The sequence below is a fragment of the Bacillus sp. H1a genome, assembly GCF_000633475.1.
Classification (GTDB): domain Bacteria; phylum Bacillota; class Bacilli; order Bacillales; family Bacillaceae_G; genus Bacillus_A; species Bacillus_A paramycoides.
In genome coordinates this window covers 1-115343 of sequence record NZ_AYMH01000041.1, presented here as the reverse complement: position 1 = coordinate 115343, position 115343 = coordinate 1, and the positions used below count along the sequence as shown (strand labels likewise).

The following is a 115343-nucleotide window of genomic DNA, read 5'->3' as shown; positions in this document are numbered from 1 at the left end:
CCTGTTTGCGTGTGGAATAACCAAAACTATTCATTTGACTTCACGCACATTTTAATACCCTTTATGGTAAATGGAAGGTCAACTCGGTTAAAGATTCGTGCTTTATTAACCGACAAATACAATCGCAATTTTGAATTGTTGAAACACAAGTTAGGTACACTTCGTATCACAAAGAAATCTACTAAATGGATCGCTCAAATATCTGTCACAATCCCTACAAACGAAAAAATGGGAACAAAGATTTTAGGAGTGGACTTAGGTCTCAAAGCTCCCGCGGTGGCCATCACAGACGATGATAAGGTTCGTTTCTTCGGAAATGGTAGACAAAACAAATATATGAAACGTAAGTTTCGTAGTATTCGCAAGAAGTTAGGAGAAGCTAAGAAATTGAATGCCCTTCGGCAACTTGATGATAAAGAACAAAGATGGATGCAAGACCAAGACCACAAAGTGAGTCGTGAAATCGTTGATTTCGCAACGAATAATAATATCTCTGTCATTCGATTAGAGCAACTAACGAACATTAGACAGACGGCACGAACAAGCCGCAAAAACGAAAAAAATCTACACACTTGGTCATTCTTTCGTCTAGCGCAATTCATCGAGTACAAAGCGATATTAGTTGGTATAAAGACTGAATATGTGAATCCTTCTTATACAAGTCAAACATGTCCGAAGTGTTCTGAAAAGAACAAAGCACAAGATAGAAAATATAAGTGCCAATGTGGATTTGAGAAGCATCGTGATATCGTTGGGGCGATGAACATTCGCTACGCAACTGTGATTGATGGTAATATTCAATCAGCCTAAGAACCTATATGGTCTGTCTTAGGAGGGGTGATGGCACACCCTTATCTTGAAGGCTGTTCAAAACAGAAATGAACTGCGAACGGTTAGTCATTCAAGAATCCCATCCGTTACACCGTAAGGTGTAGGACTTGCGGCTTTAGCCGTGGGAGTGTCAAATGCTCCGCTAATTATGTTTACAAAAATCAGCCATCGAATGCAGGTCAAATTGTTACTTTTGAAGCTGTCCGAAAGCAATAAATATAAGGGAGCTGTTGTCCTATAGTGACAACAGCTCTTTTTTTGTTTCTGGTTCTCGTTTAACGTTTCAAAATTTGTATTGAAAATTGTAAGTTCTAGAAGTATCATATACATATTCAAACATTTGAAGATGTATATGATACTTTTGGAGTTTTAGTTAAAAATAAATACTAGAGGTGTTTTAATGGGAACCGAAATGCAACAATTTAAAGCTGATTTTTTTAAAGCCTTATCGCATCCTTTACGAATAGGTATTTTAGAAGTTTTGTCAGAAGGTGAAAAAAGTGTAAATGAAATTCAAAGCATTCTTAATAAGGAAGGTTCAGCTGTTTCTCAACAGTTAAGTGTGCTACGTGCTAAAAATATTGTTGTTGGCACCAAAGATGGAAAACGAGTTTTATATTCTCTTCGGGATCCTATGATTATGAATTTATTGGTAGTTGCACGGAAAATTTTTAACAATCATTTAATCGATACGATTTCAATGCTAGAAGAGCTAGATGAAACAGAAGGCGAAACGATAGTTAAGGAGGGGTAGGTTGAGCATTGAAGTTAAGAAGGAAGATATCATCCAACATGGGATTGAGATATTTCGCTCAATAGGAGCTCATCACGTTTGTAATATTTGTATTAACAGTGGGAATTCTTGTTGTTTTTCATGCCAGCATTTACAAGATGGAGTTGGGTGTCAAAAAAGAAATACAGCTTGTACAGCTTGGTTATGTGGAATTCAAGGTTTTTTATTGGATCAAATAGGATTATTGGATGAATGGAATCGTTTTTGGATTGAAATTCCAGGAAAGATGTTTCGTAGAGATATAACTCCAGATAATGTAAGGATTACATCGTTTATAGATACGAAGAAGCTAGATAGTCGAGCTGGGGAACTTCTAGCGGAAAGATTGGAATCCTACTTACAACAAGGTGGAGATATAGGTGAATTAGAGCGTCATTTAAGCAAAACGTATAGTAAATATTAGGATGGTGTTTTCTTTTGTGAAAATGAAAACTTTTGTGAAAATGAAAATCTCCTGTACAAGGGAACGAGAAATGCATTTGTAATCCAGATTTATTAAAAATAGAAAAGAAGGGTTTGTAATGAGAGGGTTATTTACGGGAAGGTTTGAAGGATATTCATTGGGTCATTTTCAAAAGGATCTTCTTTCAGGAATGATTGTTGGAGTTGTTGCGATTCCACTTGCTATGTCTTTTGCAATAGCCTCTGGTGTTAAACCGGAGTATGGAATTTATACAACATGTATTGCCGGGATACTCATTTCGCTATTTGGTGGTTCAAAGTATCAAATTGGAGGACCTACAGGTGCCTTTGTTCCAATTCTTTTAGGAATTGTCATTACCTATGGATATGAAGATTTACTACTTGCTGGTTTATTAGCTGGAATTATTTTATGTCTTATGGGAATTTTTAAACTAGGGTCTTTAATTAAGTTTATTCCACGTCCTGTAACAATTGGCTTTACGTCAGGAATTGCTATCATTATCTTTACGGGACAAATTGCTAGTTTTTTAGGGCTAACAGGTATAAAAAAGCATGAGGAATTTATAGCAAATTTGCAGGAAATCTTTACTCATATCAGTACTACCAATTTTTACAGTGTTATAACTGCTTTGATTTGTTTTCTTGTCATACTCATAACACCAAAGATTTTGCCAAAAGTACCAGGTTCATTAGTAGGTGTTGTGATTTCAACTATAATTGCAACTGTATTTTTCTCAGGTCATGTACCTACTATAGGTACAGCATATGGCACGATTCCCAATACACTTCCGCAGTTTGATATACCAGAAATCACGGTAGAGCGTATAAAACAGTTAATTGGCCCTGCATTTGTCATTGCCATGTTGGGTGGTATTGAATCTCTTTTATCCGCTGTCGTGGCAGACGGTATGACAAATAGTAAACACAACAGTAACAAAGAGCTTATTGGTCAGGGAATTGCCAATATTGTTACACCATTATTTGGAGGTATTCCGGCAACTGGAGCAATTGCCCGCACAGCAACCAATATTAAGAGTGGAGCTGTATCTCCGATGTCGGGTGTTATTCATGGAGGATTTGTGTTATTCACGCTTCTACTGTTAGCTCCATATGCTTCACATATTCCGCTTGCTAGTATGGCCCCTATTTTAATGGTGGTAGCTTGGAATATGAGCGAACAAAAACATTTTATTCACATACTTAAAATGAAGACAGGGGATTCCCTTGTATTACTTGTAACATTCCTGCTGACTGTATTTACAAGTTTGACAACAGCTGTGGAAATCGGACTTATTTTAGCTGTTATTTTATTTACAAAACGTATGAGCAACATGCTTGTTATATCTAAAGTGCTTCCAGATCACACAAGAAAGAACGAAAAATTGTTACCACATGTGGTAAATAAAGCTCACGATTGTCCACAAATAAGTATTTACACAATAGAAGGGCCATTATTCTTTGGGGCTGCTCAAACATTCGAACAAAACATTCTAGCGACCATTCATTATAAACCCGAAGTTTTAATTTTACGTATGGGAAAAGTTCCTTTTATTGATACAACAGGAGAATCCTATTTTAGAAATATTGTTCAGCATTTTAAAAAGCAAGGTGGCGTACTTCTTGTTTCAGGAATTCAATCAGAGCTAAAAACAACTCTAGATAAGAATGGATTATACGCTGAGATTGGGGAAGAAAACTTTTTTGATCATACAGGGGAAGCGATCAACTGTGCTTTAAGACATTTGAATACGAAAAAATGTATAGGATGTAAGCACTTCGCTTTTCATGAATGTACGGAGCTTGCTCAGCAATCTCAGGGAATGAATACAATAAAGAATAAAGAAAATGCATTAGATTATTAAAAAAATTAATGTACAGTAATCACATATGTTCCGGGGAAAAACTATCTGTTATATCTTAATAACTATTATACAAAGACTAGGAATAATTAAGTAATAATGATGGTGCAGATTCTTTTAAATGATGTGCTAAAAAATAGAAGACTATGAAGAATTTTATTATAAATCATGGATATAGAGGAGAATAAATAATGTCTGAATTTAAAAATCAAGTATTAAATGTGCTAGAAGAAGTATGTGAAAATGATATCGTAAAAGAGAACCTAGATGTGCAATTATTTGAAGAAGGAATTCTAGATTCTTTTGCTACAGTATCTTTATTAGTAGAATTTCAAGAACGTTTAAACATCGAAGTGTCTATTTCTGACTTTGACCGTGATGAATGGGCAACTCCGAACATGATTATTAAGAAATTGAAAGATATGCGATAAAAATAGGTTCTTAAAACATATATAAGGGCAGCTTCATAAATTTTAACTTTAAAATTGCTATTCTTATGAAATTATAAAAAGAAATTTTTAAAAGGCTATATAAAGAATGAATAATAACAAGTGGAGGAATATAAAATATGTCTAATTTACCTAATTGTCCAAAATGTAATTCAGAGTACACTTACGAAGATGGAAATTTTTTTGTTTGCCCAGAATGTGCCCATGAGTGGACTTTAGAATCAGAAACTGAAAATAGTGAAGATACAAAGGTAATTAAAGATGCGAATGGAAATATCTTAAACGATGGCGATTCTGTAACAGTGATCAAAGATCTTAAAGTAAAAGGAACTTCATCAGTGGTAAAAATCGGTACAAAAGTGAAGAGTATCCGTTTAGTTGATGGAGACCATGATATTGATTGTAAAATTGATGGTTTTGGAGCTATGAAATTAAAATCTGAATTTGTTAAAAAGGTTTAAATGTGAGGTTCGTGTAACAGAACTAACTTGATCTAATTGTTTAAGGTCAATGAATGTACAACACTTTTAAGGCAGTAGAAGTTAACCATTTTTTATAATAGAAAGACCTCATTCAAAGATACTTATCAAAGATGAGGTCTTTTTATTTTTTCTTTTTAACAAAACCATACCTAAAGTATTTTGATGAAATTTCAAACGGGATTGATCATCTCGCTAATGGTAATTTTACAAAAAAGGTACATATTTCATCAAATGATGAGTTTGGTGATATTTTGCAGAAAGTAGTAAAGATCAGCTCGTTGTTAACTTAGCACATGATTTAAGAACGCCATTAACATCTGTTTTAGGGTATTTAGATTTAATTCTTAAAGAGGAGAATTTAACGAGGGAACAGGTAAAACGTTTTTCTACGATTGCATTTACGAAATCGCAGCGACTTGAAAGTTTAATTGATGAGTTATTTGAAATTACGCGAATGAATTATGGCATGCTAAAGTTAGATAAAAAAACAATTAATATAAGTGAATTGCTTATCCAGCTAGATGAGGAATTGTATCCACTATTGGAGAAGCATCATTTAGAAGCTAGATTGAATGTTGATTCTCATTTATATATTAACGGTGACGGGAATTTGTTGACTCGAGTATTTGAAAATCTTTTAACAAATGCGGTTCGATACGGAAATAACGGACAATTTGTTGATATGAACGGGTACATTGATCATGGGCAGGTTATCGTACAAATTATTAATTACGGAGATAGTATTCCAGAAGAAGATTTACCTTATCTTTTTGATATGCTTTATACATGTGATAAAGCAAGAACGGAGCAACAGGGTGGTACAGGTCTTGGATTATTTATTGCAAAAAACATCGTCGAACAGCATAATGGGACGATTTCTGTTGAAAGTAATGTAACAAGAACAATATTTGAAGTGAGATTGCCAAAAAAGAAAGTTCACAAATTTAATCTTCACCCCACTTTTTATTTAATTAGTTTTTTCTCTATCCTATATGTATGTTAGATTAATGAGAAACTAGAAATGAAGAAGTGGGTCTTTTTATATTGTACACATCAAATAATAGAGGTACAGAACCATTTCTATCCAGTTAAGATAAATTTGTATCCACATAAACAAAAAATGCTATTCTTTTTGTAGAAATATACAGAAAGGATGGTATTTTTGTATGAATCTATTGATGCAAGATGAGTGTAATTCAAACTTACAGCGATATCTATCTCTGTAAGTTTGAATTACAGTTTGATCAGAATTATTTCTCCTACTTTGGTTTAGCAACAAACCAAAAGACTCCATTTTGAAAAAAAGATTGGTTAGTTTCGTCTATACAATCCCTTACAGAAAGGTGGACGCAAACACCATAGAAAACAGCCTTTGATATCTTAGACTTTGAATACAACTTTTCCATGTCCTACAATCATGTAGCGTAATCTAAAAATTGAAACCTGATAGGGTTTATTTGGTATGCAAATCTATAATGAGATTACACTGGAACCTTAGAAAAAAGAAATGCCTCACGTAAAATTAAACTTATATAAACTTAACCTGTTGGGTGTGGGGTGATACTCCTATTACAAGTATGATAGTTGATTGACCACATTTTCTAAAAATTGCTCTACTTTTTCTTTTGATGTATCAGGCGTATGATAACCAATCGTAAATGTAAGTCTTCCATTATAAGAGCTTGCCCCCATTGTAAAGAATGGGGAATACATAATAGGTGATGTCATATACCCGTCATCGGCTAGAACTTCACCAAACTTAATAGGTTCATCTGCTATCACCCCTAAATTTGTAAGTAACGGCAACGCCATCCCCATTTGTAAAGCCTGTTCGTATTGCTTTTTATACATTTCTTTCACCTCAGATAGCTTTAGACCTGCCAGTAACTCCATTCCTGCGGCTGAAGAGAGACCTGGATTTTGAGATTTTATTTTATCCATTGATTGTTTGACTCGAACTAGAGTCTGATTAAATGATTCATTATCTTCCATTTTAATCACTGGCATTTCCATACCGGATAAATTGCAAATAGCACCAGTTGTATGATTGGGAAGATATCGGCGTAAATCAATTGTTATACCGATCATTTTTTCTGCAGTGCGAGGTTCTGCATACACAGTGAAATGTGATAAAGATCGGAAGTATGCAGCCATAATGACATCATTCAAGGTGGCCTGTTGTGCTTTTGTCCATTGGGTTAGACGTAGAGTTTGCTCATGGCTCAACCGCCGTACGGACATTTTTGGGTATGCATTTTCGTTCGGTTGACATGGAAAAGACCATAACGATGCTTGTTGTTCTTGGCTAGGACGATACGCACTTTTTACGTCTGATATTCCAGCATAGTTGAAAACAGGTGATTGATCGCGAAAACTCTCATTCCCCGTGCCAAATTCCTTTATAATTTGATCCTTAGAATACCCCTGGGACAGTTGAGTATATATTGCTCCAAGTAAACTAAGATATTCCTTGACTCCTGCACCATCTGAACAAAGATGTGATAATTTAACAACTAAAATATTTATTGTAGTGCCTTGTAATAATTTTGTTTGAACCATTGGCCCCTGAATATAATCTCCAGGTTCCTTAATAAAATCTATTGCCATCATTTCAAGTTCTTGATCGTTTCCTTCTGCAAAAAAACAAGTCATTGATTTAGTACTAGATGAATGTTCCTCCCAGTAAGGAATATCACTTTCTACAAAACGGCTGTTCAAAACTGGCTGTAATTGTAACGTTATCCTTACTGATTGTTCAAGCATTTCCTTTGATATACCTATAGGAAAATAAAGAACGGCGTTAATTTGTTGATTTGCAGAATAAAGACCTAGTATATAATTCATTCGATCTTGAGGTGTTACTGGATACTTTCTTTGTTCCATAATTTCTCCCTCCTAATTAAGACTATTTTTGGTTTTAATCTTGTTCCTCATATGGTTGTAACTCTTCTTCAAGGGCTAATAATGCTTCGTTTTCAATTTTTTTAGTTTGTCACTTATGAAGGCATCTTTTTCGTACTGGTTCTATGCTTTAATTGCTATTAACATTCCTTAGAGTTTTTTAAAGAATTAACCAAACATTTAGTTGTTTTGTTTTATTATACATAAACATTCTATGATAACGTTTGTTTAAAATCAACAAAAATAAATAAATCATTTTTATCTTTTTTCGACATTTATCTCCCACCTATTTGCTGGCGCTATCACACCTTCACACAAATTGAGGAAGGAATCTTCTATAATATCTTATTTAATATTTATTTATACAGAAATACATGTAATATAATATGGAATAATACATTTTATAATACTTTATTAAGATAAAATGTTATATTTTTGGGTGGAATATATAAATGGAGGAAATGTTATGAACAAGAATTTAAAATTTACTCAAATGATAATTGGTATTAGTACGATGGCATTATCATTTGGAAGTATTCAAACACAAGTATCAGCAGAAGAAAAAGCACCCTATAATATGTTACAGATGAAACCAATTGGGACAGAAACTTTAAAAGATGAAATTGCACATGCTACAAAAGCGGATGAAACATTGACTTTTGAAGAACGTTTAAAAGTAGGCGATTTTTCACAACGACCTACTCTGGTTATGAAGCATGATGAAAGTCAAGTAAAGCAAAACTACACTCTGGCAGAACTGAATAAAATGCCTGATAGCGAATTCATTGATACGCTATCGAGAATTTCTTGGAATCAAATTACTGATTTATTCCAATTTAATCAAGATACGAAAGCTTTCTATCAAAATAAAGAACGCATGAACGTTATCATTAATGAATTAGGACAACGAGGAAGAACCTTTACGAAAGAGGACTCAAAGGGAATTGAAACATTTGTTGAAATATTACGTTCTGCTTTTTATGTGGGATATTATAATAATGAAATAAGTTACTTAAAAGAGAGAAGCTTCCATGATAAATGTTTACCATCATTAAAAGCAATTGCAAAAAATCCAAACTTTACATTAGGTACAGCTGAGCAAGATAGAGTAGTAGTTGCGTATGGAAAATTAATTAGTAATGCTTCTAGTGATGTTGAAACAGTACAGTATGCGGCAAATATTTTAAAACAGTATAATGATAACCTTTCTACGCACGCTAATGATTATGCGAAAGAACAAGCTGTATATGAAATCGTAAAAGGGATTGATTATGATATACAGTCTTATTTGCAGGAGACGAATAAAAAGCCTAATGCAACAATGTGGTATGGAAAGATTGATAACTTTATAAATGAGGTTAGTAGAATTGCTCTCATACAGAATATAACAACTGAAAATAGTTGGCTAATTAATAATGGTATTTATTATGCAGGACGTTTAGGGAAATTTCATAGTAATCCAAACAAAGGATTGGAAGTTCTTACACAAGCGATGAGCATGTATCCTCGTCTAAGTGGACCTTATTTTGTAGCGGTAGAGCAAATTAAAACAAACTATGGTGGAAAAGATTATAGTGGAAATGCAATAGATTTACAAAAAACGCGTGAAGTAGGGAAACAACAATACTTACCTAAAACATATACATTTGATGATGGATCTATTGTCTTTAAGACAGGTGATAAAGTAACAGAAGAAAAAATTAAAAGGTTATATTGGGCAGCCAAAGAAGTAAAAGCACAATATCACCGTGTAATTGGAAATGATAAAGCACTAGAACCAGGTAACGCAGATGATGTACTGACAATTGTAATTTATAATAATCCGGATGAATATCAATTAAATAGACAGTTATATGGATATGAAACGAACAACGGTGGGATTTATATTGAAGAGAAGGGGACTTTCTTTACATATGAGCGTACGCCAAAGCAGAGTATTTATAGTCTAGAAGAGTTATTCCGTCACGAATTCACACATTATTTACAAGGAAGGTACGAGGTTCCTGGTTTATTTGGGAGCGGAGAACTGTATCAAAATGAACGATTAACTTGGTTCCAAGAAGGGAATGCAGAATTTTTTGCAGGATCTACACGTACAAATAATGTTGTGCCACGTAAAAGTATTATAAGTGGCTTATCATCTAATCCAGCAAGCCGTTATACAGCAAAGCAAACTTTGTTCGCAAAATATGGATCATGGGATTTTTATAATTATTCCTTTGCACTACAGTCTTATTTATATAATCATCAATTTGAAACCTTTGATAAGATTCAGGATTTAATCCGTGCAAACGATGTGAAAAATTATGACGCGTATCGTGAATCATTAAGTAAAGATGCACAGTTGAATACAGAATATCAGACGTATATGCAGCAGTTGATTGATAATCAAGATAAATACAATGTACCGCAAGTAACAAATGATTATTTAATACAACACGCACCAAAGCCATTAGCTGAATTGAAGAAAGAAATTGTAGATGTAGCAAATATAAAAGATGCAAAAATTACAAAACATGAGTCGCAATTCTTTAACACATTTACGGTGGAAGGCACGTACACAGGTGGTACATCAAAAGGTGAGTCTGAAGATTGGAAAACGATGAGTAAACAAGTAAATCAAACTTTGGAGCAGTTATCCCAAAAAGGGTGGAGCGGCTATAAAACAGTTACAGCCTATTTTGTTAACTATCGTGTGAATGCGGCCAATCAGTTTGAATATGATATTGTTTTCCATGGTGTTGCGACAGAGGAAAAAGAAAAAACAACTACTATAGTAAATATGAATGGACCATACAGCGGGATAGTAAATGAAGAAATTCAATTCCATAGTGATGGTACAGAAAGTGAAAGCGGAAAAATTATTTCTTATCTATGGAACTTTGGAGATGGGACAACAAGTACAGAAGCCAATCCTGCCCATGTATATGGAGAAAAAGGAATATATACTGTGGAACTAACAGTGAAAGATAGTAGAGGAAAAGAAAGTAAAGAACAAGCAAAAGTTACTGTAAAACAAGATCCGCAAACAGGTGGATCCCTTGAAGAGGAGAAGGTACTCCCGTTTAATACGCTTGTAAAAGGAAATCTGATTACTCCTGATCAAACAGATGTTTATACATTTGATGTTACAGTTCCGAAAGAAGTAGATATTTCTGTGATAAATGAACAAAATATTGGGATGACATGGGTACTTTATCATGAATCAGACATGCAAAATTATGTAGCTTGTGGTGAAGATGAAGGAAATGCTATAAAGGGAAAATACGCAGCGAAACCAGGGAAGTATTATTTGAATGTGTATAAATTTGATGATAAAAATGGTGAATATTCATTATTAGTAAAATAAATTCATTTCTAATATGTATATAACGGTTTTAGGGATAAACATAAGACCTTTATTTTCAAAATCATAAAATTGGATTCATATATATGAAAGATTAGAGCCCTCCTTCTTGTAGGAGGGTTTTACTTATTAGTTTTTCAAGTAATAATCACTTTAATCCAATGATATTAATATTTAAAATATGGTACGATTTAAACGGGGAGGGAAATATATGAAAATGATACAGGAAGATATGTATAAAGAACTAATAGATACGGAAAGAATGGTTACTATATTTTTGAAAAGTGGTGTCCCGATACGAGGACAAATACTTTCAATGGATACATACTCTGTTCTTGTAATGGCCCATAATAAACAACAATTAATTTACAAACAAGCTATTTCTACTATTATAGTCTAGAGTTTAAGAAGATAGTTAAAGCTATAAAAAAAATTTCATTTTAATAGAAAGTGGGAAGGTGATAAGCCTATAAGCGTTCTTTTTTCTAATTACTTTAAAAATTTCAATGGTTTTTCAAGTTAATATATTAAAATTTCATGTTCTGGTTCTAAATGTATTAGTATGTGAGCACGATCAAATTGTTTCTTAATATTTTGCTCTATCCGATCGCATAACTCATGTGCTGTTTCAATGTTATCGTGAGATGAAACGACAAGATGAAAATCTATGTATTCAGTTGGCCCTGAACGCCTTGAACGAAAATCATGAAACTCAATATATTCATCTTTATAAGATTCTATAATTTTTATGATTTTTTGTTCTTCTTCTTCTGGTAATAAACACGCATCAATTAATGGGGGAAAGGACTCTTTCATTAATTTGAAGGCTTCAGTCATAATATAAACAGCTAAAATAATTCCAATGATTGGGTCTAGAAAACTCCATTCAGTTAGACTAACTAGAAATAAGCTAATTGCAACACCTAAGGAAGTGTAAACATCAGTGAGTAAATGTAGTGCATTAGATTTCATTGCAATAGAATTTGTTTTTTCAGCAGTTTTGTTAACCATTCGTGATACTACAAAATTGATGAGTGCTCCAATCAACATAACAACTATTCCTAAAAATGGGAGTCGAATTGGTTCGGGGTGTATCAATTTAAGGACACATTCATAAATAATCCAAAAACCAGCTATGAAAATTAGTAATGTTTCGATTGTTCCAGAAATATTTTCTACTTTTCCATGTCCATAGGGATGTAATTTATCCGCTGGTTTATTTGAAATTCGGACAGAAAAGAAAGCGATGATTGAAGCTAATAAGTCTAAAGAGGAATGAATGGCTTCGGAAAGAATAGCTACTGAACCAGTAAATATACCAATAACAACTTTTAAAATAACAACAAAAGAGTTACTTAATACTGGCAAAAAAGCTACTTTTGATGAATTCATTGTTACATATTCCCCCCCTACCGTTTATTAGTTCTTTTTTATGTTATCAGTTCAAAATACAGTGAGTCTATAGCAATCTTTTTGTAAAAGACAATAAAAATTGAAGCGGTTTCAATATGTTTTCCTTGGGCATATTTAATTATTAATCGAAAAATTGAAATATAAGTTAGGGGTCTCGACACATTGCTATCAAGCTAAGCTCATACAACGTCAATTATAGTAGAGGTTGTTTCTTTTTCTCAGGGCTATGTGAGGGAATTTAATGATTTGCATCCGAAATAAACCCTAACGGGTTTTATTTTTTTGAATTAAGCCCGTCCCCTTGATTTAATCGTAATGTTGATTCTCGAAACAGATTCAAAGTTTACGTTTCCGAAAAAAAGCAGACTTATCCCTTGATGACTGGTATGCGTTTTGAAGGTGAAGTTTTCTTAGCACTTTTCCAATAAATACAACGCACTGCATACTTGCTCCTACAGTTGGAGATTATTTCAAATGTACAGATTTGAGTAATGAAAGAAGGGAATTCGTTTTGAATAAAAAACTGAAATTAGCATTTTCCGGTGGTGGATTTCGGGCTTCATTCTATGCGCTAGGGGGGTATAAACGGCTAGTTGAATGTAAGTTAGACAAACATGTATCCAGTATCAGTTCTGTTTCCGGAGGTAGTATCACTGCTGCAGCTATTATGCTTGCCTTATATAAAGGCGGTGAATTTCGAAATGTAATGGATTTTGAAGAGCGTGTGATTACTCCCTTAGTTAAATTAGGACAAATCGATCTTCGTACAAAATTGATTACAAATTCTTTTACAAAACAAGTTTTATCTTTGAAATCTCTTCGGGAGAAATGTAGTCATGCACTTCCGACATTACTTGATGAATACCTTTGTGAAGGAGTCCGAATGGAGGAATTAAAAAACCTTCCGATCACCTGGTATTGTAATACAACTTGTTTAGATACAATGCGAATGTTTTATTTTTCAAATGATCATATGTATGGTACATATATAGGACAAACAAGTCATATCGATGACATTTCCGTTTCTTATGCTGTGGCTACTTCAGCAGCTTTTCCGTTATTATTTGCTCCCATTTCCTTATCAGTAGCAGATCGAATCTTTAGCGACCCAGAAAATCGCATGCAAGGAAGTTCATTAAAAAAATATGACACCCTTTGGTTTTCAGACGGAGGCGTTTTCGATAATATTGGAACTGAACCATTGATACTATCAGATCAAGAAGTATCCGATAATACTAAACATAGCTATCCTCATCTGGCAAAGCATAGAAAAGAACCTATGAAATTCATTCCCAAAAATCCCGATGAGATATACTTGGTGTTAGATGCCTCTGCCGCTGAAAAAGAGTGGAAAGAAAATGAAAAACCAACACATCTTGAATTAAACAAACGCATTTTGGATACATCTAATAGTCAAATTGTAATATTAAGAAGAAAAATGCTACGTAATCTAGATCCTGATACGTATCCAGGCTTACAACTCATTCTTAGCAAGCCTATTCAAACTTTATTAGATCCAAACAACAATCCTTTTTATACTGACAATGTTTCCATACCAGACTACCATTTTTATTCACCTCCTTCAGATCAAGAAAATATCGAAAAATTATTAGCGGGACTTCGCACAGATTTAGACGGTTTCCATGATAGTGAAATTCAAACATTAATACGGGCAGGTGAAATTCGAATGGACATTGCCCTACGGATGTTACTACCAGATTATATGAAGAGTTTAAAGAACATATCAATTCCTACATTCGGATTGGAAAATATAAAACAACTTTCAGATATACTACGGGCAGGCGGTAAACATCAATTAACTGGCAGCCTTTTTCAAAAACTTCATGATATGAAGGAATCTTGAGAGAAGATTGACTTGGATTATATTTAAAATATGATAGCCTCGCTATCTGTGTAAAAGAGTTTATATGATTTTTTTATACTAATAAATTTTGTGTATCTGTAAACAATATAGAAAGTAAACATTTATCTAAACTATGGAGGGAATCATTATGGCTGAACAATTACAACGACATCCACATTTCGGAAATACATTAGCAGATCATTTTATGGAGCATCATCGAAATCCACTTTCATTCCACGCTCCAATCGTACATGTTAAAGCAACAATTAAATTAGTTGAAGAAGATGATTCTAATGCAGAAGGTGGAACACATCAGCATTTTTTAATTAATAATATTCAAGTTATTGAGATAGAAGGTGCACCAAAATCTCTAGTAGAAGATGAAGCTTTTTGTGCCATTCGCTATGGGGATAAATTAGGCTTAAAAAATCCAATTCCAGACTTAAAAGAAGGGAAAGAAATCGAATTGCAAGGAGAGTATGTTGATAAAACACATGCAGAAGTAGGAATTGGTAATCCAGGAGATCCAGTCATACACTTTACGCATCATCCAGTAGGATTTGTAAATTATAATGGTAAACATTACGAATAGGTATTTAGTTGGCTCCTCATAAACGGTGAGATTTTATTTTTACTAAATTACATATGAAAGGTGCATCCCGAATTACTATGGCTATTTTCTTTCTTGAAAAATCGCATAATGGAACAAGGTCTTGCACTCTACATTTACTTTTTCAGTGAATCATTCCTATTTAAAATGCTAGTAGCTGTAAGTATGGAATCGAAAATTTACTTTTAAATTCTTCACCTAGCAAACGTAATTGTGTAATATTAGTAAGCTTAGACATAAGATGTGCTATCCTTCATGCAATATGAATAGAAGGATGGCACATTTAGTTAATTTCCTTAGCTTGATGGGCATGGGATACCGCCACATACCCATCAAGCTAACATTTTGAAGTGCCCCCAAAACGAAAATTTCACCCTTTCATATGTGTCCATGAGAATTCAGGTCATTTTTTTCGTTTTGGGGAACATTTAATTTCTTAAGTTGATAACGATGTGACGCTACCCCTAAAAGATATTACTATATCAATCCTAGTATTTTTCTTAAGCGGTATTAGTGTTTACTCTATATTTCAGATTGTTTTTGTCTGGAGTTTTTCGTTTGGATTAGCTAGGGATGGTATAGTTGGATTTTCTGATAATAAATATATAATTGGTCGTTCACCTTTTAGAATGAACAATTAAAGCATCCGGGCGGATGCTCTTTTCTTTGTGAATAGAAGAAATTTTGATGTGATTTAAGTTTCATGAAAAGCTATATATCTAAAATAGGAGGCTTAATACCGTTAAGCAGATCCCAAGTACTTAATCCAAAAGAATATTCGAAATGCGGATAATCAACTATGCTAGTAAAATGCCCACCCCAATTTAAACTAAGTTTCTCTCCTATATACCCCATTTGCTTGAATTTTTTGATGTTCCCCCAAGGTATAGAGTTATTTTCGTAAGGTGCAGCATCAAAGGCTAATCCCCAATTGTGATATGATTCCCCGCCTCGAGCGTTTGTAACCTTTTTACCCGGTTTCCATCTTCCTAAAGAAAATAACCAGTCTTGTTCACTCCAGCTCCTAAACACTGAATATATTCGAACATCTAAACCATTAGCCTTTGTTAATTCAAGAAACTCTTTAGCCAACATCTCCACATATGGGTGCAAGGAGTGTAAGTGATTAGAGCTAGTATAAAATTCAGATTGAGAATTGGGATTAAATAATTTGTGGCGTGTTCTAGGTGTAATATCTCCAGAAGGGTATAAATTTTGCTCTTTTTGGAATTCTTGTGTGGCTTGGGTAGTTGATACACCGAATATTCCATCAAGTTGTCCAAAATAAATCCCTTTAGATTGTAGTCTTTTTTGTATTAATATTACGTTCTCAAACAATGATTTCCAAGTGTTAACTTCTACTATTCCATTTGGATTTAATTTAGTTTTTTCTTGAAAAATTTTTGTACATTTATTTGTTTTTTCATCAAAAAAACCGGTAATAGCAAGTTTTTCGTAGTTTACTCCCAAACCGCTTAAATTTAATTGGAGAACTGTTACATAATAGCCTGTAGAACCAAATTTAATAGTGGGTAAATTCTCCATATTCCCCCCCTTGATTTTAGAATGCTGTTACTTATTATAGTTGATTTGAACTTTAATATGACTGGTACTAATCGTAAAAGAATAAAATCATTTCTATTAAAATTACAATTAGAAATTGCTCCCTAAAAGAAATAGTGGTCAATATTTTCTGCTGTATTTACATGGCTTGCAAAAATTAAACTTTTTTTGATTATTTTTGTCATAAAATGAAAGCTACTTTATTTAATAGTTGTAAGTAGTTTTTGGTTATTTTTTAAATATAGATTTTAAAGGAGTAATTCACAAAAAGTCTTTTATAAATTAACTTAAATTTTTAATTCATAACTTTCTTTGTAATAGGCATGTATAGATTTGAATTACATAAAATTATCTTTGTAAATAAGGTTATTTAACTTTTATAGTATGCAGCAAAAGTATAACAATATTAACCTTTTGGATTGAAGGGATATTTCGGATAGATTAGCAGAAGATGGTGAGGTATTAATAGAGCTGTCCATACGTACTTTTTGAGAATTCTCGAGAATCTTTAGAGAAAATAGGCAATTATATGATTTCAAAAAAATAGAATTGAGCATAATATCTTGGATAAAGGGCCTTTTTCTATTTTGTTTAAATACGAGAGTTTTATTATAAATAGGATTTATAGAGAGGAGAGATAACTTTGTATAATTCTCATCCATATTTTTCAGGGAGTTCTAAACCACCAAATTCTATAGCAAGAGTGAGTGATGAAGGGCAGGAAGCTTTTTATCGGCAACCAAGTGGCAAAATATTTGCAAAAATATATGAAAAAGACACAGAAAGACCGATTAAGGGTGTCAAAGTATCAATTTATAAAATGACAAATGACGGGCGTATTTTAGCTTCCCGACAAAGTGATGGTATTATTTTATATACGAATGAATTCGGTGAAACTGATACAGTTGCATTGCCTACGCCCCCTAAAGAGAATGCGACCGATCCTTTAGGTTCTAAACCGTATTCAGAATATGCAATTTCCATTGAAGCTGCAGGTTATGCACCTGTAGTACTGCGTGGTACACAAATTTTTGAAGATGTTACTGCTATTCAAAAAATGGAACTTATACCCATTAGCGGGGCGGAAGGACGGGATTCTGTTGAAATAATTGATATTCCGGAACATACATTAATCGGACAATATCCCCAACAAGAATCCCAACAGGAACAACAAAAAGAACTTGAGGCACAACAAGAGACAAGAGAAGATAGCGATAAGGATATTGTAATACCTGAATTTATTATCGTTCATGATGGTCATCCCAATGCACCCGCACGAAATTATAAGATGAGATTTAAAGATTATATAAAAAACGTGCTTGCTTCCGAGGTTTATCCGACTTGGAAAAAAGAAGCGTTGTTAGCCAATGCTCTCTGCATAATGACTTTTACATTAAACCGTATTTATGTAAACCCTTATAAAGGGAAAGGGTTCACCATCACAAGTAGTACACAGTTTGATCAACAGTATACTCATGGGAGAAATACTTTTGAACATACTGATGATGCGGTGGATGAGGTTTTTAAGCAATATCTTGCAAAGCATGGAGAAAATACACCGTTTTTTACGCAATATCGTGATGGTAAAAAACAAACGTGCCTATTTGCAAAACGACCAGGCATGCTATATCAATGGGGAACATTCTGCCTAGCAGAAAAAGGAATGAATTATTTGGATATTTTAAAATATTATTATAAAGACATTGAAATCCGTTTAGCTGAATTTATACAAGTTATTAAATCATTCCCGGGAAAAAATTTAAAGGAAGGAGATCAAAATACTGCTGTTGAAACCATTCAAAAATACTTATTCCATATAAGAATAAGATATACAGATATTCCTGAAGTAAGAGTAAACGGTACGTTCAATTCAAGTACAGCAAATGCAGTTAAAGCTTTTCAAAGACAGTTCCAAATTCCTGAAAATGGGGTTGTCGATGAGGTAACTTGGAATAAAATGAATGATATATATGTGTATGTTACAAATCTCCCTGGTATTTATCCTATTTTGCAGAATGGTAGTCAAGGAGAAATTGTAAGGAAATTACAAAATTTATTGAAGGATTATGGTTTTTACGAAGGTCAATTAGATGGATTTTTTGGACTTGGAACTGAAACATCAGTGAAAGAATTTCAGAAGATAAAAAGTTTTACTGTTACAGGAGTAGTGCGTAAAGAACTATGGATAATCCTTGAAGCGATACAATATACTATGGGAACTTCCCGAACATCTTTAACTAGTAATTCAATTCCACAGCACACTAATACAGGACTAAATATTAATACAAAAGCGCCTTCTCAAAATCAAAATCAAAATCCATTGTCTATTTATCCTTCTTCCATGACAAATATGACAAATTCGTCCGTTTATCAGCAGACACAATCATTCTACAATAATAATAGATATTATCCATTTTCTTAATTAGTGAATGATTTAAAAGCAACAAGGAGTAATTAAATAACCAGGCATAGAAGGAGGACGAATAGATTTGTATGAATATTATTCTTATCCATTGAATTTAGGACAGCAGTTATATTATCAACCACATCCATTTTTAAATGAAAGACAACTTTATTATGATATACGGGATTCTTATCGGGTATCAACTGGTAAATTAATTGTATCTGTTTATGAAATGAATACAGATAAACCAATTAAGGGTGCAAAGGTATTCATTCGTAAGGAAGATGATAGTAGTCAAGTGATTGCCACACTTCAAACAAATGACATTGGTTTAACAAGTGTCATTTCTCTACCAGCGCCTCCTAAAGAATATTCTTATAATCCTTCAGGACCTAAACCTTATACAGAATATATTCTTACAATTGAAGCACCTAACTATGGTGTTAAAATAGTTAGAGGTGTACAAATCTTTCCAGAAACTACAGCAAAACAAAGAGTGGAAATGCTCCCTGTTTATCGAACAGGAGAACGTCAATTAATTGAAACGATTGATGTTCCTCAACATGCATTAACTGAATGTTATTTAGAAAGACAACTTCAGTCAAACTATCCCCGGTTTTCTCACTTTCCTCAACATGCAAATTACTTAAACATACCTCAATACATTATAGTTCATGATGGGAATCCTAATGAATTAGCTCCAAGATATAAAGTGGAATTTAAGGAATATATAAAAAACGTAGCTGCTTCAGAGCTTTACCCAACATGGCCCAAAGAAGCTCTTAAGGCTAATATAATTTGTATAACATCTTTTGTATTAAATCGGATATATAATGAGCATTATTTGGAAAGAGGATTTACAATCAGTAGCACGTCTTTGTTTGATCAATCTTATAATTATGGTAGAAGTACTTTTTCTGAAATTGATGAGATAGTTGATGAGATATTTAATCAATACATTGCAAAACCGTATAGTGCTGAACCAATGTTAATCGAATATAGTAGTGGAATAAGAAATTATTCAAATGAATACTTCTGTAGATGGGGGAGTAAATACCTTGCTGATCAAGGTATGGATTATTTAGGTATTTTAAAAAGCTATTATCCATTAGCTCAAATCTATTTTTTGTAGTTTAGTAAAAAAGTTATTATGGTATTTAGGGGTAAAATTAGGGGCAAGATGAATTACAAATGGTATATGGATTCAAGTTTATTATAAAAATATAGATAAATAAAAGCCGTAGAAGTAATTAAGTTCTATGGTTTTTCTGTATATAATTATTAAAAATTTAAAGTTTGGTTTATTTTGTTAAAACATAAAAAGCTCCCAATAAAATGAGCCGAATTTCCTATTCTAAGAAAAACAATAATCTTGCAAGAATGTAATGCTCATGTAATTCATCAATTACCACCGAAGTTCTTAATGATAGTAGAGTTATTTTGTGTCATGCTAAAACCGTATCTTATGATATTCGGTTGAGATTTTTAATATTATTACTACAAAATAAAAATATTTAATTTGAAGAAGTAAACGTTACTGAGTATAGTCGTCATATAGAGTATAAAGTGAGTGACGTACAAGATAGAGACACTTCATATGTATTATGGAGTGTAACTGAAATGCCTCCAAAATTGATTTTAAATGCTCTTAGGATGAAAAAATTTCTGATATAAAAATTAAAGAGCTAATAAATGGTTGGGAAAATGGTCTCAAACAAAAGACATGTTGAGAATATTATTAGACGGCAAAGTAGTTGCTGTCTCTGAAGATTATTATGATACAGCAATCTAAGAAAATACATCGAGTGAATATCAAATTGCATCCCGTGTTATTGGAGAGGTAATGGGAAAAGTAAGCAGTGCATAGAGGATACGTATTTAGCTTATCGAGTACATCAGTTGATTCAACAAGGGAAATTAAGTTATCAAGGGAATCTATAGGTGAATTTTAAATTTAATTATCTTAATAATAGATTCATTTATATGGTGAAAAAATGCATTTAATCTATTCTTGATCTAAAAGATTAAATGGATCCTAAAGCTTTTGAAAAGCTTATAAAAATATATAATGAAATATTGTAATAGAAAAGAACAAACCACATTTTTTTATGAGGTTGTTCTTTTTTATTTGCTTAGCAGACTGAATCCACGAATTGTTGGAGCGACTCCATCATCAAATTTGTAAAATAAACTATTATTTCTTTAACAGCCAATCTCCTAGGTATTTATACGAGAGTGTTTACTGTAATAATTATTGTGTATTTGTAAACAATAAGGAAAGTGAGTATAACAAAGAGTTGGAGGGAACAACTATGAGTGAGCATTTACAACGACATCCGCATTTTGGTAATACGCTAGCAGATCATTTTATGGAGCATCATCGAAATCCACTTTCATTTCATGGTCCAATTGTGCATGTAAAAGCAACAATAAAATTAGTTGAAGAAGATGATTCTAATTCAGAAGGCGGAACACATCAGCATTTTTTAATTAATAATATTCAAGTTATTGATATAAAAGGTGCACCAAAATCTTTAGTAGAAGATGAAGCCTTCTGTGCAATTCGTTTTGGAGATAAATTAGGATTGAAAAATCCAATTCCAGACTTAAAAGAAGGGGCAGAAATCGAACTGCAAGGGGAATATGTTGATAAAACACATGTAAAAGTAGGAATTGGGAATCCAGGAGATCCAGTCATACATTTCACGCACCACCCAGTAGGTTTTGTAAATTATAATGGTGTACATTACGAATAAAAATTTGCAGAGAAATATAGGAAGTAATATTTATTATTAGAGTAGTTATTTTTGCTATTAACCAATCCATAGATATTTTTTTTTATTCCCTCCGGATAAGAATATGGGAAAAAATAACTAAAATGAGTTCTTTTGGATATAAAATACCTATTATTATAGAAAAGGAATGATTATTATGAGAAAAATTGAAAGTATTGTTCCAGAATACTTATTGGAAAAGCTTGCAGAAAAAGGGAGCGAAAAAGCCCAAAAAAGCTTAGAACATACTAGAAAAATTCATGAGAAAAGAAAGAGTATAATCAAAAGTCAAGAAATAATGGAGTCTTCACTGGAGAACAATAGAGAGCATAAAGCTACTAGACATGTTTATGATTGTCAACATACGGAACAACCTCAGCATAAATTAGTTCGAGACGAGGGGGATTCACCTACGGATGATGAGGACGTGAATCAAGCATATGATGCTGGACAAGTCATTTTAGAATATTATAAAAAAGTATTACATCGTAATTCTATTGATAATCTAGGGCTGGATCTTATTTTTAACGTTCACTATAGAGAGCATTTTATGAATGCATTTTGGGATGGAAAGCAGATGATTTTCGGTGATGGTGATGGTGAAATTTTCATAGATTTTACAGCAGGAATTGATGTTATAGGCCATGAGATGAGTCATGGTGTAACACAGTATACATGTAAACTCGAATATCATGATCAACCTGGTTCCCTTAACGAAAGCTTTTCTGATTGTATCGGTAGTGCAATAAAACAATATCATTTGGGTCAAAATGCTCAAAATGCCGATTGGTTAATTGGTGACAAAATTATTGGTCCTAAATTTCCTGGAAAAGCCCTTCGTTCAATGAAAGAACCAGGAACCGCAAACGATCATGATTCTCAACCTAATCGCATGGATAGATATGATGATGGTAGTAATCTTGATTTTGAGACTGAAGAACAAAGACAAAGTTATATCGTGCATACGAACAGCGGTATTCCAAATAAAGCATTTTTTCTTGTGTCTATGGAAATAGGAACAGATAATGCTGCAATCTTATGGTACAATGCATGGCCGCATCTTCGCCCAAATTCTGGTTTCCAGGATGCTTTTGAAGAAATTCTAAAAGCCGCGAAAAAACTTATAACCGAAGGGAAAATGCCCCAAAACACAGAACAAGTTGTTAAAAAAGCATTTAGTGATGTAGGTATCGCAAAATCTTAAATTATTTAAACAAAGATGAGGAGATGTTTTTTGCAAAAAGACACCTTACTTAGGTGCCTTTCTGCTTTGCAGTTTTTGAGAAGGACAAGCATACATTTACGAATTGAAGTTTGATCTTGAAAAAAATAATTTTATTGAATTTAAACTAACAAATGGCATGCAAAAATTTCATATGAAGCAAGGTAATGGAGATGAACCAGAATATTTCTCAAAAGAGAATGGAATAAGCCATGGTATACAGGTAATCGTGGTTATCTAACAGAAATTCGCGAATTTATATATCTACATTCAAATAAAAGATAGTTTTTCAAATATTTTATTAATATTTTCATCATTCATATACCAAACAAAGTGAAAGATAAAGTATGTATTTTTTACATAATAAAATTAAAAATTAAATCAAATAATAAAAGGTTCAGCAATCCATATGCTGAACCTTTTATTATTTATTTTTCCCTATTCTGCCTAAACTATCTTTAATAGTTGTTTCCCCAAGTTGAGTGTATAGCAAAGCTGTATCTTGACTGGTATGTCCAAGTTGCTGCATCACTTGTAACGAGTCTTTTTCTTCCATATATAATTTATTTGCCAAGGTATGTCTTAATTTGTGAGGAGACATTCTTTTACCAAAGGCCTTAGTATATTTTTCTACTATATCTTGGATAGCCCTAACCGAAAGAGGCTGTGCAGTATGTTTATACTTCGATAAAAATACATTTTTTAATTCTTTCCCTGGAGCATATTTGTTATCTCTAATTTCCATATACTTTTCAAGGTCATTCAATGCAATTGGAGTAATCCATACTGAATCTTCTTTGTTTCCTTTTCGGATTACATCAATTAGTCTTTCTTTTAAGTTTATATCTTCCATACGAAGATCGGCCAATTCACTTACACGAATACCACTACCAAGAAAGAGGGATAGGATAGCTACATCACGATCTTTATCTCTTAGGAAATAGAACAACTGATGTTTTGTTAAAGATTTTTCATGTTCGTACTTAACGTAATTCAAAAACTCTTGATCGTCATCATTATGAAATATTTTAGATCTCATACGTTTTGCACGGGCATTTAATGTTTCTTTATCTTTATGTATTTCAATCTTAGCCATTACATTTCTATAAAAATAACATTCTCCATCATCATTCTCTGATAGGGAGGTAAGGTACTTAAATAAAGACTTTAAGGCTGAAATTTTTCTGTTAACAGAGGAATTCTGCATGTTTTGTTGTAGCTTTAGAAACCTCATAAAGTTCTCAACATCTTTTTTCTTTAAATTCTCCAAATCAGAGAAGGATATGTCTTTAATGGGCTTAAATTCAATAATTTGTTCAGATAATAGCCAATTAAAGAAGACTCTAAAATCATATACATAATTCAGTAGGGTGGAGGGAGAGGCATCATGCAATTCTTTGTACTCCACAAATTCTTCTATGTAAAAGGGCATTTCATTTAAATTCTCGTATAATTTCTTACGATGTACGGATTTTTGACGTTGCTTGCTGTAATCCATAAAAATCACCTCATATATACTATAACAGAAAAAAGACTCGAACACAAGTTCGCATTAAATTCAATTTTTACACAAACTTATTTACATAATTAAATTATGGGATGCTAAAATATACTCGAAATTGAATGAGATAGTGTAGTTATTCTAATAAAAATTATAGATAACCAAGTGATAAATTTGTATTAGGCTAGTAAAACTAGTACAAAAATCGCATTTAAATGTATGTAAGATAAAACAATTTTATAAATAAATTCATACAAAATGAATACATGAAAACAGTATAAAAGTTGTTATAAAATATGAATTGGTTAATTTAATCATGATTATCAGGAGTTAATTAGATCAACACTAGAAAAACTCGTATAAATTAAAATGCAATTCACTATAAAGATTGCTAGTGAGTAATTCAGAATTTGATTATTTTCATATAAAATATGAATTACATAGATGTATACCAATACAAAAATCTATGCACATGAACTGGAAAGCCCTAGATACCGTATTAGATTTTTATATAACCATCTTAGTGTTCGTAAAATTGGTATTTCGTGCGAAGTTTCAACGTGTTTGTTTTTCACCTCTTCATATTAACTTTTATTCTCATCTAACAAAATACGTCATTCACTTTACCTTTCATCAGTCGCAATATCTTTTAGTTTCAGATACATTCAACTATACATATTAATATTGATTACATGATTGCTTATAGGACATATCCAGTATATAAATACACTTTGATACAAAACAGTTAACTTTAATCGCTTAAGACTAAATATATTGTATTTTTCACAAAACTTGATTGTTTATGATGTCGAAATAGAGTGTTTCCTTTAGTACTTTTATATTGTACTTGGTTTAGCTGAGCATTCCGCTAAATGTGATTTTAATACAGATTTCAAAATATAACTTCTAAATTTTTTCTTCCGTCTCAATAACATAAGTATTCTTTTCGATTTGAGATTTATTCCGCTCTTTTTTTACAAATACCTATAATGATTTCTTATGTAAACAAGGATTTTAGGAAATACGCCGTCATATCAACGTTTGCTACACTTTCGAAAACTTACACTTACAACAACTTTTATACATCGTTGATTTTACGCTATTTTCACCTTAAGACACCGTTATTTCCTGCATAAACTTCATATTGTTAACTATCTCTATTTTCATTCGCTGTGTTCGTTTGTTTTGTTAGGGAAAAATAAAAAAACAATTAAATAGATTAATTGTTTTTTCTATGCAAAATCTTAATTTTTATTTTTTGAAGTAACCTATAATGCTTGAAAAAATGAAATTCCCTAATGCGAGTGGTATATAGATAAACCATATCTTTAATATAGCCTTTGTTTCTCTATGATTAGAATCCTCCATTCAAATTACCTTATCCCCTTCATTTATCTATATTTTCATTTTAATTCCATTAACAAGAAAATTATACCATTTATTTAACTAATAGTCTTTATTTTCAAAAGATTCTCAAAGTGCTTTACCCTTAACAACAAATAAAACCAGAAAATCCATGTACAAAAAAAGAGCGCTTTTCTTCAAAGCACTCTCCAATAGGAATTTACCAATCTCGACGGTCATCACAATCACAGTTATGATGATGGTTACGTCTACGACGACATTCATCACAATCACAGTCATGATGATGGTGATGTCTACGACGATCATCACAATCACAGTCATGATGATGGTGATGTCTACGACGACGATCATCACAATCTCTTTTTCTGCGTCTGCAAAACATTAAATCATCCCAAAATCTATTACAATCTCGAGAATGTCTGAAATTATCATTACATCCCATAAATATGCTTACCTCCTCTTAACAATAGAATTCATCATATTCTATGATTAAAAGTTAAAAACAGCTTGTTTACTAGTCTATGTTCTGCATTTTAAAGTAATAATATTCATTTTTAATCTTCAAATTGCAAATCTATTTCACCCCTTATCATCCATTAACAACAAACAAGACGCCATCCAGATTACGACAGCGCCTATAATAGTAGTTATAAATTTAATAAAAGCATTTTTACTTATTTCCTTGTTTCCATACCCCATTCTTTTTGTGATAGATATCCTTGCTAGTCATGAATTGAAACGATCTATCAGGAATACTATATTTTTTATTTTTCTCTCTTTTCTCTTTAGACTTTTCCAAAATAACTTGTTGTAGATCTGTTCTCCATTGCTTTAAGCGTTCTTTTTCTCGCATCTTCACTTATACCCCTTTAAATGAAAATTTATATGCCCATGTTAAATATATCTCTAGAATCCAATTTATAAAAGGGGTTACAACCGCTGGTCAACTTAGGGTTATATCAAGTCAAATGTCCATTTTATTAAGTAAATAAGAGTACCCTCCATTAGGTACTCTTCAAGAATAAGTATGGCGCTCCAAGTCTCACCTCATATGATAACTTGTCCCACGATTTTATCATATGTTTGTTTTTTTAGAATGTTCACTGGTTTAATGTGTAATTTCTATTAATAAGTTATTAAGCGCCTTCTCTACCTGCTGCACCTTCCATTTACTCGTATTCCTTGAATCACGTAACTCAGGAAACAAACTGATTCCTTCTTGCTCCACTTCATTACTGAATCGCATCTTGAGTGCTCTATATTCCTTTAATACGCTTATTACTTCCTTTTGCACTTTCTTATCATCGATAGCTGGTAATAAAGTTAATTGCCTTTCTAAGTTGGAATTCCCCTATTTCTGAATTTGTAATTTTAATATTATATAAGGTACGTGAAATTTTATTATTTAACTACTGAATAAAGGAACAGTGTGCATTAACATAGCCCCCACCCCACTATTGCGCATTGTTCCGCTATCCATAAAATAAAGTATTAGACTAGAAAGTGAATATACGTAAACGTAAAAAGACCGCCTATTACCGTTGGTCAGTTTTCTTAGGTCTTGCATAAAGGATACTAAGTGCAATGAATAAAAATGGAGACAAAATTGCAAGTGATAGACTTGGGATAGAGCTTTCATAAAACCAGTATTGAATCATTGGCATATCCTAGTATGAAACTTTTAAAACCGCAACTGTATTTTCTCTCGATGTTTCATTTAGTGTTGTACCTATAACTTTTCCGTATACAGTAAACTCTCCGATATAAGCTGGATCATCAACATGATGGAACGGTGTGTCACCTTCAAGCTCAATGTCCGTAGATTTTACATTAGGGTATGTATCTTTAATTTTTTCTTTTAATATAGCTAAATCACTCTTACTTATTTTTTGAGGTGCTCCCGTAGTGGCTTGTGCGTATACGTACAATTTTATGTCATCTTTTTGGATAGCTGACCTACCTACTATTCTATTTGGAGAAAACATAAGAAATATAACATGCAAAATAAAAAACATTACAAAGACTTTAGAACATTTTTCTAATTTGTTCATTCATCACACCACCAATACATATTAATAACATTATAATATGCATTAGGCAATTAGTCCCACATCGAAACATTTGTTGGTTTGAAATAAGATTTAATTAAAAACACCTCATAAATCCATAATTTATGATAATTAAAATAAAGATGTTCCGCCTTATTCAATTGTAGGAGGGAATCCAGCTAAATTAATACGTTATAGATTTGACGAGGAAACAATTGATATTCTCAATATCATTAAGTGGTAGGACTGGGATATTGAAAAAATAACTGAATTCATTCCCGTTTTGACAAGCAATAATACGAGTGCTTTAAAGGCACTGATCAAGTCATAATAAAAACTGTTAACTAGGTAGTAAGGAAATTGAAATCTATTTCTTTTATCTATTGTTTTGCACCTAGCCGATACCTCTAGTTGCATAAGGGCTATTTTTAAACATCTTTATTGTGACTGATTTTGAGGGAGTTAGTAGACATAGAAAAAAATTAAATAACTATTGTAAACACCCTTCGATTATTCGGACGGTGTTTACTGCGTTTATAGCTTAGAAATTAAATAGCTATATTATCATTTAACATTAGACACATTTAATCAATTACCTGTGCGTTAAGGGGTACCCCCCATCACCATCAAGCTAAGAAAAGCAAATACCCCAAACCGAAAAAATTGACATCTCCAGGAGAAAATGTACATTTTTTTTGTTTTGGGGCTTTATAAAATTCTTAAGTTTGATGGCTGTGTGGCACTATCCCATGACCATCAAGCTAAGATTTTGAGAAACCTCCCATAACAAAAATTTTACCTTTTCACAGTTATTCATAAGAGTTCGGCTCATTTTTTCTTTTTTTGAGCCTTTATTTTTCTTAAGTTGATGGGTATGTGTCACTCCTCATATTGAGGGAGCTAAATTAATGGATTTTGCTACTGCGGATTCCGAGTTTAAGGATATCCAATTTTTGGAGCCAATCTATTAAACATCAAAATCTCATCCCTTAAAAGATTTGTGTTAACAAAAATCACATCTATTTGGATCCCTTAAGGTTCTGATGAGATGTGGATTCAGTTTTACAGATGAAGACAGCGTTTTTTCCAATGCACGTAGATAAGATTTAGATGAATTTGTTCTCACTCTAAGCTAAGCAATTAGTATGAGGAGAGCTTCTTCTGTTTTAGGGGGCTATTCTACAATATAAGTGCAGTATCACCTCTGCATAACAATCTTCCATTATCGGGCGCATTTCTTAAAAAAGAATTACGTCTTTATTAAGAATCGAAAACCATTAGTGATTTCAATAGCAGCTGTCTCCATGGGAGGATAGACCTCGATAACGATGTGGGAAACTAAGACATCAATGTTGTAGTCATTATTTTTAGGAAAAAACACGTCTAGAGTTCCCTTTTTTATAGGAAGCTCGGGCATTCAACCCACTGATAAAAGGAAACCCAAAGGGCATACTAAGATTATATTTAAAATGGGAGGATATAAATTTGAGTACAATAGAGAATGCATTATCTATCTTCGCCTTAGGCGGCTTGAATGAAATCGGGAAAAATATGTATGCAATCGAATATTCAAACGATATCGTGATTATCGACTGTGGCAATAAGTTTCCAGATGAAAGTTTTTTAGGAATTGATTTGATTATCCCTGATATAGCTTACTTAGTAGAAAATAAAGATAAAGTCAGGGCTTTACTTGTCACACATGGACATGAAGATCATATCGGGGGGATCCCGTTCTTCTTAAAAAAATTGAATGTACCCGTTTATGCCACACGCTTCACACTAGGATTAATTGAAATCAAATTAAAAGAACATAAACTTTTAAGAGAAAGTGAACTTATTGAAATCAACTCAAACTCAAACTTGACAATCGGAGAAATGAGTGTAAGCTTTTTCAAAGTGACCCATAGTATTCCTGATTGCTTGGGAATAGTCTTTCACACACCAGAGGGTAATATTGTACATACGGGGGACTTCAAGTTCGATTTAACCCCTGCGAATAATGAGAATTCGGATATTCATAAAATGGCTGCAATCGGCAAAGAAGGGGTCTTACTTCTATTGTCTGAGAGTACCAATGCAGAACGTCCTGGTTTGACCCCATCGGAACAAATGGTAGGCGAACATGTGGAAACAACTTTCATGAAAGCCGAACGCAAAGTTATTATTTCTACCTTTGCTTCAAATATTAGTCGCGTTCAGCAAGTCGTGAATGCAGCACAGAAAACAAATCGAAAAATTGCGTTGCTTGGACGAAGTATGGTTAATGTCGTAGCGGTTGCTATGGAACGTGGTTATTTAACAGTTCCAGATGGAATGTTAATTGACCCACATGAAATAAATGAAATGCCTCCTGAAAGGGTGGCCATTTTATGCACGGGGAGTCAAGGAGAACCAATGGCTGCTCTTGCTCGCCTGTCCACTGGAAACTTTCGCGATGTCGACATTTTACCTGAAGATACGGTTATATTTGCAGCAGGTCCAATACCCGGGAATGAACGAAATATCACGAGTATTGTAGACAACTTATTCGCACTTGGAGCCAACGTGATTTATGGATCAGGAAGTACATCCGGAATGCATGTTTCTGGCCATGGTTATCAAGAAGATTTAAAATTAATGCTTACATTAATGAAACCAAAATATTTTATTCCCATTCACGGTGAATTTAGAATGCTACACCATCACCGTTTGTTAGGTGAATCCGTTGGAGTAGAGCAAGGAAACACGTTTATCATCAATAATGGCGATGTCGTCGATATTGAACATACCATTGCCCGCCAGACCCGGAAAATACCGGTTGGGAATACCTACGTAGACGGGGGGGATATCGATAATATTGGGGAATTTGTGTTACGAGACCGTAAACAACTTTCAGAGGATGGGATGCTCATGATTGTTTTAACTATGAGCAAAGCGGAAGGAAAACTGATTTCTGAACCCGATACCCTTTCTCGTGGATTTGTGGATAGAGATTTCGCGGAACTCCGAAGTGAAGTTAATCGACTTACTATAAAAACTGTTAACGAGCTACAAGAAGCAAATAGAAACCAATGGACTGTAATGAAAAAACAAATAAAAAAATCAATACGACAATATGTATATACACATACTAAGAAAAAGCCAATGATTGTTCCTATACTTATTGAAATTTAATGGGGGGAAAGTTTTAAAAAAATGAATTAATTGATCTTCAACAATTGGGCGCAATTCTCTAATAAGAATTGTGCTCTTTCTTTTGTATTGGATCATTTAATGGAAAAAAAGTAGAGGTTTGATTTACTTTCTAATAACTCTTTACTTTACAATCTGGCCCAATTCAAATAGATACGTCTTTATACATGCACGCCTCGATTTTGATTAAAGATTAATTTCTGTAGCTTTCAAAAATATTTAATATAAAAATCGTGTCTCAACTTTCCGCTCAGCTGAGCATATATTCTCGTGGTTTCACTCTTCTCATGACCAAGTAAGCTTTGTATTACTTCAAATGGCGCACCGTTGTTAATCATATGTGTAGCATAGCTTATTCCATTATTAAAAATCCCAATCTCTCAGTGATATAAATGAGAAATTGGGATTTAATTATTCAACAATTGCATCCAATTGTTAAAGCACATCCATTTTTCGCAAACGTTTTACAAACCTATAACCAGTTATTTCGTAACCAAGGAATTTATATAGTTCGTGTGCCTTTACCCTCTTTTCACTTTTTCCACTTAGAAGATAAATAAAATCAGATCCTCTTTTCAAAGACCATTCTTCCACATATTTAATCAATGCTTTCGCAATACCTTGACCGCGATATTCTTTCTTTGTAACTAGCGATGTTATTTGAATCTTTTCATCGTTGTTTGTGTACGTTGTATGAATTGTTATTCCTATCATCCCTACTAAGTTATTATCATTTATTGCAACAAAGGTGTAGTAATTTGGATTGGATTCGATACGTTCCATTCTTACTTTCATTTCATCTAATGAACTAGGATAACCTAAATCTGGCATTAAATCTGTTAATTGTTTGATGTCATCAGAATTATATTTTCTTATCTCCACTATGAGCCCCTCCATATTTTTCTCTAATTATATCATCTTATATTCTGCCTACATCAAGAAACAAATACTTTTTCCTATTACCATCAAGTGTTTCATTAAAAAAATGTTTTAGACTATAGAAAAAGTATTAGACTGTTAAAAAATAGTTGTAGACTGATTTAATGTTTTCTTTACATGAAAGCACTTTTTGCTAACATAAAACCAAAATATCGAAAGACCTTTAAAAGTCACTTCAGTACTTCTTATCAAGACCTAAATTATAAAAATCCCTAAAAATAAAGAAAATCACATATTATACATGACTAATATATGCTCTCCTTTTATTCCATTAAAGCGTCCGATTGTGGAAAATCACCAAGCTTCTATTAGCTAGTAAGTTAAAAAAAAATTTGTTCCACAACTCTTAAGTGATGATACTTAAACATTAAATTTCCCTCCTACAATCCCTTTAAAGCCGTCAATCTCCGTCTTTTAAATTCCCTGACCATTGCTATACCTAAGCCAAACAAATATACCACCTCTAGCAAAATAATTAACATATCATATTCAAGAAAGTTTAATTAGCTAATAGCATATGTTTTATTGAAAGGGTGTGATTGAATTATGGATCGGCCGAAATGGGGCATCGGAGCATTAGTATTCGTTGGCTGCATGTTTCTTGGTGGAGGAGTGGGGTCTTCGTTAGGAAGTTCCCAAATTGGATGGCTGATAGGAATGGGTGTTGGATTTCTTGGGATGGCTTTAACGAGACTGATTAGAAAACAATAGAACAGGGGTCCTCCTTCCGGTAAATAAGGCTATATGCATTTAAGTAATTACTTACATACTAGCCCTGTAACATGTAGTAATCGTACTCATACAAAGCCACTCTTTAACAGAAAGTGGCTATTTTTGTTTTCGGCTCTGCTAAATTAAAAGAGCCGATGTTTTGCCTAACTTCCGCTCTTTTAATTTAGTAGCAGGGTTTTTAAGAATAAAGCCTTCATCATGTGTCCATCTAAAAAGTGATTTGATGCAACGAACTCGGTGTCCTAAACTAGATGGCTTTAAGTGTTCTCCTGCTTCAATTAAGTAAACCTTTAGTTTTTCTGTAGTAAATTCACTCATGTTAATGTCACCGAAATAACGTAATAAAAATTTATATTGAAAATAATATGTTTTTAAAGTCAGAGGTGAATATCCCTCAATTTTTTATCTAATTGATACTGTTCCCAGGACTCAGATAATAACATTATTCTTCACGCTCCCATTCTATAAATCAATTAATCTAGTATTATGTTCAAGGAGAGTCTCTTTTATAAGCTAGTCATTCAACAATCGTAGAAAACAAAAAATTACTTAACCATGAGAACACTTGAAATACAAGAAAAAGACGCTTTCTCTATAAAAGAATAGCGCCCTTTTGTGGAGCAATATTGATTTATTTTGGTGAAAAAAAGCAACATTTAGGTTCCTTATGACATTTTTCTAATATAAGTTGTAATATTGCCTAAACAACAACTACCTTGTGGATTGTTTACTTCACAACCACATCGGTTTTCTTTTATGTTTTCGCGAATATGCTCTACTGGATTAGGAATAAGTCCATTTTCCACATATTGTTTAATTTTTTCTTTTGTCCAATCAAAACAATAACAAATTGGTGTAGTTGCTGAGTCATCTTTTTGATGTACAGCTACCTTTATGTCAGATACAAAGTATTTTTTATTATTCGTATCAAAATAGACTACATCACAATCTTCGTTTGAACAAAAATAGTGATTTTCTTTAGCATTTAATGTTTCTAATGCAGATGGTTTAAGCAATGATTTTAGTGTAATCAACTTTACATTCTTAGCTTTATTTTTACATGTTGGACAATGACCATTATTTTCAATTTTTATTCCTTTAAGGTTACTACAACAATCTTCCATTATTCTTCCACCTTTACAATTTATTATTATAAATATTCTTCTGCTTTCTTTTCTGAGTCCATTAAAGTTTCAATAATAGGACATTCGTAAATATCTTTGTTTTCGGGACATCTTTCTTTAAGGTCTATCAACATTTGTTTAATTTTTTTAAGGTCTTGAATTTTACGTTGGATGTCCTCTAATTTAAGAACAGTGAAATCATATATGTCACAGCACTTTGCTTCATTGCGATCGACAACCCCTAGCAATTTGTCAATTTCATTTAAAGTAAATCCCAATTCCTGCGTCCGTTTTATGAAATTCAAACGATCGACCATTTGTAGGGAATACATTCGGTATCCTTTTTCGGTACGATTAGGCTCTGGAATTAAGCCTAATCGTTCATAGTATCGAATGGTCTCCTTGTTAACGCCACACTTTTCAGCCAGTTCTCCAATACGATATTGCATCTATCTCACCTCATATAAAGTATAAACCCTGTACCATAGTACAGGGTCAAAGGAAGTATTATTTACTATATTTTCGATCTACTTTCTTAAAATAAATAGACAGGCTATACAAAATGCGGTACATCAAGAGATAGCCATTACGATTGGCCTAGATTACTCTTTTGTAAATAACCTAGTAGATGCCCAAAAAGAAATTATCTCTATTGAACTTGTAGTCCCAAATCTTCCCCCATTTTCGTATGGATGGGTACTTAGTAAGGACAAGCATCCATCACAAATTTTAACGAATTTACCGAAAGAATTCTCCTTCCTCGAGCGTGTGAAGGGCGCTGCCCAATGGTATGAATTTCGGTTTGGCATAGCCAAAAACTTTTGATAAACTAGCTATATGAAGTTCTTTGATAACTTGATATATGAGGTTGCAGGAAGAAAATAGAGTGCGAAAACCAAGCCATTCGGTTCCTGCGTAAAATATCAACCGTACCAAAAGAGCGTCCAAGCGTTGGACATCTAGGGTTGGAACACTCCGAAGTAACGCTCAGGGAGACGAAAGGTTGCTTTCGTCGTGGAACTGAGAAGCTCCCACTTCAGGTTTTGCTAAGTGGCGAGTAGTTCACAACAGTTTATTAATAGGCTTCATTTTAAATAACAATGGATTCTGGTGTTTTGACATTTCTGCACCAGAACCCATCAACTCCTTATACATAATTCCCCTGTTTTATGCTCTTTCGTGTATAGTATATATTCTTTTATTTTCAATTAATTTATCAAGGTTATATATTAAATTGGCTGCCATTCGCAGGAAATTAAGCCTTGCAATTATGATTATTTGGTTGAGCCATCGATATGTTGTTCTGAAACGTCAATATATCTTAAAAAGGAGCTCCCTTTATCAAGAGAGCTCCTTTTCTTATTTCTTCTTCTTTTCTGTCGGTTGGCTTTGTTTAGCGAAGTTAGATGAATCATCGAAATTCGGTTGCTTTTTACCAGCATTATTACTTCTACCTTTTCCCATATGTAATGCACCTCCCCTCACCCTTACTATTCCCAATAAAAAAATCCTCTTGCATCCAAAAGAATTTTTTATGAAGAGATACTTTTTCCGTTCTGGAGATATTATAAAATATTAGCTTGATGGTGATATTCCAGTATTTATTTAGCAGTTATAAATCGATATACTAATCACTAAAAAGCATAGTCGGGAAGCATATGTTATTATAGAACAAAATCAGTTGTAAGGAAGTAATTAAAATTCTATATTTTCCGCATTTTTTACACAAGCAAACCATTGACCGATTATCTCGTTATGATGCTTAATGATTTGAGGCGCTGATAATACTGTAGAATTATATGTACTATGTCCATTCCCTACAAGAGTAACGTCATATCCTAAGCTGTACGCACGCCTGCATGTTGCATCTACACAAATTTCAGATTGAATTCCTGCTATAACAATTCGTTTTATATTCCTCATTTCCAGAGCTTGTTGAAGACCCGTTTTATGAAAAGAATCTGGGTGATTCTTCTCAAGAACGACATCTTCTGTTGCTGGAGCAATAGATTTATGAATTTCCCACCCAGCTGTCCCTTGTTTAAGTGTGGAACCAGACTTCCCATTAAATTTCATATAAAAAATAGGGGCTGAAGCAGAACGGGCTTTAGAAATCAATAATCGAATAACTCTTAATAATTCCATTTCATTATATAGAACTTTTCTCTCTTCAAATGAACCTACTTGTACATCAATAATAAGAAGTGCTGTACAACTTTTCATCAAAAATACCCTCCTAACACTTGTTCCCGAAATACAAAAAAATATATGTAAACTACCAAGTTATGCATATTTAATGTCTCCAAAATTTCCAAATAAACACACTAATGCATGTATGTATTTGCTACCAATACTATGAAATGCTTACGCCATTTGTAAGAAACTAAATTCCACTTCACTTAATAGTCATAAAAGGTGGGTAATAATGGTTCATAAATTAAAGTTTATAATTATAGTCGGTATCTTAAGTACTATTGGTACACGGACTTCAAATAAAGTAGCAGCTCGCATGTTAATGAGAGAAGATCTAGAGCCCACGGGGATAGTCACTCGGGACGTACCTACCAACAAAAAGATAATTGGCTTTCGTATACAACAGGCTCCTCAATTAGTAAAAACGGTTTTAAATAAAGGGCATGAAATTGGCAATCATACAATGAATCATGTTTTCGCTCAAAATACACCATTAAAAATGGTTCAAAAAGATATTTTAGAAGGGCAGAAATATATAGAAAAATGGAATAAAGATCCCTTACTTTACAGACCACCTGGTGGTTACATAAATTACACTGTATTTACAACAGTCAAGCAACAAGGGAAACAAATTGTACTTTGGTCTTGGCATCAAGATTCACGTGATTGGCCGAATCCTGAAGTAACTGCCATTGCTAATCACGTATAAAAGATGCTCGTAACGGAGATATTGTTCTTCTTCATGATGGTGGAGGGAACAGAAAACAAACTGTAGCTGCTCTAAAAATCATTCTTCCTAAGAATCAGGAAAAAGGATTTCAAGTTGTTAAAGTTTATGATCTTCTCAAGTATAAACGAAGTAAGTAGCATGGGTGTACCTCTAAAAACACTCACAATATGACTGCTAAAAGGTAGATGAGCAAAGAAAACTTTTCTCCAAACTATTAACAAAAATAAATACATCCAAATCACTGATTATTGAGCCTCGTTATTAGCAACAGGATAGCTACTTAAGAACAAAAAAGAATTTGCCAATTTTTTTGCAAAATGTAACGGGGGCTCCACCGATTGGATATGAATATACATAATTAATGGGTTCATGTACAACCAGTGATTATGTAAAGCACTAACAATAATTCCTTGTTGTACAATTGATCTCTTGAACTACTCACCACTTAACATCCTTACGGACTGTTTGAAGTGGGAGATTCCTAAGTACAGAAACCTAACGGTTTCTAATTCAGTAGGCTATCCCCGTAGTTCCTACGGTTAAGAGACGAATTGCTTCGTTTCTTAGATTGAGCGCTGCATTTCGATCTCTATCGTGATGTGTGCCACAAGAAGGACAATCCCACTCACGAATGGTTAGATTTTTAACGTCTTTGTTTTTGTATTCACAATTGGAACATAATTGACTAGAAGCAAATGTTTTAGATACCACAACCACTTGTTTGCCATACCACTTGGCTTTATATTCCAACATCGTTCGAAATTGTGACCAAGATACTTCACTAATCGCTTTTGCAAGCTTTCTGTTTTTGAGCATGTTACTGACTTGTAAGTCTTCCATACCGATGACATCGTGGTTTTTGATGATTTCAGTAGAAAGTTTATGTAAGTAATCAGCTCTTGCATTTGCAATATGTTCATGGATTCGTGCAACTTTCACACGTTGTTTATTCCAGTTCGAAGAACCTTTCTTTCTTCTAGAAAGGATACACTGTGCTTTTGCTAACTTCTCTTCTAATGTACGAAAGAATTTATGGTTCTTGTATGTTGTACCATCAGAAAGAATGACAAAATCTTTTAATCCAACGTCAATTCCACAAGTGGATTCCGTTTTAAGCATTTCTTGTACCTCTGTTTCGACGAGGATAGATACAAAGTATTTACCACTTGGGTTACGGCGAATCGTTGCATTTAGAATACGACCTTCTACTTCACGACTTTTAGCAAAGCGAACAAGGCCAAGTTTCGGCAATTTCATTTTGTTGCCTACAATTGCAATGTTTCCGTTCGTTTGCTTAGTTGTGTAGGATTGAATCTTATTCTTTTTAGACTTGAAACGTGGAATATCATTTTGTTTCTTGAAAAAACGTGAAAAAGCATCTGCGAGGTTTTTTAATGTGGATTGAAGAGCGATACTATCTACTTCCTTTAACCAGATTGTATCTTGCCTCTTTTTTAATCGAGTGAGCTCGGCAGAGCAAGAAGGATAGGTTAATCCTTTTCCTGTTTCTTTATAGGTGTTATTCCATAGAGCAAGAAAATGGTTAAATACAAAGCGACTGCAACCAATCGTTTTAGCAATTACTATTTCTTGTTTCTTATTTGGAAAGATACGAAATTTATATGCTTTATTTACTAACATAGGTTGCACCTCACTTTGTTATAGGATATCTACAGTATACAAAAAAACGTAGGCTTACGCCTACTGACATTCATCTCCCATCTACCGTTGGGCTAGCGCCCTTCACACGCTTGAGGAAGGAGTATTCTATCAGAAAACGATAAATGAAGGGATCTCTTCTTGCAGAACAGCAATTTCTCCTAAATTTAATGCATTACCATTTTGATCCAACGATTCAAAACTTACTCCTACGGGTACTACATAGGCACTTGGCTTCCCTTGAACAAGCACCCTAAAATCGCGATGAAAAGATACCGAACAACCACCTTGACTTATTTTACTTTTCCCTCTAAGAATTGTAGCAAATTGATCACAAATGAAATTAAAGTTGTGCATAAATTTAATTCCTTTCTCATACAAAATGATGAATTTAGAGTTTTAATTTAAAAAGGACTTTTTCCTACTCTTACAGCCAAGAAACACGGATAAACAAACTCAACTCGCTTCAAAATTCTAAAAAACAGGTCACAAAGTGTAATCTGTGACCTGTTTTTTTAGACGAAATACCTATGATATCTCCAAGCAATCATAACCATTCTTGAAAGGGATTAATGTATCATCAGCTTTATTGAACGTCTGATTCATGATGTCCCCCTGTTCTGTTGTAGCTTTGAAATAAAGTTTGATTAAAAATACCTCACAAACCCATAGTTTACGGTAAAGAAAAAGAAACCAGTTTGAAAAAAGATTGATCAAAATGGATTCCACTTTTGAGATTGACTATTTATCTTTCATAAAAAAGTTTGATCATTTTTGTAATCTTCCCTCCATTAAAGCGCCCGTTTCTTGAATAACTATAGGTTTACCTCATATTTATCCCGTTCTGTTTTATTTTTTTCCCATTATTGGAGGTATAAATATAAAGAAAAGCAAGAAGTCCATATAAGATTCCTCCTAACAAGAAAAACGGTTCAACAATTACTAATAGTAAAGAAAGTGATTCTGATTCCAACAAGCTTTGAATTATCCCTACACCACCGCGTAAACCCAACACCACACACGCTCCCCATGCTGAAGTGAGCAACAACCAGGATGGAAACCTTCGACCCCATGCTTGAACAAGTGCAAGTGCAGTAAATGCAGAAATTATACATAGGGCAATTGCAACCAGATTAATGATGAATAACACTTCGCCCATCGTCCTGCCTTCAAATCCTAAAGTGCCTCCTGCAGCCCAGTAAATGTGGATTAACCCGAATAGAGTCGACCAAACAAAAGCTGCATTACCAGTAAAAACCAACCACTTCTCGATTTTGTCCAGAGGATGACGATCATTATTGTTTTTGATTGTAATAACTCCTTTCATTATGAGGGATAACAGAAATCTTTTTGAATTACGTATAGTTTTATATATTGTTTCATTTTATAATTTATTATTATTAAATCCAATGAAAATTTTACGAATATTATGATTTTATCAGTACAATCAGTTACTACATTTATATAAAGTCCATTTGATGTTTTCACATCGGTAAAGTATCTATACTGTTCTTTATCAACAGAGATAAGGAGCGGATAAACAATGGTTAAATTATACGGAACGACAAAATACGGATTAACTGCACATGATTTATTGGAACGTATTTGGAAAGGATTAAAAGAAAGCGTTATTGTGAATCACTTCCATGCATCACAATAACGCTTTCTTTTCTTGAACACCTTTCTCAATTACCTGAAAAAGTACTTTAAAGATTAGGAACTGAACAATTGTTAAAATATTAAACGGAACTTCTATATATTATTATTAAAATCTATGAGTTCCTGCCTGGTGAAAACCTTTTATAAAATAGTACTATCAGTATGTTCAAGATTTGCAGATTCATTGCACAACCTTTAGTTTTTTTACACCCGAACCACCTTACTGTAACTACCATGTTTTACTACCTGCTTAACATCTATCTCACTTTCTTCAATTCCTGGTATTTCAGAAACATCTACAACAATTGTATTATTTAAAACACTAATCACATATCCTGTTAATTGCAAAGACGGATTCTTACGATATGGAAATTGAACATACTCTCCCATTCTTACTTTTATTTTATTTTCCATGTAAAAACCTCCCGAGTCATGAGCCCTTGGAATTCTGGATCACTTGATTTTTGAATAGAATTTTTTTATTTTTCTAAGCCGCTTTAAAGTGGATGCCAATCTTTATTCCCCTGATGGAATATAGTTCTTTCTAATGATATCGCGTACTTTATTCATAAAGAATATAAGAAAAAAAAGAGCTAGAGCAGCATTAACACAGAAATATATGTTTCCTGTTGTGTATTTATCATAACAAGAATAAAAATTTAAAATTGAAAGAATTGCTGAACAGATGGTAAAGATTACTACTGTACCAAAACTTCTCATAGTTGCCACCCCTATTCTATATATTGTAATATCCTTCTACTATTAGGAGTATCTCCAGCAAAGTGGAAAAAACAAGCTAAATAAATTTCAATATGAAAATAAACAATTTTAACACTGGTAAGAGTATTTCAATGCAACACAACATCATTTGGTTTGAAACCATTGCGGCATTATAGTTCATTCCTTGATTCACCAAGGCTTGTACCCCAATTGGTTGTCACATATGTGTGATCAACGATGCAAGTTGCTGAGATATTTCTGGTGGAAGCAGAATGGCTGCGTAATACTTCTTATCCTTCATCCCCTGCATTACATCTTTTTACATTTGTAAGAACGGTCATTTAACTTTGCTCTTTTATTTTATCTCCTAAATTTATAATCCCTGGTCCTGGTAAGTCCGCACCGGTATCCCGTATTACCATAGTAATTGGCAAGTCTTTTGGTACAGGATTAACAGTTGAATCCATAAAAGCAAAACTAGCGATGATAACAGCAGCCATGATGCCTAGAAGCCGCCTAGAACCATCTTTTGTTTAAAAAATCGCTATACTGTAAGCACTTTAACTTATTTTTTCTAGTATTTATCTAACAAAAAGATTAATAACAAACAATATGTAGTTTACAATAATGCATTGTTGTTTATAATGAAATTATATCGTTTTTTCTACACATTTCAATTTACATTTAAGACGGGAATGTAAAATAAAAAACAAAAGATTAAAATCTGTCGTTTATTATACCGATAACGAACAAGGAGGTGTAAGGCGTTGAAAAAGGCGGATTTGAGGATTATTCGGACAAAGAAATTTATATATGATGCTTTTATCAAGCTGATAGCTGAAAAGGGATACGATGTTATCACCATACAAGACATCACAGATGAGGCACTTATTAATCGGGCAACATTTTACTCACATTATAAAGATAAACAAGATCTGTTAACAAAGATTAGTGAGGATGCACTAGGAGAATTAACAAGTAAGATGGTTCTACATGCCCATGTACAGGAACATCAAATAGATCTTTCGAAACTCGAGGAAATTTTACAATCCATATTTGAGTGTATAGCAAAACATGCAGACTTTTATAAAACCATGCTTGGTCCTCATGGCATTCATAATTTTAATCTACAAATGCAGCAGACTATCATGGATAACCTTGAACAAAATTGTCTTGAACTTAAACTTGGGGAACAGGACTTAGATATTCCAAATGATATGGTTTTGCATTTCATCACTTCCTCTGTTGTCGGGATAGCAATTTGGTGGTTCCAAAATGACATGAAATATTCACCGAAATATACTGCACAAAAATTAGTGAAGCTTTTGACTAAAGGCCCCTTGTGTGCAGTAGGCTTTACTTTATTTAATGAAGGATAGAAAGGGCAACTATTCCGTGAAGGGGTCACCATACATGCCTATCAACTAAAGAGTGGAAACAAAATGAACTTTCGTTCATATAAACGAAATAACTCTTAAAATATTTTATACCCTTAAAAATGAATATATAAAACAAACCTAGATAGGCGTCCTTTTTAAAAATTATGCAGTTTTTGTTGCTTTGGAACAAAGTTTAATCAAAAACCTCTTACAAACGCACATTCTATGGTACACAAAAAGAATCGATTTTGAAAAAAGATTAATCAAAATCGATTCTTTCTTTTGGATTGTATGTACAGTTTTTATGAAAAAGTTTGAGCGTTTTCTACCTTTGTTGTTAAATAATCGCTACCTTTAATGGGTTAGACAATTATTAACCAGACTTTTAATAAATGGTGTAATATAACTCTTCAGTTTTAACCTTCAAGTAATCTCCATCCAGAAGACAACTTTTTCACAAGGGAATTATCAAAATAAAAAAACATTAATAAGTGGCGGATTCTGCCTGTAGATTAGTAATTAAAACAGTTAGATATCTTTCTAATACCAACTCTACAAATTCTAACTCTTTTAAAATAACCTCTCATTAAGACTTAGAAATATCAACAAATCCTTCTCCGAACACATCACGAACATCGTGTATAGCGATGAAAGCATTCGGATCAGTAGATTGAACAATCTGTTTTAACTTTAATACTTCTTGTTTGCTAATAACAATATAAAGAATTTCCTTTGGTTTCTTTGTGTAATAACCATGACCTGAGTATACGGTAACCCCTCTGTCCATTGATGTAGTCACTTGTTCGGCAATGTCATTCAGTCTATCAGAGATAATTGTAATGGCCTTCTTCGGGTTTAAACCTTCGATTACAAATTCCATCACTTTCGTTCCTAATAAAAAACAAATCGAATTTACTCTATCCTTTCTTTTTACTATTATATTGTTGAACAAATATTACAATGAAACCTATACACAATAGAGAGCTAAGTAAAATCGAGAATCGAACCAGCCCCCTAAGGAAGAATCTAGAATCATTTATATAGTATCCATCATATAACCAAGAGCAAATAATTCCTCCTATAGCCAAGAGAGAAATCATTGTTCTTGTCATCTCAACTTGCTGCATCTGATTCCATAACCACTTGAATACACCAAAAATCTTTTCCTTATACCTACCCCACGACACTTTTAATCTTCACTCCTTTCAACTAACCAAGTTACATTTCAAAAAAGTTAATTAAAAGTCAGTGAACATATGCAACTTCTCTAATAAAAGCCACTCCATAAAGACTCTATTACTATTTGGTCTCAAGGGTATTCTTTTTTTCTTCCCGTATAATTTGATTTATTTTAATTAAGGTATCGGTCATTTGCTGCAAGGATTCGATATCAATTTTAGAGAAGTACTTCTCAATAAGTAAATCATCTAGCTCAGACAACCGTTCTATAAACTTGCTACCGTTAGGACCAAGTGTAAGGAAATATTCACGTTTATTGTTAGGATTTACTTGTTTCGAAATCATCTTATGCTTTTCCAATTTAGATAAAACTTGACTGACAGCACTTTTGGATATATTAAAAGTGCTCGCAATGTTGTTTGCTGTAGTATTTTTATTTAAATTGATATAGAATATCATGTTCTCTTGCTGTCCTGTTAGACCGAACTCAGTCTTTAACTCCTGAGATATTAAAATGTTTAATTCATTGTAGGCCCGGTTCATTTCGGTAATTACTCCTCTATAAGAACTAGTCATATGATTCTTCCTCCACTCATTTTGTTATTGCACTGTACGATGTTTTTTCGCTTTTGCATATAATTAAGTTAAGTTAACTGTACAATGTCTTTGTGTTAGTGTAAAGTAAAATGTATCTCAATACTTTGATTACAAATTCTTTTTAATAGTGCATAAAAAGCTCCTATCTCACAGCAGTATTTGCAAGAATCCCTTGAACTACACAAGGTACACCTTTTGGAGCATTATCACAGGGTTGCTATTCTAGTCCATCATATAGGCAAAATGTAATGGATTAATAAATTATGGAGTTTCAAAGACTCATTTTTTCAAGACAGTTTAATTTACATTTAAGACATAGATGCAAGATAAGAAACAAAAAGAGGCGATCTGTTGTTTCCAATGATAATAACGAAAACGGAGGTATATGGTATTGAAAAAATCGGATCTACGGATTATTCGGACAAAGAAATTTATATATGATGCTTTCATCAAGCTGATAGGGGAAAAGGGATACGACGCTATTACCATTCAAGACCTCACAGATGAGGCACTCATTAATCGTGCAACATTTTACTCGCATTACAGGGATAAACAAGATTTGTTAACAAAGCTTACCGAGAAAACTCTAGGAGAATTCACAAGTAAGATGGTCCTTTATACCCATGTACAGGAAAATCAAATAGAACTTTCGAAATTCGAGGAAATTTTACAATCCATATTTGAATGTATCGCAAATCATGCAAACTTTTATAAATCCATGCTTGGGCCTCATGGCATTCATGATTTTAAGCTACAAATGCAGCAGGCTATCATGGATAACCTTGAACAAAATTCCATTAAGCCTACACTTGGAGAACATGACTTAGATATTCCGAAAGATATGGTATTGCATTTCATCACTTCCTCTATTATTGGGATAGCAATTTGGTGGCTTCAAAATGACATGAAATATTCACCTAAATATACTGCAGAACAAGCAGCGAAGCTTTTTACTAAAGGCCCCTTTTGTGCATTGGGTTTTACTTTTTTTTCACGAGGTCTAGAAAAAGCAACTGTAATGTGAAGAATCATCCTATCATTTCAGAAAATTCGCACGTGTAGACACAAATTGCGTACAAGTTAACCGGCACCTTAAAAGTTAAGGTGCCGGTTAATGATTTTATGCTTAATAATTGAGATTTGGTCTCTTCCTAATTTCAATTATTATCTCAATTAGTTATAGCTCCTTTAGGTTCTGCTGCAAAAACTCTAAAGTTCTTGCAATTAATCTCCTAAACTTGGACAAATAACTTTTCTTCGGTCACAACAACACTGATACTTGGTTGTACGAGTTGTTACAATTATTATAAAAAGAAGCCACTCTAAAATTTAGATTGGCTTCTTTTTGTAATTAAACTAAGTTTAATACCGTTACTTTTTCACGTGTCATAGACTCAAGGCTCTTGCGAATACCTTGAGCGCCCATACCTGAACCTTTTACACCGATGAATGGGAAGTGGTCAGGGCCGCGCTCTGTGCGTCCGTTAATTTGGACAGAACCAGTGTCGATTTTGTTAGCAATTGCAAATGCTTTGTTAATGTCATTCGTGAAAACACTTGCTTGTAAACCATAATCTGATTTATTCGCAATTTCAATTGCTTGTTCATCTGAAGAAACACGGATGATTGGAAGGATTGGGCCGAATGGCTCTTCCCAAGCAACTTTCATTTCTTCTGTTACGTGGTCGATTAAAGTTGGGTAAATTAAGTTGCGCTCACGCTTGTTACCGATAACGATTGTTGCACCTTTTTCAGCAGCATCATCAACTAAACCTTGAACGAAGTCAGCAGATTTGTCGTCGATTAATGGAACGATTGTGCTATCTTGTTCTGGAGATCCAACTGATAGTTCAGCTACTTGCTCTTTTAATAAGCCAACTAGCTCGTCTGCTACATTTTCATGTACAAGTACACGTTTAATAGCTGTACAACGTTGACCTGAATAAGAGAATGCACCGCTTACGATATGTTTTGCAGCTTCTTGTAAGTCAGCGTCTTCACGAACGATACCAGGGTCTTTCCCACCCAGTTCTAATACAAGTGGAATCATCGCAGCTTTTTTTGCTAAGTGTTGACCTGTTTGTGTACCACCTGTGAACGATACCATATTAACGCCAGCATGCTTTACTAAATAGTCACCAATTTCAGAACCACGTCCTGTCACTACGTTTACAAGACCTTTTGGAAGACCTGCTTTATGAAGTGCTTCAACCATTTTAACACCACTAATTGCACCTTGTGTAGCTGGTTTGAAGATAACAGCATTCCCCATAATAAGTGCTGGTGCAAGTTTTGCAGCAGATAAGTTTACTGGGTAGTTAAATGGCGCGATTGCTAAAATTACACCACGAGGTACGCGTTGAATGATTGCAAGCTTAGATTTAGATCCACCAGGGAAGCTATCACCCATCATGCTTTCTCCGTGCATATGAAGTGCTTCATCAACCGTGTAACGAATTAGGTCCGCTGTACGAACAACTTCTTTCTTCGCATCTTTATATCCTTTACCAACTTCTTTCATAATGATATCGGCAATTTCATCTTGCATATTTTCAAGCTCATCAGCCCATTTGTATAAGTATTTTGCGCGATCTTGTAGAGAAGCTTCAGCCCATGATTTTTGAGCTTCTTTTGCAGATGAAATTGCTTCATCTACTTCTCCACGAGTAATTGCTTGTACTTGACCCATTACTTCGTGTGAGTATGGAGATGAAATTTCGATTGTTTCTCCCGAAGTGCTCTCTCTCCACTCTCCGTTTAAATAAAATTTGTAAGTAGTACTAGTTGTCATGATAAATCCTCCTAAAATTATTGCTTGTAACATTGAGTATATGGTTCAACTATAATCAGCGAGATCTTTCTTCAGCCCCACTGATTATTAGCTGAACGAATTAGACTTTTACAATTAGATGATTTCCCACCTAACTCCTTTGCTTTCGCTGAATTGTAAGATGGGAGTATTACTGCCGATTAATGTTGAATACATTTAGTTTCCAGCCCAAACATCTTTTCCATAGCGTCCTTCATGGTGTAACTGATCCAGCCAATTTCTCGCTTCTTGTTCATTGCTTCCATAAAATTCTTGATACGCATGACAAAGAGTATCTTCTACCTCCGGAGCCATACGACTTCCATCACCACAGATATAAAGGTGAGCGCCGTTATCTAATAACGAAATTAACTTCGCTCCATCTTGTTTCATTACATGCTGTACATATGTTTTTGGATGTTCTTCCCAACGAGAAAAAGCTGTATGTAAAGATAGTAAGCCATCTTTTTCATCTCTTTCCAGTTCTGTACAATAAAGATAATCTTTTTCAGGATGACGACAACCGAAATACAGATGGGCTTCTCCTAAGTTAACACCTTTTTGCTGTTGCACACGACGTCTTTGTAAGAATCCACGGAATGGTGCAACTCCAGTTCCGGGTCCAACCATAATAATTGGGGTTTCTGGATTTTCAGGTAATTGGAATCTTGATTCTGGAATTCGAATAAAACAAGTAATCTCTTCTTCCTTTTGACGTTGAGCTAAATAATTAGAAGCGACACCTTTATATTCTCCTTGTCCACTCCAAGCTGCTTCACTCACTACGCCTACTGTGATACTTAGACAATCCTGTGCAACAAGTGGAGAACTTGAAATAGAATAGTAACGCGGTTTGAGCGCAGGAAGAAGTTCTAAAAAGTGCTCAAACGGAATTTCACATGCTTCATACTTTTCAAGAAGATCTAACATGGAAATGCGTTTCTTTAAAATTTGGTCCTGATAAACGCCATCTTCCACTAATGCTTCCAATTCATATTTATGAGGAGGGCAAACTGTAAATTTTGCCAATTCTCGTATTTGTACTCGAGTTGCCGCTTCCTGAATCTCCACACTATGACTAAGAAGGTCAACTAAACTAACAGGACGGTCCAATGGAAGATGAACTGTACTACTTCCACTTGCACTCAGTATGACTTGATCCTTACCATTTAACCTAAATCGTTTTAAAATTCGATTGACATTTTTCAGACTGTTACTTGGAATTACGCCAAGATGGTCTCCTTCCTGATAAGTAACCCCTTCTGGTAAGGCTATCTCAATATATCGAGTGCTCCGTTCACTTTCAGCTGATTGAAGTTCTTGGTTAGCAACTACCGTTGCATGGACAGCATTGTTATTTTGAGCAATCGGATTAGCCGGAGGACCTGAAATCACCTGAACAGAAAGCGATGATTGCTGAGACGCCAACTCTCTTCCCTCTTTCATCTCTAGGCCAAAAGTATTCGAGACCTCTTTCCACATGACCTCTTGCCATTGAGCAAAATCATTCTCAAAATCTCCTCCGGCGTCTGCTTCTCCTCGTGCAGTAAACCTCACAGCGCCTTTCTGTTCCAGCTTATTATCAATAAATTTTGGAACACTCTGGTAAGTATTCGCCCAATTTCGATCTCCGCAGCCAAAAACTGCATACCTGATTCCTGCATATTCCTCTGTGTTTGCTTGTTCCAGCCATTTTACAAACTGAGCGGCATTCTCAGGAGGTTGACCATTATAGGAAGATGTTACAATGAGTACCGCACCTTCTTTAGGTAACTTTCCGATATAATCGTTCAATGTCCCTACATGGCTCTGAAAACCAAGTAACCTTGCCTGGTCTGCGAGTTTTCTAGCAAACTCTTCTGCTCTTCCTAGGTTTGAACCATATAATACAAGCATCGGTATATTTTCAGCACCTTCAAGTACTGCTTGTTTTGAATATGGAGAAGTCAGTTTATTCTTTTCTTCATTTTCCTTCTCATCCTCTAATTGAGGATTCAATAAAGGTGTGACTTCCCTCCCTTCTCTTAATTTAACTCTAATTCTTAAATTTTCCGGTTTTATGGTCAATGTTTGCTTAATCTTCAACTGATAGTTTTCAAAATCAATTAATTCAAACTTTTGAAGAATCATCCCAAGTACCAGCGTAGCTTCATACAGTGCAAACTGCATACCAATACAAGCACGTTGACCATTACCAAATGGTTTATATGCATGATTTGGTACTTTAGCTGGGTCTGCGAAACGTTCCGGACGGAATTCTTCTGCATCCTCTCCCCACACTGCTTTATCCCGATGAAGTGCGGGAAGAAGCACAGTCAAACCTTCTCCTTTTTTCACATGATACTTTCCGCCGATTATAGTATCTTCTTTTGGATACACATCAAAAGATGGCGCGGTCGGCCATAATCGGATGGCTTCGTTTAGAATCATGCGAATGTATTTGAGATTTAGCACTTGTTTATAAGATGGCGTGGAGTCACCAAGGACTTGATCCACTTCTTCGTATGCTTTCTTCAGAACTTCCGGATGTTTCAGTAAAAAATAAGTCGTAAAGGATAATAAACCACTTGTTGTTTCATGCCCCGCAATTAAGAAGGTAATAATTTGGTATCGGATATTCTCATCATCCAACACTTCCCCGGTCTCAGGGTCTTTACTGTTTAACATGCGGGCCAGCAAATCTATCTCTCCATTATTTCCATTCGCCTTACGCTCTTTAATAATGTTATCTACCAACGAAAACATGCTTTGTATATCATCTTCGAATTGTCTGTTTTTTCTAATCATCAGAGTATCCATGCCCTTCGAGCGGGCAACTTTATGCATCGCTTCGTCAAGTGCACGTACCATGCTGTCGATAAATGGATCATGTTTTTCTTTATAAAAACTATTAAATCGGTAGTTAAAACCACAAAGACCAATCGTATCCAAAGTAAGTCGGGTCATTTCTCCCGGTACATCGATAGAATCACTATCGTGATTCAAGCGAGCCCATTTCTGAACCAGCTGCGAAGCGATGTCTAACATCATGGTATGATATCCCTTCATGGCTTGTTGGCTAAATGTTGGTAGCAATATATTATGGGCTTTTCGCCAGTTTGGCTCCGATGTTTTACTCGTAAACAGACCGTCCCCCGTAAATTGGCGTACATGCGTCATATCATTTGCGACATGTTTATCAAAACGATTGATATCACAGACTTCCGTTGCAAGTTTGTGTTCAGATAGACATATTGTTTTAAAACCTGGAGCAGTCAACCGAAATACTGGCCCATATTCTTTTGCCATCTCGCAAAAAGAAATAGTAGGTTGACTCATGTCGAATAAAGGGTAGTTGCCCAGTGGCCCATATGTTTTAGGTTGCGGAATTATGCCTGTCTGTTCCTGTTCCATTTTCATCCTAAATTATTCCTCCTATCATTCATCTAAAGATAAATGTGATTTGCTTATTATATCTTTAAATTATTCCTTAATATCAAGTTAACAAAAAGCCTAATAATAACAACAACCTGTACGTTATAACAACAACGTGTTGTCTATAATAAGATTATATCGTTTTGCTACATAATTCAATTTGCATTTTAGATGAAAATGTAATTTAAAAAACGAAAAGATTAAAAGTGTTCTTTATTTTTATAATAAAGAACGAATTATGGACATTTGTTAATATTATTATTCAAATTTTCAAATATAAAAATCAGTTCTGGTGCAAGAGATTTAGAATATTTTTACCAGCACCGAATTTTCTTTGTATATTTCTAATTGAAGTACTGCCACATCGCTATCAAGCTAACAAAATGCCCCTAAAATGAAAAAATACGCTATTCTTTTGTCTTCCTATCCAATAATTACTTTTTGTTACTATATATATCGGATGATTTCTTGTATATCTCATTTACTTCCGTACAAAATAACGCCTTTTGTTCAGGTTTTACTTTTCTTTTTCGTCCCTAAGTATATTTTTATTGTTTTTGATAAAGGGTTGAGCATAAAAAGAAAAAGTAATCAAATTTATTTTGACTACTTTTTCAGAAATTATAATAAAGGGTAGATTAGACGCATTAGGGATTCCATTATTCGTTTTCGAATACTACGTTTTTGAAATGCTTCCCATCGAAATTTAGTTGAACGGCTAAAGTCCTCTTTAAAATCATGTTTAATATCCAGAATTGTCTTAGATTCATAAAGTACGCTAATGATTTCATAATTTAGTTCAAAGCTACGGACATCCATATTTGCTGTACCAATTGTTGCAATTTTATCATCTACAAGTACAATTTTAGCGTGCATAAAACCATCTTTATAGCTATAAATTGAAGCACCGTCTTTTAAAAGTGGTGCGAAGTATGATTGTGACGCTAGATCACTCATGATTCTATCCCTCTTACCTGGATATAGAATACGGACATCTATTCCAGCCACTGCACTTAAACGTAATAATGTTAATGTTCTTGATCTGGGATGAAGTAGGATGTTGCGATCCAAATTGATTTCTTAGCAGAACCTATAACAGCCAGTAAAGTATTCCGAATACTTTTATCATCTGAACTTGGTCCACTTGCTACAATTTGAACAGCCCCTTCTGCATGATACTTTTCTTTACCTGGAAAGTATTTTGTATTCATAAATTGATTCCAAGAATCAGCATTTAAATCACTAGAGGCATAAAGCCAATCCTCAAGGAATATTGCTTGTAATTTGTACAATGCTTTTCCTTCTATTCTTAAGTGGCTGTCACGCCAAATTGGGAATTTTTTAGAACGACCAAGATACTCATCCCCTACGTTGAGCCCACCTGTAAAGCCAATCTCTCCGTCTACAATGACAATTTTACGATGAAGAGAATCTTGTGATACACCGGTTCCTTCTACAATTTCTTTAATAGAGTAATCTTTACTAGGGGTCACCTTACATATTCATCAATTTAAGAATTACTTATCTAATTAAGAAAAATTCAGATTCCAACCCAAACATCTTTTCCGTATCGTCCTTCACATTGTGAATGATCCAACCAATTCCTTGCCTCTTGTTCACTTACTCCATGAATTTCTTGATATGCGCAACTATTCTGCATTTGCGGTAGAATCGTTATTTATTTGCATATGCTTAGGGATTGGAAATACATTACCAATAAACGCCGCTCCAAGCATTGGTAATAATAAATTAATTGGGAAGAACATCAGTAATAATACTGTAGCGGCGATTGGCTTCTGTAATACGTAGCTTAAAATAGTGGTCGTCACGAGAGCTACAGCAGCAGTAGAATTCAACGGTACGACAGTAGCGATGGCATATCCAATACTTGCACCAGCAAATATAATCGGAAAAAGATGTCCACCACGCCAACCCGTAGTTAAACAAATTGCCGTTGTACATAATTTTAAAATGCCCACAATAAGCAGCAGCCAAAATGATATTTCTGTCCATTCCTGCACTAATTCTGGTAATTCGTGAGCTCCTGAAAACATTGTATATGGGAATAATGTTCCTAAAATCCCCAAAAGAATACCACCTATAATACCTAATGCCAATTTATATTCTTTAAAAGGATGTACTACTTTTTCCAATATATGTTCTATTTTGAAATAAAAATAACCTAAACCAGCACCTATACAAGTAAGGGGGAGCAAGGAAATCCATTCATTGAGTCCAAAAGTCCCTTTCTCGAAATTAACAATAAAGGATCCACGATTATCTAACTTACTAAGCCATATAAAAACAAGAAAACCAGCAAAAGTAGTAGCGAGATATAAAATATCCTTATTTGTTTTAGAAATTTCAGAAATTCGACCTTTTTCATTTTCACTTAGGGCAAAGTAACCGAATAGCGGCGCATTAAAAATAACACTTAAAGCAGCGCCTATCCCGGCTTCTGTTAGTTCTCGTACTCCTTTGAAAGTAAATGTAAAGCGATCCCCGATCCACGTACAAAGTCCACCTATAATCCCAACGGGTGCTGCTTCCGGTCCTAGGCTTGCGCCAAATATTAAAGCGATCATAGCCGTTAACGTAGATTGATGCACAAAACTGTACTCAATCCTACCTGTCTCCTTATATTCAGACATTACCTCTGGCATTAAACGCGGGTATGTACCTAAGTACTTTTGTGCCAGTCCGATAAGAACACCACCAATTGTTGTTACACAAATTGTGTAATAAGCTGGTGATGCTAACTCTGCAGGAGTATAATCCCAAACGAACCAAATTCCAACATTCACTAAAAATAAAAATAACCAGGCTGTGGCACCAACTATAGAACCTAGAATCATGCCATACATGATGAATAAATAGTGCCTGTCTCTCATAATAGTCACTCCTTTATATTCTATTAGGGGTCACACGACCAAAAAAAGAAAATTGTACGTTAAGGAATATTTTCACATTTATAATCGGTAGATGAACCAACATACGGATTATATCCACTGATTGTTTTTACAAACCTTATAGTTATTGCTATCAAGATTGACTAACCAGAACCAATTAGTCCCCTGTCTTTCTTTTTTCATTTTGATAAGTGTTATTGATAGTCTATAAACCCTTAATTATCAAGGAAACAAAATTTATCAATAGAGTGTACCCTATTGATAATGTACAACTCATAAAAATGAAGAACCTTAGGTAAGTTGCACAACTAAAAAACGGATTTATTAGAAAATATTTCTTGAACGTACAAAATTCTTTTTTAGGTCGTGTCAGGCCAATTATTCCTCCTATCATTCGTCTAACAAAAAGATCGATAACGAACAATATGTAGTTTATAATGAAATCATGTTGTTTATATTAAAATTATATCGTTTTTTCTATACAATTCAATTTACATTCAAGACATAAATGTACGATAGGAAACAAAAGGATGGAATCTGCTGTTTATAATGACAATAACGAACAAGGGGATATAAGATGTTAAAAAAAGCGGATTTGCGGATTATTCGGACAAAGAAATTTATATATGATGCTTTTATCAAAAAGAAAAAAGTAATCCAGTTTGTTTAGATTACTTTTTTCGGAATTATAATAAAGGAGAAATTAGACGCATTAGGGATTCCAGTATTCGTTTTTGAATACTACGTTTTTGAAACGATTCCCACCGAATTTCAGTTGAATAATTAAAGTCCTTTTCAAAATCACGTTTAATATCAAGAACTGTCTTAGATTCATAAAGTACGCTAATGATTTCATAATTTAGTTCAAAGCTACGGACATCCATATTTGCTGTGCCAATTGTTGCAATTTCATCATCTACAAGTACAATTTTAGCGTGCATAAACCCATCTTTATAGCTGTAAATTGAAGCACCGGCTTTTAGAATAGGTGTGAAGTATGATTGAGATGCTTGATCACTAATGATTCTATCTCTCTTACCTGGATATAGAATACGGACATCTATTCCAGCCATTGCACTTAAACGTAGTAATGTTAATATTTCTTGATCCGGAATGAAGTAGGGTGTTGCGATCCAAATTGATTTCTTAGCAGAACCTATAACAGCAAGTAAAGTATTACGAATGTTTGTATCATCTGAAGTTGGTCCACCTGCTACAATTTGAACAGCACCTTCTGCATGAGAATTTTCTTTACCTGGGAAGTATTTTGTATTCATAAATTGATTCCAAGAATAAGTATTTAAACCATTAGTGGCATAGAGCCAATCCTCAAGGAATATTGCTTGTAATTTGTACAATGCTTTTCCTTCTATTCTTAAGTGGCTGTCACGCCAAATTCGGAATTTTTTAGAACGACCAAGATACTCATCCCCTACGTTGAGCCCACCTGTAAAACCAATCTCTCCGTCTACAATGACAATTTTACGATGGTTACGATAATTTACGGTTTCAAGTGGCCATGGCGAAAGAATGGGATCAAATGTTACAACTTCAATTCCTGCATCTTTCATGGGTTTTAAAAAACGAGTGCGTAATGAATTGCTTCCAATGCCATCATAAAGAAAGCGGATAGTTACACCAGATTTCGCTTTCTTTATTAATACATCGCGAATTTTTGTACCAATTTCATCTGCTCGATAAATAAAGTATTGAATATGTATATGATGTGTAGCATTTTCAATAGCTTGTATAATGTTTGTAAATGTTTGATCCCCATTTGTTAAGAGTTTTGTTGTAGTATTATTAGCAACAGGACCGCCACCGAATTTTTGTACAACCTGTGTTAAACGAGTAGAGCGCTCACTTAATGAGGAAGTGAATGATAAATCTAGGCGTTTTTCTTCTAAAATCTCACGGAATAATTTTCTTTTCTCTTCTGAACGACGTAGATGCTTTTTTCTTCTCCAGCGACTCCGGCCAAAAAGACAGTACAAAAGTACACCACCAATCGGAAAAAGTGCCAATACCAAAAACCATGCTAAAGTACTTTGTGGGGAACGGTTTTCGATAAAAATAATGAAGGCAATTCCTACTATTGTGATAGACCATAGTACGTCGACAAAGTTGTATAGTGAGATAATGGATGTATCTAACAGAAAGAGAATGATAGAGACAATTGTAAATACAAATAATAATTGAACTTTAGGATTTTTCATCTTTATAAAATTCACCTATTCTTTCTTAAATATAGGATTCGTATATGGAAGCTATAACCTAACATTTCTATTAGGGATAATCATAGGGTTGGTACTTTAGTCCGTCATATCATTTATATAAAATGTAATGGATTAATAAATTATGGAGTTTCTAAGACCCGTTTCTTCAAGTTTTCACTTATTTATTATTCGATAAAAGGAATTATGTGATGTTCTAATTCCTTTTTAATGACACTGAATAAAGTCGAGTGCATAAAAGCCAAAGAGATACAAGGGATTTCTCTTGTATCTCTTTAGCTATAGATTTATTCCATCTACACTGACTCAGTAGATATAGAACCTTTTTGTTTATCTTTTTTGAATACAGACAGTACCATAATTATAAGAGATACAAGCCCAATGAGCCCCATCGTCTGAACATATGAGCTCATTCCATACCCTTCAAAAAAGAAACTGCTACGCAATGCTTCTACACTGTACTTAAAAGGACTCCAAGAATATAACCAGTGTTTTGTCACATCGGGAAGAAATTCGTATGCCAATGATAAAATTGGCATAGAAAAGAAGAAGACTATCATTAATATTGGTACCCCAAGACGCCCAACCCAGTTCAGTAATGCACTTTGCAACAGGAAGAACATGAAGCCAAAGAAAAAGAACAATAGTAGAATTTCTCCTTGGTTTGGTATGTTTACCTCGATTATGGTATGAGCAATGAAAAGGATTAAACTTGCAATTACTATCACGAAAACAGAACCTGCAAGGATCTGTGATAGAACTGATTTACCTGTCATGCGTCCGTTTGTAAACTTTTCCGCAGCCATAAATAAGATTAAGGAACTGATCAGAGTAGTAATCCATAAAATTTGTGTCAGCATAACAGGGACATTTCCATTTCCTGTATGCGATTGAACTGGATGAATCAACTCGGTCTTAACAATTAATGGGCTTGCTAATAATTTTGCCTGTTCAGTTGTTAGTGTCGTATTTTGGGGTGAAAGTTGATCAAGCAAGATATGACGGATATTTTCGTTTATCTCTCCAATGAGCTTATCGATCATTTGGTTCGAAATCATTGAGGCATTATAGTTTAGCCCTTGATTCACCAAAATTTGCACCTCAGTTTGTTGTCCCTTAGGTGTGGTCAGTGATACAAGTTGCTGGGACATTTCTGGTGGAAATATAATGGCAGCGTAATACTTCTTCTCCTTCATCCCTTGCAATGCATCTTTTTTCGTTTGTAAGAACGTCCATTTAATTGTGTTTTGCTTATTTTGTAAGACTTGCTCTTTTATTTTATTTCCTAAATTTACACTCCCTTGTCCTGGTAGGTTCGTACCGGTATCCTGTATTACCATAGCAATTGGCAAGTCTTTTGGTACAGGATTAACAGTTGAACCCATAAAAGCAAAACTAGCGATGATAACAGCAGCCATGATGCCTAAAAGGCCACCTAGAACCATCTTTTGTTTGAAAAATTGCTTGACTGTAAACATTTTAAATTATTCCTCCTAGTATTTATACAACAGAAAATACAGATAACTAACAACTTGTAGTTTACAATTAATCAATGTTGTTTATAATGAAATTATATCGTTTTTTCTACACAATTCAATTTACATTTAAGACGAGAATGTAAAATAAAAAACAAAAGATTGAAACTTGTCGTTTATTATACCGATAACGAACAAGGAGGTGTAAAGCGTTGAAAAAGGCGGATTTGAGGGTATAGCAAAACATGCAGACTTTTATAACTCTATGCTTGGTCCTAATGCTATTCATGATTTTAACCTGCAAATGCAGCAAACTATCATGAATAACATTGAACAAAATTGGATGGAGATGAAAGGAGATAAATAAAAGAATCATGAATTATAAAGTTCTGAAAGATAAAAAAATAATGTGGGGTTTTATTTCAACTATACTATTAAGTGTTATAGCAGTAACACTTGCGGTATATAATATTGGTTATTGGGTAGTCTTGGTTATTTTATCTGTAATAGTTTTGTCTTTTAGTGTATATAAAGCAGGTGAATTATATAATGAAGAAAGTGAATTATTTATTGAAGAAGAGGAAGATAATTAGATAACCTTATTACAAAATAAAATGGGTTTTGGTGCAAAAAAATGATACATAGTAAAAAGGTTCAGATTCCAATAGGAATCTTTTTTTATCGTTTTCTGACAGAATACTCCTTCCTTAAGCGTGTGAAGGTCGGTAGGCATAAGCCTACATCTTTTAGTATACTGTAGGCATCCTACAAAAAAAGTGAGGTGCAACCCATGTTAGTAAATAAAGCATATAAATTTCGTATCTATCCAAATAAGAAACAAGAAATATTAATTGCTAAAACGATTGGGTGCAGTCGCTTTGTATTTAAGCATTTTCTCGCTCTATGGAATGACACCTATAAAAAAAACAGGAAATTTAAATAGTTTGTATACAAAGTTGAAATCTTACTAGAAGAACAAAATTGTTAGTGAAGTAAATGTGCTAAGAGTTGTTGTAAAAACTGAACAGCCTGGGGATTAAACGTTGATTAAGTCCTTCTGAACTCATAGAAATGCCTGTTTTAACTTCTAGGCGACTATATAATTATGTCAATGAAGTATGAGCTATGTTTTGGCTTAACCAAATACATAGGGCCACTAAATCTTGTACGCGGTATTTACTTTTTCGTTAAACAAATCCTGCTTTTCTAGCTAACTGCTCCAAAGCATGTGATGACATATATTGTTGCAACTCTTTAAAAAACAATTCTAGTTCATCAACAATCGATAAATTCATATCAAAAACACCACCCTTTCCTATACTCTACCGAAAGAATAGTGTTTTTTTCGTGTTACGACTACAAAATTATAATTTTTATAAATCAAAAAAAATGCCCATAAGAGAATATATAATTACAGTCGAAAACAAGATAGTCATATGAAGAAGGGAATAAACAAACATTGATTTTGCCCATTTCTCTGAATCCATTTTTTTATAACCGAAGATACTTAAGACGAGCCATAAAATACTTAAAAGAAGTGCTACTAACATAAGGCCAAGGCTTAAAGAGCCAAAAAGGAAACTCATTGCAATTAAAATGATTAAATAAATATTGGTTTGCATATATGTTCTTTTAAAACCTTTGACTACTGGAAGCATAGGAACTTTAGCAGCCTTATACTCATCGTGTTTGCGAATAGCTATGGCATAGAAATGAGGCATTTGCCAAATAACTGTAATCACAAAAAGACCAAGAATAGCAGGATGTGTAATATCTGGATAAATAGCAGCCCATCCAATGAGGGGGGCATTGCTCCTGAAATACTTCCAACCTCCGTATTATAAATTGTTCTTCTTTTACTCCACATTGTATATGGGACAATATAAAAAAATAAGCCTAAAAACCCTAAGAATGCTGCTAGCAGAGTTGTTAATGCAAGAGAAAACAACCCCAAGATGGTCATTAAAGTGCCTAGCCATAATACAGCTTTGGGTTTTATTTCTCCTGTCACAGTTGGTCTATTTTTTGTTCTCTCCATAATAGAATCAATATCACGATCATACAAGGTTATTAAAAGCTCCTGCTGCGCCCATTACTAAAATAGAGCCAATCAAAGCAAATATTATTTCTGGAAGTTTCTCAAACAAGCTAATCTGATATGTATATAATGCCAATGTCAATCCAGCAAACATTGGAATCAGATTTGATTTAATAATCCCGGTTTTAACTGTTTGCGCCAAAATTTTTGCCAGAGTCTGTTTCGGTATTTTTAAGGGGCTCTATCTTTGGCATTATTTCCCGTCCCTCCTTTTACTAGATTATCTATAATTTTCATACTTTAATCTAAAATGACATTATCGCGGATTATTTAATACATAGATACCTTCCGTATTTTAAATACCATATAGAACTAATATACTATATGGTATGATGGGCATGGGGATACGCCCCAAATAAATGTATACATAGGTCGTACCCCAATAAAGAGTGTTCGTATTTTTATACTAGTAATTTGCAAGTTTTCTATTTTTCAGTACTTAAAACGTATTTACCTACCCAAGCGGCTACGACACCACCAAGGATTGGTGCAACGATAAATACCCATAATTGAGAAATTGCTTCTCCGCCCGCAAATAAAGCTGGGGCAATGCTACGAGCTGGGTTAACAGATGTTCCAGTTAACGGAATACCTAATAAGTGAACTAATACTAATGTGAAACCAATTACTAATCCAGCTAAAGAAGAGTCTCCCTTCTTACCTGTCACAGAAACGATAACGAAAACATGTTGCTTATAATAAAATTATATCTTATTCGCTATATAATTCAATTTACACTTAGTTCATAAACGTATTGTAAAAAACAAAATTTCAAATTGTATCGTTTATATTGACAATAACAAACGATTAATTAAAACAGGTAGGCATCTAGCTAATACCAACTCTACAAATTCTAACTCTTTTAAAATAACCTCTTATTAAGCCTTAGAAATATCAACAAATCCTTCCCCAAACACATCACGAACATCGTGTATAGCGATGAAAGCACTCGTATCAGTAGATTGAACAATCCGTTTTAACTTCATTACTTCTTGCTTATTAATAACAATATAAAGAATGTCCTTCGGGGTTTTTGTGTAATAACCATGACCTGAGTATACGGTAACCCCTCTGTCCATTAAGGTAGTCACCTGTTCGGCAATTTCATTCGGTTTATCAGAAATAATCGTAATGGCCTTTTTCGGATTCAAACCTTCGATTACAAATTCCATCACTTTTGTTCCTACATATAACATAATAATTGTCAGCATCAGCTTTTCTGCACCAATGATGAAATAAGATGAAAAAGCAACTATTAAATCGAAAAACAACAGACCATAGCTAATGCTCCATCCTAAATACTTATGCGTCATCCTTGCTAAGATGGTAGTACCCGCTGTTGTTCCGCCAACACGAATGATTAGACCAATCCCGCATCCTATAAATACTCCTCCAAAAATGGCATTTACCAGCATTTCATTCGAAGCAATATTCCAGCCTTCTGTCAGATGAAGAAAAAGCGAGTTGGTAACTACAGCAATAATCGTATAAATTGTTGTTACCTTATTCAAAAATTTGTAGCCAACTATTAACAAAATCGCATTTAAAATTAAGTTGACTAAGCCTGGTGACCATTCAAATAAATAGTAGGTAATAATCGTGATACCCGTTACCCCTCCTTCACCGAACTCGTTCGGGATAACAAACAAATTCACACCTAACGCAAAAAGGAATGCACCAATAATAATAAAAATAATGTCTGTGGTTCTTTTTTTCATACACTACCTCACTTCTTATAAAAATATTTACTCAGGCATAAACCCTAACCATTATAACCTGGAACATTTAACTCGACCAGTAGTCTGTTTTTATTTTAATACAGGATTTTAACTAAATCAGGAACAGCATTCAAACTACAATTACAAAATAATAGTACATCTAATGCTTCTTTATCTAATGGACATGTTTTTAACTAAATTATTACATTTAAATTAAAATAAAAGGCATTAACCTCTACACTGTATTGGTTAATGCCTTTTATTTCTTGTCTAATGAAATTACGTATTATTTCCTCTCCGAAATTTCAATATTATAGTGTTCTAAATCAGAGTTACTTACATTCTTTTTCAAGTATGTCAACCATTCCTTCTTATAGTCCATTTTTTCTGTTTCAATCCAAATTATTGGATCAGTGATACCAATTTGAAAACTAGCTAAATCATATTTGTCCCAAACGTTTTCAATTGCTGTTGCAATACGTTATTCACTTAATTCTGTAGCACTTTTAGTTGTATCTGCTTCACTAGCATAAACATTAAATACTAGTATACAAGTTAATAGTACTACTAAAACGAAAGAAAGTTTTTTCATTATAATACACCTATACAACTTTATTGTACGATGATAACCTATTTTTACATTCGATTTCCAATAAAATCCATAAAATGCATCTGCGCTTTTAAAATAAATTCATTTTGTAGTGTAAAAGAACTTCCTTATTTTTGGTCTGTTCGGTTTAATTTGAAAGTAAACCTTTAAATATTAGTTCACATTCAATACCCCAAATTCATTGACTGCACAACAAATCTCCTAATATCCTCAAAACACAGATAATAAAAGATTTGTTAGCTTTTCTTTCCAATTGTACGAAAAAATATTTTGCATAACAATTTTATCATCCCCCTTATATATAAGAGTAATTCTCTTTCATACTTCGTAGACATAACAACTTATATTATGTAAAAAAGTCATTATCCTGACTAATAAACAATACTATAAGAAGAAAATATAATGGAGGTGAAGTCATGGGAGTTGTTAACGCTACAGATGCAGATATTGCACTTTTAGCAAGATTACTGAGAGCAGAAGCCGAAGGAGAAGGAACCCAGGGTATGTTGCTCGTCGGAAATGTAGGAATTAACCGAATAAGAGCTAATTGTTCCGATTTTAAAAACCTTCGTACCATTAGACAAATGATTTTCCAAGAACACGCGTTTGAAGCTGTTACTCACGGTTATTTCTATCAAAGAGCAAGAGAAAGTGAAAAAAGCTTAGCTCGTCGAGTAATCAATGGAGAGAGGTTCTGGCCTGGGAAATTTAGTTTGTGGTATTTTAGGCCACCAGGTGATTGTCCTCAACAATGGTATAATCAGCCTTTTGTGGGGCGTTTTAAAAAGCACTGTTTTTTTCAACCAACAGCCGCAACTTGTGAACAGGTTTATAACACATTTTAAACAATGATAAAAATAATCTGTAATTAAAGAAAGAATAAATAAGCGTTAATTTAACACTTTTTTACTAGTTTTAGGGGTAGCGTCCATGCACATCAACTTAGGGAAACAAGTTATCCCTAAAACGATGAAAATGAATCTTATTTCTATAAAAGCCATAAAATTCTTCGTTTTGGGATGCAAAAAAATTTGAAGTTTATAGAGATAGGGCAGGACCTCTTTAAAAAGATAAAACCCTGTTTATCAAAACGGGGTTTCTCATATCAAATAATATTTGCTTACTTTCTAAATAGCTATACTACATTTAATAATATATAGTTGTTCCTTAGCACTAGTGATTTTTATAAATAGTAACTCATGATAATTAAGATTCTGGTGCAAAAATAAAACAAAAGAGAATAAAGCACGTATATTCCTAACGGATTCGCTTCTTTATAATGCGATGATCTTACTATTTTATTCAAGTACTTTTGTTGTCTAAGTCGCATACCGTTAGGTATGCTTTTCTTTTTTCAACTGTCCAATTGCTATAGGATAAGCTGGATTCTTATCGACTGTTATCACACGTGGCTTTGAAACATGAAAAGACCGCAAAGCTTTCTTGAAAAAGCGCCTTGCAGCCTTATGATCTCTTGTTTTGCTTAGGCAAAAATCGTTTCCGTTCGAATCAACAGCACGATACATGTACATCCATTGACCCTTTACTTTGATATATGTTTCATCGACTCTCCAAGAGTCATTTATTTGTTTGAGGTAACGTCGGATCCGTTTGTCCAATTCAGGACCATATTGATAAACCCAACGCATAATCGTTGTATGAGAAATGGATAAACCCCGTTCCTCCATCATTTCCACCAAATCACGAAAACTTAAGTTGTACCGTAGGTATCATCTTACCGTTAATAAGATAATATCAGGCTGATAGTGCTTCCATTTGAACCAATTTTTCTTTTCCATACCGATTACACACCTATTTAGAGCAATAGTATCTGTATGTCCAAGTTTTAGAGATGATTTGTAATTACCTTGAAGTTTTTGCACCAAAACCTGGATTAATGTGTTTCCTGTAGTTCTACGCAGTAGACTACCTTTATTTAAAAAAATTACGGACAGGATCAATCTTAAACTTATAAAAACCAATACATCTAAAACGAGAGTGGTTGGTCTTATCTACCAGCCGGAGGAAAATGCTTGACTACCCAATACTTCAACTATCGGGTGCTAATGTACAACAACGCGTACCGAAAATGATCCAACATTTTTATAATCCAATATAACGTACAGGAAATCGACTTTTCTCTTGTCGAAATTTACGTAGCGTACAGTGGTCATATATTTTTAAGAATAACGGAAGAATATATAGAAAATGCTACATAAATGTGAAGTTTGATCAACTTAGGAGGGACAACCTTGTTCAATCAGGTAGTAAAAGCTGTACCGAATTTATTTACGATTGGAAATTTATTGTGCGGTGTTTTTTCAATTACCATGAATATGAGTGACTATTTGGTAGTAGCCTCCATTTTCATTTTCTTGTCAGCTGTTCTAGATCTTCTTGATGGAAGGATTGCAAGAAAATTAAAAGTGAACAGTGAGTTTGGTGTAGAATTAGATTCCTTAGCTGATATTGTTAGTTTCGGAGTTGCTCCTGCACTTTTATTTCATTCGATAGCAACACCATCTATTTTAACTTCTTTGGCATTTATCCTTTTCCCAACGATGGGTGCTTTAAGATTAGCTAAATTTAGTGTTAAACCAACTATTGGATATTTTAAGGGATTACCTATTCCAGCTGCTGGATTAACATTGGCTGGTATGGGGTTGTTTTCATATAGCAATGCATGGATTACATTAATCCTCGCTCTCTTAATGGTAAGTCCAATTAGGTTTAAAAAACTTTAATTGTGGTCCCACCCATCGCCATTAAGACTTTATGGAATATCGTTTTTTTGAGGAAGACTATAGAAATATTAAAGAGTAAGTATGACTTCAATAAGTAATTGCTATAACATATTTCAGGTTCTGTTGCGAAGTTTGAAATAAGCATAAACAGGTTGGTAAATGAGGAACAATGTATAGGAGGTAGCTAGTAATTGTTGAAGTTCATTGTACGTTGAAAAGGCGGAGTCTCTTTGAAGACTTCGCCTTTGGTAGCAAGAATCCCACTGACATTAGTCAGCTTGCCCCTTTAGGGGGGATCATCATTAGGAATATATGCGCTTTATTCTCTGTTATTTTTGCACCAAAACCAATCATTATTTTTACTTTTCTTCACCTTTTGTCTGCATTGAGTTGAAAGTCCAATTTAGATGTAATGCATCTCCTTGGAACACATTTTGATCTTCGCCGTTATCTACAAATGTGAACATCACATAGAAGGTATCATCATCCCCTGGGGCAAGTCCGTTTTCTTCTCTGTCTAAAATACCTTTTTGCACAAGATCAGGAATATTCCCATTTTGTGTACCTTTCTTCAAATCAGATAATGTAGTCGACCATATTGGAACCTCATTTTTATCCAAATTCCACAAGAAATCAACACGGATATGATCACCCAAATCAGCATTTCCATTATCTCCTTTATCATCGATTACAGTGTAATCAGTCAGAAGCTTCACATCTCCTATCGCTAATGTACCTTTGTTAACTAGTTGAAACCCTCGTTCCATTTCGTCACCCGGTTTAAGATTATCTATATCAATAACAACTTTAGGATCAACACTCAAATCTAAGGTACCAGCTGCAAACGTGTTTTGTGATACTTCCTTATCACTGAAGTACGCATATGTACCTCCACCAATTAAAGATAGACCAAGAGCTGCAGTTACAACACCCATACCCAGTTTTTTCTTAATACTCATTTCACAAGTCCCCCCATTATTAAAGTTCAAACTACATATCCATCCCACAACCAATAATAATTAAGCAAATACCTTATCCAGTAACGAAAACTAACCATCTTTAAATTATTTACTTCATGTAGAGATTCAAGTATCCAAATAGCTATCGCTTTAAGACTACTTAAAGAATAACCGGTAATGTTACAATGAATCATTACCGGTCCAATATTAGTAACTCCCATTTGATTCTAAAATCATTATTTTATTGTTTAGCTTACTATAGAATTGTGCCCACTTATTTTTTTGGTTCTAATCCAATGGAACGCAAGATTTTATCTAACGTCACTGGCCCCACATTTTCTTTCGGTTTCTGATTTTCTTTGGCATCTGGACCCTTTTTCAAGAAATTCTTCTCTATCAAGCGAATATCTGTTTCATTTACAACACCATCTTGATTGACATCGCCATCTTTTACAGTCACTTTTCCTTTTCCATATGATAAAGCTGCTATTCTAGCATCTTGAATATCTACCACTTTGTCGCCGTTCACATCACCTGCAAGGTTGTCATCCATATCAGCTCTAAAGTTTTGTCCCACTAATTCTCCATCCTGCATTTTCCCTATTTTTGTTGTTAGTTTACTATTTAAATGACCTGGCATTTCTACGAAAATATCATATTCTTTATCGCTTACAGGAACATTATGAATTTCAAATTGTCCATGATCATCAATCGTTCCTGTATATTTCTTTCCATCCTTGCCAACTACGTACACTTTTGCTCCTAGTTTTGTGTAGTCGTTCTTACCTAAATAACCATCTTCATTCAAGAATGCTTCTGGTCCGATATACCCTCTAACTGTAGAATGCTTCGAAATAATAGAGAAGGATTTATCCTTAAACACAGGAATTTCAACACCTTCTGCTGCACCAGATTTTGTATAAGAGAATTTATCTGCTCCAAATGCAGTTAAATCATTAAAATATTCATCGCTTGTCATTTCGAATGTAACATCTAAAAATGGTGAGTCTCCATCTAACCCTTTAAATTCTTTTCCTTCTAGCAACGCACCAACTTTCACCTTGTTTTCCCACGCTCCTTCTGTATTTATCTTTGGATCTTCTAATTTAAGATTTAATCCATGTTGTTTTGCATATTCCGTAAGCGCTGAATTTGGTTTCACATCTGTAAATTTAAATAGCTGCTTGTTATAAGGAATTTCAAATGTACCTGACATAAGTTGTTTCACATTATTGAGATTTAAAGTTAATGTAATTTTCTCTCCTAATTTGATTTTATCTTTGTCATAGCTTGGAACAGCGTATTCCGTTCCCTCTTTAACAAAAACATAGTCTTTAAATCCTGCTGCCATATCCCCTGCAGTTGCAAGGTCATATCCAAATAATTTTAAAGTTAACGGTTCATTTATTTCCTCTGGAAGTACTCCAAATTTAAAATCACCATTTGCTTGAATTGTATTCAGCCAACCTGATGGAAAGGCCGAGTTTTGATAATATACAATTTGATTAGCTTTTTGGTCATACTGCAGGCCTTTTGCCTTTAATGCATCCACTGTAGAATCATAAATATTACCATGTACCCATAATGCTCGCTGACCGTCTTCTTCTTTAAACATGGAATCATTTACTTCATGTATACCAGGTTGTACATCCTTAAATTTCATTTCAGGTATTACATTATCAATGATAATGCTATCGCCTTTTGTATAAGATTTTCCTTCTTTATCATATCCAACGAAATTCAATTCGTAATCTCCATCAGGCAACATAACAGGTTTATCCCCGATTGGATGAGCTGGATCTCCTGTGAATGGAAGTACATACCCTCCCATACCAGAAAACATCATATATTCAACATTTGGTGTTAGACTGCTTGCATTAAGTGTACCAACGACTCCTAATGCCTTTCCTGTTTTTCGATCCTTCACAACTGCATCAATGGTTTCAAGAGGACTATTTAATTTAAATGCCAACGGTGAACTTGGTCTTTCCATAAATGGATGGAATTTTGATGCATCTGTTGCCATTGCGTCTCTCAGTAAATCTAAAGACGCAATCCCTTTTTCTGTGAATTTAACTGCAAATGGCACTTGATATACTTCTTTTTCATTGTTTTTATTTGAAATATGAATATATCCCTCATATCTACCGAATTCAGCGTTTTCTGGAATGATAATTTCAGGGCTAATTTCCCCTGATGTACCAGGAGCCACTTTAATAAAATCTTGTACGTTCAGCTTCACACCATTCTTCGCTGCGTCCTGTACACCTACACTTGTTGGTGAAAACTCTACTTCTAATTTGAACTCTTTCCCGTCTGTTTTACTGCTGTTCTTAATTAAGACTTTTCGACTATCTTTAATAGGTCCATTTCCCAATTGATTTTTATACCCGAATGTAATAGAACCTGTTTTTTCTTCAATTTCTACTTCTTCATCATTTACAACGTTTGATGTTTTATCGATAACCTCGATAGATGTATCTGCATGAACTGCACGATACGCATCAATTCGTCCTGATCCCACCTCAAATACAGAGCGCTCTTCTTTTAAATCAACTGCAGTATTCATAAGTGCTTCTTTTACTTCAAACGGACTATAGTTTGGATGTTCTTGTAAAATGAGTGCTGCTACCCCTGCAGTATGCGGAGTTGCCATAGATGTACCTGACATACGTCCATACGCTACCGGATAATTTTCTCCATCCTTTGGATCATTAATATATTCAGGAACAGTAGAGAAAATAGACACACCTGGCGCTACAATATCCGGCTTAATATCATCTGTTTTAGTTGCAGGACCACGAGAGCTGAAATCAGCTAAGTGATCTCCCTCTGTTTTTATATTATTAAGTTCTCCAAATGCTAAAGCCACATCCCCTTGGACAGCGTTTGCTTGTAATTTCTCACCATCTACTTTTGTTAAGCGGAACGATGGAATAGATGAAGTACTTTCTCCAAGATAACTAGTGATTTCACCATCAACATTGTTATATACAATGACAGCCTTTGCGCCTGCTTCCTTCGCATTCTTAATTTTTTCATCAAATGTAATCTCACCGCGTTGGATAAGCGCTAATTTTCCTTTTACATCTTTTCCTGTAAAATCATCTGATTTCCCAAGTCCTGCATATACAACCGATAAGGATTGACCTTTTAAGTCTTCAAGCTTATCAGTAAAGCTTTTTCCAAGTAGCATCATCTTATCCACATGTAAATCACCTGCAGAGGCAGAAAACGTTGGGATAGACATCGCAGCGTCACTTGCTCCAACTGTAATTGGAAGTGCCGCCGCACTAGGTGATCCAATTGTCCCTTCTCCTGGACCACTATTACCTGCCGCTACTACTGTAACAACACCAGCTAACATGGCATTGTTCACTGCCACAGAAGTAGGATATAAAGGATCATTAATAGCCGCACCTAATGATAAATTGATAACATCCATATCGTCTTTCACTGCTTTATCAATCGCAGCAAGAATACCGCTTGTTTGACCACTTCCATATGGTCCTAATACACGATATGAGTATAAATCTACATCTGGAGCAACGCCCTTAACTGCATAATCTACATTATTCTTTTTGTCTGCAGCAATTGTCCCAGCTACATGAGTACCATGGGATGTATAATATGCACTTCCCTGATAAATCTCAGGATAGCCTCCAGAATTTTGCCAATCCTTATACGTTGTCTCCATTGGATCAGCATCATTATTAACAAAGTCCCATCCTTTTATTGAGTTCGGATCTATTTTGCTTGGATCTTCGCCTTGTTTTGCACGATATCCTTTATATGCATCATTTAAATCAGGGTGGTTATAATCAATACCTGTATCCAGTACTCCCACCTTAATTCCGTTGCCTGTTATTTTTTCATCGTGCAGCTTGTCCACACCAATTTGTGGTACACTATCTGCCATTTTTGGCTCGATCCCCGCCTTAGCTGTTTCTTTCGGCAAATCAATTTTGACCTCACGATCTTCCCATACACGCTTAACAATACCAGTACGAACTAAGTCTTCAATCATATTTGCTGGTAACGACATTGCTACACCATTAAAAGCATTCTTATATTCTCTTGTTATTTTGGCAGATTTAAAATTCGTCCCTTTATCTTTCTTCTTTTGAAGCTGTTCAAGCTCTGTTTTAAATCCTTTATGTGATGCCTCTACCTTTTGTTCCGCATTTGAAAGAGCTAACTTTTTCCCTTTAGCCGCTTGTTTTAACACCTCAATTTTGCTAGGCGCTTGCTTAAATTCTACAATTACATTCACATTATCAGGGCTAGCTGTATTGATGCCTGGTGAAATAACAAAACCTGGTTTTGTATCTAACGTTTTTAAAGCAATACGTTGTTCCTTTGTAAGTCCTTTCAATACAGCATTTGCATCATCAATACCAGTTAAAGTAGATGGATTTACCCCTTCTGCCAATACGTTATATGGAATTCCTTGAGACAATAGCATACCAACTGTTAGCGTTCCAATAAGAATCTTTCCAAATTTCCTTCTTTTCATATTGCATCTCCCCATTATTAAAATTATTTTTCTAAAAAAATTGCTTCTTAACTTCCCATTTAGCATTGAAAATTCTATTAATCTTAAACCTTTATTTCATATAATTAAGAATTTCCAACACTACTACCATCCCCACACCTCATATAACTAACCACTCACTTTAATTTTTCTATAAAAGCCCCCCACAATTTATTTTCAATAACAGATTTTCATAAAATGGATTATTAATAGGGTTAAACTATAATTCTGTTTTTATTATTTCACATTCTGATTTTTCTGAAAATTGAACAAAAGGAGTATTTTTATTCTAACGATTCTACGTCTACATAGTACAAAAGAACTATCTTGCCCCTTATTCTTTGTAATATAGAATAAAGAAACACGATAGTTCTTTTAAACACCTTTTATTTAATCCAGCGGAACCAATTGATTTCGAACAGCATAAATCACCGCTTGCGATCGACTTTTGACATTCAGTTTTTTAAAAATTTTATTGATGTGAATTTTAACTGTTTTATCACTAATATATAGAGCTTCAGCAATTTCTTTATTACTAAGTCCTTTTACTAGTTCAAAGAGAATTTCCTTTTCACGCTCTGTCAGTTCATTTTCATTTGGTTCTGATTTCATTTTTTGCTGATGATATGTAATTAATTTTTTCGTCATACGCGGATGAATAACTGAATCGCCTTGATATAACATTCGAATTGCTGCCACTACCTGTTCCGATGATGAATCCTTCAATAAATAACCATCAGCACCAGCTTGAAGGGCATCCATTAAATACTCATCATGCTCATACATTGTAAAAACAAGTACTCGGCAATTAGGATAATTCTTTTTCACTAATCCCGTAGCTTCAATTCCGTTCTTCCCTGGAAGATTAATATCCATCAAAATACAATCCGGTCTGCATTCCTCTACTTTCTCCAATACCTCATCCCCAGAGCTCGCTTCTCCAACCACTTTCATATCAGATTCAACCTCTAGTATGCTCCGAATTGCGTCTCGTAAAAAAGCATGATCATCCACTACTAATATTTTAATCATTTTACGCACCCCTTGTTTGTGAATCTGGAATTAACAGTGTAATTTCTGTCCCTTTCCCTACAGAACTATCAATCTGTAAAGTAGCCCCTAATTGTTCAGCTTGTTCATTCATATGTAATATACCATAATGTGGCTCACGTTTCGTTTTAACCATAGACTCAAATAGTGAGAAACCGACTCCATTATCCTTAACCTTTAAAAGCACGTGCTCACTTTGATAGCTTAGCAAAACATGAATTTTTTCTGCTTGTGCATGTTTAACAATGTTTTGTAAACTCTCTTGTAATGTATCAAAAATAACTCTTTCTTTCGAAAAACTAAGCGCACGTGAATTACCTCTTTCATGATATGTAATATCTAGTTCATATTCTTGTTTTAAAGATTTTATTTTACTTGCTATTGCCTGCTTAAGCCCTAATTGCTGTGTCGGATACGGTTTTAAAGCATAAATAGAATAGCGGACTTCTCCTAAGCTTCCCCTTAAATCCTTTATACTTTTCTCGACTACTTGCTGCATATCGGTTGGTTTATCATGGTATTTTTTCTTAGCGGATTCTAGTTGGAATATCACCCCCGCCAATGTTTGCGCGATGCCATCGTGAATTTCGCGTGCAATTCTATTTCTTTCTTCTAAAATCATTCTTTTTTCCTGTTCAGAAATCAATATCCTTGTTTTAACTACGTTAGCTAATTGGTTAGAAAACGTAGCTAAAGATTGTACATCCTCCGGAAAAAAACCCGCATTTCTACTTTTTCCTGCAACAAACATTCCAACTAATTCATCATTCACAATAAGAGGAAAATATACAAGCGAGCGTATGACATCATCAAATATTTCATCTCCAGGCGCCGTACCAGTTTTCCAATCATTAAAAACAAGATTTTTTGAGATTTCCTCAAACGCCTCGATTTTATCTGAATGATCAGAAATATCAAGTTGGACTTTCCCATCTTTTAATAGAAGATTCCAGTTTCCATCATCTTTTGTCCATATTACATATGCTTGTATGCCAAAAAAACCTTTGAGTGCTTGTTTGATATGTTTCAAGTTTCCTCCGGTTAGTCCACGACTAATTTCTGTTGTAATAAGAAACAGTTCGTATAATCGTTCCTTCTCCATCCTAATTCGTACAGAAAAAGAACTGATAACTGAAATTGCTACAAGTGGAAAAAAGAAAAACAGTACTGTAATCTCATTTATTTCCACACTATATGTACTAATTAATACATGCATCAGAGCAGCATAAGATACACCAAAAGTTTCACAAAGAAATACTGTTACGGCTTTTTTATACCACTGTTGTATCGAATACGGCTGTGGGAGGAGTACCATTAACAAATCGTAAAAACGGTTGTTGAAAAAACAAAAAAACACGCAAAATAATAACAAAGATATTAAATTCTCATACAGAGCTGACATATCCATTCCGCTAATCAATAACGACAGACATTTATTTGAAAACCATTCTGCCAAGATCAAACTAAGAGCATGCTGGGTACTATTAAATAGCATTCTTTGTACCGGTGAACGACGATGCAGGTGAATAATTAGCGTAACGAATACAATAGTAATAATAGTTATATGTATTCCGAACTGCCAACTCATAGCGTAAATTATTGGAAAGGTAAGCGAGCTAGTTCCTCTCCAAAATCGTACAGGAAAATACTCTGCAATCCCCATAAATATTAATAACAATATTAGTATTGTTGGATGAGAAGGGATTTTAATTTCAAGTAAAGATATAGTTATAGTAATCAAACCAAGAAAAGAAATAAAATAAAGATAAAAACTAGCAACTTTTTCTCTCATAGAAATAGAATTTACATCTTTCAAAACAGTCCCTTCTTTCTTTATAAGAATTCATTTTCTCTATTATCCAACAAAAAACCGGCACTGGCAAAATGGAAGAACTCCCACTAGCCAATCACCGGCTGTGTACTATACCTAAAGAGGCAAGACACAATACTAGTATAAATTTCTTTTCATACATTTTCTATTGATCAAATGATGTAATTATACATATCATTGGACGTAATCTTATAGTACAAAAGATATATGAAATATGAATCATGAAATTACATTGTTGAACACTATTTGTTTTTAGGTAAATCAAACTAACAAAAAAATAATAATTTTTATTTTTTTCTTTGTAATTTAATACATTTCATGTTAATATGGCGAAGGTTATAAAATAGATATCGTCATTCACAGTTTTTTTACAGAATATTCACTCCAGTCAAAACGTAACTATTCCAGTAATTCACTTCATGTTTTACCTATACAAGAGCTACTTTTAATTTTTTGTACATAACTAAAAGTAGCTTTTTATTTCTATCTTCCTCATCGGTTCTAATATAAATAATAAAATAGCACTTTTGCAAGTGCCCTTCCCTTTCTTTATAAAGATAGAAGGTCTAGTAAAACCAAACACCTAGATTAAACTCATTCATAACCCTACTTATAAACTATCAGAGAGGCATAAACTATGGGAATTCCTACGCTCTTAATAAATACCTTTATTATTATTATTTGTATCCTTAGCTATCATGTATTTTGGCTGGAACATAAAGAAAAAATTGCATACAATAATATATTAATTTCTGTTCTTTCCTCCATTGCAATTATTTTTTGTATGACTTTTCCTTTTCATTTACATGCTGGATTTATTTATGATTTACGCTTTATTCCTATCATTTTAGTTTTTCTATATGGAAATACAAAGAGCATTATTTGTATTGGAGTTTTATATCTTTCTTATAGATTTTACTTAGGTGGAAGCGGAGTCTTCCCATCATTTATTATCTTTACTATTATTTCTATTATTACAATCATGTTTCGTTACTTGTCACCTACTTATTTCAAGGAAAAGAAGATATTATTAAGTATTCTACTTATTTTGATATGTACAACTTCCCTTTCTATCTGCGGTATTGTAACGCAAATAAATACAGGTGGGAAAATTGACTCTACTCTCATCGAATTTTTATTTAATTATATAGTCATAAATATTTTCACAGGATTATTATCAGTTTATCTAATAGAAGGAATGATTGATAAATTTAAAATGAAAGAAAAAATGCAAAGGGCAGAAAAATTTTATATAGCTAGTGAACTAGCTGCATCTATTGCGCATGAAATTCATAATCCACTAACCACGGTACAGGGATTCACTCAGTTATTAAATGAAAAGGAACGCTCTAAACTATCTCAAGATAAATACTTTGAAATTATGTTAATTGAAATGCAACAAATACAGGCTACTATAAATAACTATTTATCTTTAACCAAACCACAAAACATTGTTAAAGAGAAACTAGATATTAATCACATTTTGAATCAGGTAATAGATACAATTTCACCACTCGCTCTATCATGGAATGTTGAATTAAAACTGAATATTGTAGACTCCCTTTTTATAAATGCTGATTCTGAGAAATTAAAACTGTGTCTAACCAATATCATACAAAATGGAATTGAGGCTATGAAAAATGGTGGAGTATTACAAATAAATATACAAAAAATAAAAGATAATATTGTAATTGATATTATTGATACAGGAATTGGAATGTCTTCTCAACAAATAAAACGAATTGCTTTGCCATTTTATTCAACAACAGAAAAGGGTACTGGGCTTGGTACTATGATTGCGTACAGTATTATTAAAGAATTAAACGGAGATATAGAGATAGAAAGTGAACTAGGAAAAGGAACACACTTTTCTATCACTATCCCCTACTAATATAATAGAAGATTTATTTAAATGATATTATTTTGTAGTTTATATAATAATATAAAAAGAGGACGTAACTATTCGTCCTCTTTTTATATCTACTTACCTTTTCCACTCTATTAAATTAATTATAGTATGGTAATCCTGACTTTTTCCATGCAAGGAACCCTCCTTTTAAATTGACTACTTCTTTTAAACCAGCTCTTTTCAAAATACTAGCAGCAATAGCAGAATGTACCCCCGTTCGCAACCTGTAGGAACTTCTTCTAGCTGCTCAAATAAATTACCTAAAGCAATAAGTATTGCATCATGAAGGTGTCCTTCATCCCATTCTTTTTTACTAAGCACAGCAATAACCTTAACACGTCCATCCTTTATTAACGGATATAATTCATTTGATGCTTTTTCCTTATAACTCTCTAAACTATGTAATTTCCCAATTAATTTTGAAGGTGCAAAAGCAATAATATTATCTAATCCAATAGACTCAAAGTCTCTAATTACTTTCTCCACTTTAACCACACTTCTCGAAAAAATTCTCCTTCCTCAAGCGTGTGCAGGACGATAGCCCAACGGTAGGTGGGAGATGAATTGCGATTGGCGTAAGCCAACATATTTGCTATCATATACTTGTACAGATTGCTCTTTGAGAACTGAAGATATAAGGTTGTTGTAGGAAATTCGTCTACAACGTAAATTCTTCAACGTTCTATAGTCCTCCGCTACTGAATTATGCGAAAACCAAGCGAAGTAAGTAGCGTAGATGTGTCCAACGTACAGATACTATTTTTAGGGGTAGGGACTACCCTATTAGCTTGGTAAACATAAGTGGCTAGTAAAAGCACTTACTTCCCAAGAAGCTTCCACTTCAAGCATCTGCTAAGTGGTGAGTAGTTCACGAGCATGGTTATTCCTTCCTATTTCTTATTTCCAATTCCTTTTCAGGTTTTAAAATAATCTTTTATCTTTCCCCTATAAAATTCCTTTCAACATAAAATTCCAATACATATATGGCAGCATATATCTTTTAAGCAAAAACATACTATACCTTTCTTTCGCTTGATTAAACGGAAAGGTTTCTTGGGGCTCATGTTCATAGTTAAATTCAGCTAGTATAAGACTTTTATACCCTGTAACAATTGGACAAGATGTATACCCATCATATTTAGCCTGCATATCTCTTCCATTCAGTACATCCATAATATTTTGTTTTAAGACAGGTATTTGTTTTCGGATTGCCGCTCCAGTTTTAGATGTAGGTAAATTTGTACAATCTCCTAGTCCAAAAATATTTTTATAACGTACATGCTGCAAAGTATAAGGATCTATATCAACCCAACCTTGATGATCGCTTATATCACTCTCTTTTATAAAACTTGGCGGGCCCATAGGTGGCACAACATGTAACATGCTATATGACACACTTTCTTTTTTTAGTGTTTGCGTATCCTCAAAAATAGCTTCTTTTTCTCCGGGAATAATCTCTACTAAATTTTTATTATAATTCGTTATTATTTGCTTTCTTTCTAGTACCTTTTCTAGTGGATCTGCATAACGTGGAACCTGAAATATGCTAGAGTTTGCAGAATAAAACATGACTTCGCTTTTCTTTCTTACTCCGCTATTACAAAAATGTTCTTCCGCTAGGTACATAATTTTTTGTGGGGCACCACCGCATTTAATTTGGGTATTGGGGTGAGTAAAAACAGCATTCCCTCCTTTAAATCTTTCAATTTCTTTCCAAGTAGAATCAACATATTTATAGGAATAATTACTACAAACACCATTTGTCCCTATTGATTCTCCCAATCCTTTAATACCACCCCAATTTATTTGTATACCGGCAGCTACAATAAGAATTTCATACTCAAGGATAGTTTCATCATCTAAAAGAATCTTATTTTCAGACGGAAACAACTTAACAACACTTTTAGGAATCCAAATCGCTCCGTTGGGAACAAGTGAATCTTGATCACGCATCGTACATTCCTTTGAAACAATTCCACCACCCACTAAACTCCACAGTGGTTGATAATAATGTTTTTTTGATGAATCAATAATCGCTATACTTCCTTTAAATAGGGATACATTACGTAATAAATGTGCAGTAAAGGAGAGTCCCGCAGTCCCAGCACCAATTACAATAATTTTATAACTATCTCTGGTCTTCATTATCCTCTTCCTATCTGATTTTAATTGTTATGCTAATTGGTTATTATCCATATTTTAATCCTATTAACATTAATATAAGTTAATATCTGTTTATTTTTATCTGATTAAAATGAATGTTTTGTTAATTCAAACCATTAACGTTACTTCATATAAACATCGCTAGGTTAACTATGCACTTTGAAAACCTGGAAACTATACTCATGTCCCTTTATTATAACCTGTAAATTTACATTTTCGGTTAAAAATTCTAAACACACCATTTTCTCAACTTTTCATTCCCCAAATAAGTATACGTACCCCCTCTTAATATCTCTTTTAAGTGTGCGTGTTTTTACATAGAATTATGATTACCTCAAAAGGTGTTCCTTTTGGGACGTGAAATAAGCCCAAAGAAACTAAAAGTTATTCGAAATGTAGAAGGACACCCTTAGGTGTCTTTCTCTGATTTAATCTGCAACAGTTTATTTTTACAACACAAGCAAATAGGGTTCCCATCAAAGTTTAATTTCATTATATTCGTTTATGCAGTTTAAATAGTTTAATGTGAATTTCAGATAAAAAAGATACTCTAATGAGTGTCTTTGAGATTGTTATTTAACTAACAGGGGCGTCTCTGTAATTAATGGGGGAATAACGAAATTGAAAATAGGATTGAAAAGATTAACGGGTTCACATAAGAGGTGTAAACATTTAAATAACAACGGAAACCCGATTCGGGATATTTCTAACGCGATGGCTGCATATTTAGCTACTTATAGTGAAAAATAAAAAAAAGATCTGTTTCTAGTAGAGTCTTACGTATAGTGAACAAAAAAAGGAAAAGAATTATGGATTTAAATGATATTGAAATAAAAGAAACCAGAAGGTTTGACCTGTAAAGAAGAGCAGTTTCGCATACGACATCAGAATCGTGGCAAAATTTAACTTTTTTATCTTCTTCAACAATCTCAGAAGTTCTTTTTCTTTTAAAAATAAAAACACCCCTTTAGACTAAAATATCTAAAAGAGGCAAAGCTTCGCAACTTTTTTAAAACATCGCGACTTTATTTCAACTTCACAAATTTTTCAGGTTTTATATAGTTACTAAATAATGGGCAGTTTTTTTGTTCGTGCTACTTTTTGATAATAACACCCAGCAAAGAAATTAAAGGTGGGCTAAAACTCCCCTCTTAAATATCCATATCAATAATCTTTTAGCTCGATCCCGTTAGCGGCTTTCGCTACCATTTTCGAAATCATCTTAAACTGTACGACCATAAGGGTGGGTACTCGCAACATTAAATTACGCAGAAAGATTTTAAAGCTTGATTTTTCAACCATGCTCCCAGCAGCTAGTAGCCCTATTTTTTGATTTTTCTCAACAAACTTTCTCATCTCTTGTTCGTAGGTAACAAAGGCACGGGAATAATCGTCATGCGTGGCTTTGAGTTCACCAGCTAATACATAAGCTCCGATAAGCGCTAGACTAGTACCTTGACCCGATAGAGGTGATGGGCCATACGCCGCATCACCTACCAATGTAATTCGACCTTTTGACCACGTTGGCATGTGAATCTGGCAAATCTCATCAAAATAAAAGTCTGTTGCTTCTTTCATAGTTTTAAGTATATGCGAAGTTTCCCAGCCCGTATGGTCTACGAAGGCATTTTCTACAAGTTTCTTTTGAGATTCTGCATCATAGCGGTCGTACTTCAATGCCTCTGATTGGAACAAGAACATACCTTTTGCTTCAGTATTGTCACGGGCACTATACATACCTACAGTTTTGCCTGGAATTGTATAAAGCAGTTGGCAGTGGTCGAGGTTAAGGTAATTCTCGAGGGTAAAAATAGAGATATAACAACCAAGTGTACGTTTAAACTGTGCTTCGTCACCAAAAGTCAGGGACCTCACATTAGAATGAAGCCCGTCCGCACCGATGACCAGGTCAAATGTCTGTGGCTTTTCATGAATAAATTGGACTTCTACACCAGCTTCAGTTTCATGTATAGCGGTAATCGAATCGCCCCAAATGTATTCGATTGTATCCTTAGTTAAATCGTACAAAATATTACTCAGATCATCACGCATGATTTCGATGTCCAGACCCTGCTGGTTCGCTAGACTTGCTTCACTTAATTGACCTTCAATCTCGCCTTTGCTGTTCACGAAGTAAACACCGGTCATGCTTGTGTCAGCTGCACGGACTTGATCAAGTATCCCCATCCGTCTAAGCACCGTAACAGCTGCACCACGGATATCAACCCCGTATCCACCAGAGCGCAATGCTGGTGCGCGTTCTATTACACTCACGTCGAAGCCGTAACGGTGAAGCCAGTAAGCGAGTGCCGGACCGGTAATGCTCGCACCAGAAATAAGAATGCGTATCGCTTGTTTCATAATTACTTATTCACTCCTATCCTATTTAAAGTCTTAACATATCCAAAGTATATTCACCGCAGCAAAATAATAGGGATTTAATTATTCAACAAATGACCCGATTGCTGAAAAAGTAAAAACCCTGCATATCAATATAGGACATTTGATCAAACTTTATTACAAATTATCAACCTTTTATAAATTATCAATACCGAATTGAGGTCCATATTGATGAACCCATCGCATAATCGTTGTGTGTAATCCTCTTTCCTCCATCATCTCCACAAAATCACGAAAACTGAGGTTGTACCGTTAACAAAATAATATCTGGCTGATAATACTTCCATTTGAATACATTTTCCTTTTCCATACCAATCACGCACAATTTCTAAAGTAATCGTATCAGTATTTCCAAGATTTATAGATCTATTGCAAGTGTCCTGAAGTTTTTGCACCAGAACCAAAAATCCGGTACTGATGATTCAGCACCGGATTCCTTATGAAAGAGTAATATGAGTAATGTACTTGCGACCTGTTGACTAAGCTATACACATTAAGCACCTAGCTCCTGTGCTTGATCTTGAAGGGCTCGCTCTCGAAATTCTCCATTCTTTTCAAAGTTATTCTTTTACAGGAATAACAGCACCGTTATATTCCTTATTAATAAAGTCTTCAATTTCTTTCGAATGCAATACTTCTACAAGTGCTTTAATTTCTTTCTTATCTTTATCACCTTTACGAACTGCAACTACGTTTACATATGGAGAATCATTACCTTCAATCGCGATTGCATCTTTCCTTGGATTTAATTTTGCATCAATTGCATAGTTAGCATTAATTAAAATAGCATCGCCTTCTTTATTTTTATACATTTTTGTTAATAAACCAGGTTCAATGTCTGTTTTGAATTTCAAATTTTTTGGGTTTTCTGCAATATCTTTTACGGTTGCTTTTACAGGGTCTACACCATCTTTAATTTTCAAAATACCTTCTTTTTGTAAAATCGCTAAACCACGTCCATGATCAGTAATTGCATTACTCATAATAATTGTTGCACCATCTGGAAGCTCTTTTAGGTTTTTATATTTTTGAGAATATAAACCGATTGGTTCAATGTGTATTTTTCCAGCTACTTCAAAATCATATTTTTTGTCTTTCATTTCTTTCTCTAAGTATGGAATACCTTGGAAATAGTTTGCATCTAATTCTTTATTCGCTAATGATTTATTTGGTAATACGTAATCTTGGAATTTTTTAATTTCTAGCTTTACACCTTTTTTCTCAAGTAACGGTTTTGCTTTTTCCAAAATAACTGCATGCGGTACATTAGAAGCACCAACAACAAGCTTATCTTCACTTTTTCCTCCACAAGCAGCTAAACCAAAAATTGCCGTTGTAATAAGTGCTGATAGTAATAGTTTTTTCATGTTGTAAACACCCTTCTTCTTTTTTATGTATTTATTTTTTTATCAATTCACGTTGTAACAAAATTACTAACCCATTGAATTAGAAAAACAATGAGTAATACACAAATTGTTGCAATGATTGTCACATCGTTATTCCTGCACTGAAATCCTTCTAAACAATCAAGTTTCCCTTTTCTACCAGCACCCATAACTCAAATAGTCGTTATGGTAATACCAACTACTGGTGTTAGTAAGGGTTCTAGAATTAATACCTTCCCAATAATCGTGCTCGTTTTGCTCCTATTGCTTTTAAAGCTCCAATCATTAAAGCTGGCAGTTCTACACTTACCCCACGGAGAATCATCATAAATGGGATCGCTAATATAACTAAGCGGGCAAAATATTAAATATATGATGGGATAGAATGAACTCATAAATATTACTTACCATCGGCTGTATAAATTGCTCTGTTTTCTCTCAGAATATCCTTAGCTCTCATTCGAACAACAAAAAACCTTTCCGCTTTTAGAATGAGCAGAAAGGTTTTTATGCATATATCAACAGTATCCCTTCCTCTCATCTCTCAAAGCATTTGCTTTGCAGGAATTAGCACCATTTCAATGTAAAAGTTGATGGTTGCTGGGTTTCACAGGGCACAGTCCCTCCACCTCTCTGGATAAGAGAAATCAGATTTAATTTTCATCTGATTTGAAATTTATGAAATTATCTATATTTTATGAATTGAATTTTATCAATATACACTCGTTATGTCAATAAGGATTTACACAAAAAAATTCAAAATACTAGCTTGATGGGTGTGTGGTAGTACCTCTTATAAATCCCTCAATCAAAACCACTTATTTTATACTTTTTCTAGATGCATTGTTATACAGTAACACGATAATAATAGAAGGATCTGTTGCAAAGTTTGAAAAAAGCATAAACAGATTGGTGAATGAGGAAAAAGGATTAGGAAGTTGCTAGTATTTGTTGAAGTTCATTGTATGTTGAAAAAGCGGAGTCTCTTTGCAGACTTCGCCTTTGCTTATATAGCGGATGAATAGTCTCGATACCTTTTATACGTGAAACATGGCGGAGATTTTGAAATCCAGAAGATTTGGCGAAGCGCCGTTTTACATGACGGTGATCCTGTTCAATTAGGTTATTGAAATGCTTACAATGTTTTGTACGCATATAAAGACCATTCTTTTTCAGTTTTTTGAACACACAAAGTAAGACTAGAGCCTTATCTGTGGTAAGAACCGTTGGTTCTCCACAGGCTTTGATAAGTCGCTTCATGGACATATAAACTGCTTGATGATCACGTGTTTTTCGAAGCTAAAAATCAAGCGTATACCCATCGCTATCAATGGTACGATATAGATAGCGCCACTCACCTTTCACCTTGATATAAGTCTCATTTAAATGTCCAGCATGGTGGTGATTTGTGTTTTTCCTTTTCCAAACTTGATAGATTAGACTGCCATATTCATGAACCCATGGCAGGATGATTGTTAGGCGAACGGAAATACCACGTTCTTTCAGGATCTCAGATACATCGTGATAGCTTAAAGAAAAACGACTGTAATAGCCAACGGCTACCAAAATAATATATTGTTTGACGGTATTATTTAAAGAAGACCCTCAAAACGAAGGGAAAAGTTATTATCTTAGTAATTATTACATTTCTATTGTAAATTCGCCCTTTCCTAAGGCTACCCACAAAGAACAATGTAAAAGAAACATCCATAATTTTGCACTCACCCTATTTTACGTTTACTCTGATTCTGTCATTTCATCCATATGAATCTGTTTTCCTGTGAATAGTTTGTAAAACAGATGTGTGCGAATATCTAACAATTTATGTAGCGCATGCCATTGGCTCCAATGATGTGCGTTTTGATTTTATATATATGTTTGGAGTGCCGGTGGCACTTTTTCTTTATATCCTAATCAAAAAAACGTAGGCTCACGCCTACCGATATTCATCTCCCACCTAAAATTGGTGTTTCACACCTTCACATTTTTGAGGAAGGAGTCTTTTGTCGGAAAACAATAAAATCTTATTATTTTTTATAATTAGTAGAATTTTTATAGAAATAATCCTCTTAATCTATTAAAATTATATCGTATGATGTCAGATTATATCGTATGATGTCAGATTGTGATAAGGGGAGAGAAAATTTTATGTTGAAAAAAATCATTCCAGTTGCTTTAGCATTAAGTACAGTTACTTTTTCAAGTGTATTTGCTGCGCCTCCGGCTCAAGCAACTACAGAACCAAACCGCTACATAGATGTACAAATGCTCGGTATTAACGATTTTCATGGGCAACTAGACACTGTAAAGAAAATTAACAATAAAGATGCAGGGGGAATTGAGTACTTAGCTGCTTATTTACGTGATCGTGAAAAACAAAATCCGAATACATTAAAGGTTCATGCTGGCGATATCGTTGGAGCAAGTCCTCCTGTTTCAGCATTATTACAAGACGAACCCACGATTGAATTTCTAAATGATTTAAAATTTGATGTTGGAACCATCGGAAATCATGAATTTGATGAAGGCATTGAAGAAATGCACCGCCTTATTTATGGTGGATACCATGAAAAAACAGGGAATTTTAAAGGAGCAAAATTCCCATATGTTGCCGCAAATTTCTATAATAAATCCACCGGTCGTCTATTTTTACCACCATTTACTATAAAAAAGGTACAAGGAGTTCCTGTTGGCTTTATCGGAGTCGTAACAACAGATGTTCCTAACGTTGTTATGCCTACTATGCTAAAGAATGTAGAAATTACAGATGAAGTTGAAGCCATTAACAAATCCGTAAAGCAATTGAAAAAACTAGGCGTTAAATCTATCGTTGTTCTTGCGCATAACGGAGGTACAACAGATGAGAGCGGCGTAACAAATGGTGATCTCGTCCGATTAGCAAATGAGACTGATCCAGAAGTCGATGTTATTTTTGGCGGGCATAGCCACACCTATGTAAATGGAACTGTTAATAATAAACTTGTCGTACAAGCAAATTCTTATGGAATGGCTTTTGCTGATGTTGATGTAAAGATTGATCGTAAGACAAAAGATATTGTTGAGAAAAAAGCAGAAATTGTTACAACCTACCATGAAGGCATAGAGCCTGATAAACAAATAAAGAAGAAGATGGAGAAGTATCAAGAAAAAATCGCACCTCTTGTCAATGAAGTTGTTGGTAAATCTACCGCTCCACTAGATCGAAAACAAAATACGGCTGGTGAATCTACTCTCGGCAATTTAATCGCTGATACCCAGCGTGCAACAATGCAATCCCAAATTGCTCTTATGAATCCCGGTGGTATTCGTAATGACTTAGATGCTGGTGATATTACATGGGGAGAGGTATATGGCATTCAACCATTCGGAAATCAATTAATAAAAGTTAATTTAACGGGTCAAGACATTCGTGATATTTTAAATCAACAATGGCAAAAAGACATAACAAGAATGCTTCAAATTTCAGGGATCCAATACACTTGGGATGCGAACAAGCCAAATGGAGAAAAAGTCACAAGTATTCGCTTAACAAATGGAGAAGAAATTATTCCTTCTAAAACTTACGGCGTCGTTGCGAATGCATTTCTAGCTTCAGGTGGAGATGGATTTGTGTCCTTTAAAAATGGAAAAGATGCTGAAACAGGACCAACTGATTTTGAAGCATTAGTAGATTATATTAAACAAGCAAAAGAACCAATTCAGCCTATTATTGATGGAAGAATTCAAAAAATAAATTAGTTTTTCATTAATCTCAAAACACCTAGATTACCTGTTCGCTATACTTTTTAGTGTGCAGGTAATCTAATTTTTCTTGTGTGGGTTTGAAATAAAGCCCTACCGTGATTAACGGATTTACCATCTATATGCAAAGTACCGAAAAAAAGTAAAGTTTACATTTAATTTTGACATATACGCTAATGTAGCTTTAATAGAAAAAATCAATAGAAATTTGAAAAATGGACATGTTGATAATAATAAAGCCATAAATAATTTAGAACAGGATATCCAGGAAGAACTTAATAAAAAATTACAACATACGTTGTATGAAATACAAAAGAATAAAATTGATCCAATTGGATTATCATTATATGCTAGAGCTTTTCAATATAAAGAGTGGAAAAAACTAAAAAGAAATTGGCCGCAAGCATTAACAGAGGCTAAAATAAATGTAAAAACTCACGTCAAAATTAAAGATACTGGAACCATTAGAAATTAGACTAGACTATACTTATATTTCATAAAATTTCTCCGTACATTTTTCCTTCCTCAATAATAATTATGTGAAGGATGCTAACTCAAAGAAAGATCTATTGGTTAAATGCTAACCAATAAATCTTTCTTTTTTATTACTAATTATTATCAGATATCAAGTTGTATCCATAATAAGTTACAAAAAATAATATAATTACTATCCAAACACATATAAACACCTTATAAGAATGTTTCATTTTATATACCTCAATGATTATATATAGATTCATAATGAATTTAAATCTAAAAATTCATTTGTATGTATTATTAGATTCAATAAATAATGTAACTTTAAAGTTCCCCTATTAAAAATACCATCTAGGCATTTTTTTAGAACAAATAAAATGTCTAAGATGATATTATTAAAAGTTTAGTTTTTTAATATTGTTTTAAGTAATAATATTTTCTTTAATGCAGTTAAATTCATATGTATAAGGGTCTATGTAGCAATTAGACTAAACCATAAACATGTACTAAATTGTGTGGGAAAGGAAGTACATTTTATTTAATCTCATTACAAAAAAACCTAAATAGTTGGTATTCTTCTTTTAAGACAGAAAGGAAATTTTATAATTTGCATGTAGTTCTAGCACAGACTTTTTACTACACACACCCTTATACACATTGATAAACCATTTTAATTTTACATTTCGTAACAAAAATAAACATAAAGAAAGATAAATGAAATAAAAGTAACTTTATGTAATGTTATTGTAACATTAATGTAACATATAATATTTAAACATACAATGTTTTTTATAGTATTTTTTATAAACATATAATTTTTAAAAATATACCTCCTTTACAATAATATCCCCAGAGATTTTCAATACGATGCTATCCCTAAAAAACTATATAATCTCTAAATAAATGGCTTCATTAAAACAACATATTCATCATTATATTCAAAAACAAAAAATATCTAAGTAACCATTTATTATTATTTTGTTTTTTATCTAAATCCAAAAAGGAACTGCATAACATGGATAATGGAAATCTATTAAGCCAACAGCTTAATCACATCCCATAGGATGCTTTGAATAACCCTAGTAAAGCCCAAGAACAAATATTAGAAACATCATCTCAAGAGGAACACAATCCCAACAACAATGTTAACAAAAAAGATGTTACTCAAGACCTCTATGGCACAGATTTACCTATTTCAGATGTAGATAGAACATCAAACAAAAAGTGAATTGCAAAGAAAAACCTTAAAAACCAGTAAACTTAGTACTTTTCCATTTATACATAACTAACGGGGCAGGATGTTGGCTTAAAATAAAGTTCGATTAAAAAGTTGTTAAGAAGATTCAGTTCATCAAAAAAAGAATCCCTTATATTTTCAAACAAAGATTGTTTAAAAATATAAGGGATTTATGTATTAACTTCTTCATCAAAATGCAAAATAAACCGATTTGGAAAGTCGTTTTCAAATCAAACCTCATTTTTATACAATTCATCCTTATTTACCGCTTCCCAGCGATTTTTCTGTCTTATATAATTGAATTAACAAATCTTAGGAGTTTTTAAAATGAATAAACAAAGCGTATCATCAGCACTCGACAACCCTAGATTGTAAAGTTGTTTTATCTTCCTTTGTGTATTGCATTTCTAAGATTTTCATTGCCCTTTATCCCTTTATACTTTATTTGTACCAATAACCTATTACTTTACCTTTTCTAAAACCATAAAGAACGTACTATCCGGTAGCACAACCGCATTCCCAGACTCATCTTTAAACTCGATTTTCTCGCTAAGATGGCTTGTATATCCATCCTGCAAATAGTTCATAGCTTGAACGATGTTTACTTTATCTCCAAAGATACCCTTTACGAAATCCTTATAGTCGTTTGGCGTAAAGATTCCAAACTGCTCCTGCACCTCATGAACGAAGGAATCCTCGCCCCAGGTATACGTATATAAGAACTCCATCGCATCGTTAACAGGCATTTTGACTGTATTGTCTGCAAGTACCTCATACTGGATTATACGACCCTTAAATTCATGGACATACTGCTCTAAGAACTTCATTCCGCCTGCATCTTTAAAACGAATCACACGCATTAACCTTTTTTCTTCGGTCATGATGCCATCACGAATGATAATACGACCTCCCAGCTTTAACACCTCGTAGGCACCCTGCAGACCCTTTTTAATTACTTCATGATTGAATTTCTTACCTTCATACTCGATATAAGAGAACAACTCATGAAGGATAGAAGAATATATAATCGTATCAACCGATTCTTTATCAAACGAGCTGCTTAAGTTGATTGCATCCCCTTTAATGACGTCCCAAGAACGACCCTCGTTCTGCTTCTTCTTTTTCAACGTATCAATCACGTTTTCGGAAATATCGATACCGTAGATTCGTTTATCCTCGGTCGCTTCTTCAATCATGTCTAGCATGACACCACCACCGGCTCCGACATCTACAACCGTATCTCCCTTTATATAATCAAGAATGATTCGTTTATCATCAGCCGAACTATTCATATGCTCCAGATACACTTCTTCGTTATGAAATCTATCATACGCATCCTTACGTAACCCGAAGAAATCAAACAGCAGCACGTTTGCCCGAGCATGCATCATATCTACCTTTTCTGCCTCTACACAGAAGGTAATTAACGCCTCACCTACAGCAGAAAACTGAAATGACACATACGCAGTCTTCATATCTTCATCGACTTTAACCTCAAAGGAAACATGCGTTGTATCCGGCTTCTCTTTCTCACGGTACTCCCGTAGATACTTCTCAATAACCCGTTTACGATACACGTTGTCCTTCTTCTCGCCCTTGAAATCATAGTGCAACTGCTGCATCAATTTCTCGAAATGGATATGCTGAACTTTTCCAGTGCCTATCTCGTTCTTTAACATAACAAAAACTGTCCAGATATCCTCGAAGCTAAGAGCATGCATAGACGGTTCTACATACCACAAATCCTTATCAGATAAGAAGGTTTGAACGCCACTCTTCTCGCTCCCCATAATTATATCTTTTTCAAATGCTGACTCCTTATGTTTTGGCGTGAGTCTATGTATGCGAGAAGTAAATGGCTCCACATAGCCATCAAACAGACCATCAATTGTAATCTTCACATCGTCCTTTACTTCACTCCACAAGGATTTTGATACGCCCTCAATAATACATTGGTTAAGATAGTATAGAATCTCCTTTAACCTACCGTCTCCGTACTCTTCTCTATACGTGTTAATCAAATCAACATGAGAGCCCAAACGAGCCTCCCCGCGGATATACTGCCCGATTAATCCATGTGTTCTAATTAAATCTCGAACAAACAAATACTCAGTAGAGTTTAAGTTTGTCTCTATACGTTCGATAAACTGAATATCACTAAAGATATCAGCAGAACCCTCGTTATGTACCAATAGGTTAATTCCGTTTTTCTTCCATTGCTCCCGCTGTTTTAAAGAGCCTACCTTTGCAAGCTCACTATACGTTAGTACCTTTTCAATAATGTGATACGCTTCTTCATCTAAAGACAACCCATCTAACACTTGCAGCGTACGGTGTACATAGTACAACACCGCATCTGTTTTTAATGCACCAAGTACCTGTACATTCTCATAGTTTTGATGTATCTCCTCTGCCTCGATTAGATGCTTTAACCACGTAGGGAGAGCATCAGAAAACCCTTCAATGTATTTATTTAGAACTTCAATGTTTTTCAACTTCTTTACCCCCATATATAATCAATATCCTCGCATTACCCTAACGCCCGTAACACATTAAGTCCATTCTCTGTTAGCTTTACCGCACCGTTTGGACAACCCTCACAACCTGTACTTTGCAATTAACCGTTTATTAAGCAGCGATTTTACTGTCCGTTTGTTGAGATCCCATAGCTCAGCAGGGAGAGCGCCACCTTGACAGGGTGGAGGTCATGAGTTCGAGCCACCGAAGCCATACAGTACTGTTAAATGGAGTTCTACTAAGAGATAGTACGCTATTTTTCTACAATTTTTTAGCCGCAAGGGTTACAATGCTTCACAGGTTTTATCAGTGAAGTCAAATACGCACTTACGAAGTCCTACAACTACTTTCAAAACAGTTAATAACTTATAAAACCTAGCTCATTATTTCTTATTTCAGACCTGAATTTTTATATTTCAAACACAAAACTTCTACAGTCGGAATATCCGCCGGGGCCCATTTTAGCTCTAATAAACCATTAGCATTAACCCATTTTAGCTCTGCATGTTCCAGTGTCTTAGGCATACCATACTCTATGTACGCTTTATAAGTAGCTAAATGGACAAAAATATTTTCATACTCATGCTCAACTTCTTCTATTTTTTCACCTACCGTAATAAAACACCCTAGTTCTTCTTTAATCTCACGTACCAATGCTTCTTGCGGCATTTCCCCTTCATTAATTTTTCCACCTGGAAATTCCCAATAGTTCGGTAATGACATTGCAGGAGAACGTAATGCACAGAGTATTTCATTTTTCTCATTAAAAATAACCGCTCCAACAACCAATACTTTCTTCTTCATGAATCGTCACTCCTTTCACATCTTATTAAGGTACTTATACTTCATACACCTCGTCTTCTTGTTTATATCGCGCTAACTTTTCCTCTAATTTTGCAACATCTTCATGTAGATTTACAACATGTAACTTTCGATGACAATTTGCACATACTCCAATAGTATTATAAATTGAATCTTCTCCACCCTCTGATAGCCATTTCACATGATGTGCTTCTAAGTATGGATTCCCTTTTTTATCTTGGAAAGGAGCATACTGCTCACACAACTCGCATATACCTTGTGCACGCCTTTTAGCTAGCTCAGCTACATACTCATTTCGTTGATATGTTGTAGTTTTTGTAAAGCGTTTATTATTACCATGAGATACTACCTTTTTAGCTTGATCCTTTAATTTGTTATAACTTAGTTCTCTTGCTTTTTGCTTTTCTTTCTCTTGACGATTTTGAATAACACTCTCAGAAATAACTACATGCTTATTAGATAACTGGATTGGAAAAACCCATACATTTCTATCCATTCCTTGTGTATCCTCTTGGATCTCTTGAAAAGGTTGATCTACAAGCTCTACTCGCCCCATAAAAATGTGCTTTCCTGATTCAAATGCTTCAAATAAGTAAACATCTACTCCATTTTCTCTAGATTCATATAGAGTCTTATTTTGATTCCCTTCTAAAACTTGATCTCCTTCTTGGCCCATCCCTGTGTAATATAATATATCCTTATCCCAGCGGTCATCGTAAATACCTTTTGTACGATCAGAGAACAAAACTAATGTATTTGTTTTTTTAGATCGTCTCATCCCTCCCATATTCCCACATTTATATACCCTAGAAATTTCTTTATTATCATATTCCTGACCGATTACCATTGAATAAATTTCTTCTCTCATTATTTGAAGCCATTCTTTTACTAGCTATATATCATACTCTTTCTCACGAGTTCCAATTCTTTTAAACGGCAATCCCTCTTTTTCCATAGCAAGTAATGAATCTTTTGCTATATTAAAGTATTTCATTAACTCTTTTTGGTTTACTACTTTTTTCTGTTCCAATTGTACTTAACCTACTTTACCAATTTTTTCATCTATTAATAATTAACCTATCTTAACTATCAACCGTTTTCAAGTAATTCTTCCTACGAGGAATATAAGATTTTACATATTCTTATAGCCACTTAAAATGTATAATGACCCACAGCAACAAATTACATTTGATCATTCTAATATAAACAATAACAAACAGTTTGATAATGATATATTTAGAAAGAATAAATGGGGGGAGATTAACAAATGAATTGTTAGACGTCTAAATGTTATTAACCAATATAAAAATGTAAAAAGGAACCCTTTATGGATTCCCTTTTGCCTAACACTCTTTTTCAAACAGTGCATCTTTGCACCAGAACCATTTTTCTTATATTTTTCTTATATTTTTTTAATACTCCTATTAAGTTTTATGTAAAATTCACCTTTTGTTTTTACATGATTAAACTGATTCGGATTAATATTAGCTTTTTGAGAGAGTGCTACAATCTCTTCTTTTGTAATTGAATCTTTAGTATTAATAGATGCTATATTTGTATATTTTCCATCTTCTGTTTTTGGAATTTCTAAAATCCCTTTATTTACAAGATCCACTACAGCCTTATGCTCTGAAGAATGTGTATCTACACCAGTAATTTTCCAATTATGCATGATTTTTGGCGTGTATACACCATTCTTTACCTCTTTTAAATATGTAATAGCAAGGTTACGAATGGTTCCACCTGTTTCTCCGAATGCATTCTCTTGTTTAGATGACCAAATTTGTTCAAACTTACGTCCCTCTAAAGCTCCTCCTTTTGCCTGAAGAGCCTCCATTCTATATGCATTCATTCCCAGCGTCATAACATCGTTCATTCCGATTGGTTTATTTGTACGAATAGATCTTAAATTTGTAATTCTACTTCCATATGGTCTTGTTAAATCAATTTCGTATTTTACGCCCCCAAAGAAATCGTTCGTACTGTATTTAGACGCACGGCGGGTTTTATCAAAGCTAACTGTTACATCTCCGGCACGAGATGAGTTAAAATACCCTGCCGCCCATTCCATGTAGTCTTTTAAATCTTTCCCAGTTATCTTATATACTGTAATTTCTCCCAAAGCATATTGGTAATTGTACGCAATATCTTTCTTCTTAATAGGACCTACATCCAAACGGGCATAATCGTTATCAATTTGGTGGGCTACTACATCTGCTTTGCTGTAATAGAGCATGACTTCATGAAAGAAATCTGATAAAGGTGTCTCTTGAATTTGCACACTTGGAATACCCTTTATTTCATTTTCAGGAACAAGATTTCTACCCTTTAATTGAGCGACTACAACATTTGCATCTCCTCTCGCATACTCGTGAAAAGGTGTTAGTGTTTCTTCAAGTGTAGGATCGGATAATACCGTTGTTCCATCAACATTTTTTACAGGTAATGCGGTAGCTGTTTTATCTTTTAAAACCAGTTTTCCATCTTGCTTTGTAAAAGTAAGATCAATACGTGAGATATGTGTTCCATATTTATCTGGTTCTGTAATAATAACACCATTTACAACTTCTTTTTTTACAAGTTTATGCATATGAGCTGCAAAAATAGCGCTTAGTTCCGGACAAGCATTCGCAATATCTTGAACTCCAGTACCAGGGATTCCATTCTCATTTTCTCGTCCCATATGCATAACCCCTACCATTACATCTACTTTACCTTCTAATTCTTTAATTGCCTTTTTTGTCTCTTCTACTGGATTTTTCACCACTAAACCATCCAAATGATTTGTCCCTTTTTCAAAGTCACTAATCATTGGTGTATTCATACCAATAATCCCGACTTTAATTCCACCTTTTTCAACAATCGTATATGCAGGAAGAAAACGCTCTCCATTTTCCTTGTAAATATTTCCTGCTAACGTCTTTCCCTTATATTGCTCACTAACTTTTTTCAATGTATCTAATCCAAAGTTGAATTCATGATTTCCAAATGCCCAAGCATCATATCCCATTGCGTTCATCGCTACCATCATTGGAGATTGTGGCTTATCATTGAATAATTCTACTGAGTTTCCTTGAATTGTATCCCCGGCATCTAATAATATGGTATTTGGATTTTCTTGACGTACCTTCTTTATAAGCGTATAAAGCTGCGTTAAACTTCCACTCGTATTTGTACCATCAAGCGCATAATCCCAAGGCATAAATCGGCCATGAATATCTGCAGTACCCAACAATGTAATATTAACATCAGATTCCTCAGCTTTAGAGATAGCTGGTTTGACTGTTACTGCTGTTCCAAGAAGCATAAGAATAACAAAATAACATACATAGTTCTTCCATTTTATTTTTTGCATAATAACAATATTTCTCCCCTTTTTGTACTGTCATAAAGTTGCTTGAACTTTAAAAATGTAACTTATTATTTGGAAAACTTCAACTACAAAAGATAATTTTGGAGATACTACGTTCAGCATCTTGAATCTCTCTGACCATCTTCATAAGATTTTCATCTCTTAGCTCTAGCCTTTTTCTATCCTTTCTTCATGTTCCCTCCGCTCTTTCATATCTTTCTCGATTAATTTATTCCTTTGATCTATACGATCACCTAATCTCTTTTCCATTTCTAACAGATTCGCTTGTTGCACCTTATTAATTTCTTCTATCATAGCGCTATATTGTTGTTGGAATTGGTATTGGTATTGCATTTAATAAGGAACTGGATCTGTCCCCTGGAACTCCATTTTCTTATTATCAATTCCGAACTGCTTTGCAATCATTTTCGCAGCTTTTTCTAAGATCATACCATCTTGCTTACTCAACTCCACTAGCTGTTCACTCTGGTGGTCTATTTTCTTGCTTTATTTATATTCCTCTACCAAATTCCACCCTCATTAATTATAAACAATTTCTGTGCTACATTACTTTGTTCGTAATTAAAAGGGGTGTTTTCATTAGAAAATGATATATATATATTAAAATATTTGATAACCGCTGATTTTTCCTTTCCAGGTCTAGGAAAAAATCGAGTTGAAAAAAGATGAGTAAAGATGTAAAATTACACTAAATGACACATAAGTTACTTTTTAAAGGAGAAGAGAAAGTGAATAAGGAGATTATAACTGAACTCATTTCAACGAAAATAAAGTTAATTCGTACTGAAAAAGGGTATACGCAGGATAAAATGGCTGAAGTTCTCGGCATTTCAAAGAAAACACTTGTTCAAATCGAGAAGGGAAGATCTAATACGGGTTGGACCAATACCGTTGCTATTTGTGCATTATTTAGGGATAGTGAGGTTTTACAGTCCACTCTAGGAGATGATCCGTTAGTAGTAATCGAAACAATAGCCCATAAAAGTATTAACAACTTCAAAGAAAAAACATTGGGAGGAAAAGTCTGGTGGAAACAAATTCAAGAAAAAGGGGACTTTCGCTTACAACAAAATCTGATTAGCAAGCATTATCGTATTTTAGACAATCATGATTACCGTTGGTTTAATTCGTTTGATTTAGAAAAAGCACTAGATCAACTTGATAAATTAACAGGGGATCCGGAAAATTAAATAATTTCTTAAAACTGAAGAAAAGGGAATATATACCTACATTAGAAGGGTTTTCCTTTTATTTGAGCTTACAATAATGATTACACATAGAATAAATTTGTACTCAATTGATTTGCTGTACGTTGTAATGTGTGGAAACACCACTCATGTTCTTAAACGGACTATGTTATGCAATTAAAAAGTCCTATTGTTCCTATGAAGTAGGATGCATAGCTTTTTTCTATTATTATGTATCATTTTACAATTGTTGAAATACAACTTATTAACTAGGAGAAAATTATATATGATCATCTTGAGCTTTCTTTGGATTTACTTTATGCCCATTTTCTGGTTATGTGGATTTATTGGTGGGATTTATTTAATTATTGCAGGGATTGAAAATCGTAAATTACTCGTAAGTGTAATGGGATTACTTAGTCTTTCCCTTGTCGTACTACCTTTTGTGTGTTGGGGTATGGGGATTGATGCAGAATATCTTCTTTCACCCGTTCCATACTTTACCCTATTTCCTTTAAGTGGGTTATTAGCGGGATTCAATGGACTACAAGCAAAAATTAAGAGCATACGCAATATGGGATTTATTATTTTTATTACTGGAATATTAGGGGCTTTTTTCTATTATTTAATGTCTGTATCTGATTCAGTTTATATCTATTAGTTATTTATGAAGGAAAAGGGAATAGCAATATATTTACGTTGGATCAAATGCAGACGGGGGATACTATTTTCGATAAGAAGTTTGAGAAAGAAATAGCAAAGAAACATTCGAAGCATTATGTTACGGCAATTTTCAGAAGTAATATCTTTTTGGATTTAAACAACCTTGCACATATGGAAAAATTAGCGGAGCTTGCAAGAAGTATTCAGAAATTTAATAAAACAATTGAAAATAATAAGAGTAGTGTGGAAGACATAACGATTCAGCTGCCAAATGCTGATAAGAGTTTATTACAAAATATTGCAGTAGATTATGTATTAACGGCTGAAGAGGTAAAAAGGGCCTTTGAGAAAAAGGATGATTATATGAAAGCTTTACAGCTTACAAAGTAAAAAAGGAAATCATTTCGATTTCCTTTTTTATATTCTATTCATATACAAGGAGATCATTGATAAATGAATTGGGTTTTTATATCCCAAAAGGTACACCTTTTGAAGGGGGATCAACCTTAATAAATTTAGTACTTCAAAAGGTTCAAAAACATGACGTCCACATTACATTTTCGTAAGATAACAAAATTACCTACATAAATACTTACAAATGAGATATTATCCTCCTAGGCGCTATACAATGAAATATTTGCTTAACCATTGAAAATCATTTGAATCATTACTTTCTTCTTCATGTTCTTTACTATTTCATGACTTGTTTCAAATTAACTCCCCTCATTTACCGCCTTCTAACAATCAGCATCACACATGGCTTAATACATTACTGAAAAGAAAAAAGCTCTGCACTATGCAGGCTTTCTTTATGATTTCACCGCTAAATTTTTCATAAAACTTTCTATAGAATTCGCCTGAAATATACGTAAATGAGGAAATTGAACGTCGTAATGTTTGCCAGTAATTATAAGGATTGAAGGAAAGAATTTAGAACCTTTCGGTTGCCAGGATTCATTATGCCATTCTTGGCTATGGAAGTATAACTCATATCTGTTTATCTTATCTTGCATTACCTTTTTACTGTAAACCGACTTTTACACTTCAATAAAGAATGGTGATCTACGCCATATAGTAAAGGCATCTGGTTCCATATATTCTTTCCCATACTTTGGTTCAACTTTGAATAGTTTAGGATTTTCATAATGAACGAGTTGTTTGTATACGTCCACAATACCAAGGAAATGAGGAATTTTTTGACTTGTCTTTCTGATAGAACTTGGCTGCGGAAAATAAATGTATGGGTGCTGCAATACGTTAGCATCAACATAGCCGTCTCTTCTTAATCGTTTCATAACCGTATTACAACAAGTTACCGCATTCTTTAAGCCTTGAAAATGCAAGTCAATAATATCGTCACGGGACATGCATCTAAATCGATTCAAATCATTCAAAATTCCTTTATCTCTACTCTTCATCATCTAACACCCCAAATAACGGAATTTCTTCTTGCGATGAATTCTGGACTATTTTCTCCTCTTTAGACATGCGATATGGTTCAACAATTTGCTTCGCCTTACTTAATTCCAAATAAGGAGCTTGCACTTTCTTTAATCCATTTCGTTTTAAAATCATTTGGCCTGATTGCTCTAAATGCTCTGAACCAGGAGTACCCATGATATTACTATTAATCGCACTATCACATTTAAAGCCGATTCTTACGGTCATATTAAGCTTTAACTTACCATCTAACACCTTTGCATCTGGCCTCTGCATACTAAGCATAAGAAAGACTCCAAGTGATCGGCCAACTGCTGAAATCTTTTCAATTGTAGTCATACACTCTTTTTCATCTTTAAGCATAGCCACTTCATCGATAGCAAGTAGAATATATGGTTTTTGATGATCTGGATTTAACTTGTTGTACGCATCAATATGATCAACCTCATATTCTTCCATAAGTTTTCTTCGTTCTCTAATTTCCTTCCACATCTTTTGAAGCATTATTTTCATTTCAATTTCTTCCATACAAACTTCTTTTACATGCTTCACTCTTCGCAAGAAATGAAATTCAGAGTTTTTTAAATCTCCAAGATACAAATGCAACGTATCAGGAGACATATATTGAATGAGTGTGGATAGTACAACACGTACCATACTACTTTTCCCGCTTCCCGTTTCCCCTGCTATTAATAAGTGTGGTGTATTGGAATCAACCATATCGTACGTAATCGTTTTTCCGAATTGGTCCCGGCCAACCACAACAGGAAGACGGTATTCTTTTAATAATAGCTGCCATTCTTTATAACAGTAATTGTATGGTTTTAGTCCAGCATCTGAACGGAATACATGTAGTACAAACTTTTTTACATCCCCTTCAATCGTAATATTCCGTCCTAATATTTGCTGAAAACAAAACCACTTCTTTTCAATCTTCTGTGGATCTAATCCGTTTGGTATGGTAAAAACATACCTCACGCTTTCTGCTGAAGAAGAAACATTATGTACCTTTGGATAAATAGGCACTTTTCCCCCACGCGTTTGATGTTCCGTATATAAACCTGCTTTTCCGAACACCTCCATAAGCTGATTCCTTAACCTTTGCGTACGAAGCCACTCCTTTATAATCCCCATTACTCCCTTCCCTCCTTAAAACATGATTACGATACGAACAAATACATATCCAATCAAGCAAACTCCACCAATTCGCGTGCCGTGATAAATACCTTCGCTTACAAATTTAGCTGCTGATATATAGTCATGTCGCACCAAGTATTTTTCTAACATGACTGCTCCGATTAAAATCGTTCCCATAACTCCTAATGCAATATAAGTATTTAACACCTGATCCGACATATGAAGGAATGCCAAAGGACTAAATGAATTATATTTACGAATTTTCTTTTCTTTATCTTTGTATGACCGATCCATAAACTCACGAAAAGAAATTGTTTCTTTCCTAACACACATTTAAATGCCCCCTTTATAAACGGAATTTAGAATGTAGATATTACGTAGCCTCATCTACTTAATACCATGGTAGTTTTAATTTGGTAGAAATCTTGATAAATACTGTGGTAATCATTCACAACTTACTTTGGTAACCTCGTATTCTTCTACCTTAATAAATACCGTGGTAGCTGCTTTGATACATCATATTGTAGACAGCTTGTACATTATGTAAAAAACTTTTTCCGTCTATGCGAATAGTTTTTTACATTTATGTCCACAATATTGAAAATAGGTTCAGGAGGGATTTAAGTGTTTTGGAAATTCGGAGGTAAAAACCGAACGAAATTAGGGGATTTTTTAGATCAGAATGGCTTCACCCAAAATGATTTAGAAAAGACCGCGAAATTAAGTCGTCCTACAGTTTCAAAGGCGTGCAATGATAAAGAATACATACCTAGTCCAACTGTAATGAAAAAGATTTTAAAAGTTATTAGGCAAATAAAACCCAACGTTAAATCCACCGACTTTTGGGATATGTAAAAACTGGCTAATTAGAGTCAGTTTTATTTTTTATTGTAATTAAAGAGAAACTAAAAACCTCCCTTGAGGCTATGAAGATTTAAAGTGAACTCGAATAGTGTTCTTTTATTTGAATTTTCATGAAATGTTTTAAAAATTCCGTACCGTTGGAAATACCTATAGAATAAAAATAATTAATTTTTAGGAGTGCCATAAATGCCTGATGTAATCCGTCTCTGTATTGTGATAGTCATTGCCTTATTTTTATTTTCCTCCATAATAATGGAGTTTAAAAAGCCTCAAAAAGATATGTTTTGGTTTTCGATTGAAGTCTTATCTCTCCTCGGCGTTTTACTGCTAATAAAAGAGTTTTTAATTAATCATATAACATAACCTCTTGAATAAAACTCAATATTCCGTCAATATTGTGGACAACATGATAGTTTCTCCATTCCACCTTGGAGATGAGCAGTTAGTTTTTGCTGGCTGCTCTTTTGTATTTTTCTTATCCGGTCTTTAATTGGCAACATTTTTTCTGTTTATCCAATTTCATCAATCAAATTCATATCCTGGTAGAATCTTAAAAACTAATGTTTTTGAGCCGTTAACCTTTCTCTATTTTCGTTCGTTGAGTTCGTTTGTTTTGTTGTCCCCATATAAGCCACCCTGTTTCTAATCAAATTAAGAAAGTGATAAATCCTATCCCAATAATTTTTAATATAGCTTTCAAAACAATTTCACTCAATCCGTTCATCATATAGCCATCATCCTTATCTTTCCTTAACAACAAACAAGACGCCACCTAAATCACGGCAGCGCCTACGATAATTGCTATAAATTTAACGGATTTACCGAAAAAATTCTCCTTCCTCAAGCTGTTGGTTTTGAATAAAGTTTGATTCAAAGTATGCTAAAAATGTTGTTTTTATTAAAGAAGAACTCTTCATATTTTGAAAAAAGATTGGTCAAAAATAGATTCATTGTTGTGAATTAGTGTACAAATATTATAAAAAAGTTTGACCAATTTTTTTGTAAAACTTACTACAACAATATATGAATATCTTTGACTGTTTTTGTAATTTATTGTAAAATAATATACATAGAAAGGTATTTTAGGGGAAATATAGAAAGAGTATGCCTTTCAGCTTTTAAAGAGCTAAAGCATATCCTTTTTGTTATTTAAAGGGGGAGAAAGAAAAAAGTATGAAGAATTTAAAAAGAAAAAGTATTTATGTTTTATTAATAGTTATAGCAATTATGGGGTTAAGTGCTTGTGGTAAAGATCCATCAGATGATTTGCAATCTAAAAAGTGGAATGTCGTTGCTACCAATGGCGAATCATATACAGGAGAATTCGCTAAAAATACGGTTTCTTTCAAGATAGGAGCTTTCACAAGAGGGTTTACATATAAAATTAACAAAGATGAAATTAGTTTAGAAGAAGATGGGAAAGAGCCAATTGTATTTGAAATTAAAAAAGATGGTGATGAATATAAATTTAAGGCAACGACTCCAGCTATTAAAAAGAAATTTGGAGATTTGACGTTATCACCAAGTAAATAGTAAATGAAAAGTCGAGCTAAAACTCTGTAATAATTTTACAGGGTTTTTTGTTTGGAATTATTTAAGTAATTTTTACGGTGATACATATTAGTAATATTGTTGGTTGGAAATAAAGTTTGATTAAAAATATTTACTCCCACCCTTACTCTACGGAATATAAAAAGAATCTAATTTGAAAAAAGATTAATCAAAATAGATTCTTTTCCAGTAGATTTAATCAAAATTATTTATCCTCACATCATTTATTTCTTTGCTTCCATACCCCATTCTCTTTATAATAAGTATTCTTTCCATTCATGAATCCAACTGTATTACCAGGAATGCTATATTTCTTATTTTTAGGCTTCTTCTTCACCCTCTTCTCTTCTTGAACAGCTTGCAAATCCGCCTTCCATTGTTTCAACAAATCCTTTTTACGTCGCATCGAATTTGTACCCCTCAGGTTGAAATATGAATCCAATAATCATGTTATATATATTTATATATAAATTTCAATAAAAAGAGAGTACCCCCGCTATTGGATGCACTCAACGTGGTTAATCCTGAGCATTGAATAGGACACGAAGAACTCGTCCTATTACATAATATGCTTGTCCGAAATATAATGTGCAATAAAAAAAGCACCCTCGCCCTGGCGCCAAAAAATACATATACATTGAGGTAACTAACACGTTAGAAAAGACCCTTCCGTATCATTGTATGATTCTCAATTATCTTTATACCTAGCAAACTCATTATATACGATTAATATATAATTTCTATTGATTTAACCATGCATAATTCCATCCAATTCATGGTTAATATTCTAAATAGACCAACGCTGTATTATAATTCTTTATATATACCAAGGAGGTTTATCATGCTCAACTTTCATAAAACACTACCCCTCTTAGGATTCTTTTTGTTTTTATACGGTTTCATCAGTTTCATCGTTTTATTACTATTCCTTAGCGTGTAGTAACAATGCGTGTGAATATATATTTAATGTGTAATTTCTATATAACAAAAAAAGCACCCATTTTGGATGCTTAATGTATACTAATATTAATATTGAATAGCTTTATTGATAGACTTTCTAGAACAATAAATATACTAGCTGAAACCGATCTATATCCGATATTCTTTCCTGTAACGTTAATAGTAATCTCCGCTAAATGGGTTTGCACATCATCTTTTTCAAAAATTTTATCTTCAACCTTTTCAACTATTGCTACATTATCCACTTCTTTAAAAGTTTTCAGCAATTTTGTTTCTAATAAAGTAAAATCAAAATTTTCATCTTTAACCACATTAAATTTAATCTTCATTTTTATTTCCCCATTTTTAACTAGTTAATATATTAAAATCAATATAATTATATATATTTGTATTAAAAAATTCAAAAGTTATCTTTTATTAAATTCCCCATAGTTCACATATCTAATAGAGCGAAATTTTAAAAAACAAATGGAAAAGTTCCTCTTCCAAGGTCAAGATAACTCTCAACCTTCTCTAAGTCACCGCATCATATAATTTTCTATCTATCTTAGCTATTCGCTTTACGTTTGGTGGTTGAGAGAAGACTAAGAATCTTCTCATTTATACTCTATAGGTTCGTTCAATACTTCAGTTGTCCCATCGCCTTCGCTAACCGATTATGGTCACACAACGTGACAATTCATAAATGCCTAAATCTATATATATTGTTGTAAAAATAATTGGTTACGTGTTAAAATAGCATAGGTACTCTTTAGGGAGTTCTCATGTAATTAAGCAAGAGTTTAAAAATTCTCGAATCTCAGCCCCTTGGAGCGCCCTCCAAGGGGCTGAACAAGTCTTTAAAACGCCTATTGTGTTCCTTGAAAACAAGATATCATATGGAGTTCGATAGCAGAATTCACGCTGTCGGTAAAATGATATGTGTCGTCAAGAACAAGACGCTAAAACATATGAACACGCAACGAACTGTACGGTATGGTTATAGTACCGTAGCTCACTAACCTATACGGTCTGTCGTGAGAGTTCTGATGGTACACCGCAATCTTGCACGTCAGCGATACCAGAAATGGGCTTCGCCTTTGGTAGCAAGAATCCCACTGACGTTAGTCACCTTGCCCCTTTAGGGGTGGGAGTGTCAACTACAATTTGAAAGATTCTATTTACATGCTTCATGAATTGAAACTCTTCCATCTATTATTCTCCCTTCTACACTAACTTTTTAAATAGGAACGTCGCTCCTGTATCATCAGATTCTATACGCCATTCGATATCCATTTCTTTCGCCATAACAGCAATGATAGATAATCCAATTCCCGCACCCTTATTTGGCGAATAAGCATTCTGAAAACCTGGCCCATGGTCAACAATTGTAATCGTTCCTTCTTCATGGTTCATATATACTCCTATAAAATTCCCCTCACTCGCATGTCGAATTACATTTTGAATTACATTATCTATAATCCTTTGAAACCAATTTTCATCAATATTCCAAAATAACTGCTGTTCTGGAATCATAATATCAACTTCAAAACCTTGCTCATCTAATATGTCATACCAGGATGCAACAAGTTTTCTCATTAAACGTGTCATATCCGTTCGCTCTGGGTGATACGGATATTTTTTTGCTGTTATTAACGAATAGGATAGTAAGTTCTCAATTAATTCGGCTAGGTAATTAATTTTTTCATCCATTAGCGTAATTGTTTTGTATCCCTTTTCCGAGTTAACCTCTTCTTTCAAAGAATCCATTTGTGCACGCATTGTCGTTAATGGTGTTCGCAAATCATGAGATAGATCGGCAATTAATTTTCTACGAAATTGTTCCTCTTCCTTCTCCTTCATCCGACTTTGCTGTAAAGCTCCTACCATTCGATTAAAGGACTCTTCTAACAAACCAATCTCATCTTGTCTTGATATTTGAACTTGTGATGGAAGAGAATGATCCTGGGGCAGTTCCATTGCCTTTTGTAACTTTAACAATCGTTTTCTAATTTTTAGAAAGAAAACAATGGAAGAAACAATAAATATTGCAAAAAAGGACATAATCACAACTTCAAATACAACTTCAAATTTTTCTCGAACTTGGTGCATTGGTGGTTTAAAATACTTTCTTGGAATTTGAAATACCATGAATGCTCCTCGCTCATTTTCTCCTATATAAGAAACGATCGTATATGGATCACCGCCAAAGCTTTTTTTCATAAACCCCACTGAATCACTAGCAGACCATTGTTTCGGAATATGCTGCTGTTCTGGAATTTGAAAACTCGTTTCCCCCCGGCTATTTACCCAAAACAACGAGCTTTCTGGATACTTCTCGTGAAAACTTTGAAAAGCTTGTTGAATTTCTGCTGGATTATCTTCATGTAAAATCCTCGCTTTACTTTGCCAAGCTTCTTCAATTTCTCCACTTGAATAATATTCATCTAATCCTCTGATCCACTCCACGTAATTCATAAAGAGCATCGAAGTCAAGGGAACAATTAATGGTAACAAAATCAGCGCTATAAATATGATAAGTAAATACTTTCTCAATAACGAAGTTTTTTTCATCATGCCTTACACCGATAGCCAATTCCACGTATTGTTTCTATTATTTTAGGGCTACTTGGATTCCTCTCTATTTTTTCACGTAAATGGCGGATATGAACCATTAATGATTTATCCCCTTCTATGTAGGATTCATTCCATACTGCCTCAAAAATTTGTTCCTTTGTTAAAGTACGATTCATATTCTTCATCAAATAGAAAAAAATCTGATGCTGTTTTCCTGATAGAACAATTTCATCATCTGTGTCTGTATCAACGATCCGGTAATCTTTCATAAATACTTTTAGATGCTTCACATGTTGCACTTCTGCCCCATCCTTGTTGTACCGTCTTAATAAAACTTCAATACGTGCCATTAACTCTTTTGGATGGAATGGTTTTGTTATATAATCATCAGCAAATGTTAATCCATATATTTTATCTTCTAGTGTTGTTCTTGCAGTCAGCATAATGATTGGAGTATCTGGATATTCACTTTTAAAACGTTGGCCTAATGTAAAACCATCAAGCCCGGGTAACATAACATCTAAAACTATTACATCAGCTGTTTCACACACTTCATTAATACCTTTCTCTGAAGTAAACCATGAAACTTCATACTCTTGTTTCTCCAGTTCTCTTTTTACCCATTCTCCAATCTCAAGCTCATCCTCAACGTATAAAATGTGTGTCATTTTTTCACCTTCATATACAAATTTAACCGTTCTCTTTCATCATAAGGAATACAACATGATTTGAAAACTAACATACTCCAAAATTAGGGAATAATTTATAAATTTAAACAAATCTTAAACTCTTCTAACCTTATCATTAACCTTTATTTTCTATACTTGATTTGAGGTGATAGGAATATGAATTATATTGTAAAAACGGCAGGGTTAACAAAAAAATATCGAAATGATTATGTGGTACATAACGTAGATTTAAAAATTCCAAAAGGAGAGATTTACGGATTTCTTGGGCCTAACGGAGCTGGTAAAACAACTAGCATTCGCATGTTATTAGGTCTTATAAAACCGTCGCAAGGGAGTGTCACAATATTTCAACAAGATTTAGCAAAAGAACGTTTATCCATATTATCTAAAATTGGAGCTCTTGTTGAAAATCCATCTTATTATGCTCACTTAAATGCTATTGAAAATTTAGAAGTCTATCGTATATTACGTAATGTTCCGAAAGAAAAGATTGGAGAGGTTCTGCAAATCGTTGGTCTACAACATGCTGCAAAACAGAAAGTAAAAGAATATTCATTAGGAATGAAACAGCGGTTAGGAATTGCAATTGCCTTACTTGGCGATCCACAGCTATTAATTTTAGATGAGCCGACAAATGGACTTGATCCAGAGGGGATTCATGAAATTCGTACTTTAATTAAACAATTAGCGAAAGAAAGAGGTATTACCATTCTTATATCTAGTCACTTATTAAGTGAAATTGATCAAATGGCAACTTATGTTGGGATCATCACAAAAGGAAGGCTTATTTTTCAAGATAAAATAGAAATATTACGACATCATGCTCAGCACTCTATTTCACTTATGACTGACAAACCAGATACTGCTTGGAAAGTAATTCTTGCTAAAGGGATTCCTTCCGTGCAAGAGGAGAAGCGAATTATTCTATCAAATGTATCAAACGAGACTGTTGGAGAGATTGTAAAAACACTTGTAACACATAACATTTCTATATTTAGAATTGAAGAAAATAAAAAATCACTCGAAGAGATATTCTTACAGCTTGTAAAGGAGGAAGAGACACATGTACAAACGCCTCTTTCAATCTGAGCTTTTAAAAATAAAGAGGACATGGATTTGGTTTTTAATCTTTTTAGGGCCAATAGGTGTTATTTCGCTTCAAGCATGTAACTTTTTTCTTCGTTATGATTGGTTGACAAATAAATATGCGAAAAATTTATGGGGTGGCCTTATTTCTGAGACACAACCGCTTGCTCTAGTAACCCTTATATTAGGTACTACCATTATTACTTCTCTAATCGCTCATATAGAGCATCATTCTAGTTCATGGAAACACCTTCTATCCTTACCTATTAAGAAGGGACATATTTTTTTAGTAAAATTTATATTGGTGTTTTGCCTGCTCACTATATCTTGTTCTTTATTATTGATTGGTACGGTTGGGTTAGGTTTAGCATTACAATTCGATGCTGCAATTTCATGGTTTTCTATATTTAAAATGAGTTTCTATCCTTATTGGTCAGCACTACCAATCGTAGCTTTACAACTATGGATTGCCATCATATTTCAAAATCAAAGTATCACATTTACAACCGGCCTATTAGGGACCATTCTCACAATGTTTTCAGTATCTCTTCCTAATTGGTTTCTATGGAGATGGCCAAGCCTACGTATTGACTGGGGGCCCCCACTTTTATGTGTAGCAATGGGATTGATTGTAAGTATCTGTATACTAATTATCGAAACAGCGGATTTTACTAGAAGGGATGTGCACAAATAATGCTTTGGCTTAAAACTATGCAATCTGAATTTTATAAAATGAAAAACACAAAAATATGGATATTATTATTTTTAAGTCCGATTTTAGCTGGAGGGGTCGCCTATACAAGTGGCTCAAACTACCCTGAATATAAACATTGGGAATTAGTTTATACTATCATGTTAACGATCCACGGCATGCTACTTTTACCATTGTTAACAGGCATTTTCACTGCATTTATTTGCCGATATGAACATTCAAACGGGGGATGGAAACAACTTTTGGTACAACCGATAACAAGGTATCACACCTATATAATAAAATTTTTCTTTGTTCTCTTATTTGTAGGTACAGTGCAAGTTCTATTCATTATAAGCTATGTTAGTGTTGGACAACTTTTGCATTTATCTGGTCCGTTCCCTCTCATTCCTATAATTAAAAGTATTACGGGGGGCTGTATTGCTACTCTACCTTTAATCGCCTTACAATTGTGGGTATCAACCATCTGGTCCAGCTTTGCAGCACCGATTGCTTTAAATGTTATAGCTTCTATACCCGCTCTAATGATTGCAAATTCTGCAAGGTTTGGTCCTTTCTACCCATGGGCTCAACCATTTCTTGCTATGCTTCCTAAAGATGACTCACAGCTATTTTATATCTCTATTCAAACATTAGTATTTGTTATAATTGGTAGCTTTGTTATTTTATTTATAGGTGGCTTTGTTCATTTTATGAAAAAAGCGTATTAATTCTTTAACGTACTTAGTAACCTCATCAAAAACCGTTGGACACTTTGTGAAGTTAATTGTTTTTGCAGTCTTCTCAAGTTTTTTCGCTTTTTTTCAATATTTTCAACAGTGCCAACTACCTTGCCGATAGTTTTTACGGTCCCACCAACTAGTCTACAAATAATAAACATGTGCAGATTCATTTCTACGGATTTGTATACATACTGGAACAAAAAGATCTACATAGATTAACTATGTAGATCTTTTTGAATATATTTTTCAAACAATTACTTTCCTAACTTGATTGCCTTTTTTATATTACTGAATGCACCTTTACCATATAATAATACACCTCCGCGGTAAACACGCCCCGTTAAACCTATCATCATAAATATTGTTGCTAATAGAATAGCTAGTGCAAGAGCAACTTCCCAAACTGGGATATTCAGGAATCCAATTCATACGAGCATAACAATAGGAGTGAAAAATGGTATATAACTAGTAATAGTAATTAAAGAGCTGCTTGGATTTGAAATCCCATAAAGTGCGATATACAAAGCAGCAAGTAACATAATTGTCAGCGGCATAACAGCTTGAGAAGCTTCCTCTATACGACTAATTATAGAGCCGAATAGACAAGATAATGAGCCATATAATAAGAATCCTAATATGAAGAATATAATCCCATAAACCACTAAGGTAGGAGCAAATGAATTTAAATCAATTCCATTTAAAATATCATTTTTCGATCCCTTAATTGCTGTTTTATACCCTACAAATGCGATCAAGCCCCCAATTATTATTTGAGTAATACCAGCCAATAATGTTGAAAAGAGCTTTGCATATAGATGTTTTGTTGGCGATATACTTGAAACAACTAACTCCATTACACGCGAAGATTTCTCAGTTGCGACATCTGTAGCTAATTGTGCAGCATACATTAATATCATTAAATAATTAAAGATAATAAAGATATTAATTAAAATTGCTACACTCTCTTTATGTTCTCCACCTTTAACCTTATCTGAAACTGTTTTGGTATGTATTTCTACTGGCGTAGTTAACACCTTTAAATCATCTTGCGATAGATTCAATTGCTGGGCGAAATTAGAAGATTGTATTTGAGATAAAATAGTTTGAACCTTTGTAACATCTGCCTGATTTACATCTGTCTCAGCTATATAAGTAGCATTCAGCTGCTTATTATCCAATTCCTCTACAACTATAGCATATTTATATTCACCGTTTTTAACGCCCGATTCTGCTTTTTGTTTATCCTTACTATGTTTTACATGTAATTTACTATCGACATTTTTAAACACTTGATGAATTGTTGTATATAATTCTTCTTGTTCTGTAACAACAACGTTTTCTTCCTCATTCCCCACAAAAAAGTCATAAATCTTGTCAATATTCATCAATCCTATAATTAACATAGAAATTATTATTGTAAGAGAAATAAATGATTTTGATTTCACCTTAGATTTATAGTTTTGTAAAAAAATCGTCCAGAAACTACTCATGTTGTGCACCTACTTTCGCAATAAAGATATCATTTAGTGTAGGCTCTTCCACTGCAAACTTTTTAACATACCCTAACTTCGTTATTTCTTTAAATAAAACATGCGAAACTTCTTCAGATGTAATTTTAAGAGTAACTGCATTCTTACGTTTCTTAATACTCTCTACACCTTCTATTTCTTTCAAATGATCAAAGTCATGATCGCCAATGATTACAACATTCTTTTTACCAAAATCACTTTTAATTTTTGCAATGTCACCCTGAACAACAGGTACTCCTTTATGCATAATACAAATGTGTTGGCATAACTCTTCCACATGTTCCATACGATGCGAACTAAAAAGAATTGACGAACCTTGTTTTTGCATATCAAGAACAGCTTCTTTTAACATTTCAACATTTACTGGATCTAAACCACTAAATGGTTCATCTAAAATCAAAAGTTCAGGCTTATGTATAATTGCTGTTATCAACTGAATTTTTTGCTGATTCCCTTTTGAAAGTTCTCCTACTTTTTTGTTCAGATGCTCTGATATATTAAAACGTTCCAGCCAATATTGAAGTTCTTTTTCTGCATCTTTACTTTTCATGTTCTTCAATTTTGCAAAAAAGTTAACTTGTTCTTTGACAGTCATTTTCGCATAAAGCCCTCGTTCTTCTGGTAAATAACCAATCTTATCAGTAACATCATAATTTATAGGTTTACCATTCCATGAAATAGATCCGCTTGATTTTGATAAAAGCCCAAGTATCATTCGAAATGTAGTAGTTTTACCAGCTCCATTCCCGCCCAAGAATCCAAATATTTCACCTTTAGGTATCTCAATATTCAAACTATTAACCGCAACATGTTCGTCAAATTTCTTTGTTAAATCTTTAATTATTAAAGTCATTATCCGCACCCTTAATCCACAAGATGATTTTTTTATACAATTGTATATCCATAGTCAACCACGATATTTTGTCCCCTAATTGCATCGCTTTTATCAGACATTAAAAATAAAATGACATTTGTAACATCCGAAATTTCAACAATTGTTATATTTTGTAATATAAGGTTAACATATAATTGTGGTGACTACATTTATTTATGGTGTATTTTCAAAACAAATCGATAGTATGTACGACAAAAATATATATGCCATTGATCTCTCTATATTTATTTTTAAAGTAACATTTGTTGCATTTATGGGAAAATCGACTTGAAATATCGACAGACGATATATCGGAGGTGGTTATAATGAATTATGCAACAGGGCAAAATTAAAATACAATAGCATTTTTAACCCAAACTTAATTTTGCCCTATATTTTTTATTAAGATAATAAAAGGGAAATTCCCTTCACCCAATCTCCTCCTTTCCGCTTCTTTTATAAATAGTTATAAATGACGCAACAGAGCTGGAACTAACAGTGTCATTACAAATATAAAATAGGAAGTAACTCGTCATAACTCCTCCTTATGGTAATCCCTTTGTAAACCTCTTTATTTAAATGTATAATTGTATTAAAAGTCAAAAATTTCAAAATTATGGGGGAGCATCATGAAAAGTTTTGGTACATTAGTAATCTCTACCGTCATTTCAGCAGGCTTAGTATATTATAATGTCGATTCCTTTTATAATAAATTTACATCCGGGAATACATATTACTGGGTAAACGGCATCCTAGCTGCTGGATTCCTTATATCCTTAATTATCAACATAAAAGATATCATCAAGAAAAACTACACAACTTCTGAATCGAATTAAGGAGCCTACTATGGTTCCTTTTTTTATGCAAAATAAAAAAGCATCCTATTTAGATGCTCTCTACGCTTAATTTTTCTAAATAATACTGGTCCCCATTGTCATAAGGCTACCTAATACAATACATACTAATCCTATTAATATTAAAAACTCTGGTAACTCAAAGTGTCCGAGTATCATACTTAGAATTAAACCTATAGGAAATACAAGTACTTCTATCCAACTTATACCTTCATTTTTCCTTATTATATAGGACGTAGTTATACCGATAATTAAAACTCCTAATACAATTAAACTTAATCCTAATGCCATTCATCCACCATCTTTTTTCATTCATATTACCATAAATAAGCAATCATTAGAGTTACTTCTTTATAAAATAAGGCTCTGTTAAATTTTAATGTTGATTTTTAAATAAATTAGTGGAAAATCTAAACTTAAAGGTTTCCCACTAATTCCTATATTTTCGCTATTAAGAGATACTTTTTAGCCAAGTAATAATACGAAGAACCTGAAATGGTTCAAACCAAGTAATTAAAAACATAACAACAAAGAAAGAAATAAGTGATATGAATTTTATGGTTCCCACTTCCCGTTTAGCAATTGCTATAAAACTTAGTACAATTCCTACTAAAGAAGAAATAAAGCCTAAAAGGACAATTGGTTCAGAATAGCCAACTATTATCCAATTTAATCCGAATAATAATAGCCCTATAACCATAAAGGTTATTGACAATATACTAAATCTTTTCACAATTCCGCCTCCAAATATGATTTCACCATTTTAAGGGGTGAACGATAATCATTTTTTATTTGCCTAAGAATGAACAATTACACGATAAACTTAGATAAACGTAAACTCTCATAAGTATCTGACATTTCAAATACAAACGACAATAATAGAAATTCCTTAATATTATGTTTAGTGCTTTCATTACTACGACTATCGACAAACAAGAACCAAGAAAGGTAGTTATCCCGATATTTTGTAGCTACACCTTTAAATCGGTCTATCCATTGTTTCATACGGGAATGCAGACCATTAACATTTTGGATATGGTACAAGCCCTTTATAACGTGTTTGCCATCGTTGGATTTAATTCTGTAATGTTCGATGCCTTTTTCTTTTGCATAGGTTTTGTAGGCTCTCCAAGCATCAGTAACAAGGACATTATCAGGTGTTAGCTTAGAGCCAATCATATTATCGACCTTAGTTTTCACAACTCGCCCCAAACAGGCTACCTTCGATACAGTAGCCTTTGTACGGTCTCTGGCAACAAGGACACAAACTTGTTCGTGGCTAATCCCTCTATGTTTCGACTTTCCTCCACGCCTTCGAGGTTTGCGTTCTGAAATTCCACGTCTACCTTTTTCAGAGTATAGAAAATAGGTCTCGTCTACTTCAACGATGCCTTCAAATTGCTCAAAATCCATTGTTTTTGAGACACGTAAACTTATTCTGGAAGCTATACTTTCATATTACATAAATCAAAAAGTACGTTTAATCCTTTTACACGTTGGCTCAAATTTCACGTTATCTAGAACATATAAAAGTAGAAATATTTTTTCTATTTTTTATATCGTAATCATTGATTTAACAATGATTACGATATAATCAATGCTCTGTCTTTAGGGTATATCTTTCCTAATGCATTTTTCACATGGTTTAATTAAATACAGAGATTGTCTGAAGGAGTGACTTATATGAAATTTAGATTAAAATTTAAATTTTCAAGAGGAACAGAGTTAAAAGTCGATATAGATAAGAATCAAAAACATCCTAATTCAATAGAAAACATCTACTTTTCACTCCAAACCCTATATATTCTTATTAAATTAGTACAAGCATTAATTACCTAAAGCTTGTACTATCACTAATTGTGTTCGTTTGTTTTGTTATCTTTCATTAACAACAAACAAGACGCCACCCAGATCACGGCAGCGCCTACGATAATTGCTATTAGTTTAATCATTAACTAATATATCTGGCCCCTTCTTTAACGCATACGCGAAACTCGAAATAAATACAATACTAAATGTGATAGTGGAAGACCACATATTAAAATAAAATTCTTTGCCTACAACTAAATAATAGATGTTATGGACCAAGAAATTAGCACCTATGATAATTCCGCCTAACATTGAACTAATTAAAAGACTCATTAAATAAAACTTGAGCTTCTGAAACATTTTCCCCCTACCCCTTTTCTAAAATAAACTTTATTTGGGTTATCTCAGAAAATTATACCATTTAATTTCCAGATATTATTAAACCTATAGTTTAATTAAGGTTATTTTAAGGAAGGGGAAGATTGTCTAATCAAATGTCCATTTTGTTCAAATTCACGTTTAATGTGTAAATTCTATATGACAAAGAAAACATACTAAGATTAGTAGTGCAGACCAAGGCATTGGTTCGCACTACTATTTTTTATATAGTAGAAGTGAAGAAAGGGTCGTGGGTGCTTTGGGATTTTGAATCCGTAAAAAAACTGACCTTCTTCACTTACCTTATTTGAATCAGTTTTTAGTATGTTGGTCCTCGAGATCGTGTATAAGAAATGGGAATCGATAAGTGTAAGATGAAGACTTCAATTTTCCATCAGGAGGAATCTTATGAGACACGTAATTGCTTTTGATATCAGTATGGGTAAAAGTTATATGGTAATTTATAATGCACAAAAACAATGTATCTTTGAAAAGGAAATCCAACATTTGAAGCCGGACTTTAAAGAGCTACAAAAAAAGATATATGAGCTTACCAAGAAAACTGGTAAATTACCTGAAATTGTGTTCGAGGCAACAGGAATTTATTCTAGACAGCTAGAACGATTTATGCAAGATAATCAGTATACATATTGTCTGTTAAATCCCTTAGAAGCAAAACTACAATGTGATTCCTTACGGATTCATAAAACGGACCGAAGTGATGCACATCGCCTAGCTCTTACCCACTTTACAGCTACCCGAAGGGTATCTCATGGAACGAATCACATATTCCATCAGTTAAAATCTCTTTCGAGATTCTATAGCGAACTAGATGGAGAATTATCAGTGATTCGTAGTCGTATGCATAAAGTCATTCAATTAACATTTCCTGAATTAGAAAAAATGTTCACGAGTAAATCTGATCTATTCTTAAATTTTGTTCAACTATTCCCCCATCCAGATTGTGTTTTAAGTCTTTCTAAAACGATTATAAAAAATCTTATTCGTGCTAATACCAATAAAAAAATATCAAATCTTATGGCAGAGAAAAAAGCCATTCAAATACTTGAAATAGCGAAAAACTCCTATCCAGCTGTTTCTCAAAATGATGTCTTGTGTGATCAACTCAAAGTATACGCAAAACGTTATCAAGAACTACTTCAACAAAAGGAATGTTGTATTAACAAGATGGTATTTATAGCCGAACAACGTGCAGAATATAGTATCATTTTGAGTCTTCCTGGAATTGGACCAAATACGGCTGTACGCTTAATGGCTGAAATAGGAGATATAACTCGTTTTACGAATAACAAGCAATTGAATGCCTATGCCGGTATTGATATACGTCGCTTTCAATCAGGTAAAACTTTTTATAAAGATAAAATTAATAAACGTGGAAATAAACATTTACGGAAATTACTTTTCCTAATCATCCAAAATATGATTAAACTACGGCGTTACGGACGAAATCACATTATAGAGTACTACGATAAATTAAAAACGCAACTTTATAACAAATGTCATAAAGTTGCGTCCATTGCATGTGTAAATAAGTTATTGAAACTTCTCCTTCACCTTATTACACACAATATACACTATGATTATCGGTTAGCAGCCTAACATCATAGTTTCATACATCATACCATATCCGCCCCTAGTAAAAAAATGAATCCATGTTAAGGGTATTTGGCATGAATGAAAATGGATACCTATATTTTGTGACATCCAGTCCATTAAAAATCTAAAAATATAGGTTGACTAATCGTAAGAAAAAGCACCCGTTATGGATACTTCTAAATTTTCTCTATAACATAAACCATTGTTTTTTTCGATGGTACACGATATGAATGATTCTCATTTTTATGAATAAATATCTCATACTTACCCATCACTTGGAATCTTTCTATTTCAGATTCACCAAATTCTGATACGGAATCACATAAGATTGTTATTTCAGTACCAGCGTTGTATAACAAATCATAAATTTGCCTTTCGGTATATATTCCCCCTACCGATAACTCTTCTGATATTTCTATATATAGCATTATTCCTTCACCTCTCCCGAATTATTTATTCTACAAAAACCATAATTATCCTTTTATATAAATAAAATAAAAAATCATTACCGAAGTGACAACTTTAAAAGGGGCTGGGAGAAACATTCACGAAAGGGGAATTTCGAAATGAATCAATTTAAGGCTGAGTACTCTCAACCTTCTCCAAGCCACCGCATCATATAATTTTCTAGCTTTCATTAGCTACGCGCTTTACGTTCGGTGACTGGGAGAAGACTAAGAATCTTCTCGTTTATACTCCGTAGAGCTGGCTCAATACTTCAGCTACTTAATTTCATTTTCACCTTTGCTGGCCAATATCGAATTATAAAGGATTTATATCCAAGACGTATATGTTTCTTCCGACGCCCTGTTTGAACCAATGTATGAGGGGTTCCGGATGGGAGTTCCGCCGCATTGGCTCAAACAAAGAGCGGAAGCTCTCTGCTCACATTTGGTTATTAATAAAATTTGTGAGTGATTACTAATAATCAATTGTGGTTTATTCTTATTATTTCTTTTTAGAAACGCGATGTTCATTCAATCAAGAACAACCACCCCATTTCCATTTTCAAGAACCGACATTAACAGAGAAATAGACTTATATTTATTATCAACCCAGAGGACGCATTCCGAGCTGAATGATAAAACAGCATGACGAATGCGAGTTATCTCACACCCGCCACACTGGAATATGTCTTAATTTGTTTTAATCATTCATTTAAGGGAATCTTCCCACCCTTACGGCGAGATTCTTACCGCCCATGCCCGCCCTTCCGCGGTATACGTTAAGGATTACTAATCCTCTTCGTTATGCGGTTTTCAAAGAGCTTGTACATTAAGAATACCGTTGATTTCATCATCAAAATCCCCCCTTTTTATCCCCTATTTTGTCGGGATTTTCTCGGTGTTTTTCAGTTTTGGATTGGTGTTACAGTTCCCCAAATTTCTACTTTGTCATATCCAACATTCATACCGTTTGCTCTCAATCCCATAATTGCTTTATTTGCATCATCTTCAGTTTTAGCAATAGCTATATTACTTTTTCTAGAAAAGGTATCTAGTGTATAAATAACATACATATAGTTCATTCTCTTACTCTCCTTTTCTTAAAAATTAAATCATCCCTAATGCCGTAGCGATCAATCTAATAACATTCTTTTTCTTCGCGTAAAATGCATCTTTCTTAATAAGTAACTCATTATAAATGAAGTCGTCTTTTAACTTCTTATTGCTTAGGTATTTCATCTCAATGATCTTTACCTCATCCAAACTGTGCATTAGTGCCTTTTCAACCTGCTTTAATTTAATCTGATTAGCACGCTTTGTATCACAAATTTCAGGGAATAAACTGATTCCTTCTTGTCGCTGCTCTGCTTCATTCTCAAAACATATCTTTAATCCTCTGTACTCTTTTAAAATGCTTACTACTTCTTTCTGAACCTTCTTTTCTGTTTCTTTATCGATAGCTGGTAATAAAGTTAATTGTTTCTCCATGAAGGAATCCCCTATTTCTGAATTTGTAATTTTAATATTACATTAGGTACGTGAAATTTTATTATCTCATTGTTGAATAAGGGAACATCGCGCATTAACATAGCGATTAGCGCTGTTGGCTATTTGATAAAAGAATTTCAAAAAACTAAGAAAAGAACACTTGGAATTTCACTAGAATTTTTAGTTCTTTTCTGGTCAATATGGAGAATATCGACTATCATAATCTAATTTGTAAAATATAATCTACACTACATGAAATTCAATATTCCGTCAATAACATAAGCAACATTATATTTTCTCCATTCCCCCTTGGAGATGAGCAGTTAGTTTTTGCTAGCTGCTCTTTTGTATTTCTTTTTCCCATTCTTCAATTGGCATTATCTTTTCCTGTTTATCCAGTGTCATCACCCTTTACCACAGTTGCGATAGGTAAGACTTT

Annotated in this window: 88 protein-coding genes, 26 pseudogenes and 1 riboswitch (1 of these 115 running past the window's edge); of the genes and pseudogenes, 46 read left to right on the top strand and 68 right to left on the bottom strand. The window is 33.8% G+C overall.

The genetic code is table 11. From position 1 onward, the window contains the following. The 8 genes and pseudogenes from U860_RS0118800 to U860_RS31750 form a co-directional block, all read left to right on the top strand. On the top strand, positions 1–810 hold the 3' portion of the coding sequence (locus tag U860_RS0118800; RefSeq protein ID WP_025149720.1) for an RNA-guided endonuclease TnpB family protein. 270 nt of this gene lie to the left of the window's left edge; only the last 810 of its 1080 coding nucleotides appear in the window; its start codon lies beyond the left edge, outside the window; the stop codon is at positions 808–810. A 126-nt stretch (positions 811–936) separates the two neighbouring features. Then, a pseudogene (locus U860_RS36555) lies at positions 937–1047 on the top strand (class I SAM-dependent methyltransferase); the annotation flags it as partial. Between the two features lie 184 nt (positions 1048–1231). Then, entirely contained in the window at positions 1232–1585 is a 354-nt protein-coding gene (locus tag U860_RS0118795; RefSeq protein ID WP_002175213.1) for a metalloregulator ArsR/SmtB family transcription factor, read from the top strand. A 1-nt stretch (position 1586) separates the two neighbouring features. Continuing rightward, entirely contained in the window at positions 1587–2027 is a 441-nt protein-coding gene (locus tag U860_RS0118790) for a hypothetical protein (protein WP_025149719.1), read from the top strand. A gap of 118 nt (positions 2028–2145) precedes the next feature. Continuing rightward, a complete protein-coding gene (gene sulP, locus U860_RS0118785) occupies positions 2146–3909 on the top strand; it encodes a sulfate permease (protein WP_025149718.1) in 1764 nt (587 codons plus the stop codon). 188 nt (positions 3910–4097) lie between these two features. Continuing rightward, the gene (dltC, locus tag U860_RS0118780) at positions 4098–4337 is read left to right on the top strand and encodes a D-alanine--poly(phosphoribitol) ligase subunit DltC (protein WP_002175210.1); all 240 of its coding nucleotides are present in this window, start codon (positions 4098–4100) and stop codon (positions 4335–4337) included. A gap of 137 nt (positions 4338–4474) precedes the next feature. Continuing rightward, entirely contained in the window at positions 4475–4816 is a 342-nt protein-coding gene (locus U860_RS0118775; RefSeq protein ID WP_025149717.1) for a zinc ribbon domain-containing protein YjdM, read from the top strand. A 143-nt stretch (positions 4817–4959) separates the two neighbouring features. Continuing rightward, positions 4960–5840, top strand: a pseudogene (locus U860_RS31750) (ATP-binding protein); the annotation flags it as partial. A gap of 566 nt (positions 5841–6406) precedes the next feature. Here the strand turns inward: U860_RS31750 and U860_RS0118765 are convergent. Then, on the bottom strand, positions 6407–7720 hold the full coding sequence (locus U860_RS0118765) for a condensation domain-containing protein (protein WP_025149716.1): 1314 nt from the start codon (positions 7718–7720) through the stop codon (positions 6407–6409). Between the two features lie 484 nt (positions 7721–8204). Here U860_RS0118765 and colA point away from each other — a divergent pair, with 484 nt between their 5' ends. Together colA and hfq are read left to right on the top strand one after the other, a co-directional pair. After that, a complete protein-coding gene (gene colA, locus U860_RS0118760) occupies positions 8205–11087 on the top strand; it encodes a collagenase ColA (RefSeq protein WP_025149715.1) in 2883 nt (960 codons plus the stop codon). Positions 11088–11295: 208 nt separating this feature from the next. Next, positions 11296–11484: an RNA chaperone Hfq gene (gene hfq / locus U860_RS0118755; protein WP_025149714.1), complete on the top strand. Its 189-nt coding sequence runs from the start codon at positions 11296–11298 to the stop codon at positions 11482–11484. Positions 11485–11603: 119 nt separating this feature from the next. On the opposite strand, the gene U860_RS0118750 is transcribed toward hfq, so the two are convergent. Further along, positions 11604–12476, bottom strand: a complete 873-nt coding sequence (locus U860_RS0118750) for a cation diffusion facilitator family transporter (protein WP_025149713.1) — start codon at positions 12474–12476, stop codon at positions 11604–11606. Positions 12477–13008: 532 nt separating this feature from the next. On the opposite strand from U860_RS0118750, the gene U860_RS0118745 reads away from it, so the two are divergent. Together U860_RS0118745 and U860_RS0118740 are read left to right on the top strand one after the other, a co-directional pair. After that, the gene (locus U860_RS0118745) at positions 13009–14361 is read left to right on the top strand and encodes a patatin-like phospholipase family protein (RefSeq protein WP_025149712.1); all 1353 of its coding nucleotides are present in this window, start codon (positions 13009–13011) and stop codon (positions 14359–14361) included. Between the two features lie 148 nt (positions 14362–14509). Further along, positions 14510–14953, top strand: coding sequence for a hypothetical protein (locus U860_RS0118740; RefSeq protein ID WP_025149711.1), 444 nt, complete (start codon positions 14510–14512; stop codon positions 14951–14953). Positions 14954–15682: 729 nt separating this feature from the next. Here the strand turns inward: U860_RS0118740 and U860_RS0118735 are convergent. After that, on the bottom strand, positions 15683–16516 hold the full coding sequence (locus U860_RS0118735; RefSeq protein WP_025149710.1) for a peptidoglycan-binding protein: 834 nt from the start codon (positions 16514–16516) through the stop codon (positions 15683–15685). A gap of 661 nt (positions 16517–17177) precedes the next feature. On the opposite strand from U860_RS0118735, the gene U860_RS0118730 reads away from it, so the two are divergent. From U860_RS0118730 to U860_RS0118715, 6 genes are all read left to right on the top strand, one after another. Beyond that, entirely contained in the window at positions 17178–18956 is a 1779-nt protein-coding gene (locus tag U860_RS0118730; RefSeq protein ID WP_025149709.1) for a peptidoglycan-binding protein, read from the top strand. A gap of 67 nt (positions 18957–19023) precedes the next feature. After that, positions 19024–20070 carry a SpoIID/LytB domain-containing protein gene (locus tag U860_RS0118725; RefSeq protein ID WP_025149708.1) on the top strand — a complete coding sequence of 349 codons (1047 nt, stop codon included), beginning with the start codon at positions 19024–19026 and terminating at the stop codon, positions 20068–20070. Positions 20071–20661: 591 nt separating this feature from the next. Beyond that, positions 20662–20730, top strand: a complete 69-nt coding sequence (locus U860_RS36880; protein ID WP_275887063.1) for a hypothetical protein — start codon at positions 20662–20664, stop codon at positions 20728–20730. A 17-nt stretch (positions 20731–20747) separates the two neighbouring features. Further along, on the top strand, positions 20748–20879 hold the full coding sequence (locus U860_RS36875; protein ID WP_327915338.1) for a DUF3658 domain-containing protein: 132 nt from the start codon (positions 20748–20750) through the stop codon (positions 20877–20879). Between the two features lie 371 nt (positions 20880–21250). After that, positions 21251–21694: a hypothetical protein gene (locus tag U860_RS0118720; RefSeq protein WP_025149707.1), complete on the top strand. Its 444-nt coding sequence runs from the start codon at positions 21251–21253 to the stop codon at positions 21692–21694. A gap of 175 nt (positions 21695–21869) precedes the next feature. After that, positions 21870–22916 (top strand): M4 family metallopeptidase, encoded by a 1047-nt coding sequence (locus U860_RS0118715; RefSeq protein ID WP_025149706.1) that lies wholly within the window; start codon positions 21870–21872, stop codon positions 22914–22916. Positions 22917–23358: 442 nt separating this feature from the next. Here the strand turns inward: U860_RS0118715 and xerS are convergent, their stop codons facing one another. From xerS to U860_RS31745, 5 genes and pseudogenes are all read right to left on the bottom strand, one after another. Next, positions 23359–24432 (bottom strand): tyrosine recombinase XerS, encoded by a 1074-nt coding sequence (gene xerS / locus U860_RS0118705; protein WP_025149705.1) that lies wholly within the window; start codon positions 24430–24432, stop codon positions 23359–23361. Between the two features lie 1567 nt (positions 24433–25999). Further along, positions 26000–26242: a hypothetical protein gene (locus tag U860_RS33735; protein ID WP_081806796.1), complete on the bottom strand. Its 243-nt coding sequence runs from the start codon at positions 26240–26242 to the stop codon at positions 26000–26002. 228 nt (positions 26243–26470) lie between these two features. Continuing rightward, a complete protein-coding gene (locus U860_RS0118695) occupies positions 26471–26653 on the bottom strand; it encodes a hypothetical protein (protein WP_025149703.1) in 183 nt (60 codons plus the stop codon). Positions 26654–26926: 273 nt separating this feature from the next. Beyond that, positions 26927–27109, bottom strand: a pseudogene (locus tag U860_RS0118690) (ArpU family transcriptional regulator); the annotation flags it as partial. A 358-nt stretch (positions 27110–27467) separates the two neighbouring features. Further along, positions 27468–27851 carry a hypothetical protein gene (locus U860_RS31745; protein WP_033795457.1) on the bottom strand — a complete coding sequence of 128 codons (384 nt, stop codon included), beginning with the start codon at positions 27849–27851 and terminating at the stop codon, positions 27468–27470. A gap of 1482 nt (positions 27852–29333) precedes the next feature. Between U860_RS31745 and U860_RS0118680 the strand changes: the two genes are divergently transcribed. Then, entirely contained in the window at positions 29334–31004 is a 1671-nt protein-coding gene (locus U860_RS0118680; RefSeq protein ID WP_025149701.1) for a ribonuclease J, read from the top strand. A gap of 227 nt (positions 31005–31231) precedes the next feature. Here U860_RS0118680 and U860_RS35260 read toward each other — a convergent pair whose 3' ends face one another. Both U860_RS35260 and U860_RS0118675 read right to left on the bottom strand, forming a co-directional pair. Continuing rightward, the gene (locus U860_RS35260) at positions 31232–31378 is read right to left on the bottom strand and encodes a tyrosine-type recombinase/integrase (protein ID WP_275887061.1); all 147 of its coding nucleotides are present in this window, start codon (positions 31376–31378) and stop codon (positions 31232–31234) included. Between the two features lie 79 nt (positions 31379–31457). Beyond that, the gene (locus U860_RS0118675) at positions 31458–31919 is read right to left on the bottom strand and encodes a GNAT family N-acetyltransferase (protein ID WP_025149700.1); all 462 of its coding nucleotides are present in this window, start codon (positions 31917–31919) and stop codon (positions 31458–31460) included. 588 nt (positions 31920–32507) lie between these two features. Between U860_RS0118675 and U860_RS35980 the strand changes: the two genes are divergently transcribed. Continuing rightward, positions 32508–32672, top strand: coding sequence for a hypothetical protein (locus tag U860_RS35980; RefSeq protein ID WP_025149699.1), 165 nt, complete (start codon positions 32508–32510; stop codon positions 32670–32672). Positions 32673–32810: 138 nt separating this feature from the next. Here the strand turns inward: U860_RS35980 and U860_RS36550 are convergent, their stop codons facing one another. The 4 genes from U860_RS36550 to U860_RS0118640 all read right to left on the bottom strand — a co-directional run bounded on the left by U860_RS36550 (position 32811) and on the right by U860_RS0118640 (position 36043). Further along, on the bottom strand, positions 32811–33011 hold the full coding sequence (locus U860_RS36550) for a hypothetical protein (RefSeq protein ID WP_025149698.1): 201 nt from the start codon (positions 33009–33011) through the stop codon (positions 32811–32813). Between the two features lie 347 nt (positions 33012–33358). Continuing rightward, entirely contained in the window at positions 33359–33817 is a 459-nt protein-coding gene (locus U860_RS0118660; RefSeq protein WP_025149697.1) for a copper chaperone Copz family protein, read from the bottom strand. Between the two features lie 26 nt (positions 33818–33843). Continuing rightward, positions 33844–34266, bottom strand: coding sequence for a mercury resistance transcriptional regulator MerR1 (gene merR1, locus U860_RS0118655; protein WP_025149696.1), 423 nt, complete (start codon positions 34264–34266; stop codon positions 33844–33846). A gap of 1246 nt (positions 34267–35512) precedes the next feature. Then, on the bottom strand, positions 35513–36043 hold the full coding sequence (locus tag U860_RS0118640) for a cysteine hydrolase family protein (protein ID WP_025149695.1): 531 nt from the start codon (positions 36041–36043) through the stop codon (positions 35513–35515). A 283-nt stretch (positions 36044–36326) separates the two neighbouring features. Between U860_RS0118640 and U860_RS31730 the strand changes: the two are divergent. After that, positions 36327–36877 (top strand): annotated as a pseudogene (locus U860_RS31730) (polysaccharide deacetylase family protein). A 108-nt stretch (positions 36878–36985) separates the two neighbouring features. On the opposite strand, the pseudogene U860_RS33715 reads toward U860_RS31730, so the two are convergent. The 7 genes and pseudogenes from U860_RS33715 to U860_RS36540 all read right to left on the bottom strand — a co-directional run. Continuing rightward, positions 36986–37168 (bottom strand): annotated as a pseudogene (locus U860_RS33715) (DUF1259 domain-containing protein); the annotation flags it as partial. Between the two features lie 82 nt (positions 37169–37250). Then, positions 37251–38381, bottom strand: a complete 1131-nt coding sequence (tnpB, locus tag U860_RS0118630) for an IS200/IS605 family element RNA-guided endonuclease TnpB (protein WP_025149694.1) — start codon at positions 38379–38381, stop codon at positions 37251–37253. Positions 38382–38519: 138 nt separating this feature from the next. Next, a pseudogene (locus U860_RS0118625) lies at positions 38520–38756 on the bottom strand (DUF1259 domain-containing protein); the annotation flags it as partial. A 466-nt stretch (positions 38757–39222) separates the two neighbouring features. After that, on the bottom strand, positions 39223–39726 hold the full coding sequence (locus tag U860_RS31725) for a DUF3995 domain-containing protein (RefSeq protein WP_025149691.1): 504 nt from the start codon (positions 39724–39726) through the stop codon (positions 39223–39225). Between the two features lie 536 nt (positions 39727–40262). Beyond that, on the bottom strand, positions 40263–40472 hold the full coding sequence (locus U860_RS0118605) for a DUF2187 family protein (protein WP_029953030.1): 210 nt from the start codon (positions 40470–40472) through the stop codon (positions 40263–40265). A gap of 102 nt (positions 40473–40574) precedes the next feature. Continuing rightward, a complete protein-coding gene (locus U860_RS36545) occupies positions 40575–40778 on the bottom strand; it encodes a hypothetical protein (protein WP_025149690.1) in 204 nt (67 codons plus the stop codon). Positions 40779–41119: 341 nt separating this feature from the next. Then, positions 41120–41278 (bottom strand): hypothetical protein, encoded by a 159-nt coding sequence (locus U860_RS36540; protein ID WP_240184486.1) that lies wholly within the window; start codon positions 41276–41278, stop codon positions 41120–41122. Between the two features lie 267 nt (positions 41279–41545). On the opposite strand from U860_RS36540, the gene U860_RS0118590 reads away from it, so the two are divergent. Beyond that, entirely contained in the window at positions 41546–42157 is a 612-nt protein-coding gene (locus U860_RS0118590) for a TetR/AcrR family transcriptional regulator (protein ID WP_025149689.1), read from the top strand. A gap of 586 nt (positions 42158–42743) precedes the next feature. Here U860_RS0118590 and U860_RS0118585 read toward each other — a convergent pair. Then, positions 42744–43046, bottom strand: a pseudogene (locus tag U860_RS0118585) (YitT family protein); the annotation flags it as partial. 410 nt (positions 43047–43456) lie between these two features. Beyond that, a complete protein-coding gene (locus U860_RS0118575) occupies positions 43457–43912 on the bottom strand; it encodes a MarR family winged helix-turn-helix transcriptional regulator (protein WP_025149686.1) in 456 nt (151 codons plus the stop codon). 406 nt (positions 43913–44318) lie between these two features. Here U860_RS0118575 and U860_RS0118570 point away from each other — a divergent pair, with 406 nt between their 5' ends. Continuing rightward, entirely contained in the window at positions 44319–44957 is a 639-nt protein-coding gene (locus tag U860_RS0118570) for a TetR/AcrR family transcriptional regulator (RefSeq protein ID WP_029953029.1), read from the top strand. A gap of 327 nt (positions 44958–45284) precedes the next feature. Here the strand turns inward: U860_RS0118570 and U860_RS0118565 are convergent, their stop codons facing one another. The 4 genes and pseudogenes from U860_RS0118565 to U860_RS0118550 all read right to left on the bottom strand — a co-directional run bounded on the left by U860_RS0118565 (position 45285) and on the right by U860_RS0118550 (position 53056). Further along, positions 45285–46724: an NADP-dependent glyceraldehyde-3-phosphate dehydrogenase gene (locus tag U860_RS0118565; RefSeq protein ID WP_025149684.1), complete on the bottom strand. Its 1440-nt coding sequence runs from the start codon at positions 46722–46724 to the stop codon at positions 45285–45287. A 195-nt stretch (positions 46725–46919) separates the two neighbouring features. Beyond that, positions 46920–50135 carry a bifunctional cytochrome P450/NADPH--P450 reductase gene (locus U860_RS0118560; RefSeq protein ID WP_025149683.1) on the bottom strand — a complete coding sequence of 1072 codons (3216 nt, stop codon included), beginning with the start codon at positions 50133–50135 and terminating at the stop codon, positions 46920–46922. Between the two features lie 642 nt (positions 50136–50777). Then, positions 50778–51580: pseudogene (cls, locus tag U860_RS31720) on the bottom strand (cardiolipin synthase); the annotation flags it as partial. Positions 51581–51805: 225 nt separating this feature from the next. Then, entirely contained in the window at positions 51806–53056 is a 1251-nt protein-coding gene (locus U860_RS0118550; RefSeq protein ID WP_025149680.1) for a chloride channel protein, read from the bottom strand. Between the two features lie 586 nt (positions 53057–53642). Here U860_RS0118550 and U860_RS36535 point away from each other — a divergent pair. Further along, a pseudogene (locus U860_RS36535) lies at positions 53643–53708 on the top strand (TetR/AcrR family transcriptional regulator); the annotation flags it as partial. A gap of 43 nt (positions 53709–53751) precedes the next feature. On the opposite strand, the gene U860_RS0118540 reads toward U860_RS36535, so the two are convergent. Next, on the bottom strand, positions 53752–55281 hold the full coding sequence (locus U860_RS0118540; protein WP_025149679.1) for a cardiolipin synthase: 1530 nt from the start codon (positions 55279–55281) through the stop codon (positions 53752–53754). 314 nt (positions 55282–55595) lie between these two features. After that, positions 55596–56777: an ABC transporter permease gene (locus U860_RS0118535; protein ID WP_025149678.1), complete on the bottom strand. Its 1182-nt coding sequence runs from the start codon at positions 56775–56777 to the stop codon at positions 55596–55598. Positions 56778–57000: 223 nt separating this feature from the next. On the opposite strand from U860_RS0118535, the pseudogene U860_RS36530 reads away from it, so the two are divergent. The 3 genes and pseudogenes from U860_RS36530 to U860_RS33705 all read left to right on the top strand — a co-directional run. Further along, positions 57001–57129: pseudogene (locus tag U860_RS36530) on the top strand (TetR/AcrR family transcriptional regulator); the annotation flags it as partial. 19 nt (positions 57130–57148) lie between these two features. After that, the gene (locus U860_RS31715; protein WP_025149677.1) at positions 57149–57367 is read left to right on the top strand and encodes a hypothetical protein; all 219 of its coding nucleotides are present in this window, start codon (positions 57149–57151) and stop codon (positions 57365–57367) included. A gap of 197 nt (positions 57368–57564) precedes the next feature. Continuing rightward, positions 57565–57708: pseudogene (locus U860_RS33705) on the top strand (helix-turn-helix domain-containing protein); the annotation flags it as partial. Positions 57709–57761: 53 nt separating this feature from the next. On the opposite strand, the pseudogene U860_RS33700 reads toward U860_RS33705, so the two are convergent. From U860_RS33700 to U860_RS0118500, 4 genes and pseudogenes are all read right to left on the bottom strand, one after another. Further along, positions 57762–58069 (bottom strand): annotated as a pseudogene (locus U860_RS33700) (IS4 family transposase); the annotation flags it as partial. A 78-nt stretch (positions 58070–58147) separates the two neighbouring features. Then, positions 58148–59041, bottom strand: a pseudogene (gene cyoE / locus U860_RS31710) (heme o synthase). Positions 59042–59297: 256 nt separating this feature from the next. Further along, positions 59298–59552, bottom strand: a pseudogene (locus U860_RS0118505) (aquaporin); the annotation flags it as partial. Positions 59553–59750: 198 nt separating this feature from the next. Then, complete coding sequence (locus U860_RS0118500) at positions 59751–60590, bottom strand: YitT family protein (RefSeq protein ID WP_002175160.1); 840 nt, start codon at positions 60588–60590, stop codon at positions 59751–59753. A 1026-nt stretch (positions 60591–61616) separates the two neighbouring features. On the opposite strand from U860_RS0118500, the gene U860_RS0118490 reads away from it, so the two are divergent. Then, entirely contained in the window at positions 61617–62045 is a 429-nt protein-coding gene (locus tag U860_RS0118490) for a cell wall hydrolase (RefSeq protein ID WP_002175158.1), read from the top strand. A gap of 415 nt (positions 62046–62460) precedes the next feature. Here the strand turns inward: U860_RS0118490 and U860_RS31705 are convergent. Next, a pseudogene (locus U860_RS31705) lies at positions 62461–62999 on the bottom strand (IS6 family transposase); the annotation flags it as partial. Between the two features lie 453 nt (positions 63000–63452). On the opposite strand from U860_RS31705, the gene pssA reads away from it, so the two are divergent. Continuing rightward, the gene (pssA, locus tag U860_RS0118475; protein ID WP_025149676.1) at positions 63453–63944 is read left to right on the top strand and encodes a CDP-diacylglycerol--serine O-phosphatidyltransferase; all 492 of its coding nucleotides are present in this window, start codon (positions 63453–63455) and stop codon (positions 63942–63944) included. 176 nt (positions 63945–64120) lie between these two features. Here pssA and U860_RS37035 read toward each other — a convergent pair. From U860_RS37035 to U860_RS0118455, 5 genes and pseudogenes are all read right to left on the bottom strand, one after another. Further along, a pseudogene (locus U860_RS37035) lies at positions 64121–64192 on the bottom strand (IS6 family transposase); the annotation flags it as partial. A gap of 111 nt (positions 64193–64303) precedes the next feature. Further along, a complete protein-coding gene (locus U860_RS0118470) occupies positions 64304–64903 on the bottom strand; it encodes a TasA family protein (protein WP_025149675.1) in 600 nt (199 codons plus the stop codon). A gap of 274 nt (positions 64904–65177) precedes the next feature. Continuing rightward, positions 65178–69419 carry a S8 family serine peptidase gene (locus tag U860_RS0118465; protein WP_025149674.1) on the bottom strand — a complete coding sequence of 1414 codons (4242 nt, stop codon included), beginning with the start codon at positions 69417–69419 and terminating at the stop codon, positions 65178–65180. Between the two features lie 408 nt (positions 69420–69827). Continuing rightward, positions 69828–70469 carry a response regulator transcription factor gene (locus U860_RS0118460; protein ID WP_002175152.1) on the bottom strand — a complete coding sequence of 214 codons (642 nt, stop codon included), beginning with the start codon at positions 70467–70469 and terminating at the stop codon, positions 69828–69830. Position 70470: 1 nt separating this feature from the next. Continuing rightward, positions 70471–72303 (bottom strand): GAF domain-containing sensor histidine kinase, encoded by a 1833-nt coding sequence (locus U860_RS0118455; protein WP_025149673.1) that lies wholly within the window; start codon positions 72301–72303, stop codon positions 70471–70473. 652 nt (positions 72304–72955) lie between these two features. Between U860_RS0118455 and U860_RS0118450 the strand changes: the two genes are divergently transcribed. Beyond that, positions 72956–74209 carry an ATP-binding protein gene (locus tag U860_RS0118450; RefSeq protein WP_025149672.1) on the top strand — a complete coding sequence of 418 codons (1254 nt, stop codon included), beginning with the start codon at positions 72956–72958 and terminating at the stop codon, positions 74207–74209. A gap of 115 nt (positions 74210–74324) precedes the next feature. Here U860_RS0118450 and U860_RS36525 read toward each other — a convergent pair. Both U860_RS36525 and U860_RS0118440 read right to left on the bottom strand, forming a co-directional pair. Then, a pseudogene (locus U860_RS36525) lies at positions 74325–74719 on the bottom strand (rhodanese-like domain-containing protein); the annotation flags it as partial. Positions 74720–75172: 453 nt separating this feature from the next. Beyond that, entirely contained in the window at positions 75173–76372 is a 1200-nt protein-coding gene (locus U860_RS0118440; RefSeq protein ID WP_025149670.1) for an FAD/NAD(P)-binding oxidoreductase, read from the bottom strand. Positions 76373–77011: 639 nt separating this feature from the next. On the opposite strand from U860_RS0118440, the gene U860_RS36870 reads away from it, so the two are divergent. Further along, positions 77012–77140, top strand: a complete 129-nt coding sequence (locus U860_RS36870) for a hypothetical protein (protein WP_275887059.1) — start codon at positions 77012–77014, stop codon at positions 77138–77140. A 414-nt stretch (positions 77141–77554) separates the two neighbouring features. Here U860_RS36870 and U860_RS0118435 read toward each other — a convergent pair whose 3' ends face one another. The 4 genes and pseudogenes from U860_RS0118435 to U860_RS31700 all read right to left on the bottom strand — a co-directional run bounded on the left by U860_RS0118435 (position 77555) and on the right by U860_RS31700 (position 81747). Beyond that, complete coding sequence (locus tag U860_RS0118435) at positions 77555–78751, bottom strand: FAD-dependent monooxygenase (RefSeq protein ID WP_025149669.1); 1197 nt, start codon at positions 78749–78751, stop codon at positions 77555–77557. A 195-nt stretch (positions 78752–78946) separates the two neighbouring features. Beyond that, positions 78947–79100: pseudogene (locus U860_RS33685) on the bottom strand (IS6 family transposase); the annotation flags it as partial. Positions 79101–79350: 250 nt separating this feature from the next. Continuing rightward, a complete protein-coding gene (metQ, locus tag U860_RS0118430; protein WP_025149668.1) occupies positions 79351–80157 on the bottom strand; it encodes a methionine ABC transporter substrate-binding lipoprotein MetQ in 807 nt (268 codons plus the stop codon). A 552-nt stretch (positions 80158–80709) separates the two neighbouring features. After that, positions 80710–80819: riboswitch (SAM riboswitch) on the bottom strand. Positions 80820–81105: 286 nt separating this feature from the next. Continuing rightward, positions 81106–81747: pseudogene (locus tag U860_RS31700) on the bottom strand (IS6 family transposase). Between the two features lie 576 nt (positions 81748–82323). Here U860_RS31700 and U860_RS0118420 point away from each other — a divergent pair. From U860_RS0118420 to U860_RS36515, 3 genes and pseudogenes are all read left to right on the top strand, one after another. Then, positions 82324–83913: a 5'-nucleotidase C-terminal domain-containing protein gene (locus tag U860_RS0118420; protein ID WP_025149667.1), complete on the top strand. Its 1590-nt coding sequence runs from the start codon at positions 82324–82326 to the stop codon at positions 83911–83913. Between the two features lie 148 nt (positions 83914–84061). After that, positions 84062–84391: pseudogene (locus U860_RS0118415) on the top strand (Ger(x)C family spore germination C-terminal domain-containing protein); the annotation flags it as partial. 1017 nt (positions 84392–85408) lie between these two features. After that, positions 85409–85621, top strand: a pseudogene (locus tag U860_RS36515) (hypothetical protein). Between the two features lie 470 nt (positions 85622–86091). Here U860_RS36515 and U860_RS0118410 read toward each other — a convergent pair. The 6 genes and pseudogenes from U860_RS0118410 to U860_RS35965 all read right to left on the bottom strand — a co-directional run. After that, positions 86092–88140, bottom strand: a complete 2049-nt coding sequence (locus tag U860_RS0118410) for a class I SAM-dependent methyltransferase (protein WP_033795452.1) — start codon at positions 88138–88140, stop codon at positions 86092–86094. Between the two features lie 397 nt (positions 88141–88537). Beyond that, positions 88538–88951, bottom strand: coding sequence for a (deoxy)nucleoside triphosphate pyrophosphohydrolase (locus U860_RS0118405; RefSeq protein WP_025149664.1), 414 nt, complete (start codon positions 88949–88951; stop codon positions 88538–88540). 34 nt (positions 88952–88985) lie between these two features. Continuing rightward, positions 88986–89747: an HNH endonuclease gene (locus tag U860_RS36510; protein WP_240184485.1), complete on the bottom strand. Its 762-nt coding sequence runs from the start codon at positions 89745–89747 to the stop codon at positions 88986–88988. A 114-nt stretch (positions 89748–89861) separates the two neighbouring features. Continuing rightward, positions 89862–89999 (bottom strand): hypothetical protein, encoded by a 138-nt coding sequence (locus tag U860_RS35970; protein ID WP_205206334.1) that lies wholly within the window; start codon positions 89997–89999, stop codon positions 89862–89864. A gap of 372 nt (positions 90000–90371) precedes the next feature. Next, a complete protein-coding gene (locus tag U860_RS0118390; protein ID WP_025149663.1) occupies positions 90372–92324 on the bottom strand; it encodes a 5'-nucleotidase C-terminal domain-containing protein in 1953 nt (650 codons plus the stop codon). 79 nt (positions 92325–92403) lie between these two features. Further along, a pseudogene (locus tag U860_RS35965) lies at positions 92404–92804 on the bottom strand (DUF3967 domain-containing protein); the annotation flags it as partial. A gap of 266 nt (positions 92805–93070) precedes the next feature. Between U860_RS35965 and U860_RS0118375 the strand changes: the two are divergent. The 3 genes and pseudogenes from U860_RS0118375 to U860_RS0118365 all read left to right on the top strand — a co-directional run. Then, on the top strand, positions 93071–93532 hold the full coding sequence (locus U860_RS0118375) for a helix-turn-helix domain-containing protein (RefSeq protein ID WP_025149661.1): 462 nt from the start codon (positions 93071–93073) through the stop codon (positions 93530–93532). 283 nt (positions 93533–93815) lie between these two features. Next, positions 93816–94190, top strand: a complete 375-nt coding sequence (locus tag U860_RS0118370) for a hypothetical protein (RefSeq protein WP_025149660.1) — start codon at positions 93816–93818, stop codon at positions 94188–94190. Between the two features lie 5 nt (positions 94191–94195). Beyond that, positions 94196–94582: pseudogene (locus U860_RS0118365) on the top strand (hypothetical protein); the annotation flags it as partial. Positions 94583–95001: 419 nt separating this feature from the next. Here the strand turns inward: U860_RS0118365 and U860_RS31695 are convergent. From U860_RS31695 to U860_RS0118350, 3 genes and pseudogenes are all read right to left on the bottom strand, one after another. Next, positions 95002–95577, bottom strand: a pseudogene (locus tag U860_RS31695) (replication-relaxation family protein). A 22-nt stretch (positions 95578–95599) separates the two neighbouring features. Continuing rightward, positions 95600–96766: an FtsK/SpoIIIE domain-containing protein gene (locus U860_RS0118355; RefSeq protein ID WP_025149658.1), complete on the bottom strand. Its 1167-nt coding sequence runs from the start codon at positions 96764–96766 to the stop codon at positions 95600–95602. A 15-nt stretch (positions 96767–96781) separates the two neighbouring features. Beyond that, positions 96782–97102: a hypothetical protein gene (locus U860_RS0118350; protein WP_025149657.1), complete on the bottom strand. Its 321-nt coding sequence runs from the start codon at positions 97100–97102 to the stop codon at positions 96782–96784. Positions 97103–97393: 291 nt separating this feature from the next. Here U860_RS0118350 and U860_RS0118345 point away from each other — a divergent pair, with 291 nt between their 5' ends. From U860_RS0118345 to U860_RS0118330, 3 genes are all read left to right on the top strand, one after another. Then, positions 97394–97624 (top strand): helix-turn-helix transcriptional regulator, encoded by a 231-nt coding sequence (locus tag U860_RS0118345; protein WP_025149656.1) that lies wholly within the window; start codon positions 97394–97396, stop codon positions 97622–97624. A gap of 195 nt (positions 97625–97819) precedes the next feature. After that, entirely contained in the window at positions 97820–97996 is a 177-nt protein-coding gene (locus tag U860_RS35960; RefSeq protein ID WP_205206332.1) for a hypothetical protein, read from the top strand. 810 nt (positions 97997–98806) lie between these two features. Further along, positions 98807–99166, top strand: coding sequence for a hypothetical protein (locus U860_RS0118330; RefSeq protein ID WP_025149655.1), 360 nt, complete (start codon positions 98807–98809; stop codon positions 99164–99166). Between the two features lie 238 nt (positions 99167–99404). On the opposite strand, the gene U860_RS0118325 is transcribed toward U860_RS0118330, so the two are convergent. From U860_RS0118325 to U860_RS0118305, 4 genes are all read right to left on the bottom strand, one after another. Beyond that, on the bottom strand, positions 99405–99590 hold the full coding sequence (locus U860_RS0118325) for a hypothetical protein (protein ID WP_025149654.1): 186 nt from the start codon (positions 99588–99590) through the stop codon (positions 99405–99407). 604 nt (positions 99591–100194) lie between these two features. Continuing rightward, positions 100195–100473 carry a hypothetical protein gene (locus tag U860_RS0118320; RefSeq protein ID WP_025149653.1) on the bottom strand — a complete coding sequence of 93 codons (279 nt, stop codon included), beginning with the start codon at positions 100471–100473 and terminating at the stop codon, positions 100195–100197. Between the two features lie 877 nt (positions 100474–101350). Then, positions 101351–102700, bottom strand: a complete 1350-nt coding sequence (locus U860_RS0118310) for a HAMP domain-containing sensor histidine kinase (RefSeq protein WP_025149652.1) — start codon at positions 102698–102700, stop codon at positions 101351–101353. Continuing rightward, positions 102697–103368 carry a response regulator transcription factor gene (locus tag U860_RS0118305; RefSeq protein ID WP_025149651.1) on the bottom strand — a complete coding sequence of 224 codons (672 nt, stop codon included), beginning with the start codon at positions 103366–103368 and terminating at the stop codon, positions 102697–102699. Before U860_RS0118305 ends, U860_RS0118310 begins: the two co-directional genes overlap by 4 nt. 177 nt (positions 103369–103545) lie before the next feature. Here U860_RS0118305 and U860_RS0118300 point away from each other — a divergent pair, with 177 nt between their 5' ends. Genes U860_RS0118300 through U860_RS0118290 form a run of 3 tightly spaced genes read left to right on the top strand, consistent with a single transcriptional unit; the run spans position 103546 to position 105897 of the window. Then, on the top strand, positions 103546–104478 hold the full coding sequence (locus U860_RS0118300; RefSeq protein ID WP_025149650.1) for an ABC transporter ATP-binding protein: 933 nt from the start codon (positions 103546–103548) through the stop codon (positions 104476–104478). Continuing rightward, on the top strand, positions 104453–105169 hold the full coding sequence (locus U860_RS0118295) for an ABC transporter permease (protein ID WP_025149649.1): 717 nt from the start codon (positions 104453–104455) through the stop codon (positions 105167–105169). The genes U860_RS0118300 and U860_RS0118295 overlap by 26 nt, the downstream gene beginning before the upstream one ends. Next, entirely contained in the window at positions 105169–105897 is a 729-nt protein-coding gene (locus tag U860_RS0118290; RefSeq protein ID WP_025149648.1) for an ABC transporter permease, read from the top strand. The genes U860_RS0118295 and U860_RS0118290 overlap by 1 nt, the downstream gene beginning before the upstream one ends. Positions 105898–106163: 266 nt before the next feature. Here U860_RS0118290 and U860_RS31690 read toward each other — a convergent pair. From U860_RS31690 to U860_RS36505, 3 genes and pseudogenes are all read right to left on the bottom strand, one after another. After that, a pseudogene (locus tag U860_RS31690) lies at positions 106164–107399 on the bottom strand (ABC transporter permease). Further along, complete coding sequence (locus U860_RS0118280) at positions 107392–108291, bottom strand: ABC transporter ATP-binding protein (protein ID WP_025149647.1); 900 nt, start codon at positions 108289–108291, stop codon at positions 107392–107394. Before U860_RS0118280 ends, U860_RS31690 begins: the two are co-directional and overlap by 8 nt. 32 nt (positions 108292–108323) lie before the next feature. Then, positions 108324–108392 (bottom strand): hypothetical protein, encoded by a 69-nt coding sequence (locus tag U860_RS36505; protein ID WP_131232464.1) that lies wholly within the window; start codon positions 108390–108392, stop codon positions 108324–108326. A gap of 549 nt (positions 108393–108941) precedes the next feature. Here U860_RS36505 and U860_RS0118275 point away from each other — a divergent pair. Further along, positions 108942–109148, top strand: coding sequence for a hypothetical protein (locus U860_RS0118275; protein ID WP_000834523.1), 207 nt, complete (start codon positions 108942–108944; stop codon positions 109146–109148). Positions 109149–109223: 75 nt separating this feature from the next. On the opposite strand, the gene U860_RS0118270 is transcribed toward U860_RS0118275, so the two are convergent. The 3 genes and pseudogenes from U860_RS0118270 to U860_RS0118260 all read right to left on the bottom strand — a co-directional run. Then, positions 109224–109457, bottom strand: coding sequence for a hypothetical protein (locus U860_RS0118270; RefSeq protein WP_025149646.1), 234 nt, complete (start codon positions 109455–109457; stop codon positions 109224–109226). Positions 109458–109617: 160 nt separating this feature from the next. Then, positions 109618–109899: a hypothetical protein gene (locus U860_RS0118265; protein WP_025149645.1), complete on the bottom strand. Its 282-nt coding sequence runs from the start codon at positions 109897–109899 to the stop codon at positions 109618–109620. 77 nt (positions 109900–109976) lie between these two features. Next, positions 109977–110579 (bottom strand): annotated as a pseudogene (locus U860_RS0118260) (IS1595 family transposase); the annotation flags it as partial. Positions 110580–110849: 270 nt separating this feature from the next. Between U860_RS0118260 and U860_RS35665 the strand changes: the two are divergent. Then, positions 110850–111005: a hypothetical protein gene (locus tag U860_RS35665; RefSeq protein WP_162791010.1), complete on the top strand. Its 156-nt coding sequence runs from the start codon at positions 110850–110852 to the stop codon at positions 111003–111005. Positions 111006–111110: 105 nt separating this feature from the next. Here U860_RS35665 and U860_RS0118245 read toward each other — a convergent pair whose 3' ends face one another. Continuing rightward, positions 111111–111335, bottom strand: coding sequence for a hypothetical protein (locus U860_RS0118245; protein ID WP_025149643.1), 225 nt, complete (start codon positions 111333–111335; stop codon positions 111111–111113). A gap of 426 nt (positions 111336–111761) precedes the next feature. On the opposite strand from U860_RS0118245, the gene U860_RS0118240 reads away from it, so the two are divergent. Then, positions 111762–112973, top strand: coding sequence for an IS110 family transposase (locus U860_RS0118240; protein ID WP_025149642.1), 1212 nt, complete (start codon positions 111762–111764; stop codon positions 112971–112973). 173 nt (positions 112974–113146) lie between these two features. Here U860_RS0118240 and U860_RS0118235 read toward each other — a convergent pair whose 3' ends face one another. The 3 genes from U860_RS0118235 to U860_RS0118225 form a co-directional block, all read right to left on the bottom strand. Continuing rightward, positions 113147–113398 (bottom strand): hypothetical protein, encoded by a 252-nt coding sequence (locus tag U860_RS0118235; protein WP_025149641.1) that lies wholly within the window; start codon positions 113396–113398, stop codon positions 113147–113149. 923 nt (positions 113399–114321) lie between these two features. Next, on the bottom strand, positions 114322–114498 hold the full coding sequence (locus tag U860_RS35660) for a hypothetical protein (protein WP_162791009.1): 177 nt from the start codon (positions 114496–114498) through the stop codon (positions 114322–114324). A 25-nt stretch (positions 114499–114523) separates the two neighbouring features. Continuing rightward, positions 114524–114904, bottom strand: a complete 381-nt coding sequence (locus tag U860_RS0118225; protein ID WP_025149640.1) for an ArpU family transcriptional regulator — start codon at positions 114902–114904, stop codon at positions 114524–114526. Between the last annotated feature and the right edge of the window lie 439 nt (positions 114905–115343).

Excerpts from the sequence above, each read along its gene's own strand:
- U860_RS0118795 (WP_002175213.1), top strand. The coding sequence starts at position 1,232 with ATGGGAACCGAAATGCAACAATTTAAAGCTGATTTTTTTAAAGCCTTA.
- sulP (WP_025149718.1), top strand. The coding sequence starts at position 2,146 with ATGAGAGGGTTATTTACGGGAAGGTTTGAAGGATATTCATTGGGTCAT.
- dltC (WP_002175210.1), top strand. The coding sequence starts at position 4,098 with ATGTCTGAATTTAAAAATCAAGTATTAAATGTGCTAGAAGAAGTATGT.
- U860_RS0118775 (WP_025149717.1), top strand. The coding sequence starts at position 4,475 with ATGTCTAATTTACCTAATTGTCCAAAATGTAATTCAGAGTACACTTAC.
- U860_RS0118765 (WP_025149716.1), bottom strand. The coding sequence starts at position 7,720 with ATGGAACAAAGAAAGTATCCAGTAACACCTCAAGATCGAATGAATTAT.
- colA (WP_025149715.1), top strand. The coding sequence starts at position 8,205 with ATGAACAAGAATTTAAAATTTACTCAAATGATAATTGGTATTAGTACG.
- hfq (WP_025149714.1), top strand. The coding sequence starts at position 11,296 with ATGAAAATGATACAGGAAGATATGTATAAAGAACTAATAGATACGGAA.
- U860_RS0118750 (WP_025149713.1), bottom strand. The coding sequence starts at position 12,476 with ATGAATTCATCAAAAGTAGCTTTTTTGCCAGTATTAAGTAACTCTTTT.
- U860_RS0118740 (WP_025149711.1), top strand. The coding sequence starts at position 14,510 with ATGGCTGAACAATTACAACGACATCCACATTTCGGAAATACATTAGCA.
- U860_RS0118735 (WP_025149710.1), bottom strand. The coding sequence starts at position 16,516 with ATGGAGAATTTACCCACTATTAAATTTGGTTCTACAGGCTATTATGTA.
- U860_RS0118720 (WP_025149707.1), top strand. The coding sequence starts at position 21,251 with ATGAGTGAGCATTTACAACGACATCCGCATTTTGGTAATACGCTAGCA.
- U860_RS0118715 (WP_025149706.1), top strand. The coding sequence starts at position 21,870 with ATGAGAAAAATTGAAAGTATTGTTCCAGAATACTTATTGGAAAAGCTT.
- xerS (WP_025149705.1), bottom strand. The coding sequence starts at position 24,432 with ATGGATTACAGCAAGCAACGTCAAAAATCCGTACATCGTAAGAAATTA.
- U860_RS33735 (WP_081806796.1), bottom strand. The coding sequence starts at position 26,242 with ATGGGATGTAATGATAATTTCAGACATTCTCGAGATTGTAATAGATTT.
- U860_RS0118695 (WP_025149703.1), bottom strand. The coding sequence starts at position 26,653 with ATGCGAGAAAAAGAACGCTTAAAGCAATGGAGAACAGATCTACAACAA.
- U860_RS31745 (WP_033795457.1), bottom strand. The coding sequence starts at position 27,851 with ATGAACAAATTAGAAAAATGTTCTAAAGTCTTTGTAATGTTTTTTATT.
- U860_RS0118675 (WP_025149700.1), bottom strand. The coding sequence starts at position 31,919 with ATGGAGGGGCTCATAGTGGAGATAAGAAAATATAATTCTGATGACATC.
- U860_RS35980 (WP_025149699.1), top strand. The coding sequence starts at position 32,508 with ATGGATCGGCCGAAATGGGGCATCGGAGCATTAGTATTCGTTGGCTGC.
- U860_RS36550 (WP_025149698.1), bottom strand. The coding sequence starts at position 33,011 with ATGAGTGAATTTACTACAGAAAAACTAAAGGTTTACTTAATTGAAGCA.
- U860_RS0118660 (WP_025149697.1), bottom strand. The coding sequence starts at position 33,817 with ATGGAAGATTGTTGTAGTAACCTTAAAGGAATAAAAATTGAAAATAAT.
- merR1 (WP_025149696.1), bottom strand. The coding sequence starts at position 34,266 with ATGCAATATCGTATTGGAGAACTGGCTGAAAAGTGTGGCGTTAACAAG.
- tnpB (WP_025149694.1), bottom strand. The coding sequence starts at position 38,381 with ATGTTAGTAAATAAAGCATATAAATTTCGTATCTTTCCAAATAAGAAA.
- U860_RS31725 (WP_025149691.1), bottom strand. The coding sequence starts at position 39,726 with ATGAAAGGAGTTATTACAATCAAAAACAATAATGATCGTCATCCTCTG.
- U860_RS0118605 (WP_029953030.1), bottom strand. The coding sequence starts at position 40,472 with ATGGAAAATAAAATAAAAGTAAGAATGGGAGAGTATGTTCAATTTCCA.
- U860_RS36545 (WP_025149690.1), bottom strand. The coding sequence starts at position 40,778 with ATGAGAAGTTTTGGTACAGTAGTAATCTTTACCATCTGTTCAGCAATT.
- U860_RS36540 (WP_240184486.1), bottom strand. The coding sequence starts at position 41,278 with ATGGCTGCTGTTATCATCGCTAGTTTTGCTTTTATGGATTCAACTGTT.
- U860_RS0118575 (WP_025149686.1), bottom strand. The coding sequence starts at position 43,912 with ATGACTAGTTCTTATAGAGGAGTAATTACCGAAATGAACCGGGCCTAC.
- U860_RS0118570 (WP_029953029.1), top strand. The coding sequence starts at position 44,319 with ATGGTATTGAAAAAATCGGATCTACGGATTATTCGGACAAAGAAATTT.
- U860_RS0118565 (WP_025149684.1), bottom strand. The coding sequence starts at position 46,724 with ATGACAACTAGTACTACTTACAAATTTTATTTAAACGGAGAGTGGAGA.
- U860_RS0118560 (WP_025149683.1), bottom strand. The coding sequence starts at position 50,135 with ATGGAACAGGAACAGACAGGCATAATTCCGCAACCTAAAACATATGGG.
- U860_RS0118540 (WP_025149679.1), bottom strand. The coding sequence starts at position 55,281 with ATGAAAAATCCTAAAGTTCAATTATTATTTGTATTTACAATTGTCTCT.
- U860_RS0118535 (WP_025149678.1), bottom strand. The coding sequence starts at position 56,777 with ATGTTTACAGTCAAGCAATTTTTCAAACAAAAGATGGTTCTAGGTGGC.
- U860_RS31715 (WP_025149677.1), top strand. The coding sequence starts at position 57,149 with ATGAATTATAAAGTTCTGAAAGATAAAAAAATAATGTGGGGTTTTATT.
- U860_RS0118500 (WP_002175160.1), bottom strand. The coding sequence starts at position 60,590 with ATGAAAAAAAGAACCACAGACATTATTTTTATTATTATTGGTGCATTC.
- U860_RS0118490 (WP_002175158.1), top strand. The coding sequence starts at position 61,617 with ATGGGAGTTGTTAACGCTACAGATGCAGATATTGCACTTTTAGCAAGA.
- U860_RS0118470 (WP_025149675.1), bottom strand. The coding sequence starts at position 64,903 with ATGAGTATTAAGAAAAAACTGGGTATGGGTGTTGTAACTGCAGCTCTT.
- U860_RS0118465 (WP_025149674.1), bottom strand. The coding sequence starts at position 69,419 with ATGAAAAGAAGGAAATTTGGAAAGATTCTTATTGGAACGCTAACAGTT.
- U860_RS0118460 (WP_002175152.1), bottom strand. The coding sequence starts at position 70,469 with ATGATTAAAATATTAGTAGTGGATGATCATGCTTTTTTACGAGACGCA.
- U860_RS0118450 (WP_025149672.1), top strand. The coding sequence starts at position 72,956 with ATGGGAATTCCTACGCTCTTAATAAATACCTTTATTATTATTATTTGT.
- U860_RS0118440 (WP_025149670.1), bottom strand. The coding sequence starts at position 76,372 with ATGAAGACCAGAGATAGTTATAAAATTATTGTAATTGGTGCTGGGACT.
- U860_RS0118435 (WP_025149669.1), bottom strand. The coding sequence starts at position 78,751 with ATGAAACAAGCGATACGCATTCTTATTTCTGGTGCGAGCATTACCGGT.
- metQ (WP_025149668.1), bottom strand. The coding sequence starts at position 80,157 with ATGAAAAAACTATTACTATCAGCACTTATTACAACGGCAATTTTTGGT.
- U860_RS0118420 (WP_025149667.1), top strand. The coding sequence starts at position 82,324 with ATGTTGAAAAAAATCATTCCAGTTGCTTTAGCATTAAGTACAGTTACT.
- U860_RS0118410 (WP_033795452.1), bottom strand. The coding sequence starts at position 88,140 with ATGGGGGTAAAGAAGTTGAAAAACATTGAAGTTCTAAATAAATACATT.
- U860_RS0118405 (WP_025149664.1), bottom strand. The coding sequence starts at position 88,951 with ATGAAGAAGAAAGTATTGGTTGTTGGAGCGGTTATTTTTAATGAGAAA.
- U860_RS36510 (WP_240184485.1), bottom strand. The coding sequence starts at position 89,747 with ATGAGACGATCTAAAAAAACAAATACATTAGTTTTGTTCTCTGATCGT.
- U860_RS0118390 (WP_025149663.1), bottom strand. The coding sequence starts at position 92,324 with ATGCAAAAAATAAAATGGAAGAACTATGTATGTTATTTTGTTATTCTT.
- U860_RS0118370 (WP_025149660.1), top strand. The coding sequence starts at position 93,816 with ATGATCATCTTGAGCTTTCTTTGGATTTACTTTATGCCCATTTTCTGG.
- U860_RS0118355 (WP_025149658.1), bottom strand. The coding sequence starts at position 96,766 with ATGGGGATTATAAAGGAGTGGCTTCGTACGCAAAGGTTAAGGAATCAG.
- U860_RS0118350 (WP_025149657.1), bottom strand. The coding sequence starts at position 97,102 with ATGTGTGTTAGGAAAGAAACAATTTCTTTTCGTGAGTTTATGGATCGG.
- U860_RS35960 (WP_205206332.1), top strand. The coding sequence starts at position 97,820 with ATGCCTGATGTAATCCGTCTCTGTATTGTGATAGTCATTGCCTTATTT.
- U860_RS0118330 (WP_025149655.1), top strand. The coding sequence starts at position 98,807 with ATGAAGAATTTAAAAAGAAAAAGTATTTATGTTTTATTAATAGTTATA.
- U860_RS0118325 (WP_025149654.1), bottom strand. The coding sequence starts at position 99,590 with ATGCGACGTAAAAAGGATTTGTTGAAACAATGGAAGGCGGATTTGCAA.
- U860_RS0118320 (WP_025149653.1), bottom strand. The coding sequence starts at position 100,473 with ATGAAGATTAAATTTAATGTGGTTAAAGATGAAAATTTTGATTTTACT.
- U860_RS0118310 (WP_025149652.1), bottom strand. The coding sequence starts at position 102,700 with ATGATGAAAAAAACTTCGTTATTGAGAAAGTATTTACTTATCATATTT.
- U860_RS0118305 (WP_025149651.1), bottom strand. The coding sequence starts at position 103,368 with ATGACACACATTTTATACGTTGAGGATGAGCTTGAGATTGGAGAATGG.
- U860_RS0118300 (WP_025149650.1), top strand. The coding sequence starts at position 103,546 with ATGAATTATATTGTAAAAACGGCAGGGTTAACAAAAAAATATCGAAAT.
- U860_RS0118295 (WP_025149649.1), top strand. The coding sequence starts at position 104,453 with ATGTACAAACGCCTCTTTCAATCTGAGCTTTTAAAAATAAAGAGGACA.
- U860_RS0118290 (WP_025149648.1), top strand. The coding sequence starts at position 105,169 with ATGCTTTGGCTTAAAACTATGCAATCTGAATTTTATAAAATGAAAAAC.
- U860_RS0118280 (WP_025149647.1), bottom strand. The coding sequence starts at position 108,291 with ATGACTTTAATAATTAAAGATTTAACAAAGAAATTTGACGAACATGTT.
- U860_RS0118275 (WP_000834523.1), top strand. The coding sequence starts at position 108,942 with ATGAAAAGTTTTGGTACATTAGTAATCTCTACCGTCATTTCAGCAGGC.
- U860_RS0118270 (WP_025149646.1), bottom strand. The coding sequence starts at position 109,457 with ATGGCATTAGGATTAAGTTTAATTGTATTAGGAGTTTTAATTATCGGT.
- U860_RS35665 (WP_162791010.1), top strand. The coding sequence starts at position 110,850 with ATGAAATTTAGATTAAAATTTAAATTTTCAAGAGGAACAGAGTTAAAA.
- U860_RS0118245 (WP_025149643.1), bottom strand. The coding sequence starts at position 111,335 with ATGTTTCAGAAGCTCAAGTTTTATTTAATGAGTCTTTTAATTAGTTCA.
- U860_RS0118240 (WP_025149642.1), top strand. The coding sequence starts at position 111,762 with ATGAGACACGTAATTGCTTTTGATATCAGTATGGGTAAAAGTTATATG.
- U860_RS0118235 (WP_025149641.1), bottom strand. The coding sequence starts at position 113,398 with ATGCTATATATAGAAATATCAGAAGAGTTATCGGTAGGGGGAATATAT.
- U860_RS35660 (WP_162791009.1), bottom strand. The coding sequence starts at position 114,498 with ATGAACTATATGTATGTTATTTATACACTAGATACCTTTTCTAGAAAA.
- U860_RS0118225 (WP_025149640.1), bottom strand. The coding sequence starts at position 114,904 with ATGGAGAAACAATTAACTTTATTACCAGCTATCGATAAAGAAACAGAA.